The sequence below is a fragment of the Mycobacterium malmoense genome (assembly GCF_019645855.1).
Classification (GTDB): Bacteria; Actinomycetota; Actinomycetes; order Mycobacteriales; family Mycobacteriaceae; genus Mycobacterium; species Mycobacterium malmoense.
Genome location: NZ_CP080999.1, coordinates 1,025,358 through 1,140,148 on the forward strand (window position 1 = coordinate 1,025,358; position 114,791 = coordinate 1,140,148).

At 68.1% G+C, this 114,791-nt stretch carries 97 protein-coding genes, 7 pseudogenes and 2 riboswitches (1 of these 106 only partly in view); of the genes and pseudogenes, 45 read left to right on the forward strand and 59 right to left on the reverse strand.

The genetic code is table 11. From position 1 onward, the window contains the following. Window positions 1–58 precede the first annotated feature (58 nt). From K3U93_RS04895 to K3U93_RS04905, 3 genes are all read right to left on the reverse strand, one after another. Window positions 59–646 carry a TIGR03086 family metal-binding protein gene (locus K3U93_RS04895; protein WP_083009478.1) on the reverse strand — a complete coding sequence of 196 codons (588 nt, stop codon included), beginning with the start codon at window positions 644–646 and terminating at the stop codon, window positions 59–61. Window positions 647–725: 79 nt separating this feature from the next. Next, on the reverse strand, window positions 726–3,092 hold the full coding sequence (locus tag K3U93_RS04900) for a glycoside hydrolase family 65 protein (RefSeq protein ID WP_083009480.1): 2,367 nt from the start codon (window positions 3,090–3,092) through the stop codon (window positions 726–728). After that, a complete protein-coding gene (locus tag K3U93_RS04905) occupies window positions 3,089–3,883 on the reverse strand; it encodes a beta-phosphoglucomutase family hydrolase (protein ID WP_083009534.1) in 795 nt (264 codons plus the stop codon). The genes K3U93_RS04900 and K3U93_RS04905 overlap by 4 nt, the downstream gene beginning before the upstream one ends. A 103-nt stretch (window positions 3,884–3,986) precedes the next feature. Here K3U93_RS04905 and guaA point away from each other — a divergent pair, with 103 nt between their 5' ends. Continuing rightward, window positions 3,987–5,540, forward strand: coding sequence for a glutamine-hydrolyzing GMP synthase (gene guaA / locus K3U93_RS04910; RefSeq protein ID WP_139796769.1), 1,554 nt, complete (start codon window positions 3,987–3,989; stop codon window positions 5,538–5,540). A 55-nt stretch (window positions 5,541–5,595) separates the two neighbouring features. Here guaA and K3U93_RS04915 read toward each other — a convergent pair whose 3' ends face one another. After that, window positions 5,596–5,910: a hypothetical protein gene (locus tag K3U93_RS04915; RefSeq protein ID WP_071509873.1), complete on the reverse strand. Its 315-nt coding sequence runs from the start codon at window positions 5,908–5,910 to the stop codon at window positions 5,596–5,598. A gap of 316 nt (window positions 5,911–6,226) precedes the next feature. Here K3U93_RS04915 and K3U93_RS04920 point away from each other — a divergent pair. Further along, a pseudogene (locus K3U93_RS04920) lies at window positions 6,227–6,319 on the forward strand (GMP synthase (glutamine-hydrolyzing)); the annotation flags it as partial. Between the two features lie 95 nt (window positions 6,320–6,414). Here the strand turns inward: K3U93_RS04920 and K3U93_RS04925 are convergent. Next, window positions 6,415–7,035, reverse strand: a complete 621-nt coding sequence (locus K3U93_RS04925) for a hypothetical protein (protein ID WP_176219883.1) — start codon at window positions 7,033–7,035, stop codon at window positions 6,415–6,417. 96 nt (window positions 7,036–7,131) lie between these two features. On the opposite strand from K3U93_RS04925, the gene imuA' reads away from it, so the two are divergent. The 3 genes from imuA' to K3U93_RS04940 all read left to right on the forward strand — a co-directional run bounded on the left by imuA' (window position 7,132) and on the right by K3U93_RS04940 (window position 10,915). Continuing rightward, window positions 7,132–7,809: a DnaE2-dependent mutagenesis accessory factor ImuA' gene (gene imuA' / locus K3U93_RS04930; protein WP_083009484.1), complete on the forward strand. Its 678-nt coding sequence runs from the start codon at window positions 7,132–7,134 to the stop codon at window positions 7,807–7,809. 45 nt (window positions 7,810–7,854) lie between these two features. After that, entirely contained in the window at window positions 7,855–9,396 is a 1,542-nt protein-coding gene (locus tag K3U93_RS04935) for a DNA polymerase Y family protein (RefSeq protein ID WP_083009538.1), read from the forward strand. 298 nt (window positions 9,397–9,694) lie between these two features. Further along, window positions 9,695–10,915 (forward strand): hypothetical protein, encoded by a 1,221-nt coding sequence (locus K3U93_RS04940; RefSeq protein WP_083009486.1) that lies wholly within the window; start codon window positions 9,695–9,697, stop codon window positions 10,913–10,915. A 390-nt stretch (window positions 10,916–11,305) separates the two neighbouring features. Here the strand turns inward: K3U93_RS04940 and K3U93_RS04945 are convergent, their stop codons facing one another. Then, the gene (locus K3U93_RS04945) at window positions 11,306–12,334 is read right to left on the reverse strand and encodes a nucleoside hydrolase (RefSeq protein ID WP_083009488.1); all 1,029 of its coding nucleotides are present in this window, start codon (window positions 12,332–12,334) and stop codon (window positions 11,306–11,308) included. 296 nt (window positions 12,335–12,630) lie between these two features. Between K3U93_RS04945 and K3U93_RS04950 the strand changes: the two genes are divergently transcribed. Next, window positions 12,631–13,203: a hypothetical protein gene (locus K3U93_RS04950; RefSeq protein ID WP_083009490.1), complete on the forward strand. Its 573-nt coding sequence runs from the start codon at window positions 12,631–12,633 to the stop codon at window positions 13,201–13,203. A gap of 526 nt (window positions 13,204–13,729) precedes the next feature. Here the strand turns inward: K3U93_RS04950 and K3U93_RS04955 are convergent. Then, complete coding sequence (locus tag K3U93_RS04955; protein ID WP_083009492.1) at window positions 13,730–15,733, reverse strand: SDR family oxidoreductase; 2,004 nt, start codon at window positions 15,731–15,733, stop codon at window positions 13,730–13,732. Between the two features lie 42 nt (window positions 15,734–15,775). Then, the gene (locus K3U93_RS04960) at window positions 15,776–16,483 is read right to left on the reverse strand and encodes a histidine phosphatase family protein (protein WP_083009494.1); all 708 of its coding nucleotides are present in this window, start codon (window positions 16,481–16,483) and stop codon (window positions 15,776–15,778) included. Between the two features lie 84 nt (window positions 16,484–16,567). Between K3U93_RS04960 and K3U93_RS04965 the strand changes: the two genes are divergently transcribed. Beyond that, complete coding sequence (locus K3U93_RS04965) at window positions 16,568–17,437, forward strand: MaoC family dehydratase (protein WP_083009497.1); 870 nt, start codon at window positions 16,568–16,570, stop codon at window positions 17,435–17,437. Between the two features lie 4 nt (window positions 17,438–17,441). Here K3U93_RS04965 and K3U93_RS04970 read toward each other — a convergent pair whose 3' ends face one another. Together K3U93_RS04970 and K3U93_RS25590 are read right to left on the reverse strand one after the other, a co-directional pair. Then, entirely contained in the window at window positions 17,442–20,933 is a 3,492-nt protein-coding gene (locus K3U93_RS04970; protein WP_220688582.1) for a PE family protein, read from the reverse strand. Window positions 20,934–21,093: 160 nt separating this feature from the next. Next, a pseudogene (locus tag K3U93_RS25590) lies at window positions 21,094–21,267 on the reverse strand (trehalose-phosphatase); the annotation flags it as partial. Here K3U93_RS25590 and K3U93_RS04975 point away from each other — a divergent pair. Beyond that, window positions 21,265–21,439, forward strand: a pseudogene (locus tag K3U93_RS04975) (PIN domain-containing protein); the annotation flags it as partial. The pseudogenes K3U93_RS25590 and K3U93_RS04975 sit on opposite strands and share 3 nt — an antisense overlap. Here the strand turns inward: K3U93_RS04975 and otsB are convergent. From otsB to K3U93_RS04990, 4 genes are all read right to left on the reverse strand, one after another. Further along, window positions 21,440–22,582 (reverse strand): trehalose-phosphatase, encoded by a 1,143-nt coding sequence (gene otsB, locus K3U93_RS04980; protein WP_350355545.1) that lies wholly within the window; start codon window positions 22,580–22,582, stop codon window positions 21,440–21,442. Next, window positions 22,488–22,844: a transposase gene (locus tag K3U93_RS25430; protein WP_350355546.1), complete on the reverse strand. Its 357-nt coding sequence runs from the start codon at window positions 22,842–22,844 to the stop codon at window positions 22,488–22,490. Before K3U93_RS25430 ends, otsB begins: the two co-directional genes overlap by 95 nt. Next, the gene (locus tag K3U93_RS24710; RefSeq protein WP_071508995.1) at window positions 22,745–22,987 is read right to left on the reverse strand and encodes a hypothetical protein; all 243 of its coding nucleotides are present in this window, start codon (window positions 22,985–22,987) and stop codon (window positions 22,745–22,747) included. The genes K3U93_RS25430 and K3U93_RS24710 overlap by 100 nt, the downstream gene beginning before the upstream one ends. Before the next feature lie 478 nt (window positions 22,988–23,465). After that, complete coding sequence (locus tag K3U93_RS04990) at window positions 23,466–23,777, reverse strand: hypothetical protein (protein WP_071508994.1); 312 nt, start codon at window positions 23,775–23,777, stop codon at window positions 23,466–23,468. 271 nt (window positions 23,778–24,048) lie between these two features. Between K3U93_RS04990 and K3U93_RS04995 the strand changes: the two genes are divergently transcribed. Beyond that, entirely contained in the window at window positions 24,049–24,393 is a 345-nt protein-coding gene (locus K3U93_RS04995; RefSeq protein WP_071508993.1) for a hypothetical protein, read from the forward strand. 231 nt (window positions 24,394–24,624) lie between these two features. Here K3U93_RS04995 and K3U93_RS05000 read toward each other — a convergent pair whose 3' ends face one another. Continuing rightward, complete coding sequence (locus K3U93_RS05000; protein WP_083012638.1) at window positions 24,625–25,986, reverse strand: wax ester/triacylglycerol synthase family O-acyltransferase; 1,362 nt, start codon at window positions 25,984–25,986, stop codon at window positions 24,625–24,627. Between the two features lie 166 nt (window positions 25,987–26,152). Here K3U93_RS05000 and K3U93_RS05005 point away from each other — a divergent pair, with 166 nt between their 5' ends. Then, a complete protein-coding gene (locus K3U93_RS05005) occupies window positions 26,153–29,446 on the forward strand; it encodes an error-prone DNA polymerase (protein ID WP_083012637.1) in 3,294 nt (1,097 codons plus the stop codon). 79 nt (window positions 29,447–29,525) lie between these two features. On the opposite strand, the gene K3U93_RS05010 is transcribed toward K3U93_RS05005, so the two are convergent. Then, window positions 29,526–29,933 (reverse strand): TIGR03667 family PPOX class F420-dependent oxidoreductase, encoded by a 408-nt coding sequence (locus tag K3U93_RS05010; RefSeq protein WP_083012636.1) that lies wholly within the window; start codon window positions 29,931–29,933, stop codon window positions 29,526–29,528. A 23-nt stretch (window positions 29,934–29,956) separates the two neighbouring features. Here K3U93_RS05010 and K3U93_RS05015 point away from each other — a divergent pair, with 23 nt between their 5' ends. Further along, window positions 29,957–30,604: a nitroreductase family protein gene (locus K3U93_RS05015; protein WP_083012634.1), complete on the forward strand. Its 648-nt coding sequence runs from the start codon at window positions 29,957–29,959 to the stop codon at window positions 30,602–30,604. Between the two features lie 88 nt (window positions 30,605–30,692). Here the strand turns inward: K3U93_RS05015 and K3U93_RS05020 are convergent, their stop codons facing one another. Then, the gene (locus tag K3U93_RS05020) at window positions 30,693–31,157 is read right to left on the reverse strand and encodes a tRNA (cytidine(34)-2'-O)-methyltransferase (RefSeq protein ID WP_071508988.1); all 465 of its coding nucleotides are present in this window, start codon (window positions 31,155–31,157) and stop codon (window positions 30,693–30,695) included. 264 nt (window positions 31,158–31,421) lie between these two features. Between K3U93_RS05020 and K3U93_RS05025 the strand changes: the two genes are divergently transcribed. The 4 genes from K3U93_RS05025 to K3U93_RS05040 are packed head-to-tail and all read left to right on the forward strand — an operon-like array spanning window position 31,422 to window position 35,489. Further along, window positions 31,422–34,142, forward strand: coding sequence for a sensor histidine kinase (locus tag K3U93_RS05025; protein WP_083012631.1), 2,721 nt, complete (start codon window positions 31,422–31,424; stop codon window positions 34,140–34,142). Then, the gene (locus K3U93_RS05030) at window positions 34,139–34,543 is read left to right on the forward strand and encodes a serine protease inhibitor (RefSeq protein WP_071508986.1); all 405 of its coding nucleotides are present in this window, start codon (window positions 34,139–34,141) and stop codon (window positions 34,541–34,543) included. Before K3U93_RS05025 ends, K3U93_RS05030 begins: the two co-directional genes overlap by 4 nt. A 6-nt stretch (window positions 34,544–34,549) precedes the next feature. After that, window positions 34,550–34,933, forward strand: a complete 384-nt coding sequence (locus K3U93_RS05035) for a DUF742 domain-containing protein (RefSeq protein WP_071508985.1) — start codon at window positions 34,550–34,552, stop codon at window positions 34,931–34,933. Further along, entirely contained in the window at window positions 34,914–35,489 is a 576-nt protein-coding gene (locus K3U93_RS05040) for a GTP-binding protein (protein ID WP_083012629.1), read from the forward strand. Before K3U93_RS05035 ends, K3U93_RS05040 begins: the two co-directional genes overlap by 20 nt. Window positions 35,490–35,676: 187 nt before the next feature. On the opposite strand, the gene K3U93_RS05045 is transcribed toward K3U93_RS05040, so the two are convergent. Next, window positions 35,677–38,331 carry an FHA domain-containing protein gene (locus tag K3U93_RS05045; RefSeq protein ID WP_083012626.1) on the reverse strand — a complete coding sequence of 885 codons (2,655 nt, stop codon included), beginning with the start codon at window positions 38,329–38,331 and terminating at the stop codon, window positions 35,677–35,679. 26 nt (window positions 38,332–38,357) lie between these two features. Next, window positions 38,358–39,566 carry an NADH:flavin oxidoreductase gene (locus tag K3U93_RS05050; protein WP_083012624.1) on the reverse strand — a complete coding sequence of 403 codons (1,209 nt, stop codon included), beginning with the start codon at window positions 39,564–39,566 and terminating at the stop codon, window positions 38,358–38,360. Between the two features lie 26 nt (window positions 39,567–39,592). Here K3U93_RS05050 and K3U93_RS05055 point away from each other — a divergent pair, with 26 nt between their 5' ends. Together K3U93_RS05055 and K3U93_RS05060 are read left to right on the forward strand one after the other, a co-directional pair. Beyond that, window positions 39,593–40,441 carry a bifunctional methylenetetrahydrofolate dehydrogenase/methenyltetrahydrofolate cyclohydrolase gene (locus K3U93_RS05055; protein ID WP_083012621.1) on the forward strand — a complete coding sequence of 283 codons (849 nt, stop codon included), beginning with the start codon at window positions 39,593–39,595 and terminating at the stop codon, window positions 40,439–40,441. Between the two features lie 3 nt (window positions 40,442–40,444). Further along, complete coding sequence (locus K3U93_RS05060; protein ID WP_071508980.1) at window positions 40,445–40,720, forward strand: DUF3017 domain-containing protein; 276 nt, start codon at window positions 40,445–40,447, stop codon at window positions 40,718–40,720. Here K3U93_RS05060 and K3U93_RS05065 read toward each other — a convergent pair. After that, window positions 40,717–41,187, reverse strand: a complete 471-nt coding sequence (locus K3U93_RS05065) for a DUF732 domain-containing protein (protein ID WP_083012618.1) — start codon at window positions 41,185–41,187, stop codon at window positions 40,717–40,719. The two genes, K3U93_RS05060 and K3U93_RS05065, sit on opposite strands and share 4 nt — an antisense overlap. Before the next feature lie 258 nt (window positions 41,188–41,445). Here K3U93_RS05065 and K3U93_RS05070 point away from each other — a divergent pair, with 258 nt between their 5' ends. The 3 genes and pseudogenes from K3U93_RS05070 to K3U93_RS05080 all read left to right on the forward strand — a co-directional run bounded on the left by K3U93_RS05070 (window position 41,446) and on the right by K3U93_RS05080 (window position 45,437). Continuing rightward, window positions 41,446–42,918, forward strand: coding sequence for an FAD-binding oxidoreductase (locus K3U93_RS05070; RefSeq protein ID WP_083012615.1), 1,473 nt, complete (start codon window positions 41,446–41,448; stop codon window positions 42,916–42,918). A 78-nt stretch (window positions 42,919–42,996) separates the two neighbouring features. Then, a pseudogene (locus K3U93_RS05075) lies at window positions 42,997–44,375 on the forward strand (HNH endonuclease signature motif containing protein). Window positions 44,376–44,401: 26 nt separating this feature from the next. Next, window positions 44,402–45,437, forward strand: a pseudogene (locus K3U93_RS05080) (aminotransferase class V-fold PLP-dependent enzyme). A gap of 181 nt (window positions 45,438–45,618) precedes the next feature. On the opposite strand, the gene K3U93_RS05085 reads toward K3U93_RS05080, so the two are convergent. Genes K3U93_RS05085 through K3U93_RS05095 form a run of 3 tightly spaced genes read right to left on the reverse strand, consistent with a single transcriptional unit; the run spans window position 45,619 to window position 48,853 of the window. Then, window positions 45,619–46,353, reverse strand: coding sequence for a class I SAM-dependent methyltransferase (locus K3U93_RS05085; RefSeq protein WP_083011523.1), 735 nt, complete (start codon window positions 46,351–46,353; stop codon window positions 45,619–45,621). Beyond that, entirely contained in the window at window positions 46,350–47,474 is a 1,125-nt protein-coding gene (gene metX / locus K3U93_RS05090; RefSeq protein ID WP_071513320.1) for a homoserine O-acetyltransferase MetX, read from the reverse strand. The genes K3U93_RS05085 and metX overlap by 4 nt, the downstream gene beginning before the upstream one ends. 11 nt (window positions 47,475–47,485) lie before the next feature. Next, complete coding sequence (locus K3U93_RS05095) at window positions 47,486–48,853, reverse strand: bifunctional o-acetylhomoserine/o-acetylserine sulfhydrylase (RefSeq protein WP_083011522.1); 1,368 nt, start codon at window positions 48,851–48,853, stop codon at window positions 47,486–47,488. A gap of 178 nt (window positions 48,854–49,031) precedes the next feature. Then, window positions 49,032–49,151: riboswitch (SAM riboswitch) on the reverse strand. 168 nt (window positions 49,152–49,319) lie between these two features. Here K3U93_RS05095 and K3U93_RS05100 point away from each other — a divergent pair. Beyond that, window positions 49,320–50,549, forward strand: coding sequence for an NADP-dependent isocitrate dehydrogenase (locus K3U93_RS05100; RefSeq protein WP_071513318.1), 1,230 nt, complete (start codon window positions 49,320–49,322; stop codon window positions 50,547–50,549). Here the strand turns inward: K3U93_RS05100 and K3U93_RS05105 are convergent. After that, entirely contained in the window at window positions 50,546–51,385 is an 840-nt protein-coding gene (locus K3U93_RS05105; RefSeq protein ID WP_083011530.1) for an alpha/beta fold hydrolase, read from the reverse strand. The genes K3U93_RS05100 and K3U93_RS05105 overlap by 4 nt on opposite strands. 101 nt (window positions 51,386–51,486) lie before the next feature. Between K3U93_RS05105 and trpS the strand changes: the two genes are divergently transcribed. Then, a complete protein-coding gene (trpS, locus tag K3U93_RS05110; protein WP_071513317.1) occupies window positions 51,487–52,506 on the forward strand; it encodes a tryptophan--tRNA ligase in 1,020 nt (339 codons plus the stop codon). A 10-nt stretch (window positions 52,507–52,516) separates the two neighbouring features. Then, window positions 52,517–53,545, forward strand: coding sequence for an inner membrane protein YhjD (gene yhjD, locus K3U93_RS05115; RefSeq protein WP_071513316.1), 1,029 nt, complete (start codon window positions 52,517–52,519; stop codon window positions 53,543–53,545). On the opposite strand, the gene nagA is transcribed toward yhjD, so the two are convergent. From nagA to K3U93_RS05140, 5 genes are all read right to left on the reverse strand, one after another. Next, window positions 53,542–54,648: an N-acetylglucosamine-6-phosphate deacetylase gene (nagA, locus tag K3U93_RS05120; protein WP_420915402.1), complete on the reverse strand. Its 1,107-nt coding sequence runs from the start codon at window positions 54,646–54,648 to the stop codon at window positions 53,542–53,544. The genes yhjD and nagA overlap by 4 nt on opposite strands. A gap of 14 nt (window positions 54,649–54,662) precedes the next feature. After that, a complete protein-coding gene (locus K3U93_RS05125) occupies window positions 54,663–56,033 on the reverse strand; it encodes a sugar porter family MFS transporter (RefSeq protein WP_071513314.1) in 1,371 nt (456 codons plus the stop codon). Continuing rightward, window positions 56,030–57,283 (reverse strand): D-alanyl-D-alanine carboxypeptidase DacB1, encoded by a 1,254-nt coding sequence (gene dacB1 / locus K3U93_RS05130; protein WP_071513313.1) that lies wholly within the window; start codon window positions 57,281–57,283, stop codon window positions 56,030–56,032. The genes K3U93_RS05125 and dacB1 overlap by 4 nt, the downstream gene beginning before the upstream one ends. A gap of 143 nt (window positions 57,284–57,426) precedes the next feature. Further along, window positions 57,427–58,818, reverse strand: coding sequence for an aspartate aminotransferase family protein (locus K3U93_RS05135; RefSeq protein WP_139797113.1), 1,392 nt, complete (start codon window positions 58,816–58,818; stop codon window positions 57,427–57,429). A 35-nt stretch (window positions 58,819–58,853) separates the two neighbouring features. Next, a complete protein-coding gene (locus K3U93_RS05140; protein ID WP_139797112.1) occupies window positions 58,854–59,177 on the reverse strand; it encodes a hypothetical protein in 324 nt (107 codons plus the stop codon). A gap of 70 nt (window positions 59,178–59,247) precedes the next feature. Between K3U93_RS05140 and K3U93_RS05145 the strand changes: the two genes are divergently transcribed. Next, a complete protein-coding gene (locus K3U93_RS05145) occupies window positions 59,248–60,153 on the forward strand; it encodes a sigma-70 family RNA polymerase sigma factor (protein WP_071513310.1) in 906 nt (301 codons plus the stop codon). On the opposite strand, the gene K3U93_RS05150 is transcribed toward K3U93_RS05145, so the two are convergent. The 8 genes and pseudogenes from K3U93_RS05150 to sdhC all read right to left on the reverse strand — a co-directional run bounded on the left by K3U93_RS05150 (window position 60,094) and on the right by sdhC (window position 66,424). Then, complete coding sequence (locus tag K3U93_RS05150; protein ID WP_071513309.1) at window positions 60,094–61,197, reverse strand: alpha/beta hydrolase; 1,104 nt, start codon at window positions 61,195–61,197, stop codon at window positions 60,094–60,096. The two genes, K3U93_RS05145 and K3U93_RS05150, sit on opposite strands and share 60 nt — an antisense overlap. A gap of 43 nt (window positions 61,198–61,240) precedes the next feature. Beyond that, entirely contained in the window at window positions 61,241–61,486 is a 246-nt protein-coding gene (locus K3U93_RS05155; RefSeq protein WP_071513308.1) for a hypothetical protein, read from the reverse strand. Between the two features lie 46 nt (window positions 61,487–61,532). After that, window positions 61,533–62,273, reverse strand: a complete 741-nt coding sequence (locus K3U93_RS05160; protein ID WP_083011521.1) for a helix-turn-helix domain-containing protein — start codon at window positions 62,271–62,273, stop codon at window positions 61,533–61,535. Between the two features lie 9 nt (window positions 62,274–62,282). Continuing rightward, window positions 62,283–62,907, reverse strand: a pseudogene (locus K3U93_RS05165) (carboxymuconolactone decarboxylase family protein); the annotation flags it as partial. Between the two features lie 96 nt (window positions 62,908–63,003). Next, window positions 63,004–63,783 carry a succinate dehydrogenase iron-sulfur subunit gene (locus K3U93_RS05170; RefSeq protein WP_071513305.1) on the reverse strand — a complete coding sequence of 260 codons (780 nt, stop codon included), beginning with the start codon at window positions 63,781–63,783 and terminating at the stop codon, window positions 63,004–63,006. Continuing rightward, window positions 63,783–65,537: a succinate dehydrogenase flavoprotein subunit gene (gene sdhA, locus K3U93_RS05175; protein WP_083011520.1), complete on the reverse strand. Its 1,755-nt coding sequence runs from the start codon at window positions 65,535–65,537 to the stop codon at window positions 63,783–63,785. Before sdhA ends, K3U93_RS05170 begins: the two co-directional genes overlap by 1 nt. Before the next feature lie 81 nt (window positions 65,538–65,618). Then, window positions 65,619–66,089 (reverse strand): succinate dehydrogenase hydrophobic membrane anchor subunit, encoded by a 471-nt coding sequence (locus K3U93_RS05180; RefSeq protein WP_083011519.1) that lies wholly within the window; start codon window positions 66,087–66,089, stop codon window positions 65,619–65,621. Beyond that, window positions 66,086–66,424, reverse strand: coding sequence for a succinate dehydrogenase, cytochrome b556 subunit (sdhC, locus tag K3U93_RS05185; RefSeq protein WP_071513302.1), 339 nt, complete (start codon window positions 66,422–66,424; stop codon window positions 66,086–66,088). Before sdhC ends, K3U93_RS05180 begins: the two co-directional genes overlap by 4 nt. Window positions 66,425–66,707: 283 nt before the next feature. Here sdhC and K3U93_RS05190 point away from each other — a divergent pair, with 283 nt between their 5' ends. The 3 genes from K3U93_RS05190 to K3U93_RS05200 are packed head-to-tail and all read left to right on the forward strand — an operon-like array spanning window position 66,708 to window position 69,468. Next, window positions 66,708–67,106 carry a cytidine deaminase gene (locus K3U93_RS05190; protein WP_083011517.1) on the forward strand — a complete coding sequence of 133 codons (399 nt, stop codon included), beginning with the start codon at window positions 66,708–66,710 and terminating at the stop codon, window positions 67,104–67,106. Continuing rightward, window positions 67,103–68,389, forward strand: a complete 1,287-nt coding sequence (locus K3U93_RS05195) for a thymidine phosphorylase (protein WP_083011516.1) — start codon at window positions 67,103–67,105, stop codon at window positions 68,387–68,389. Before K3U93_RS05190 ends, K3U93_RS05195 begins: the two co-directional genes overlap by 4 nt. Further along, a complete protein-coding gene (locus tag K3U93_RS05200) occupies window positions 68,386–69,468 on the forward strand; it encodes an adenosine deaminase (protein ID WP_083011515.1) in 1,083 nt (360 codons plus the stop codon). The genes K3U93_RS05195 and K3U93_RS05200 overlap by 4 nt, the downstream gene beginning before the upstream one ends. A gap of 71 nt (window positions 69,469–69,539) precedes the next feature. Here K3U93_RS05200 and K3U93_RS05205 read toward each other — a convergent pair whose 3' ends face one another. From K3U93_RS05205 to K3U93_RS05215, 3 genes are all read right to left on the reverse strand, one after another. After that, a complete protein-coding gene (locus K3U93_RS05205; protein ID WP_083011514.1) occupies window positions 69,540–69,941 on the reverse strand; it encodes a type II toxin-antitoxin system VapC family toxin in 402 nt (133 codons plus the stop codon). Continuing rightward, window positions 69,938–70,186 (reverse strand): AbrB/MazE/SpoVT family DNA-binding domain-containing protein, encoded by a 249-nt coding sequence (locus K3U93_RS05210; protein ID WP_083011513.1) that lies wholly within the window; start codon window positions 70,184–70,186, stop codon window positions 69,938–69,940. The genes K3U93_RS05205 and K3U93_RS05210 overlap by 4 nt, the downstream gene beginning before the upstream one ends. A gap of 103 nt (window positions 70,187–70,289) precedes the next feature. Then, a complete protein-coding gene (locus tag K3U93_RS05215) occupies window positions 70,290–70,970 on the reverse strand; it encodes a GntR family transcriptional regulator (protein ID WP_083011512.1) in 681 nt (226 codons plus the stop codon). Window positions 70,971–71,125: 155 nt separating this feature from the next. Between K3U93_RS05215 and K3U93_RS05220 the strand changes: the two genes are divergently transcribed. Both K3U93_RS05220 and K3U93_RS05225 read left to right on the forward strand, forming a co-directional pair. Further along, window positions 71,126–72,160: a cupin gene (locus K3U93_RS05220; protein ID WP_071513295.1), complete on the forward strand. Its 1,035-nt coding sequence runs from the start codon at window positions 71,126–71,128 to the stop codon at window positions 72,158–72,160. Window positions 72,161–72,211: 51 nt separating this feature from the next. Further along, window positions 72,212–73,219, forward strand: a complete 1,008-nt coding sequence (locus K3U93_RS05225; RefSeq protein ID WP_083011529.1) for a VWA domain-containing protein — start codon at window positions 72,212–72,214, stop codon at window positions 73,217–73,219. 4 nt (window positions 73,220–73,223) lie between these two features. Here the strand turns inward: K3U93_RS05225 and K3U93_RS05230 are convergent, their stop codons facing one another. From K3U93_RS05230 to K3U93_RS05240, 3 genes are all read right to left on the reverse strand, one after another. Beyond that, on the reverse strand, window positions 73,224–74,207 hold the full coding sequence (locus tag K3U93_RS05230; RefSeq protein ID WP_083011511.1) for a VWA domain-containing protein: 984 nt from the start codon (window positions 74,205–74,207) through the stop codon (window positions 73,224–73,226). 102 nt (window positions 74,208–74,309) lie between these two features. After that, entirely contained in the window at window positions 74,310–75,626 is a 1,317-nt protein-coding gene (gene satS, locus K3U93_RS05235) for a protein export chaperone SatS (protein ID WP_083011510.1), read from the reverse strand. A gap of 46 nt (window positions 75,627–75,672) precedes the next feature. Then, window positions 75,673–76,587 (reverse strand): alkaline phosphatase family protein, encoded by a 915-nt coding sequence (locus K3U93_RS05240; protein ID WP_083011509.1) that lies wholly within the window; start codon window positions 76,585–76,587, stop codon window positions 75,673–75,675. Between the two features lie 83 nt (window positions 76,588–76,670). Here K3U93_RS05240 and upp point away from each other — a divergent pair, with 83 nt between their 5' ends. Continuing rightward, window positions 76,671–77,294, forward strand: a complete 624-nt coding sequence (gene upp / locus K3U93_RS05245) for a uracil phosphoribosyltransferase (RefSeq protein ID WP_083011508.1) — start codon at window positions 76,671–76,673, stop codon at window positions 77,292–77,294. Between the two features lie 88 nt (window positions 77,295–77,382). On the opposite strand, the gene K3U93_RS05250 is transcribed toward upp, so the two are convergent. The 5 genes and pseudogenes from K3U93_RS05250 to K3U93_RS05270 all read right to left on the reverse strand — a co-directional run bounded on the left by K3U93_RS05250 (window position 77,383) and on the right by K3U93_RS05270 (window position 85,059). After that, a complete protein-coding gene (locus K3U93_RS05250) occupies window positions 77,383–78,420 on the reverse strand; it encodes an AAA family ATPase (protein WP_139797111.1) in 1,038 nt (345 codons plus the stop codon). Window positions 78,421–78,615: 195 nt separating this feature from the next. Next, window positions 78,616–79,884: a hypothetical protein gene (locus K3U93_RS05255; protein ID WP_083011506.1), complete on the reverse strand. Its 1,269-nt coding sequence runs from the start codon at window positions 79,882–79,884 to the stop codon at window positions 78,616–78,618. A gap of 427 nt (window positions 79,885–80,311) precedes the next feature. Continuing rightward, a pseudogene (locus tag K3U93_RS25595) lies at window positions 80,312–80,689 on the reverse strand (hypothetical protein); the annotation flags it as partial. A 1,989-nt stretch (window positions 80,690–82,678) separates the two neighbouring features. After that, complete coding sequence (locus K3U93_RS05265; RefSeq protein WP_083011505.1) at window positions 82,679–84,262, reverse strand: phospho-sugar mutase; 1,584 nt, start codon at window positions 84,260–84,262, stop codon at window positions 82,679–82,681. 2 nt (window positions 84,263–84,264) lie between these two features. After that, window positions 84,265–85,059: a purine-nucleoside phosphorylase gene (locus K3U93_RS05270; RefSeq protein WP_139797109.1), complete on the reverse strand. Its 795-nt coding sequence runs from the start codon at window positions 85,057–85,059 to the stop codon at window positions 84,265–84,267. A gap of 120 nt (window positions 85,060–85,179) precedes the next feature. Here K3U93_RS05270 and K3U93_RS05275 point away from each other — a divergent pair, with 120 nt between their 5' ends. The 3 genes from K3U93_RS05275 (at window position 85,180) to K3U93_RS05285 (ending at window position 88,552) form a co-directional block, all read left to right on the forward strand. Next, window positions 85,180–86,361 (forward strand): M20 family metallopeptidase, encoded by a 1,182-nt coding sequence (locus K3U93_RS05275; protein WP_083011503.1) that lies wholly within the window; start codon window positions 85,180–85,182, stop codon window positions 86,359–86,361. Beyond that, complete coding sequence (locus K3U93_RS05280; RefSeq protein WP_083011502.1) at window positions 86,358–87,527, forward strand: M20 family metallopeptidase; 1,170 nt, start codon at window positions 86,358–86,360, stop codon at window positions 87,525–87,527. The genes K3U93_RS05275 and K3U93_RS05280 overlap by 4 nt, the downstream gene beginning before the upstream one ends. Before the next feature lie 137 nt (window positions 87,528–87,664). Continuing rightward, complete coding sequence (locus tag K3U93_RS05285) at window positions 87,665–88,552, forward strand: type IV toxin-antitoxin system AbiEi family antitoxin (protein ID WP_083011501.1); 888 nt, start codon at window positions 87,665–87,667, stop codon at window positions 88,550–88,552. A 78-nt stretch (window positions 88,553–88,630) separates the two neighbouring features. On the opposite strand, the gene K3U93_RS05290 is transcribed toward K3U93_RS05285, so the two are convergent. Continuing rightward, window positions 88,631–89,110: a gamma-glutamylcyclotransferase family protein gene (locus K3U93_RS05290; protein ID WP_071513284.1), complete on the reverse strand. Its 480-nt coding sequence runs from the start codon at window positions 89,108–89,110 to the stop codon at window positions 88,631–88,633. Between the two features lie 83 nt (window positions 89,111–89,193). On the opposite strand from K3U93_RS05290, the gene K3U93_RS05295 reads away from it, so the two are divergent. The 5 genes from K3U93_RS05295 (at window position 89,194) to K3U93_RS05320 (ending at window position 96,005) form a co-directional block, all read left to right on the forward strand. After that, window positions 89,194–90,618 (forward strand): NAD(P)H-quinone dehydrogenase, encoded by a 1,425-nt coding sequence (locus tag K3U93_RS05295; RefSeq protein ID WP_071513283.1) that lies wholly within the window; start codon window positions 89,194–89,196, stop codon window positions 90,616–90,618. Between the two features lie 240 nt (window positions 90,619–90,858). Further along, window positions 90,859–92,613, forward strand: a complete 1,755-nt coding sequence (locus K3U93_RS05305) for a glycerol-3-phosphate dehydrogenase/oxidase (protein ID WP_071513282.1) — start codon at window positions 90,859–90,861, stop codon at window positions 92,611–92,613. Next, window positions 92,610–93,470 (forward strand): pseudouridine synthase, encoded by an 861-nt coding sequence (locus tag K3U93_RS05310; protein WP_071513281.1) that lies wholly within the window; start codon window positions 92,610–92,612, stop codon window positions 93,468–93,470. The genes K3U93_RS05305 and K3U93_RS05310 overlap by 4 nt, the downstream gene beginning before the upstream one ends. A gap of 189 nt (window positions 93,471–93,659) precedes the next feature. Next, a complete protein-coding gene (locus K3U93_RS05315) occupies window positions 93,660–94,802 on the forward strand; it encodes a PPE family protein (RefSeq protein ID WP_071513280.1) in 1,143 nt (380 codons plus the stop codon). A gap of 48 nt (window positions 94,803–94,850) precedes the next feature. Next, window positions 94,851–96,005, forward strand: coding sequence for a PPE family protein (locus tag K3U93_RS05320; RefSeq protein ID WP_071513279.1), 1,155 nt, complete (start codon window positions 94,851–94,853; stop codon window positions 96,003–96,005). Between the two features lie 20 nt (window positions 96,006–96,025). Here the strand turns inward: K3U93_RS05320 and K3U93_RS05325 are convergent, their stop codons facing one another. Further along, window positions 96,026–96,637: a DUF5994 family protein gene (locus K3U93_RS05325; protein WP_071513327.1), complete on the reverse strand. Its 612-nt coding sequence runs from the start codon at window positions 96,635–96,637 to the stop codon at window positions 96,026–96,028. Between the two features lie 330 nt (window positions 96,638–96,967). Here K3U93_RS05325 and K3U93_RS05330 point away from each other — a divergent pair, with 330 nt between their 5' ends. Continuing rightward, window positions 96,968–97,303: a hypothetical protein gene (locus tag K3U93_RS05330; protein ID WP_176220032.1), complete on the forward strand. Its 336-nt coding sequence runs from the start codon at window positions 96,968–96,970 to the stop codon at window positions 97,301–97,303. Between the two features lie 702 nt (window positions 97,304–98,005). Here K3U93_RS05330 and K3U93_RS05335 read toward each other — a convergent pair. Then, window positions 98,006–98,269: a hypothetical protein gene (locus tag K3U93_RS05335; protein WP_139797108.1), complete on the reverse strand. Its 264-nt coding sequence runs from the start codon at window positions 98,267–98,269 to the stop codon at window positions 98,006–98,008. Window positions 98,270–98,647: 378 nt separating this feature from the next. Continuing rightward, a riboswitch (M-box (ykoK) riboswitch) is annotated at window positions 98,648–98,824 on the forward strand. 438 nt (window positions 98,825–99,262) lie between these two features. Between K3U93_RS05335 and K3U93_RS05340 the strand changes: the two genes are divergently transcribed. The 3 genes from K3U93_RS05340 to K3U93_RS05350 all read left to right on the forward strand — a co-directional run bounded on the left by K3U93_RS05340 (window position 99,263) and on the right by K3U93_RS05350 (window position 102,001). Next, the gene (locus K3U93_RS05340; protein WP_071513277.1) at window positions 99,263–99,562 is read left to right on the forward strand and encodes a PE family protein; all 300 of its coding nucleotides are present in this window, start codon (window positions 99,263–99,265) and stop codon (window positions 99,560–99,562) included. Window positions 99,563–99,625: 63 nt separating this feature from the next. Further along, complete coding sequence (locus K3U93_RS05345; RefSeq protein ID WP_071513276.1) at window positions 99,626–100,765, forward strand: PPE family protein; 1,140 nt, start codon at window positions 99,626–99,628, stop codon at window positions 100,763–100,765. Between the two features lie 21 nt (window positions 100,766–100,786). Next, window positions 100,787–102,001 carry a PPE family protein gene (locus tag K3U93_RS05350; protein WP_071513275.1) on the forward strand — a complete coding sequence of 405 codons (1,215 nt, stop codon included), beginning with the start codon at window positions 100,787–100,789 and terminating at the stop codon, window positions 101,999–102,001. 51 nt (window positions 102,002–102,052) lie between these two features. On the opposite strand, the gene K3U93_RS05355 is transcribed toward K3U93_RS05350, so the two are convergent. Both K3U93_RS05355 and K3U93_RS05360 read right to left on the reverse strand, forming a co-directional pair. Further along, window positions 102,053–103,369, reverse strand: a complete 1,317-nt coding sequence (locus K3U93_RS05355; RefSeq protein WP_083011499.1) for an ABC transporter ATP-binding protein — start codon at window positions 103,367–103,369, stop codon at window positions 102,053–102,055. A gap of 39 nt (window positions 103,370–103,408) precedes the next feature. After that, complete coding sequence (locus K3U93_RS05360) at window positions 103,409–105,151, reverse strand: ABC transporter permease (RefSeq protein ID WP_083011528.1); 1,743 nt, start codon at window positions 105,149–105,151, stop codon at window positions 103,409–103,411. A 208-nt stretch (window positions 105,152–105,359) separates the two neighbouring features. On the opposite strand from K3U93_RS05360, the gene K3U93_RS05365 reads away from it, so the two are divergent. Beyond that, window positions 105,360–108,272, forward strand: a complete 2,913-nt coding sequence (locus tag K3U93_RS05365) for an arylsulfatase (RefSeq protein ID WP_083011498.1) — start codon at window positions 105,360–105,362, stop codon at window positions 108,270–108,272. 296 nt (window positions 108,273–108,568) lie between these two features. Here K3U93_RS05365 and K3U93_RS05370 read toward each other — a convergent pair whose 3' ends face one another. Both K3U93_RS05370 and K3U93_RS05375 read right to left on the reverse strand, forming a co-directional pair. Continuing rightward, entirely contained in the window at window positions 108,569–108,913 is a 345-nt protein-coding gene (locus K3U93_RS05370; protein WP_083011527.1) for a DUF732 domain-containing protein, read from the reverse strand. A 158-nt stretch (window positions 108,914–109,071) separates the two neighbouring features. Further along, window positions 109,072–109,425: a DUF732 domain-containing protein gene (locus tag K3U93_RS05375; protein WP_083011526.1), complete on the reverse strand. Its 354-nt coding sequence runs from the start codon at window positions 109,423–109,425 to the stop codon at window positions 109,072–109,074. 201 nt (window positions 109,426–109,626) lie between these two features. Here K3U93_RS05375 and K3U93_RS05380 point away from each other — a divergent pair, with 201 nt between their 5' ends. Both K3U93_RS05380 and pstS read left to right on the forward strand, forming a co-directional pair. Further along, on the forward strand, window positions 109,627–110,559 hold the full coding sequence (locus tag K3U93_RS05380) for an extracellular catalytic domain type 1 short-chain-length polyhydroxyalkanoate depolymerase (RefSeq protein ID WP_083011497.1): 933 nt from the start codon (window positions 109,627–109,629) through the stop codon (window positions 110,557–110,559). A 131-nt stretch (window positions 110,560–110,690) separates the two neighbouring features. Continuing rightward, window positions 110,691–111,803: a phosphate ABC transporter substrate-binding protein PstS gene (gene pstS / locus K3U93_RS05385; RefSeq protein ID WP_083011525.1), complete on the forward strand. Its 1,113-nt coding sequence runs from the start codon at window positions 110,691–110,693 to the stop codon at window positions 111,801–111,803. A gap of 5 nt (window positions 111,804–111,808) precedes the next feature. Here pstS and K3U93_RS05390 read toward each other — a convergent pair whose 3' ends face one another. The 4 genes from K3U93_RS05390 to K3U93_RS05405 form a co-directional block, all read right to left on the reverse strand. Beyond that, on the reverse strand, window positions 111,809–112,021 hold the full coding sequence (locus tag K3U93_RS05390; protein WP_071513325.1) for a hypothetical protein: 213 nt from the start codon (window positions 112,019–112,021) through the stop codon (window positions 111,809–111,811). An 82-nt stretch (window positions 112,022–112,103) separates the two neighbouring features. Continuing rightward, window positions 112,104–112,442: a DUF732 domain-containing protein gene (locus K3U93_RS05395; protein WP_083011524.1), complete on the reverse strand. Its 339-nt coding sequence runs from the start codon at window positions 112,440–112,442 to the stop codon at window positions 112,104–112,106. Window positions 112,443–112,564: 122 nt separating this feature from the next. Next, window positions 112,565–113,320 carry an endonuclease VIII Nei2 gene (gene nei2 / locus K3U93_RS05400; RefSeq protein ID WP_083011495.1) on the reverse strand — a complete coding sequence of 252 codons (756 nt, stop codon included), beginning with the start codon at window positions 113,318–113,320 and terminating at the stop codon, window positions 112,565–112,567. 4 nt (window positions 113,321–113,324) lie between these two features. Continuing rightward, window positions 113,325–114,791, reverse strand: partial view of an ATP-dependent helicase gene (locus K3U93_RS05405; RefSeq protein ID WP_083011494.1) — the final stretch only. It continues 3,084 nt past the right edge of the window; the window shows 1,467 of its 4,551 coding nt (coding positions 3,085–4,551); its start codon lies beyond the right edge, outside the window — the gene reads right to left on this strand; it ends in the stop codon at window positions 113,325–113,327.

A 114,791-nucleotide genomic window follows, 5' to 3' on the forward strand; every position in this document is an offset into this window, starting at 1 on the left:
ACGCTCGTGAGCGCCATCGAAAAGGCCCGGGCCTAGTCCACCAAGGCGGGTCACCAGATCAGGCGTGCGGATCGACCGAGCGCCCGAGGTAGGCCATGAGTCGGGTGGTCGGCGACGAGTCCTCGGGCGCGGGTTGGGCCGGCCCGAACCCGCCCGGCCGACGCAGCATGTTTTCCGGCACCGACTCCACCAACTCGCGACAGAACGCCAGCAGGTCCGCGGGCATCTCGACCAGCCGGCCCCGCGAGCGGTAGATGTCCCAGCTGTGCAGGGCCAGGTCGGAGACGGGGTAGGCCAGCGCGCGCTGCAGCGGGACCTCGCCCTGCGGCGACGTCCGCATCGCGTCCAGGTCCGCGCCGGGCAGGGCGCTTTGCAAGCGGGCGGCCAGCTCACGCAGCCGCGCGGCGGGGTCCTCGGATGTCCAGTCCGCCGGCCGAGAGGGCTGCCGCCAAATCTCCTCGTCTTCGACCAACGCCACGACCTTCGCCGCGCTCCCGGTGACGTGACCCACGAGGTCCCGCACGCTCCAGCCCTCGAGGTTGGACGGCTTGTCCCAGCCCTCCGGAGGAATCTGCTCCACGGCCTCGATCAGCAGGTCCATCGCCTCGGTGGCTAACTCGCCGATTGGTGAGGTCGCCTCGTTCATGACCGTATGGTAGCCACCCCGCGGGCGGGGTCAGGGTGGGTCGGTCGCCGGCCGTCTTGCCCATCCCCCAGGGTTGTGCTCACTGACTCCGGGACACCACGCGGCGGTGCAGCGGCTCGCGTCCCGGCGGCTGCTGCGGCGGCGGCAGTAGCGGCTTGCGGGTGCGCACCGCGATGGTCGTCGGCGAATCGGTGTTCAGTGTGAGTTCGTCACCGGCGTGCCGGATGGTCAGCTCGTGACCGGGCCCGTCGCGAACCGTGTAGGTGACGTCGGAGTGGTTGACGTCGACGGTCAGCCGGAAATCCCGCCACCGCAGCCGGAACCGCAGTCGCGAAATGCCTTCGGGCAGTTGGGGATCCAGCGACAGGATGCCCTCGTCGTCGCGCAGGCCGCCAAACCCCACGACCAGCGCCGTCCAGGCTCCGGCGAGCGAGGCCATGTGCAACCCGTCGCGGGTGTTGTGGTGCAGGTCGCGCAGGTCGATCAGCGCGGCCTCGTAGGCATAGTCATGGGCCAGCTCCAGATGCCCGACCTCGGCACACATCACCGCCTGGGTGCAGGCCGACAGCGACGAGTCGCGCACCATGCGCCGCTCGTAGTAGTCGACGTTGCGCGCCTTCTGTTCGTCTGTGAACGCATGACTCTGCCACTGCATCGCCAGCACCAGGTCGGCCTGCTTGATCACCTGGGCGGGGTAGAGCCGCACGTAGGCCTCGTGCAACAGCAACGGGTAGGTGGTGTTGGCTTCGAAGTCCCACTCCGCAAAGGTGGTGAACCCCTCGCACTGCTGATGGACGCCCAGCTCGGCGTCGTAGGGAATGTGGACGGCGTCGGCCGCGTCGCGCCAGGCGGCGGTCTCCTCGGTGGTGACGCCCATCGCCTCCGCAGCTTCGGGGTGACGGTTGCAGGCGTCGGCGGCGGTGATCAGGTTGTGTGCCGCCATCAGGTTCGTGAAGACGTTGTCGCGGACGATCGCCGTGTATTCGTCGGGTCCGGTGACGCCGTCGAGGTGCCAGACGCCGTGCCGGTCATGGTGGCCGAGCGAGAGCCACAGCCGGGCGGTCTCGATCAGCACCGCAAGGCCGCACTCCTCCTCCAGCGAGGGGTCGCCGGTGACGGTGCGGTACCGCTCGAAGGCCATGGCGACGTCGGCGTTGATGTGCCAGGCCGCCGTGCCGGCCGGCCAGTAGGCCGAGCACTCCTGGCCGCGGATGGTGCGCCAGGGAAAGCTGGCCCCGGCCAGGCCGAGCTCGGCCGCCCGCTCCTTGGCCAGGCCCAGGGTCGACGCCCGCCACCGCAGCGCGTCGGCGACGGCATGCGGCGCGGTGTAGGTGAGCACCGGCAACACGTAAGCCTCGGTGTCCCAGAAGGCGTGGCCGTCGTAGCCGGTTCCGGTGAGCCCCTTGGCGGGGATCGCGCGGCGTTCGGCGCGCGCGCTGGCCTGTAACAGGTGAAACAGCCCGAACCGGACCGCCTGCTGGGATTCGGGGTCACCCTCGACCTCGACGTCCGCGCAATCCCAGAACTCGTCGAGATAGGCCCGTTGCGAATCCAGCAGCCCCTGCCACCCGCTGTAACGGGCGCTGTGTATCGCGGCGGCGGCCTGGTCGCGCAGTGCCGGGCGGGAGCGCATGCTTGACCAGCCGTACGCCAGGTATTTGACGATGCGCAGCTTCTGTCCCGCACGCAGCCCGCAGATCACCGTGGTCCGCCCCAGGTCGGGACGGGCGTCGGTGCTGAACTCGACGCGCCCGGGAACGTCGATCTCGTGATCCATCGCGGCGGACACCATCAGGGCGCTGCTGCGGGTCCGATGCATGAGAAGCGCTGAAGTTTCGGTGCTTTCGTGGTCGACGGCCTCCAGCGGGTTCTCCAGAATGGCCGACACCCGCGGGTCGCCCGAGGTCACCGGCTGGTCCTCGTTGGTGACCAGTTCGGACTGCACGGTCACGCGGACGAATTCGCCGACCGCTTCGACGACGTATTCGATGGCGGCCACGCCACGCTGAGCCAGTGACACCAGCCGGGTGGACACCACCCTGACCTGCTTGCCGGCCGGCGAGCGCCAGTGCGCGCGGCGGGTCAGTGTCCCGGCGCGCAGGTCGAGAACCCTTTCATGCGAGAGCAATTCGCCGTAGCGGACGTCGAACGGCTCGTCCTCGACCAGCAGCCTGATGATCTTGCCGTTGGTGACGTCGACGATGGTCTGGCCCGCCTCCGGATAGCCGTAGCCGGCCTCGGCGTACGGCAGCGGCCGGATTTCGTAGAAGGAGTTCAGGTAGGTGCCGGGCAGGCCGTGCGGCTCGCCTTCGTCGAGGTTGCCGCGCAACCCGATGTGCCCGTTGGACAAGGTGAACAGGGATTCCGACTGGGCCAACAGGTTCAGGTCGAGCCGGGTCTCGCGGACCTGCCACGGTTCGACGGGAAATGCCTCGTCAGTAATCATGACTGCAGCAGCTCGGCCAGATCGGTGACCACCACGTCGGCGCCGTTGCGGCGCAGATCTTCTGCCTGGCCCACGCGGTCGACGCCCACCACGAAGCCGAAGTTGCCGGCGCGGCCGGCCTGCACGCCCGACAGCGCGTCCTCGAAGACGGCCGCGGCGGCGGGGCCCACGCCCAGCATCTGCGCGCCGCGCAGGTAGGAGTCGGGGGCCGGCTTGCCGGCGATGTGCTCGTCGCGCAGCGTGATCCCGTCCACCCGCTGCTGGACGAACCGGTCGAGCCCGGTGATCTCGAGCACGTCGCGGGTGTTGGCGCTCGAGGAGACCACCGCGATGCCCAGCCCCGCGGCCGAGGCCGCCTCCAGATAGCGACGCGACCCCTCGAACACCTCGACGCCGTCGTCGTGCAGGACCTTCTGGAACATCTCGTTCTTGCGGTTGCCCAGGCCGTATATCGTCTCGGCGTCGTCGGGGTCGTCCGGAGTGCCGTCGGGCAGGTCGATTCCCCGGCTGTTCAAAAACGACCGGACCCCGTCCTCGCGTTTCTTGCCGTCGACGTATTTCCGGTAGTCCGCGGCCGCGTCGAAGGGGACGAACTTTTCTCCCGTCCGCTTGGCCCGCTGCGACAGATAGGCGTCGAACATCACTTTCCAGGCCTTGGTATGCACGCTCGCGGTATCGGTGAGCACGCCGTCGAGGTCGAACAGGCAGGCATGCACCTTCTCCGGCAGACCCAGCACGGCGGACCCTCGCTCTCTGCGGTATCGGGGGTTGGGCGGTATCCACTCCACCATGCCGGGCTGTGTGCCGCCATGCGGGGCTGTGTCGCCAGCGATCACCGGCCGTTGCGGCGCGCGGCGGCAGCCAGCATGCCGGCGGCCACTAGACTCGGTGCCCGTGGAATCAGCGTCGCCGAGGCCCGTGTTGGTGGTCGACTTCGGTGCGCAGTATGCGCAGTTGATCGCGCGCCGGATCCGCGAGGCGCGGGTCTTTTCCGAAGTGATCCCGCACACCGCCTCGGTCGAGGAGATCAAGGCCCGTAACCCGGTGGCGGTCGTGCTTTCCGGCGGGCCGGCCAGTGTCTACGCCGACGGCGCCCCGCAGCTCGATCCGGCGCTGTTCGACCTCGGGGTGCCGGTGTTCGGCATCTGCTATGGGTTTCAGGCCATGGCCCAGGCGCTGGGCGGTACGGTCGCCCACACCGGCACCAGCGAGTACGGCCGCACCGAGCTGAAAGTCCTTGGCGGCGAACTGCATTCGGGACTGCCCAGTGTCCAACCGGTCTGGATGAGCCACGGCGATGCCGTGACGGCCGCCCCGGACGGGTTCGACGTGGTGGCCAGCAGCGCGGGTGCGGCGGTGGCCGCCTTCGAAAATCGCGAGCGGCGCCTGGCCGGGGTGCAGTATCACCCGGAGGTGATGCACACCCCGCATGGGCAGCAGGTGCTTAATCGGTTTCTGCACGACTTCGCCGGGCTCGGGGCGGAGTGGACGCCCGCCAACATCGCCGGTGCGCTAATTGAACGGGTGCGTGCCCAGATCGGCGACGGCCAGGCGATCTGCGGGCTGTCCGGCGGGGTGGATTCGGCCGTGGCCGCCGCGCTGGTGCAGCGCGCCATCGGCGACCGGCTGACCTGTGTCTTCGTCGACCATGGGCTGCTGCGGGCCGGCGAACGCGCGCAGGTGCAGCGGGATTTCGTCGCCGCCACCGGCGCCAACCTGGTCACCGTCGACGCCGCGGACACCTTCCTCGAGGCGCTGTCGGGGGTGACCAACCCCGAGGGCAAGCGCAAGATCATCGGCCGGCAGTTCATCCGGGCCTTCGAGGGCGCGGTGCGGGATGTGTTGGGGGACAAGCCGGTTGAGTTTCTGGTGCAGGGCACGCTGTACCCGGACGTGGTGGAGTCCGGCGGGGGCAGCGGGACGGCGAACATCAAGAGCCACCACAACGTCGGCGGCCTGCCCGGTGACCTGAAGTTCACCCTCGTCGAGCCGCTGCGGCTGCTGTTCAAGGACGAGGTGCGCGCCGTCGGGCGGGAGTTGGGCCTACCGGAGGAAATCGTTGCGCGCCAACCCTTTCCGGGTCCAGGCCTGGGCATTCGGATCGTCGGCGAGGTCACCGCTGGGCGCCTGGACACGTTGCGGCGCGCCGACTCGATCGCGCGCGAGGAACTCACCGCCGCCGGTTTGGACAACCTGATCTGGCAGTGCCCGGTGGTGCTGCTGGCCGACGTCCGCTCGGTCGGCGTGCAGGGCGACAACCGCACCTACGGGCACCCGATCGTGCTGCGGCCGGTGTCCAGTGAGGATGCCATGACCGCCGACTGGACGCGGGTGCCCTACGAGGTGCTGGAGCGCATCTCGACCCGGATCACCAACGAGGTGCCCGAGGTCAACCGCGTGGTGCTGGACATCACCAGCAAGCCGCCGGGCACCATCGAGTGGGAATAGCTTAGGTTTCGTTGTTCGCTGCCGCTGCGTGCGCGGGAGGCCGTGGCGTTTGAGGCTACGCCAGCGCCAGGTGGCGGGCAGCGATAACTTCGTGCCCCGCCGCCGGCAACGCACCAGCGTCGTCGCAGCCCACGGCGCGTAGCGCCGCTCGTAAGGTGCTCAGCGCGTTGATGAGAGAGTCCTCGGACGCATCCGGCACATCAATCGTCCAGGTTGCTGCCAGATCGGCCGCGACCGCCGTGTAGTCAGGCTCGACCCCGAGTTTGGCCAACTGGTCCGCGACGGAATCTAGGAACGCCTCGAAGCTGGCGTGATCGTTAGAACTGCCGCCAGGCGTAAATCGCATCTCGATCTCGTAATATCCAGGCATTTCACTCGCCTCTCAACTCGTCCCAACACGTCGCACGGGAGAGCTGCCCTCGTAGTTGTCTTTCATAGTAGGGGTTTGACGGGCTGAGCTTCACCGTTTTTATATGCCCCCGGTCACACGGGCATTTCATCTTGAAATACCTGTTCGGCCGCTTTTCAATACGCCAACCTTTAGCTTCCGCCTCCCGTAGAACCTGTTCAAGCTCACGCTTGGGATGCTTTGGTCGGCTCACCGAATTACCGCCCGCAACGTTGCTCGACGCCATCCATAACGTTCAACGTAGTACGTGCGTTCCGCGCCGACAGACATCGGCGAGGTCACCACCCGGATCACCAACGAGGTGCCCGAGGTCAACCGCGTGGTGCTGGACATCACCAGCAAGCCGCCGGGCACTATCGAGTGGGAATAGCTTAGGTTTCGTTGTTTGCTGGAGCTGCAACTGTCGATGCCCCTTTTCGGGAAGTGCGTTGCCAGAAGCACTTTCGCGGCGCTGCTACGCGTGCGTTACTCCACGAATTCGCGCCTACCGTGGGCGATGGCGACCGCATTCCAGTTCCCGCCCGCCTCGTCGACGAGTCGGCGGGCAACGTCGAGATCGCCGTTACCGGCGACCAGGATCAAGGTGTGGTCGGTGATGGTGACCGAGCCCCCGTGTAGTCGCTGGTGGGCGGCCGCATCGGCCACGAACGCATCGCGGAAGCGCGCGACGTCGACGTCGGGCACGGTGATGGCAATCGCATTGGCTTCCGGCGCGTTTCGCGGCAGGTAGTCGAATATCAGCACCGCTTCCTGGTTGAACTGGCGGCGCAGCGCCTCAGCGGCGGTGTGCAACGAACCGTCGGCGCCGCACAGGTGAAATTCGCGCGAGCGCTCAAAGGTGATCTGCCGCAGCTTATTTGACCAGAACACGCCGTCGAGCGGGGTCGATCCCGTCACCGTCACGCCGGTCTGTGCGATCGTCACGTCGGCTTGTAGCTCGAACAGGGGATCGGTGCTGTCGGTGGCGAATAGCTCCGCCGGTTGGCAGGCACTGACGTCGGCCCCGGCCGGCCCAACGCCGAGCCACAACAAGAGCGCCGCCAGTACAGAAAGGGCTCCGCGCGATCGCACAAGGCAGCGTCTCACGCGCCGCTTGACGGCTGTCGGAGGGCGGGTGTTTACTCGAGCTTATCGAACATACATTCGAGAATAGTTCGGTGAGCGTGGGCGGGAGGCTACGTCATGACTGCGGCTTTCGCCTCCGGCCCGCGGCAGGAAAACCACGCTGAACAGCTCGAATCGCTGCGTCGGCGGATGGCTGGGATGTCCGGGAAGGTCGTTGACCGCGCCGATGGCCTGCTGCCGGAATTGGAATCCCGGCTAGCGCTCCCACCGTGGCTCGCGGAGATGCTGCCGGTGCCCTTGCCGCGGGGGACGGTGGCGGTGCTGTCGGGGGCCAAGTCGCTGCTGTTGAGCGTGGTGGCCGCGGTGACGGCGGCCGGGGGCAACGCGGCCATCGTCGGCCAGCCGGACATCGGGCTGCTGGCCGCCGTGGAGATGGGGGCGGATCTGAGCCGGCTCGCGGTGATACCGGATCCCGGTACCGATCCGCTGGAGGTGGCCGCGGTGCTCATCGACGGCATGGACCTGGTGGTCCTCGGTCTGGGCGGGCGCCCGGTCCCGCACACCCGGGCGCGCGCGTTGGTGGCCCGCGCCCGCCTCAAGGGCTGCACCCTGCTGGTCACCGACGGCGACTGGCAAGGGGCGCCGACCCGGCTTGCGGCCCGGGTCTGCGGATACGAGATCACACCGGCTCATCGGAGGGTGCCCGCTCCCGGGTTCGGACGGATCAGCAAGGTGCGGCTGCAGGTCAGCGGGGTGTGCGCGGGACGGACGATTGACCGGGTGCGAGCTGGGTGAGTACGGGTGAGTTTCGGGACCTCCCGGGTTTTGGCGATCTGGTGCATGGACTGGCCCGCGGTCGCGGCGGCAGCAGCGGCGGGTCTGCCCGCGACGGCCCCGGTCGCGGTCACCCTGGCCAACCGGGTGATCGCCTGTTCGTCGGCTGCCCGCGCGGCGGGGGTGCGGCGGGGGTTGCGACGGCGGGAGGCGGCGGCCCGTTGTCCGCAACTGCACGTCGCGACCGCCGACGCCGACCGCGACGCCCGCTTCTTCGAAGGGGTGATCGCGGCGGTGGACGATCTGGTGCCCCGCGCCGAGGTGCTGCGGCCCGGGCTCATGGTGCTGCCGGTGCGTGGGGCGGCCCGCTATTTCGGGTCCGAGGCCCACGCCGCCGAACGGCTGATCGACGCGGTGGCCGTGAGTTCAGCGGCTGGCGCCGAGTGTCAGGTCGGGATCGCCGACCAGTTGCCCACCGCGGTCTTCGCCGCGCGGGCGGGCCGGGTCGTGGAGCCGGGAGGCGACGCAAGGTTTCTGTCGGTGCTGTCGATCCGGCAGCTGGCCACCGAGCCGAGCCTGTCCGGTCCGGGGCGAGAAGAACTGGCGGATCTGTTGTGGCGCATGGGGATTCGTACCATCGGGCGGTTCGCCGCGCTGTCACGCACCGACGTGGCTTCCCGGTTCGGCGCCGACGGGGTGGCCGCGCACCGGTTCGCCCGCGGCGAACCCGAGCGGGGACCGTCCGGGCGGGAACCGCCGCCGGAACTCGAGGCCGTGCTGGACTGCGATCCGCCGATCGATCGGGTCGATGCCGCGGCGTTTGCCGGGCGCTCGCTGGCCGGCACGCTGCACCGGGCGCTGATGGCCGCCGGCGTGGGTTGCACCCGGCTGGCCATTCATGCCGTCACCGCCAACGGTGAAGAGCTGACCCGGGTGTGGCGGTGCGCCGAGCCGTTGACCGAGGACGCCACCGCCGATCGGGTGCGCTGGCAACTGGACGGGTGGTTGAGCAATCGGACCGCCTCTCGTCGTCCTCTCGATGCGCCGGTGACACTGCTGCGGCTGCACGCGGTGGAGGTGGTGTCGGCCGAGGCGTTGCAGTTGCCGTTGTGGGGTGGCCTCGGCGAGGAGGACCGGCTGCGGGCGCGCCGGGCGCTGGTGCGGGTGCAGGGCTTGCTCGGTCCGGAGGCGGTGTTGGTGCCGGTGTTGTCGGGTGGTCGCGGGCCTGCCGAGCGGATCACGTTGATCCCGCTGGGTGATGAGGCGGCGCCGGGCGCCGATCCGGGGTTGCCGTGGCCCGGTCAGCTGCCGGAGCCGTCGCCGGCGGTGTTGCTCGACGATCCGGTGGAATTGCTTGATCTCCAGGGGAATCCGGTAAGGGTGAGCGGTCGGGGGATGTTTTCGGCCGACCCCGCGCTGTTGACGGTGCGGGGTCGAGACGAGCGGGTGTGCTGGTGGGCGGGACCCTGGTTGGTCGACGAGCGGTGGTGGGATCCCGACCTGACCCAGGGGCGCACCGCCCGCGCTCAGGTCTTGCTGGAGGGGGAGCGGGCGTTTCTGCTGTGCTACCGCCAGCGGCGCTGGTGCCTGGAGGGCAGCTACGAGTAACGGTGGGTGTCGGCGTGGGAGGGCTTCCGCATGGGGTTTGCTGGTCGTATCGCACGAGTGTGGCAAATATATGCTACGGGTCGGCCCTAGGTAGTTGCGTGTTGAACTAAAATTCGGGGGGGGGGGTAACTCCAGGCTATTTTAAATGCATTCGAACATTGATTACGCTTCCTTACATAGTTTGCGAGAAGCGATGTTTGCGCGACCAAGTTGACCGATATCAGCCTAACTCGCCCGAATCTCAGGTCGTTCTCAGCTACTTTCTGACCATCCGATTTTGACTCACCGATCAAAGGAGATGGTCGTGGATCTCGCAGCCCGCCCCCACATCACCGCCGGCGTCGCCCTGGCCAGCGCCGCAGTCATCGCCACCGGTCCGATGGCCCAGCACCTACCCCAAATCGACGCGGCCCGCTACCTGCCCCAGGTGAGCGTGACCGACATCAATCTCACCGACGCCGCCAGCGCGCTGGACCTGTTCGGCGGCGTGGAGAGTCAGCTTGCATCGCTCGCCGGCGGTGCAAGCGCGGCCGCCGTGCCAGCGGCCGCCGTTAGCAATGCTGTCAATCCCCTACAAACGTGGATAGACATCGTCCCGAAGTCGACCGCCAATATCGAAAACATCGTCCAGAATTGGCTCGCGCATCCTGCGCCAATCCTGCAACAAGTCCTCGCCAATTTCGCGCAATACGGCGTAGATTACGTCACCCCCTTCAAGACGGCCGCGAACGCTGCCGTCACATACTTCACGGGGCCTGGCGCCGGCAACTTCGCGGGTCAGCTAATGCGGGCGAGCATGGCCTACAGTCAGGGACAGGTCGCGACCGCCGTGAATGATGTCGTGGGTGCGGTTTTCACGTCGCCAATTGTGAAAATTGGATTCCCGCTAGAAAAAACTCTCGTCATACCCGGCTTAATGCTGCAAAACCTCACTGATGCGACCAACTTCCTGACCACTACGGCTATTGGGACACTCGGTAACACGTTAAGCAATCTGCCTGTCGTCACTTTCAATGGGCTCGCTGGCTCTCTTCAAGCTGTCTCTGATGCACAGGCCTCCGGAGACTCAATCGGAGCAGTGACGAATTTCCTGGATATCCCCGGCCAAATGGTGGATGCATTTCTCAATGGCCACACCGTGACACCTGGAAAGACCCTCTTTAACAACGGTTTACTTAACTCGGTTGTCGGCCAACTTAACGGCGGTACCATCCAGGACATCGTGAATTCGCTTCCTCAGCAACTCGCCAAGGCTATCGTGGCGCCTAACGCTCAGAATGTCGTGAGCGGCGGCAGTCTCGCGGCCGCATTCCAGAACTTAGAAACCGTGGCGACTCAGGGCTGGCCATCGCTGACCCCCATAATGAACACGCTAACGTCCAATCTGAGCAACATTGGTTCCCAGTTGACGGCGCTGCTTCAAAATCTACCGTCGGGCCTATCGAATCTGCCTTCGATGCTAAGCACCATTGCGGCCGGAGTGGGAACGTTCATCCTCAGCCTCCTCAAGATGCTGTAAGTCCGCCGGTGGTCGCCGATGCGAGCCGGTGACCACCAACGGCGATCGGCCCCCTTCGCGAGCACGAAGGGGGCCGATCCGTTTATGGTGTGCTTCTCAGGCGAGTGTGCGGCGTTTCGGGATTACGCCCAATGCGGGCGGGATGACGCTCGAGGTTGTATCCATGACGCCGAGGTCGATGTGAAATTGGTTGTATGCCAGTGATTTCCGGTGTTCCAGGTGCGGATTTCAGCCTTATTATCTGATCGTCCAAGGAACGCTGATCCGCCATCGGCCACGGCGGATGTGGTATCGAACCCGCGACTTCTGGCCGACGCGCATGCCTGCCCGAGCGCGGCGCCGATTGATCACCGACAACAAGTCCCGAAGAAGACGACACACGGCGATCGTTCATGGACTATCGGCCAGCCGGCGCGCGAACGTGCCGACCCGCTCGATGAACCTGTCGAAGAACGCCGCCGAATCGACGTCAATACCGATGAGTGCGTTGGGTTTTCGGTGTCCTGACCAGTCGGTCACCGTCATGCCGCGAGTCAGGGTCCCGCTCAGCTCGACGTCCACCGTCGCCGGACGGATCGCGATAAGCTCCGGTTCCAGCGCGACCGCGGCGGCCAGCGGGTCATGCAGATGCGCCAAATATCCGTGCCCATTGTCGTTATAGGCCTCTAAGTAGAACCGCATCGCGTCCTCGATCACCCGAATCAACGGATTGGACGCCGCCGACCTGGTGCCGCGCTCGTCGCCCGCGCACATTAACGTTGTCGTCGACTCCGCAACCGCCGCCAACCTCGCCAGGATGTCCGGCGTCATCGCGACGTTGCGGGTCAGATCCAACCCGCACAGGATCGGAAGTCGCTGTAGCCCATGGGATTTGGTGGACCAGCCCGTTAATACCTCGGCCGCCGCCTCGGGGTCCACGCTGATGTTCCACTCCGCCACCGGAGTGATGTTGCCGCGATGGTCATAGGAGCCGCCCATGATCACCAGCCGTCGCAGCAGCCTCGGCAGTTCGGGTTCGGCGCGCAGCGCCAGCGCCAGGTTGGTCAGCGGGCCGGTCGCCACGCCGATCAGCTCACCGGGAAAGGCGCGTGCCGCACGCACCCAGGCCGCCGCGGAGTCGTAGCTGGTGAGCCGGCGATCACAGGGCGGCAGGTCGGCATACCCCAGGCCTCTGGTGCCGTGAACCGTTGAGGGGGCACCCATCGGACCGGTCAGCGTTTCGTCCGCGCCCTTGGACACCGGTATGTCGGTGGCCCGGCACAGCTCGAGCAGGCTCAAATTGTTCGCGCAAACCTGTTGTACCGCAACGTTTCCCCCGGTCGAGGCGACGCCGACCAGATCGACGTCGCTGGCCAGCAGGTACACCAGCGCCAACGCATCGTCGACGCCGGTGTCGACGTCGACGAAAACGGGGCTCACCGCGGTAACGATACGCCGGACCGGCGAGGCGAGACGCCTCCAGGATCTCAAATCCCCTGTCCCTTAGCGATCCTCGCCCTTCAGGCGAGTGCTTCTACGGACGCTCGGCCAGCTCGCCGTAGCGTTCCTGAGCGGCCGGGCGGCTGGTGCCGAGCATGGTTGCGATCTGGGTCCAGGTGTGTCCGTGCGCCCGGGCTTCGGCCAACTCCACCTGGCTCCTGGCAACGGCGCCTTTCTTGTCCGTAAAGCGCGGTAGGGTCCCGAATACCGCTGCTCTAGGAACAGGAAAAGCTGAAGTGCCCGTCTACGTCTCATGGCTCGATGAGTCGGGCTCCAACCAGGCAATGGACCCGGGTACCTATATTCTGAGCGCGGTCGTCAGCGAGGCTGAGCACGCCGCGGAGCTGCGCGGCATAATGCGCGGCTTGCTGGTTGGCAAAAGTCATAAGAAGCTGCATTGGCGTAGCGAAGATGCCGCCCGAAAGGAACTGATCGCCAAGACGATCGCGTCGTTGCAACTTGAGCACCTGGTCGTTGTCCGCTCAGACGCGCACACAGCCAAGAAGCCGGAGCGCCAACGTCGGCTGTGTATGGAGCGAATGCTGCCCGAGCTGGTGAGCATGGGCGTTGATAATGCGGTCATCGAATCACGAGGTAAGAAAGACGACCGCCGTGACGAGCAGACTTTGCACTATCTACGGCGTAAACGCCAACTGGGCGGCCATCTGCACATCAATCATGTTGGCGGCCCAGCCGATCCGATGCTGTGGATCCCGGATGCTTGTTGTGGGGCGGTTACCCAGATGAGGTGCGGAAACCCACACTACTTCGAGTATATCGAATCGCGGGTGACACTGATTGACCTTTGATTCCAAGAAACGCGAAACCCCAGGCCCTGTCGTCCGGCAGGAACTCCTGGGGTTCACTTCTGACACTCACCGCAGTGGCATCAGCTTCACCGCAGACAATACACCTGAAACGGCGTATAGAACGTCACGTACGGACAACGGACAACGCAGCTGGGCGCCCGGGCGGCCACGGCATCGGCCAACTCCACCTGGCTCCTGGCAACGGCGCCTACGGCTTCGCCGATGCGGCGCAGTCGACTGGTATCGGCGTCCGATGAAGCAATGGCTGCCAGGTCGAGGGGATCAAGCCACCGCTCGGCGGCCTGCTGGAGCTGTCCGCGGTTCGGGGCACGTTCGTCACCCTTTATAGATGCTCGTGGACCTTGGGACGAAATACCATGGCGTCGATCTGCAAGCCGGCCGATTGGCCGAATTCCGCCCACAAGCCATCCGCTTATCTTCAGTCCGGGATCTCAACCGTGGCGGTACGTAGGCCGGACCAGACCTAAGTAACGCGACCCGAGCATCCCCCTCGGTGACGACGTGATCACCAGTGCACACCGGGCACCAGGCGGATCGCCTTTCGGACCGGTCTGGGAACCCCCACGCGAGCGACGGCCCGGACCGGGCGTTTGGGTCGGCGACGCACCGGCGGGCGGTCGTTCGGCGCGATGATAGCCGGCGAAACTCCCCGCGCCGCAGGGGAATCCGGGTAGCCGAGGTAGAGCTGGTGCAAAATTCGCCTCGATAGCTTGGGCGTGAAGTAGTTGCCGACCTCGGCGAGCGTGCCCAGCGGGGTATCGATGCGCGCCGGCTTCTCGACGAGGCCGCGCACCACCATGGCCGCCGCGCGCTCGGGGCTGATCGGCGGCACCGGGTTGAGCCGCCGGGACGGTACGATCATCGGTGTGCGGACCAGCGGCATATGGATATTGGTGAACGTGATGTGGTCGGACAGCGTCTCGGAGGCCACCACGTCGGCGAACGCGTCCAGCGCCGCCTTGGTGGGCAGATACGAGCTGTACTTCGGATTGCGCGCCAGCACACCGGCGCTGGAGACGTTGACCACGTGGCCGAACCGGCGCTCACGCCAGTGCGGCAGCAACGCCAGCACCATGCGCACCGCGCCAAAGTAGTTGACCGCCATCACCCTTTCGTAGTCGTGCAGTCGCTCGGTCGAGTTCACCACCGACCGGCGGATCGACCGGCCGGCGTTGTTCACCAGGTAGTCGACGTGGTCGAAGCGGCCCAGGATGTCCTTGACGGTGTGCTCCACCGACACCGAATCGGTGACGTCGCAGGTGAACGCGTGCGCCTGCCCGCCGCCCGCGCGGATCTCGGCAACCAGCTGATCCAGCGCGTCGGCGTTGCGGGCCAGCGCGAATACCGTTGCGCCCCTTTCCGCGACGGCGATGGCCGACGCCCGCCCGATGCCGCTGGACGCGCCGGTGATGATGACGTGCCGGCCCTCCAGCGGATCGTCACGACGGGCACGGTCGGGGTCGAGGTGCTCGGCCCAGTACCGCCACAGCTTCGGCGCGTAGCCGGCGAACTCGGGAACCTCGCCGACGCCATTGTCGCGCAATATCTTTCGGGTTTCGTCGCTGACGAAGGTGGGCTTGAGGTCGACCAGGTCGAAGACCTCGGCGGGAATTCCCAGCTGGGTGGCCGCCATGTTGCGCAGCACCTTGGCGCGCCCGCGCACCTTCAGCACCGGCGCCGCCGCGGCTCGGGGCAGCGAGCCGCGCAGCGGTGGCAGGCCGGCCGCCTTGGCGACACCGCGGTAGATGCCATGCAGCCCAACAGTTTTCGGTGTGGTGAGGTGGAACGTCTGCCCGTCGGATCCCTCGGTGTGCATGAGCGCGACGAGCGCGTCGACGACGTAGTCGACCGGGACGATGTTGGTGCGCCCGGTGTCGGGCAGCAGGATCGGGGTCAGCTTGGGCAGCACGGCCAGCTTGGCCAGCACGCCGAAGAAGTAGTACGGCCCGTCGACCTTGTCCATCTCCCCGGTGCGGGAATCGCCGACCACCACCGCGGGGCGGTAGATGCGGTAGCGCAGCCCGGGCGTCGACCGCACCAGCGACTCGGCCTCGAACTTCGTCCGGTGATACGGACTCGGGAGCCGCTGGCCGACGTCGAAGTCGTCCTCGGTGTACTCGCCGCGGAAGTCACCGGCCACGGCGATCGACGACACGTGGTGCAACGTCGCGCCCAGCCGCCGCGCCAGCCCGATCACCGCGCGGGTGCCCTCGACGTTGGCGGCCCGCTGCTCGGCCTCCCCGGCGGTGATGTCATAGATCGCCGCGCAATGCACCACGTGGCCGACGGGACCCAGCTCGGTGACGACCTCGTCGGTCAGTGCCAGCTCCGGCAGCTCGCCGACCAGCGGCTTCACCCGCTCATCCCAGTCGACGACCAGGCGTTCGAAGCGTCCCAGCGACTGCCGGCGCACCAACACCCACACCTGCGCATCGGGCTGGGTTTCGAGCAGACGAGACACGACGCGGCGACCGATAAACCCGGTACCGCCGGTAACGACATACCGCATGCAGCCATCGTGGCCGCTCCCGGGCGCACGCGTCAACCGGGCTCAGCCGGAGAAGTTGCGGATGCCGTCCCAGTCCACCAGCGTCCAGCCGGTCGTCGGGTTGCCGGTGACCACCACGCGGCCGATGTTCGGCAGCGGATGGCTGGCAGCCAGGCTGTCCTTGGCGTTCTTCGTGTTCATCAGCGTCCAGTACTCGATGGAGTACAAATGCGAGAACACCACCGGGTTGCGGTGGCCGCTGTCGTAAATCTTCCGAATGGCCGCGGTGAACTGCTTGTTGAACTCGGTCCCGCTGACCGACCCCGGGATCCTGTCCTGGACATCGCCGTTGAGCCAGTCCGCCGGCGCCAGCAGGTAGGTGGAGGGGGCCATCGTCTCGGGTTTGCCGTTGAACCAGCCGGCGTTGATCTCTTGCAGACCGGGCAGCACCTCGACCTGCTCACCCAGTTCGGCGGCCAACGGCGCCGCGGTTTGCTGGGCTCGCACCATGGTGGAGGCGTAGACGCTGTCGAAATCGTGGCGGCCGTGCGCCAGCTGCTCGGCCTGCCCCTTGCCCTCCGGGCTCAGGCCGGGGCCCGGCACCTCGGTGTTGATCGTCCCGCTGGCGTTGGCCTCGGACTGCGCGTGCCGGATGAACGTCACCGTGATGCTGCGCGCCTGCGGTGATCCGCCGCAGGCGCCGACGACTACCGTCGCGGCCAGCACTGCCGCCGCCTTTGAAGCCTTCCGGATCAAGCCGCGATTGCACATGGCGATAGCCTGCCCCGCCGACGGTGTCGCTGTGAAGGGTTTGCGATGGTTGGGTGCAGAAAAAAGCCTCGAGAGGAGACCCCTATGGCCATTGACCCGAGTGCCGTCGGCGCGGTGACCGAACCGATGCCGTTCGAATGGACCGACCGGGACACCATGCTGTATGCCCTCGGCGTCGGCTGCGGGACCGAGGACCTGTCGTTCACCACCGACAACAGCCACGGCATCACCCAGCAGGTGCTGCCCACCTACGCGGTGATCTGCTGCCCGGCGTTCGGGGCGGCGGGCAAGATCGGAAAGTTCAACTGGGCCATGCTTTTACACGGATCGCAAGCCATCCGGCTGCATGCGCCGCTGCCGGTCGCGGGCAAGCTGTCGGTGGTTTCCGAGGTCGTCGACATCCAGGACAAGGGCGAGGGCAAGAACGCGATCGTCGTGCTGCGCGGCCGCGGCACCGAGCCGGACTCGGGGAAGCTGATCGCCGAGACGCTGACCACGCTGGTCATCCGGGGCGAGGGCGGGTTCGGGGGAGTGCCGGGCCAGCGGCCCGTTGCCCCGGAATTTCCGGACCGCGAGCCCGACGCCCGGATCGCGCTGCCCACCCGTGAGGATCAGGCGTTGATCTATCGACTGTCCGGCGACCGCAACCCGCTGCACAGCGACCCGTGGTTCGCCCGGGAAATGGCCGGGTTCCCCAAGCCGATCCTGCACGGGCTGTGCACCTACGGGGTGTCGGGGCGCGCGCTGGTGGCCGAGCTGGGCAAGGGCATCGCGGCCAACGTCACCTCGATCGCGGCGCGGTTCACCTCGCCGGTGTTTCCCGGCGAGACGTTGACCACGCTGATCTGGCGCACCGAACCGGGCAAGGCGGTGTTTCGCACCGAGGCCTCCGGATCCGACGGTGCCGCCCGGGTCGTGCTGGACGACGGTGCGGCGGAGTACACCGAGTCCTAGCTGCTTAGGTTCCGTTGGCCCCGCTGCTTCCGTGGGTGCCGACGATCGCCCCGCCGGCGCCGCCGACGGCGCCAGCGCCGGGGGTGCCATCGGCGCCGGAAACCGTGCCGGTCCCACCGGTCCCGGCGTTTCCGCCGCCACCGCCATTCCCGCCGTTGCCGGCCTGCTGCGCGCTTCCGCCGCCACCGCCGGCACCGCCGTTGGCGCCGTTGGAACCGTTGCCGTCATCGGCGCCCTGTTGGCCGTTGCCGCCGTTACCCCCGTTGCCCCCACCGCCGCCGGAGCCGCCGGTGCCGCCGTCGCCGATCACCCCGCCGTTTCCGCCGGCCCCGCCCGCCCCGCCGAGGCCGCTGACGCCCGCGTTGCCTCCGACGTTGCCGGCGCTCGGGCCGTTGCCCCCGTCGCCGCCGTTGCCGGCATTGCCGCCGGTTCCGCCGTTGCCGGCGTCGCCGCCGCTGCCCAACAGGCCGGGGGCGCTGCCGCCGGCCCCGCCGGTTCCGCCGTTGCCGGCGTCGCCGCCGTTACCGCCCACACCGGCTGTGGTCGCGTTGTGACCGCCGGTTCCGCCGTCCCCGCCGTCGCCGCCGTTGCCCGCGCCGCCGCCGGCACCGCCGTTGCCGCCGAACACGAGGCCGCCGCGGCCGCCGTCGCCGCCGTCGCCACCGCTGCCGCCGTCGCCGCCCGTACTGCCGGGACCGCCGGTTGCGTGACTGCCGGTCTGGCCGGTGCTGCCGCTGCCGCCGCTGTTGCCGGCGCCTCCGTTGCCGCCGTCGCCATAGAGCAGCCCGGCGTTGCCGCCGCTGCCGCCGTTGCCGCCGCTGCCCCCGTTGCCGCCTGCTGAGTTGCCGGTCGGGGTGCCGACGGTGTCGCTGTTGCCGGGCTGACCGAGACCGCCCTGACCGCCGCTGCCGCCGTTGCCCCACCACGCGGCGTTGCCGCCGCTGCCGCCGTTGCCGCCGCTGCCCGCGGTGCCGTTGTTGGTGTTGTTGGCGGTGCCATCGGTGGTGGCCCCGCCGTCCCCGCCGTTGCCGCCGGCCCCGCCGTTGCCGATTCCCCGGGCGGCGCCGCCGGCCCCGCCGTTGCCACCGGTGCCGGCGGTGGAGTCGGTGAAGGTACCGCCGGTGGTGACGCTCCCGCCGTTGCCGCCGGCACCGCCGGTCCCGCCGTTGCCGTAGATCCAGCCGCCGTCCCCGCCGGTCCCGCCGTTGCCGCCGGTGCCGCCGTCCACCACGGCACCGTGGCCGCCGTGGACCGTCCCGCCGGTGCCTCCGGACCCGCCGGCGCCGCCGGCGCCGATCAGCCCGGCATTCCCGCCGGACCCGGCGTTACCGCCGGCACCCGCGGGACCGCCAAGGTTCAACTGGTTCCCGCCCGTGCCGCCGTCGCCGCCGGTCCCACCGCTGCCGAACACCCACGCCCCGGACCCGCCGGCACCACCGGTCCCACCGGCGCCGGCGCTCCCGGAGTTGCTCTGGGTTCCGCCGTCCCCGCCGATACCGCCGGCGCCTCCGGTGCCGTAGAGCAATCCGGCCGACCCGCCGGCCCCACCGCCGCCGCCGGCGCCGGCGATGCCGGCAGAGCTGCCTCCGCCGTCTCCGCCGATACCGCCGGTCCCGCCATTGCCGAACAGCAACCCGCCGGTTCCGCCGCCGCCGCCAGCGCCGCCCGGGCCGCCGCCGGAGCCGCTGTCGGAGCCGGCGCCGCCATCGCCCCCGGTCCCGCCGGTCCCACCGGTGCCGAACAGGCCGGCGCGCCCGCCGTCCCCGCCAGTGGCGCCGAGCCCGGTGGTCGAGCTGTTCGCGCCCGACCCGCCGTCTCCGCCGTTGCCGCCGTTGCCGGCCGCGCCGTCTAGCCACCCGGCGTTCCCGCCGGTCGCACCGGCGCCGCCGTTGCCGCCGGCTTGGCTGGTGCCGTCCTGCGCTACGCCTTCGCCCGAGCTGCCGGCACTGCCGCCGTTGCCGCCGGCGCCACCGGTACCGCCAGCGCCACCGGTACCGCCATTGCCGACCAGGAAGCCGCCGCTCTGGCCGGCACCGCCGGCCCCACCGGCGGTGGCCAGGCCGCCGTCACCGCCGTTGCCACCGTTGGTGCCAGAGGAAGTTTGGGACCCGGTGCCGCCGTTGCCGCCGTCACCGCCGTTGTTGCCGTTACCCCCGTTGCCGCCGGCACCGCCGTTGCCGGCGAGTAGACCGCTGTGCCCGCCCGCGCCGCCGGCACCGGCGATGCCGCCGTTGCCGCCGGCACCGCCATCACCGCCAAGGCCCGCGTTGGGAGGCAGCGTGGGGAAACCCTGTCTGGTGACGCTGCCGCCGAGGCCACCACCGCCGCCTGCGCCGGCGCTACCGGCCGCGCCACCCTGACCACCGTTGCCCGCTAGCAGGGCGCCGCTGCCGCCGGCACCTCCGGCGCCCGCATTGCCGCCGGCCCCGCCGTTACCGGCGGCGCCACCATTCTGGGAAGAGATGGAGTTGTCACCCTCGCCTCCGGCGCCGCCAGCGCCGCCGGTGCCGCCGTCGCCGCCATGGCCGCCGGCCCCACCGTTGCCGGCGAGGAGACCGCCGTGCCCGCCGGCCCCGCCCGCGCCGCCGCTACCGGCGTTGCCCGCATCACCGCCGTTGCCGCCGGGTAAATTTTCGCCCACCGATGCGGAAAAGCCGCTGCCGCCGTCTCCGCCATCGGCGCCATTGCCGGCGTCGCCGCCGCTGCCGCCGTTGCCATACAGCAGCCCGCCATTGCCGCCCGCTCCGCCGTTGCCGCCGTTGCCGCCGTTGGTCCCGTTGCCGCCAGTACCGGATCCGGCCGACGTGCCTGCTGCGCCGTCCGTGCCGCTCCCACCGGCACCGCCGTCGCCCCACAGCCCGGCGCTGCCGCCGATACCGCCGCTGCCACCACTGCCGCCGGCGATGGTGGCCGCACCGCCGTTGCCGCCCAAACCGCCGCTGCCATACAGCCACCCGCCGTTGCCGCCGTTGCCGCCGTTCGCACCCGCTCCCCCATCGCCCCCGTTCCCGCCATTGCCGATCAACCCCGCAGACCCGCCGTTACCACCGGTGCCGGTCGTTGGGGAAAAGCCGTTGCCGCCATTGCCGTACAGCAATCCGCCGGCCCCGCCGTTCGGGTTGGTCGATGTCCCGGCAGCACCGTTGCCGATCAACGGACGCCCCAGCAGCGTCTCGGTGGGCGCATTGATGGCGTTGAGCAGACCCTGCTGGGCGTTGGCTGCCTCGGTGCCGAGGTACGCGCCGCCGGCATTGTTCAAGGTCTGCACAAACTGGTCGTGAAACACCGTCGCCTGCGCGCTGAGCGCCTGATACGCCTGGCCGTACTCGCCAAACAGCGCCGAGATCGCTATCGACACCTCGTCGGAGGCCGCCGCTTCCAGCTGGGCCGTCGGGCCCACCGCCGCCGCATTCGCGGTGCTGATCGCCGAGCGGATCCCGGCCAAGTCGGTCGCGGTCGTCGCTATCAGGTCCGGCGCTGCGATCACAAACGACATGTCTGACCTCCCGAGTCGGCGCGAGCTTAGCGTGGCCCCCAGCACCGCGTCCGGCATTTGGCACAGACCACAGGGCGTTCGCGGCAAGGACCAAGCATCAATGACCAGCGGTCATAAGTTGATTTACGCTGGCGTCGATTGGCTGACGAGCCGGACGTTCGGTTCTTTCCTTGTCCCAGCTGATATCTCGGCGCCGGGTCGATGATTTCGCGGCCGGTTGTCAACCCGGAGACCCCGCAAGCCCGCCGCGCGTGCTGGCGTGGTCACGGGCGGCGTTGCGGTAGTGCACGGCAACGCCAAATCGCTTGTGCCGGCCCGGTGCGCCGGACGCCGGGTGCTCGATCTTGCCGGTGGGCTGTTGCCATTCGACCTAGGCAAGCCTCGGTGCGATTCACCTGGCGACCGCCCAGCGACTCGGCACCGATCTTGGCCGGCTGTGCACATACGATGACCGCATGCGCGACGCCGACGAGGCACTCGGCATGGCCGTGATCGCCCCGTCTTGATCAGCGGCCGTCTACGAATTTGCCCGCTCTTTCACGACTATCGCTAAGCTGCCGCGCCAGCCGGTCGGTGAACTCGGCGACCCGCGCCGGGCTGTCCAGCGCGAACAATGCGGCGGTGGCACGGTCACCATCCTCGTTGTGCCGCACCAGGATTGGGACACCATCCGGGCGCACAGCGTCGAACGCGTCCTCGTCGGTGATGTCGTCGCCGACATAGATCGGCACCAGCGGGCCCGGGTCGGCGTCATGCAGGTGGTCCATCACCCAGCGGAGGGTTTTTCCCTTGTCCCAGTCGATATCCGGGCGCAGCTCGACGACTTTGCGGCCCGTCGTCACCCGAAGCTCATCCCGCTGACCCGCCTCGTGCACCGCAGCGGTCACTTCGCCGACGCGGTCGCGGGCCGCGTTGCGGTAGTGCACGGCAACGCCAAACCGCTTGTGCTCCACGAGAATTCCGGGAATCGAGCCGAGCCGGTCGCGTAGTTCGGCGGCCGCCTGCTCGAGCACCGGGATGGCCGCGGCCGCGGCGTCGTTTTGGTGGTGCGTTCCGTCGGGTGCGGTCAGCTCGAAACCATGGCTGCCGGCATACCAGATGCCGGGCAGGCCGAGACGTTGCGTCACGTCGGCGAGGTCGCGTCCGGACAGCACGGCGACCGGGCATTGCTCGGCCAGCTTCTGTAGGGCCTCGACCGCGCCGGCGACGGGCCTTGCCGCGTCCGGGTCGTCGACGATGTCCGAGAGCGTGCCGTCGAAGTCGAAGAACACGGCCGGCCGCCGGGCGACCAGGCCATCCAGGGCTTCCAACGCGTTGGGCAACTGCGACATCCGACGGTCCCCGGTGCGCACGGTGATCTCGCTCAGGTCGGCGACGACCGCGTCGGCGCCGACGCGCCGCAAGTCGCCGTCGCCGGTCCGGTCGACGCCGATGACCAACGCGAACCCGCCGTCGAGCGCGGCCCGGACGCCCGCCGCGTCGTTCGCGACGACGACGCACCGGCCCGGTCGCGCGCCCAGGCGATCGGCCGCCCCGACCAAGGCGTCCCGACAGTCACCGCCGGGCGAAAAGACGCCGGCGCCGACACCGACCCCGTGCAGTTGTTGGACCAGCGCTTCCGTAGGGTCCAGCGCGGCATCGAACAGCACCGCGTCGTGGCGGCGCGGGTCGATGGTGACCGGTTCCAACTTGCGCATGACCAACCTTCCTCGCCTGAACCCAGTCGCGGCGCAGGTGCCGGTAGTCACGGTAGTCAATTGCTGTGCTGACGTGAATCCAGCGCAGCCCACCCCATACTGCACGCCAGGCGGTCAGCCGCAGCCGAGGCCGGCCATGCCCGCAGAACCGTGAGCGGCCAGTACTGGCGCCGCTGTTGTTCTCGCGCGGGCATAGCCCGGCATGCTTGACCAGCGCATGGTCTCAGCCAAAATCGCCGCCGCCCCGATCGCGCTGGCTCCGGGGATGCTGTCGGCCACGTCGGCTAGCTCAAGCTCATCGAGAATCTCGAGCACCCAGCCGGCGCGCTCCAGGGCGGCCCGGCGCTGCGCGCTCACCCGGCACCAACTCCCGCAATCGGGCCAATCGCGCATTACGGCCTTTATCACCACGCGACAAAGCGCTACCCTGGACCGCGACGCCCTCCTGACTGTATTGGGACACCAAGCCCGTTAACGACATCAGGAGGACGTCTTTTTCACTCTCACCAACACGCGTATCGCTTGGGCAAGATCCTCCTCGATGCCGCCCGAGTTGGGCGGGCGTTTGCGTAAAGGTTCCGATGCTCGCGTTCGCCGTTCTTTTGCAATCGCAATCAGAGACCGCCCCAGCCGCTCACTCCGACCAGATTCGTGGCTTGGCAGTCGCCAACTTCAGCTCTGTGTGTTGTCAAGTGGACTCGCGTGGAGTGGAGAGAGAAACCAGGACGACAGTTCGTACGTCGTGAGTCATCATTACTGAGTCCACCCGGTTTTAGAGTCGGGTTTTTTGATCCGAATTCAGTTGATCTCGCAGGCCATAGGAGTGTGGGTGTGCCTATATGCCGCAGCGTATTCGGTCGGCGTGCGGTAACCCAGAGCCGAATGGTGGGTGTCGGTGACTATGTTCGTGCTTGAAGTCGCCAATGACCACGCGGGCCTCGAACGGGGTGTTCCAGTGGTTGCGGTTGAGGCACTCCTTGTGGCCGTTGACCCACGGGCATCCTGGTGGGATGTAGGCCAAGCCGGTCTTGTTCTCGCAGAACCGTTGCAGCGCTTGAGAAACCAGCTCCGGACGGGTGCGTTCGTCTATCATCGAGACGATCTTGCTGTCGGTGGTGGAGTCGAACTGGAAGTCGATCGCCCACAACCATATTCGGCGCGCCGGCCTCGATCGGAGGGACCGAGGACACCCCCGGCCGCGTCCGCGGCGATCGGGTCTTGACCTGGAGGCCTTCTTTGCGCCAGGGAATACGCCCGAGTTGACGCCGCCAATCTGCCGCGTCGTAAACTGTCGAAAAGCGCGTCGTAAACTATTCGAAAAGATGGTTGTGCCTATACCTCATCGCCGCGGCTCATCCACAAGTCCTGATCATCGCTTGGAATCGGCTGTTTTGATTCAACGCTTTAAGGGAGTCGAAATGACATTCAGGCTTACTCGCCATGGCGCTGCGATATTGGGTTGTGCTGCGGCGTTTGTTCTTTCTACTGCGGTTGCCAACGCTGATCCGCCTGACCCGCACCAGCCGGACATGACGAAGGGCTACTGCCCGGGTGGTCGATGGGGTTACGGCAATTTGGCCGTGTGCGACGGCGAGAAGTACCCCGACGGGTCGTTTTGGCACCAGTGGATGAAAACCTGGATAGCCGGCCCCCAGTTCTACTACGACTGCGTCGGCGGTGACGAACCCCTCCCGGGCCCGCCACCGCCCGGTGGCTGCAACGGGGCGATTCAGCCCGACCAGCCGGCCCCGCCCCCAACCTGATCTCGGGCGCCGTGGCCAGGCGGTGGGGCTGGCACAAGGCGCACGCCATCGCCAAAGCCGAAGGCCCCATGGTCAATCCCCAACGCACGCAACGATTATGGAAAGACGAACGGCTGCAACGTCCGACCAAGACCCGCAAACGGCCGGCCTGGGCCACAGTGCGGCGCCGGTAAACCGATTCCGATCGCCGACGCATCAGGTCGAATGGGAATGGACACCAGCGATCGCCCGTCAGCACCGCCCGGGTACGGTCACCGCGGACGCCCGCCCTCGTTGGGCGCCACCGGTAAGTGCGCGCGAGGCTCGCTTGCGGGGGCCGTTTTTCGTGAACAGCAGCACGGAGTCTCGGCTCAGCGCTTCCAGGCGCGCCATTCCCAGTTCGATACCAGCGGCAAGGCGCTCGATGTCGGACGCGGCGCGGTAGTCGGCGGTGATGCCGAATACCAGCTCATCGCCATAGCTCAGCACCGCGACCCCGGTGTTCAGCTGCAGGGTGGTCGGCGGGATCGGTAGCAAGCGCTCCACGGTTTGGCCCATCAGCCGTAGCCGATGGCGTGGCCCGGGCACGTTGGTGGCCAGAGTCACGATGTCGCTTTGCGGTAGCCGGGTTAGCAGTTGAAGTGCCTTGGCGCACAACACGGATGGCAGAAAGTCGGCGGCCTTGCTCCGGGGCTGCGTCTGGTTCAGCCGGCCATGCACCGCCCGCAGTCGCTGAATCGGATCATGCTGCTCGACGGGCAGATACGGCAGGGTAGCCGAGCGCGGCGGCGCCAGGGTGCGCAATGAGTCCGCACGTGGTTGTTCGCCGCGATGCAGCAGCATTTCCCGGAAGCCTTCGGTGACGACGGCGAGCGCAACGCCGTTGGTGCCGACGCCGAACTTGTGGCATACGCGGTCGACCACGGCCAGCGGCACGCGCACCGTGCTGTATCGCCGCATGGTGGTGGTCGGGCGGACAGTGCGCGCCGCTGGCCAGATCACCCCGATGGCGGTTGCGGCGTTCCCGGCCGTGCCGGTGACCGCGCGCGCCGCGACCCCGGCAGCCCACCCCAGGGCTTCGGCCCAACCCGGCCTGTGTGCCCGCGGTGGCAAAACCTCCTTGGCGCCAACGTGACTGGCGAAGGTATCGCCGTCGGCGTCGTCGCAAAGCCTGGCGAGCAGGTGGGCGGCCGAGTTGCCGTCGGCCATGCGGTGGTGGATCTTCATCAAGATCGCCCACCGGTTGCCTTTCAGACCCTCGATGACCCAGCACTCCCACAGCGGGCGGTCCGGGTCGAGGGGACGTTCCAGCGCGTGGGCGATGGCCCGGGACAGTTCGGCGTCATCGCCCGGGCGCGGAATCGCCACCCGACGCACGTGATGGGCGAGGTCGAATTGCGGATCGTCGATCCATTGCTGGTTGAACGGGTGCGCGCGCAATATTTGTGTGCACCGCGGTATCGACTGAATCCGTTCTGCCAGAAGCCGTTTCAGCAGCCGGCAATCGGGGACGGCGCCGTCGACGACGGCGACCGCGCCGGTCGCCAGGCTCGCGTGCTGATCGGGATCTTGAGCTTTGAGGAAAGCCGTATCCAGTGTCTTCGCCTGCGCCATGCCCAGCCCCCGCCGTCGTTTTTACCGTTGTACCAGTATCTGCGCGGCGCCTCATGCGCGGTAGCCTCCGCAGCGTTAAGACCTTGTTTAGGAGTTGAAGATCCGTTTAACAACCGTTGTCCTGAGCGGTGGTTAAATCGAACAAACATTCGATACACTGGCGGGTGTGGGCTGGTCTAATGGGCCGCCGAGCTGGGCGGAAATGGAGCGGGTGCTTGACGGCAAGCCGCGCCATGCCGGCGCGCCTGCGGAGCCCGAAGGGGAGGGTCCCCTGTCGCGCATGCGCGGGAAGTACCGCCCGCCGGATGACACCCGGCCGGCCCGCTCGTCCGTCGCTCATCCCGTCGCGTATGCCGAGCTGCACGCGCATTCGGCGTTCAGCTTTCTCGACGGGGCCAGCACGCCGGAGGAGCTGGTCGAGGAGGCCGCCCGGCTGGGCCTGCGCGCCCTAGCGCTGACCGACCACGACGGCCTGTACGGGGCGGTACGGTTCGCCGAGGCGGCCGCCGAACTCGACCTGCGCACCGTGTTCGGCGCCGAACTGTCGCTGGGCGGCGAGGCCCGCACCGAGCGGCCCGATCCGGCCGGCCCGCACCTGCTGGTGCTGGCCCGCGGCCCCGAGGGGTACCGGCGGCTGTCGCGGCAGCTGGCCGCGGCGCACCTGGCCGGCGGGGAGAAGGGCAAGCCGCGCTACGACCTCGACGCGCTGACCGAGGCGGCCGGCGGGCACTGGCACGTCCTGACCGGGTGCCGCAAAGGCGCTGTGCGCCAAGCGCTTTCCGAGGGTGGTCCGGACGCGGCGGGGCGGGCGCTGGCCGACCTGGTGGACCGGTTCGGCGCCGATCGGGTCAGCGTCGAGCTGACCCAGCACGGGCAGCCGCTCGACGACGAGCGCAACGCGGCGCTGGCCGCCCTCGCGCCGCGCTTCGATGTCGGCGTGGTCGCCACCACCGGGGCGCATTTCGCGGGGCCGTCGCGGCGCCGGCTGGCGATGGCGATGGGCGCGATCCGGGCCCGGCAGTCCCTGGACTCCGCCGCGGGGTGGCTGGCCCCGCTGGGCGGCTCGCACCTGCGGTCCGGCGAGGAGATGGCCCGGCTGTTCGCGCAGCGGCCCGACGCGGTGACCGCCGCCGCCGAACTCGGCGAGCGGTGTGCGTTCGGGCTCGACCTCATCGCACCGCAGCTGCCGCCGTTCGACGTGCCCGACGGGCACACCGAGGACAGCTGGCTGCGGCACTTGGCCATGGCGGGTGCGCGCGACCGCTACGGAACGCCCGAGAGCGCCCCCGAAGCGTACGCCCAGATCGAGCATGAGCTGAAAGTCATTGCGCAGCTGACGTTTCCCGGATACTTCCTGGTGGTGCACGACATCGCCCGGTTCTGCCGAGACAACAACATCCTGTGCCAGGGCAGGGGATCGGCGGCCAATTCCGCCGTCTGCTACGCCCTCGGCGTCACCGCGGTGGATCCGGTGGACAACGGGCTATTGTTCGAGCGCTTCCTGTCGCCCGACCGCGACGGGCCGCCCGACATCGACATCGACATCGAGTCGGACCAACGGGAAAAGGTCATCCAGTACGTCTACGACAAATACGGTCGCGACACCGCCGCCCAGGTCGCCAACGTCATCACCTACCGGTCGCGGATCGCGGTGCGCGACATGGCCCGCGCCCTGGGCTTCTCGCAGGGGCAGCAGGACGCGTGGAGCAAGCAGATCGGCCACTGGAACGGGTCGGCCGATTCACCGGAAATCGAGGGCATTCCCGAGCCGGTGATCGATTTGGCGAACCAGATCCGGAATCTCCCGCGGCACATGGGCATTCACTCCGGCGGCATGGTGATCTGCGACCGCCCGATCGCCGATGTGTGCCCGGTGGAGTGGGCACGCATGGCCAACCGCAGCGTCCTGCAGTGGGACAAAGACGATTGCGCGGCAATCGGTTTGGTGAAGTTCGACCTGCTCGGGCTGGGCATGCTCTCGGCGCTGCACTACATGATCGACCTGCTGGCCGAACACAAGGGCATCGAGGTGGACCTGGCCAAGCTGGACCTCTCCGAGCCTGCGGTGTACGAGATGTTACAGCGCGCCGATTCCGTCGGCGTGTTCCAGGTGGAGTCGCGCGCGCAGATGGCCACCCTGCCCAGGCTCAGGCCGCGGGAGTTCTACGACCTGGTGGTCGAGGTCGCGCTGATCCGGCCCGGCCCCATTCAGGGCGGGTCGGTACACCCCTACATTCGGCGGCGCAACAAACTCGACAAGGTCGACTACGACCACCCGTCCATGAAACCGGCGCTGCTAAAGACGTTGGGAGTCCCGCTGTTTCAGGAACAGTTGATGCAGCTCGCGGTCGACTGCGCCGGCTTCACCGCGGCCGAGGCCGACCAGCTGCGCCGCGCCGTGGGCTCCAAGCGCTCGGCCGAACGTATGCGCCGGCTGCGCGGCCGGTTCTACGATGGCATGCGCAGGCTGCACGGCGCCCCCGACGAGGTGATCCACCGGATCTACGAAAAGCTGGAGGCCTTCGCCAATTTCGGCTTCCCCGAAAGCCACGCGCTGAGTTTCGCGTCGCTGGTGTTCTACTCGTCGTGGTTCAAGCTGCACCACCCGGCGGCGTTCTGCGCCGCTTTGTTGCGCGCCCAGCCGATGGGCTTCTATTCGCCGCAGTCGCTGGTGGCCGACGCGCGCCGGCATGGTGTCGCGGTGCACGGGCCGGACGTCAACGCCAGCCTGGCGCACGCCACCCTCGAGAATGTCGGGACGGAGGTCCGCCTCGGCCTGGGCGCCGTCCGCCACATCGGCGGCGACCTCGCGCAGCGGCTGGTCGAGGAGCGAAAGGCCAACGGCCCGTTCGCTTCCCTGCTGGACCTGGCATCCCGGCTGCAGCTTTCCGTGCCGCAGACCGAGGCGCTGGCGACGGCCGGGGCGCTGGGCTGCTTCGGGATGTCGCGGCGGGAGGCGCTGTGGGCGGCCGGGGCGGCCGCCACCCAACGCCCGGACCGGCTGCCCGGGGTGGGCTCGTCGTCGCACATCCCGGCACTGCCGGGGATGAGCGGGCTGGAGCTGGCCGCCGCCGACGTGTGGGCCACCGGCGTCTCCCCGGACAGCTATCCGACGCAGTTCCTGCGGGCCGACCTGGACGCGCTGGGCGTGGTGCCCGCCGGGAAGCTGCTCGGCGTGCCCGACGGCGACCGCGTGCTGATCGCCGGCGCGGTCACCCACCGGCAGCGGCCCGGGACGGCGCAGGGGGTGACGTTTCTCAACCTCGAGGACGAGACCGGGATGGTCAACGTGCTCTGCACGCCGGGGGTGTGGGCGCGACACCGCAAGCTGGCGAACACCGCGCCCGCGCTGCTGATCCGCGGGCAGGTCCAAAACGCCAGCGGCGCAATCACCGTCGTCGCCGAGCGGTTAGGCCGCATCTCCCTGAGGGTCGGCTCGAAGTCTCGCGACTTCCGTTGACCCCGCTGTGCCGAGCGTGCGCAGAATGCCAACAATCCTCGGCGTGTCGTGTGCAAACACGCACGCTCGGCGAGAAGAGCTAGGCGGGCGTCGTCCACACCTTGGTCGGGGTGATCGTCAGCCGGGTGCTGTAGGAGCCCATCGCCTCGGTCAGGCCGAATCTCTCGGCTTCCTCGCCGTACTTCGCCCAGTACGGCTCGTCCTTTCGGCAGTCGACGTCGGTGGCGTCCACCGCCGCGATGCCGGCGATGACGATGATCCCGCCGCCGTTGCCGTCGGAATCCAGGTTCAGGCTCACCTGGGGACGCGCCTTGATGTGGGCGACCTTGGCCGCCCGCGGCTGGGAATACACCGTCAGCCCGGCGCCGTCAAAGTAGAACCAGACCAGCCGCGGGACCGGTTGCCCGGACTTGGCGACGGTGGTTAGCCACCCGTAGTGGTCGGACGTCAGCCTGCTGGAAACCTCTTGTGTCAGTTCGACGCTCATGAGGGCAAATGTAGTCTCCACACATGACCCTCAACCTGTCCGTCGACGAAGTACTGACCACCACCCGCTCGGTCCGCAAACGCCTCGACTTCGACCGGCCGGTGGGCCGCGACGTGCTGATGGAATGCCTCGAACTGGCGCTGCAGGCGCCCACCGGTTCCAACGCGCAGGGCTGGCAATGGGTGTTCGTCGAGGACGCCGGCAAGAAGAAGGCGATCGCCGACATCTACCTGGCCAACGCCCGCGGCTATCTCAGCCTGCCCTCGCCGGAATACCCCGAGGGGGACACGCGTGGCGAGCGGATGGGCAAGGTCCGCGATTCCGCGACCTATCTCGCCGAGCACATGCACGAGGCGCCCGTGCTGATGATCCCCTGCCTGGAGGGCCGGGTGGAGCGGGCGCCGCTGGGGCTGAGCGCGTCGTTCTGGGCCTCGCTGTTCCCGGCGGTCTGGAGCTTCTGCCTGGCGCTGCGCTCGCGGGGGCTGGGCACCTGCTGGACCACGCTGCACCTGCTGGACGACGGCGAAAAGCGGGCGGCCGAGGTGCTGGGCATCCCGTACGACACGTACAGCCAGGGCGGGCTGTTCCCGATCGCCTACACCAAGGGCACCGACTTTCGCCCGGCCAAGCGGCTGCCCGCCGAGCGGGTCACGCACTGGAACGCCTGGTAACCAGCGTGTGCTCGAAGGTGCGCAGAATGCCGCTTACTCGCGGCGTGTCGTGTACAGACACGCACGCTCGCGAAGCTGAGAGCGGCCGCTAGACCGCTCCCGCGTAGGCGTGCTGGCGCCAGGCCTCGTATACCGCGATCGCCGCGGCGTTGGACAGGTTCAGCGAGCGCCGGCCCGCCAGCATGGGGATGCGCACCCGCTCGGTGATGTGCGCGTCGGCCAGGGTCGCCGCGTCCAGCCCGTCGGGTTCCGGCCCGAACATCAACACGTCGCCGGCCCGGTAGCCGATATCGGCAAACGAGGTGGTCGCGTGCGTGGTGAACGCGACCACCCGCGCGGGCGCCAGCGCATCCCACGCAGCCTGCAGCGACGCGTGCACGGTGACCGAGGCGAGGTCGTGGTAGTCCAGGCCGGCCCGCCGCAGCTTGGGTTCGGACAGGTCGAAGCCCAGCGGCTCGACCAGATGTAATTCGGCGCCGGTCGCCGCCGCCGTCCGGATGGCGTTGCCCGTGTTGGGCGCGATGCGCGGGGTAACGAACATCAGCTTGAACATCTGCCGATCATGACAAAGCCAACCCGGGCCCTCCCCGCCGCGTGTTTGCCAGGGTCGCCCGCCGGCGTAGGGCACCGCCCGGGCGGGCTCTGTCTGCTCAGTAAGGATTCTGGTGGGCTGGGCCACGGGCTGTCATACTCGTCGGATTGCCACGTTTACACGCTCGCGCCCCTCTGCGCGGCGCGGGGCAGGTGCGAATAAAGCAGGAAGTCTCATGAGCCTCTCGTTTCACCGAGCGCTGGCCGGGCTGCCGGCCGCTAGCGCGTGACCATGTTCACCCGCCCGGCCAATCCGGCCGAGGCGGCCCCACCCGAGTCCACACACGCCCCCACCGCCGAGGCGGCGCCGGCCAAACGTCCACCGGCCTGGTCGCCGACCAACTGGCCGGTCCGCTACAAAGTCTTGGCGATCGTGCTGGTGCCGCTGGTCTTGGCGACGGCTTTCGGCGCCTTGCGCGTCAGGGACGCGATGGCCAATTCCGGCGGCCTCAAGCTGGCCGCCGCCCGCGCCGACGTGCTGCCGGCGATCACCAAATACATGTCGGCGTTGGACGTCGCCTTGCTGGCCGGCTCCACCGGACGCGACGTCGAGGGCGCCAAGAAAAACTACGAGGCCCGCAAGTACGAGCTGCAGACGCGGCTGGCCGACACCGACGTGACCCCCGACGTCCGATCGGGGGTGAGCACCCTGCTGAACGGCGGCCAGGGGCTGCTGGACAAGGTGGCGGACAACAGCATTGGTTTGCGGGACCGGGTGACCACCTACGCCCCGATCCTGTTGACGGCCGAGGACGTCATCAACGCGTCGGTGCGCGTCGAGGACGAGCGGATCCGCGCCGAGGCGCAGGGATTGAGCCGGGCGGTCGGCGCCCGCGGGCAGATGACGATGCAGGAAATCCTGGTGACCCGGGGCGCCGACCTGCCCGAGCCGCAGTTGCGGACTTCGATGATTACCCTGGCCGGCACCGAGCCGTCGACCCTGTTCGGGATGAGCGAAGTGCTCGGCGCCGGGTCGCCCGACGCCAAGACGCTGCAGCAGCAAATGGTGACCCGGATGGCGATCATGTCCGATCCGGCCAGCGTGCTCGCCGACAACCCCGACCTGCTGCGCTCGATCCAGACCACCGACGGAATCGCCGAACAGATCGTCACCGACGCCACGGCGTCGGTGACCAAGTCGGTGCACGCCCAGGCCGCCGATCGCCGCGACGCCGCGATCCTCGACGCCGTCCTGGTGCTGGCCGCCATCGTGATCGCGTTGGGCATCGTGCTGCTGGTGGCGCGCGCGCTGGTGCGGCCGCTGCGCGTCCTGCGCGACGGCGCGCTCAAGGTCGCCCACACCGACCTTGAGGAGGAGATCGCCCGGGTCAAAGCCGGTGGCACCGAACCGATTCCGCAGCCGCTGCCGGTGTACACCACCGAGGAGATCGGCCAGGTCGCCCACGCGGTCGACGAGCTGCACACGCAGGCCCTGCTGCTCGCCGGCGACGAGGCACGGCTGCGATTGCTGGTCAACGACATGTTCGAGACCATGTCGCGGCGCAGCCGCTCGCTGGTCGACCAGCAGCTGGCGCTGATCGACCGGCTGGAGCGCAACGAGGAGGATCCCGAACGCCTCGACAACCTGTTCCGGCTGGATCACCTGGCGGCCCGGCTGCGTCGCAACAGCGCCAACCTGCTGGTGCTGGCGGGCGCGCAGCTCGCGCGTGACCAGCGCGAGCCCGTGCCGCTGTCGACGGTGGTCAACGCCGCGGTGTCCGAGGTCGAGGACTACCGCCGGGTCGAGATCGCCGGCCTGCCCGACTGCGCACTGATCGGCGCGGCGGCCGGCGGCGTCATCCACCTGTTCGCCGAGCTGATCGACAACGCCCTGCGCTACTCGCCGCCGACGACGCCCGTCCGGGTCTCCGCGGCACGTGGCGGCCTTCATGCCCAGGCCGGGGTGGTGCTGCGGATCGCCGACGCCGGCCTGGGCATGAACGACGCCGATCGGCGCATCGCCAACATGCGGCTGCAGGCCGGCGGCGACGTCACCCCCGACAACGCGCGCCACATGGGTCTTTTCGTGGTCGGCCGGATCGCCGCCCGGCACGGCATCCGGGTGGGGCTGCGCGGCCCGGCGGCCAACGAGACGGGTTCCGGCACGACCGCCGAGATCTACCTGCCGCCGACGGTGCTCGAGGGCGCGACCGTGGCCGGGCCGGCAGAGCCGCGGGGCGCCCGGGCGGGGGCCGTCTCGTCGCCGAGTGCCAAACTCGCCAGCGTGATCGCCCCGCCGGAAGCCGCCGGACCGCACGCCGCCGCGCTCGACACGGTGAACCAGAACGGTTCCGAAAACTCCGGACCGTCGGTCACGTTGTTGCCGCGCCGCAGCCCGGGTTCCAGCGGCATCACCGACGTTCCCACCCCGCCCACCGAGCAGCGGCCCCGCCGCGAGCTTCCCACTCCCTGGTGGGAGAGCGGGCAACAGGCCACGCAGGCGCCGGCCGCGGCGGCATCGGACACGTCGGCGTTTTTCGCCGCGCGGTCGAAAGACACTGGCAATCGGGCGGAAACCCCCGCCGTCAAGCCCGCGAGCCCGGCCGCCGGTCCCGGTGACGACGTGATCTACCGGCGGATGCTCGCGGAGATGCTGGGCGACCCGCACGACCTGGTCAACAGCCCGGACCTGGATTGGCAGTCGGTGTGGGACCGCGGCTGGACGCTGGCCGCCGAAGCCGAGGACAAGCCCGTCGAGGCGCACACCGCCAGACACGGGCTGCCGGTCCGCGAGCCCGGCGCCCGGCTGGTGCCCGGTACGGCCAACGGGACGGGCCTCGCCGAGCAGGACGAGGGCCAAGGATCCCATTCCGACCGGCAGCCCCAGCACGCGGCGGCGCTGCGCGACCCCGAGGCGGTCCGCGCCTCCTTCAGCAGCCATTTCGGCGGCGTGCGCAGTGGACGGTCGCATGCCCGCGAAACGAGTCAAGGGCCCGATCAGCAATGACGTCACCTGGCAACTCACTGGACTGGCTGGTGACGAAGTTCGCCCGCGAGGTCCCCGGGGTAGCGCACGCGTTGCTGGTGTCCGTCGACGGGCTGCCCATCGCCGCCAGCGAGCATCTCCCGCGCGAACGCGCCGACCAGCTGGCGGCGGTGGCCTCCGGGCTGGCCAGCCTTGCGACCGGCGCCGCGCAGCTGTTCGAGGGCGGGCAGGTGCTGCAGTCGGTGGTCGAGATGCAAAACGGGTACCTGCTGTTGATGCGCGTCGGCGACGGCTCGCATCTGGCCACGCTGGCGGTGACGTCGTGCGACATCGGCCAGATCGGGTACGAGATGGCCATCCTCGTCGAGCGGGTCGGCGGCGTCGTGCAGTCCTCCCGCCGGTCTGCTGCGCGGCACTCGTGAGGCGTGATGGACGAACCCGAGCCCCGGCCGCCCGCGCGTGAGGCGAACCTGGTTCGCCCGTACACCCTGACGGCCGGGCGGACCGACACCGGCGTCGACCTTCCCCTGGAAGCGCCCGTTCAGACCCTGCAGGCGGGGCTGGCTCACCGGTGGCCACCCAACGATGCGAGAGGCAAGATCATCCAACTGTGCGCCCAGGACTCCTCGAGGCCGTCGGTCGCCGAAATCTCGGCCCGGTTGGATTTGCCGGTCGGCGTCGCGCGCGTCCTGGTCGGTGATCTGGTGCTGTCCGGTTACCTTCGGGTGCATAGAACGTTGACCGAACACTCGACCCGCGATGAGCGCCACGAACTCATAGGAAGGACGCTGCGTGGTCTTAAAGCACTCTGACGCCGCCACCGCCTCGACGAAGATCGTCGTCGCGGGCGGGTTCGGCGCCGGCAAGACCACGTTCGTCGGGGCGGTTTCGGAGATCATGCCGCTGCGCACCGAGGCGATGCTCACCGACGCCTCGGCCGGCGTCGACCTGCTCGAGGCCACCCCGGACAAAAAGACCACCACGGTCGCGATGGACTTCGGCCGGATCACGCTGGACGAGGACCTGGTGCTCTACCTGTTCGGCACCCCGGGCCAGCGCCGGTTCTGGTTCATGTGGGACGACCTGGTCCGCGGCGCCATCGGCGCGATCGTCCTGGTGGACTGCCGGCGCCTGCAGGACAGCTTCGCCGCGGTCGACTTCTTCGAACACCGCAACCTGCCGTTCCTGATCGCGGTCAATGAATTCGACGGCGCGCCAAGGTATCCCGTCGACGCGGTGCGTGAGGCGCTGACGCTGCCCGGGCACATTCCGGTGATCACGGTCGACGCCAGGGATCGCCGGTCGGCGACGGACGCGTTGATCGCCGTGAGCGAATACGCGCTGGCCAGCCTGAGCGCGACCACGTAGCGGGGTCAGCGTAGAACGCCGACAACGCGGCGAGCCTGGCCATGTCGAACAGCCAGGCGCCGGGCGTGTGCGTGAAGTGGCTGTCCCTGGGGCTGAGCGGACCGGGCACCACCCAGGACAGCTGGTGGACCTTGGCGCCCAGGTAAGCCCCCGTCGACAGGCCGACCGCGCAGGTCGATTCATCGGTTTAGTGCCGCTTGAGCCGGATCTTCCACCACACGATGGCGCTGTAGACCACCGACAACACCGCTAACATTCCCATGTCGAATAGCCATGCGCTGGGCTTATGCGCCCAGTGCTGGTCCTTCGGGCTGGTGGGCCCCGCGACCAGCTTGTCGATGTTGACGGTGGACGCCGACGCGGAATAGCCCCAGCGTGCGGGCGTCGCCCAGGACAGCTGGTCGAGCAGGAACCGGTCGGTCACCCAGATCATGCCGCCGGAGAACACCAGCTGCGACATGATCGACACCACCAACAGCGGCATGATCTGGTCTTGCGACTGGGCGATCGCCGACAGGGCCATGCCCAGGATCGCCGCCGCCACACATGTCGCGGCGACCGTGACGAACAGCTCGACGCTGACCGCGAAGCTGCCGTTACCGAGCAGCACGGCGTCGGTGGGCGGAGCGCCCCAGCCGATGATCGTGATGATCGTCGCGATCGCCGCCTGGGCGATCGCGAACCCGCAGAACACGGCGACCTTGGCGCCCAGGTAGGCCCCCGTCGACAGGCCAACCGCCTGTTCACGCCGAAAGATGGGACGCTCGCCGACGAGGTCGCGGATCGTCAGCGCGCTGCCCATGAAGATGGCGCCGACATTGAGCATCACCAGGATCTGCCCCGGTTGGTCGGGGTTGTTACTCAACGGATCCGCAATGCCCAACCCGGTCTTGCCACGAACGGTCAGCGTCAGGACACCGATCAGGAACGGCAACAGGGCCAAAAACACCGTGTACCCGCGGTCGGAGACCACCAGCCGTATCTGGCGGCGGGCGATCGTCGAGAACTGGCGCAGCGCGTGGGTGTGGACCGGTTCGCCCAAGTCGGCCGGGCTGGATTCGGACGGAGTGACCGGCGGGGCGTGGTTTCCCTCCCGGAAGCGGCGGTTGGCCTCGTCCGGGTCGGCGCCCACCTGCGCGAAGATGTCGGCCCAGTTGGTGGTTCCCATGGCCGCCCCGATCTGGGCGGGCGGACCCAGGAACGCGGTCTTGCCGCCGGGGGCGACCAGCAGCAGCTGATCGCAGACGTCCAGATAGGACACGGAGTGCGTGACGACCACCACCACACGTCCGGCGTCGGCCAGCTGCCGCAGCATCATCATCACCTGGCGGTCCAGCGCCGGGTCCAATCCGGTGGTCGGTTCGTCGAGGATCAGCAGTGACGGCCCGGTGAGCAGTTCGAGGGCCACCGAGGCGCGTTTGCGTTGGCCGCCGGAGAGCTTGTCGACGCGGGTGTCGGCGTGTCTGGTCAGCTCGAGTTCCTCGAGGACCTGGGCGACGACCTGTTCGCGGTCGGCCTTGCTGGTGTCGGGCGGCAGCCGCAGCTCGGCCGCGTAGCCCAGCGCCTGCCGGACCGTCAGCTGCCGGTGCACGACGTCGTCCTGGGGCACCATCCCGATCCTGGACCGCAACGACGCGTACTCGGTGTGAATGTTGTGGCCCTCGAAGGTGACCGTGCCGGAGCTGGGACTGGTGTATCCGGCGATCAGCCTGACCAGCGTGGTCTTGCCGGCGCCGGAGCCGCCGACGATGGCGGTCAGCGTCCCGGGACGGGCGATCAGCGAGATGTGGTCGAGCAGTTCCTTGCCGTCGGCCCTGAAGCAGACGGAGTTCACCTCCAGGCCGCCGGTGCGTGTCGCCGCTTCGGTGCGGCGGACCAAGGTGCCGCGGGTGAACACCAGGTCGACGTTGCCGATGGTGACCACGTCGCCGTCGGCAAGCACCGCGGACCCGACCCGGACCCCGTTGACGAAGGTTCCGTTGACGCTGTGCGCGTCGCGGATCTCGGTGCCCAGCGGTGTCTGGGTCAAAAACGCGTGATGGCGTGACGCCAACACGTCCTGGATGACGATGTCGTTGTCGGTGGCACGCCCGATCGTGACCGAGCCGGCCGGTTTCTGCAGCGCCCCCGACCGCGACGGCAGCAGCGCCTGGAACACCTTGGTCGCCAGGTTCGCCACCTCGGGAGGCTTGGCGGCGCTGGGCGCCATCTCGGTGTGCGGGACCGCGGTGCCGGACATCTGCGAGTGGGGTGAGAAGTTGGGCGGCGGTGGCGGCGCGCTGGTCGGATACGCGGGCGGCCGGCCTCCACCGCTGGTCGGGTACACGGGTTGCCCGGGCGGCGCCGGCCGTGGGCCGGGATGGGCCCGCGGCGGTGGCGGCGAGGCCCAGTTCGGCGGGCGTCCGGCCGGGGCGGCGACCGCGGGGCCCGGTTGCCCCGACGCCTGCGAGGCGGACCACACCGTTCCGGCTGGTTGAGCCGCCACGGGTATGCCCATCGATTCGGTTTTGGGTGGGCGCCCGGCCATCCCTTGATGGCGCCCGACCTCGAACCTCAGCATGGGCCCGTCCGGGTTTCCGATGTTGACGCACTGGCCGTCGTGGATCTCGACCACTGGCACCCGGCGGCCGTTGACGAAAGTCCCGTTGAGCGAACCGTTGTCGATCGCCAGCCACCGGCCCTGGTCGAAGCGCAGCAAGAGATGGGCGCGCGAAATCAGCGGGTGCGTGATGCGCATGTCGGCCCGGAGATCGCGCCCAACCACCACGTCATGGCCCGCTGCGAAGGTGCGTTCCGACCCGTCGTGCCGAACGGTCAGCGCTGGCGGGGCTGGTGCAGTCATTGCACCAACTTTAGCTCGTAGACCCGCTATTCCCCGGTAGCGTCGGGCGCGCCGGTCACCACGCAGCGGGTGCGGCTGTAGATCGTGGGCATGCACCGATTGCAGTGCGTACACGCCGAATGCACGCTGTGCCGGGCGCCGTCGGCGGCGATGCGATTGATCAAGTCGGGCTCGGCCAGCAGCGCCCGGGCCATCGCGACGAACTGGAATCCCTCCGCCATCGCCAGGTCCATCGTTTCCCGGTTGGTGATGCCGCCGAGCAGAATCAGCGGCATCGTCAGCTCGGCGCGGAACAGCCTGGCGTCGCGCAGCAGGTAGGCCTCGCGGTAGGGGTACTCGCGCAGGAACTTCTTGCCCGTCATGCGCATGCCCCAGCGCAGCGGTGGCTTGAAGGCCCCGGCGAACTCCTTGATCGGCGCGTCGCCGCGGAACAGATACATCGGGTTGACCAGCGAGCTGCCCGCGGTGAGCTCGATCGCGTCCAGCCCGCCGTCGTCCTGCAGCCATGTGGCGGTGGTCAGCGATTCCTCGGTGCTGATGCCGCCGCGGACACCGTCGGCCATGTTGAGCTTGGCGGTGACCGCGATCCGGGCCCCCTCTTCGTCGACGGCGCGCCTCACCGCCATGACCAGGCCGCGGGCCACCTTCGCCCTGTTCTGCAGCGAACCGCCGAACTCGTCGCTGCGACGATTGATCAGCGGCGACAGGAACGCGCTCGCCAAATAGTTGTGGCCCAAATGGATTTCGACCGCATCGAAGCCGGCCTCGATGGCCAGCCGGGCGGCGTTGGCGTGCGCTTCCATCACGTCGTCGATGTCGTCGCGGGTCGCCTTCCTGGCGAACCGCATCCCGATCGGGTTGAAGAACCGCACCGGCGCCAGCGCGGTGGCCTTGTTGGACCTGGCGTTGGCCACCGGGCCGGCGTGGCCGATCTGGGCGCTCACCGCCGCGCCCTCGGCGTGGATGGCCTCGGTCAGCCGGCGCAACCCGGGCACCGCCTCCGGGCGCATCCACAGTCCGTTGCCCTCGGTGCGCCCGCCGGGGGAGACGGCGCAGTAGGCGACGGTCGTCATGCCCACCCCGCCCGCGGCTGGCAGCCGGTGGTACTCGATCAGGTCGTCGGTCACCAGCGCGTCGGGGGTGCGCGCCTCGAACGTCGCGGCCTTGATGATGCGGTTGCGCAGCGTTACCGGACCCAGCGTGGCCGGGCTGAACACATCCGGGGCATCGGGCATGTCAGGAGCGTGCCAGACTGTCAGGCGTGGGCGCAATCACGCTGGACGGCAAGGCCACCCGCGGCGAGATCTTCGTCGACCTCAAGCAACGGGTCGCGGCCTTGACCGCGGCGGGTCGCACACCCGGGCTGGGCACCATCCTGGTCGGTGACGACCCCGGGTCGCAGGCCTACGTCCGGGGCAAGCACGCCGACTGCGCGAAGGTCGGCATCACGTCGATCCGCCGCGACCTGCCCGCCGACATCACTACGGCCGCGCTCAACGAGACCATCGACGAGCTGAACGCCAACCCCGAGTGCACCGGCTACATCGTGCAGTTGCCGCTGCCCAAGCATCTGGACGAGAACGCGGCGCTGGAACGCGTCGACCCGGACAAGGACGCCGACGGGCTGCACCCGACCAACCTGGGCCGGCTGGTGCTGTCCACCCCGGCGCCGCTGCCGTGTACCGCGCGCGGCATCGTGCACCTGCTGCGGCGCTACGACGTTGAGATCGCCGGGGCGCACGTGGTGATCATCGGCCGTGGTGTGACGGTCGGCCGCCCGTTGGGCCTGCTGCTGACCCGCCGTTCCGAGAACGCGACGGTGACCTTGTGCCACACCGGAACTCGCGACCTGCCCGCGTTGACCAGGCAGGCGGACATCATCGTGGCCGCCGTTGGCGTGCCGCACCTGCTGACCGCCGACATGGTGCGTCCCGGCGCCGCGGTCGTCGACGTGGGCGTCAGCCGCACCGAGAACGGGCTCGTCGGCGATGTGCATCCGGACGTGTGGGAGGTGGCCGGCCACGTGTCACCGAATCCCGGTGGCGTCGGCCCGCTTACCCGGGCGTTCCTGCTGACCAACGTCGTTGAGCTGGCCGAGGGACGGCAATAGGACGTGCGTGCGACGCTACGGGCCCAGTGGCCGATCCTGCTGGTCGGGTTGATCTTCGCTACGGCTTTTGTATTGGCGGGGGCCAACTTTTGGCGTCGCGGTGCCCTGCTGATCGGTATCGGGGTCGGCGTGGCGGCGATGCTGCGGTTGGTGTTGTCCGAGGAGCATGCCGGCCTTTTGGTCGTCCGCGGCAAGGGCATCGATTTCGTGACCACCGCGACGGTCGCGGCGTCGATGGTCTACATCGCGTCGACCATCGACCCGCTGGGTACCCGCTAAATCCCTGGGACGCCGGGGATCTGGGACAGACCGCCGGTCATGCCGGGCATGTTGCCGGGCATGCCGGGGACGCCGCCGGGCATGCCGGGCATGTTGCCGTTGGCTATGTTTGCCATCTCCTCCGGGCAGTACATCTGGATCGCGATGGTGGTGAACATCTGCGCCATCTGCGGTGACATGCCCCTCTGGCTGACGCTTGCCGCGGCGGCGGCGACGCTCCCGCCCGGCTGGGCGAGCATCGGGCAGATGGATTGGCCCACGGACATCGCGTTTCCTGGCTGGCCGAAGTCGATGCCGGCGTGGTTCAGCGCGTCGATGAAGTTGTCGTCGACGGGGTCTGCCTCGGCCGGCGCCGCGAATGCCGCGGCGGCGGTGAGGAGGCCGGCGGCTGCGGCCAGCAGGCGGATGGTCAGGGGCTGGTAGCGAAACAGCTGGATCCAACGCTGAGTCCTCGCGAGCGCCTTCATGCCGGCCTCCCCATCCGTCGGTGAGTGCACTGAGGACACTCGAATCACCTTAGGAACTTTGATCTATGACTGTCACGTTTACGAAACGGTGGGATAAAGGTTTGCACAATAAGCGTTTCGTGAGGTCCGCACGCCCGCGTCGTCGCTTATTGGGCATGGCCCGCCTGGGCCGCCCGTCGGCGGATCGACGCCACACTGTGATGCGACACGGGCGGCGACACCGGATTTTCGGGCGTCCAATGGTTAAGAATCCGGCCCATGACGACGAATCGCGGCCGTCCGCCTGCCCTTTCCGTGCAGGGGGGCATCTCCCGCCAGACGTTTCTGCGCGGCGCCGTCGGAATGTTGGCGACCGGCGCGGTTTTTGGGACCACACGGGCGGCGGCGGACCCGGGAAGTGGCTGGGGCGGTCTGGCGTCCTCGATCGGCGGCAGCGTGCTGTTGCCGGCCAGCGGAGGCCAATTCGCTTCGAGCAAGCAAGTTTTCAACTCGTTCTACAACAACTCCAACCCGGCGGCGGTGGTCACGGTCTCGTCGCAAGCCGACGTGCAGAGGGCGCTCTCGTTCGCGACCGCGCACAACCTCAAGGTCGCCCCGCGCGGTGGTGGGCATTCGTATGTCGGCGCGTCGGCCGCCACCGGCACCATGGTGCTCGACCTGCGCGGGCTTTCTGGGGGCCCGAACGTTGACGGTGGCGGCAACGTCACGGTCACGCCGGCGGCCACCCTCTATGCGGTCAACCAGGCGTTGGCCGGCGCCGGCCGCGCGATTCCCACCGGCAGCTGCCCGACCGTCGGCATCGCGGGACTGGCGCTCGGCGGCGGGATGGGGACCGATTCACGGCATGCGGGCCTGACGTGTGACGCGTTGCAGTCCGCCACGGTGGTGTTGCCCAGCGGTGACGTGGTCACCGCGTCCGCCAACGACAATCCGGATCTGTTCTGGGCGCTTCGCGGTGGTGGCGGCGGCAATTTCGGGGTGACGACTTCGATGACGTTCGCGACCTTTGCAGCCGGCGACACCGACCTCGTCCGGCTCGACTTCCCGCCTTCGTCGGCGGTGCAGGTGCTCGCCGGCTGGCAGTCCTGGCTGACCGCGGCAGACCGAAACGCCTGGGGGATGGTCGATCTCTCGGTCGGTGGCGGTCAGCCGGACTGCCATGTGCTGGCGACGTGCCCCGGGGGCACCGGCCCGGGCGTGGCTGACGCGATCAAATCCGCAATCGGAGTGGCCCCCAGCGCAGTTCAGAATAAGACGTTCAGCCGTGCGGACCTGTTGACATATCTGGCCGGCGGTGGCTCGACGCCTTCGCCCCGTGGCTTTGTGGCCGGATCCGACGTGATCTCGACGGTGAATTCCGCTGCGGCTCATGCGATCGCGACCGCCATCGGGCAGTGGCCCGCGACGGCCGGAAAGGCGTCGGTGCTCGTCGATCCGCTGGGCGGTGCGGTCGGCGACGTGGCTCCGGGGGACACGGCCTTCCCGTGGCGGCAGCAGGCCGCGGTGTTGCAGTGGTACGTCGAGCCCGCCGGCAACCAGGTGCCCGCCGCGACGCGCTGGCTGAGCTCCGCGCATCAAGCGGTACAACAGTTTTCGGTCGGCGGCTACGTCAACTACCTGGAGGCCAACACCTCGGCGTCGCGCTACTTCGGCTCGAACTTGTCACGGCTGACGACCGTGCGGCAGAAATACGACCCCAACCGGATCATGTTCTCCGGGCTGAATTTCTGACGAAATAACTTGTGTCACTTTGGTTTCTCTGGTCACTGAGCGGCCGTTTTTGTCGGTGGGCTTCGATAGTTTCGGGTCATGGCTGGCAGCGTGGTGGATCGGGAGGCGATTACGGCTGCCTTCGATGCGCTGGATGCCGCGGTCGACGCGGTGGTGGGGTTGGATTTTGAGGCGTTGAGCATCCCGGAGCGGTTGGCGTTGTTGGAGCGCTGTGAGCGGGTGCGTCGGCGGGTGCCGGCCATCGAGCATCCGTTGATCAATCAGCTGGCCCGCCAGGCCACGCCCGAGGAGTTGGGCGGCACGCTCTCCCATGCCATCGCCGAGTGGACATTGATCACCCGCGCCGAGGCGGGTCGGCGCATTCACGAGGCCGCCGATCTCGGGCCCCGCCGCGCGTTGACCGGGGAACCACTCGCCCCGGTCATGGCGGCCACCGCGGCCGCCCAGCGGTCCGGGAAACTCGGGGGCGGGCAGGTGGCGGCGATCCGCCGGTTCTACCACCACCTGCCCGGTTGGATCGACCAAGCCACCCGGGAACGCGCCGAACACCACCTGGCCCGCCTGGGCACCCAACATCGGCCCGAACAACTGACCGCGCTGGCCGACACACTCGCCGACTGCCTCAACCCCGACGGCACCTACAGCGATGAGGACCGCGCCCGGCGGCGCGGTGTCACGTTGGGTAAACAGGAAGCCGACGGCATGTCCGCACTGCGCGGCTGGCTCACCCCGAAGCCCGCGCCACCCTAGAAGCCGTGTGGGCCAAACTGGCCGCCCCCGGCATGTGCAACCCGGCCGATCAGACCCCCACCGTGGACGGCACCCCCAGCCAAGACGCCATCGACAAAGACACCCGCAGCCCCGCCCAACGCCAACACGATGCGCTGCTGGCCGCCCACCGCGCCCTACTCGCCTCTGGAAAGCTGGGTCAGCACAACGGGCTTCCCGCCTCCATCATCGTCACCACCACGCTGGGCGAGCTCGAAGCCGCCGCCGGACGCGGCCTGACCGGTGGGGGCAGCATCTTGCCCATGTCGGATGTGATCCGCCTATCCCGCCACGCCCGGCACTACTTGGCCATCTTCGACAAAGGCAAAACGTTGGCCCTGTATCACACGAAAAGGTTGGCTTCGCCCGCGCAGCGGATCGTGTTGTATGCCCGGGATCGTGGCTGTACCGCGCCCGGGTGCACCGTGCCCGGGTACTACTCCGAAGTGCACCACGTGGTGGGCTATGCCGTCTGCGGCTGCACGGATGTCAACAACCTGGCCTTCGGGTGTCCCACCCAACACCACATCGTGCAACCCGGGGGCTGGAGCACCCGCAAAAACGCCCACGGCGACACCGAATGGATCCCCCCGGCCCACCTCGACCGCGGCCAACCCCGCACCAACACCTACTGGCACCCCGAAAAACTCCTCCGCGACGGGGACGACGACGACGGCGACGCGGCGTAGCGCGTCCGTTCATGGTGAAATGCAGGATGACCCGTGACGCGTTCGGTGCGCAGTTCGTCGGCGCCGACGGATTCCTCGATACCCCCACATTCGGCTTGCCGCCGCGGTTTACGGCCGACGCGCTGCGCGACTGCATGCGGTCGTGGGAAGAAGGCCGGCTGCAGATCGGCGCGTTCGCCGAGCCGATCCGCGCCAGCCGGGCGGCATACGCGTCGCTGATAGGGGCCGACGAGAGCCGAGTGGCGCTGGGGACCAGCGTGTCGTCGTCGATCGGTCTGGTCGCCGCGGCGATACCCGACGGCAGCCGGGGTGGCGACCTTGCGTGGCGAATTCACCAGCGTCACTTTCCCCTTCGCCGCCCAGGCCGGACGCGGCGTCACCGTCACCGAGCTGGCGCCCGGCCAGTTCGAGGAGGCCGCCGGCGATTTCGACGTCGTGGCGGCCAGCCTGGCCCAGTCCGCCGACGGCGCCGTGCTCGACGTCGAGACGCTGCGGCGCAGCGCCGCCGAATCCGCCACCATCACCGTGCTCGACGTCAGCCAGGCCCTGGGCTGGAAGAATGTCACGCTGCCGTGGGCCGACGTCACGGTCGCCGCCAGCTACAAATGGCTGCTCGGCCCGCGCGGCGTGTCCTGGATGTCGTTGAGCCAGCGAGTATTTGACGCGCTGGTCCCGCACGCGGCCAGCCCGTACGCCGGCGCGGACATGTGGTCGTCGCTGTACGGGCTGCCGATGCGGCTGGCCGACGACGCCCGGCGGTTCGACGCGTCGCCGGCCTGGTTCAGCGTGGCGGGCGCGGCGCTGTCTCTGACGTGGCTGGCGTCACTGGATCGGGCCGCCATCGAGACCCACACGCTGGCACTCGCGAATCACTTACGCGCCGAGTTGCGATTAGCCGCATCGGAGTCGGCGATCGTGTCCTTCTCCGCCGACCACGCGGCCGATGCGCTGCGAAAGGCCGGTATCCGGGCGTCCGTACGCGCGGGCGCGACCCGCGTGGGGTTTCACCTCTACAACACCGACGAAGACCTCGACCGGCTCCTCGACGCGCTTCGGCGCTGAGTCGAACCACGGCCGTCGCTGCGATCGACTGTGAGCTGAGGGCTTTCGTTGTGAAGCCAGGGCTTTGAGTGTGCTCCAGTGGCGGGACCCGGCCGGTTTTTCCGCCCAGCGTTCACACGCGAAGCCCAGGATTCACAGTCAAACCTGGCCGCGGCCTAACTAACGAACACGGCTTAAACCGTCACCCGGCCAGCGTTGCCCTGATGCACACGGTGACATAGGGCAGCGCCAAGCCGGTCGAATTCGCCAGCGCCGGATGGGTGGCCAGCAACTCGCGCACCTGGTCGAGTGTTCTGGTGCGGACCTCGGTCGGCGAGGTGATGCAGTAACTGCGGGACGCCACCAGGTCGATCAACGCTTGCGGCGTAAGGTAATTCGTCCACTCGACCTGATGGCGCTCGGGCTCGGTGAACGTCGGGGACAGCGTTAAGTCGAAGCGGCCCCGGTCGCCGTCCGAACCGATGATCTGGCCCAGCTCGCGCACCCAGCCCAGCCGTTCGTCGCGGGTGTTCCACACCAGGCCCAGCCGCCCGCCGGGTCGTAGCACGCGGGCCACCTCGGGAATCGCCCGCTCGGGATCCACCCAGTGCCACGCCTGGGCGACCAGCACCGCGTCAACACTGTTGTCTTCCAACGGAATCCCTTCCGCGGTGCCCAGCAGCGCACGCGTCTCCGGCAACGAGGTACGCAGCACCTCCAGCATGTCGGGAATCGGGTCGACGGCCACCACGTCCAGGCCGCGCTCCACCAGCCGGGTGGTCAGCTTGCCGGTGCCCGCACCCAGGTCGAGCACGTTGCGCGCGCCGCGCGGCAACAACCAGTCGATCGCCTCCGGCGGATACGAGGGGCGGCCACGCTCGTAGGCGGCGGCCGCCGAGCCGAACGAGAGGGAGCGGTCGTGCCTGGAGCGGGTCACGGTGAGCCGGCCACGTCAAGCGTCTTGCGGATCAATTCGCCGACCGCCTCGGACTCCACCAGGAAGCCGTCGTGCCCGCAAATGGAGTCGACGACACGCAGGCCGGTGCAGCCCGGCAGCAGCTCGGCCAGCTCCTCCTGCAGGCGCAGCGGGTAGAGCCGGTCGGAGGTGATGCCACCGACCACCACCGGTACCGGGCACCCGCGCAGGGCGTTGGCGACCCCGCCGCGCCCGCGGCCGACGTCGTGGCTGTTCAGCGCCTCGGTCAGGATCACGTAGCTGCCCGCGTCGAAACGGGCCAGCAGCTTGTCGCCCTGGTGCTCCAGGTAGCTCTGCACCGCGTAGCGGCCGCCGTTCGCCGGGTCTTCGTCGCCCTGGCCGTCGTTGGCGAACCGGGTGTCGAGCTCGACCTCGCCGCGGTAGGTCAGGTGGGCGACGCGGCGGGCGATCGCCAGGCCGGCGTCGGGCCGACGCCCGGTGTCGTGGTAGTCGCCGCCCTGCCAGTTCGGGTCGGCCTTGATGGCCGCGATCTGAGTGGTCTGGGTGCCGATCTGGTCGGCGGTGGCGCGCGCACCGACCGCGAGCAGCAGCCCGGCCCGGACCCGGTCCGGGTGCCCGACCATCCACTCCAAAGCCCTTGCGCCGCCCATGGATCCGCCGACGACGGCGGCGACCTGATCGATGCCCAGGGCGGCCAGCGCGGCGACGTCGGCCTCCACCTGGTCGCGCACCGAAATCAGCGGAAACCTTGAGCCCCAAGGCTTTCCATTCCGGGCGAGCGAGCTGGGCCCGGTCGAGCCGCGGCAGCCGCCCAGCACGTTGGTGGCCACCGCGCACCAGCGGTCGGTGTCGATCGGCGCGCCCGGTCCGGCCACCCCGTCCCACCAGCCGGGGGTGGGGTGCCCGGGTCCGGCGGGTCCGGTGATGTGCGAGTCACCGGTGAGGGCGTGCAGCACCACCACCACGTTGTCACGCGTCGGCGACAACTCGCCCCAGCGCTGAACGGCGATGCATACGTCGTCGATCACCGCGCCGCTCTCGGTGGTCAGCGAGCCGATGTGGACAAGGCCGATTTCGCCTTCGGCCGGCAGCGTCTGGGTCGGGACGTCGGAGATCGTCATGTCGGAACCCCTCAGAACGCCGCCACGGCTTGCGGGTCGCCGGTGGCTCCGGCCGCTTCGGCGCCGTACTTGCGCGCCGCGGCGAAGCCGAGCTCCAGGTCGGCCAGGATGTCGTCGATGCCCTCGATCCCGACGGCCAGCCGCACCAACCCCGGGCTGACGCCGGTGGTCAGCTGCTCTTCCGGGCTCAGCTGGGCGTGGGTGGTCGACGCCGGGTGGATCACCAGGGAACGCACGTCGCCGATGTTGGCGACGTGACTGTGCAGCTTCAGCGCGTTCACGAACGCCTTGCCGGCCTCGACGCCGCCGGCCAGCTCGAACGCCAGCACGGCCCCGGTTCCCTTGGGCGCCAGCCTCTTTGCCCGCTCATACCACGGCGAGCTGGGCAGTCCCGCGTAGTTGACCGACAGCACGCCGTCATGGCCGGCCAAAAACTCGGCGACCCGTTGCGCGTTGGCGACGTGACGCTCGATGCGCAGGCTCAGCGTTTCCAGGCCCTGGGCCACCAGGAACGCGTTGAACGGCGAAGCGGCCGAACCATAGTCGCGCAGCAGTTGCACGCGCGCCTTGAGCGCGTACGCCGGCGGTCCCAGCTCGGCGTACACCACGCCGTGGTAACTGGGGTCGGGCGTGGTGAACCCGGGGAAGCGGCCCTGCGTCCAGTCGAAGGTGCCGCCGTCGACGATGACGCCCGCGATCGCGGCGCCGTGCCCGCCCAGGTACTTGGTCGCCGAGTGCACCACGATGTCGGCGCCCTGGGTGAACGGCTGGATCAGGTAGGGCGTGGCGATGGTGTTGTCGACGATCAGCGGCACACCGTTGGCGTGGGCGACCCCGGCGACCCCGGGAGTGTCCAGCACGTCGATCTGCGGGTTGGAGATGGTCTCGCCGAAGAACGCCTTGGTGTTGGGCCGCACCGCGGCCTGCCACGAGTCCAGATCGTCGGGATCCTCGACGAAGGAAACCTCGACGCCGAGCTTGGGCAGCGAATAGTGGAACAGGTTATAAGTGCCGCCGTAGAGCCGCGGGCTGGAGACGATGTGATCGCCGGCACCGGCGAGGTTCAGTATGGCGAATGTCTCAGCGGCCTGCCCGGAACTCAGGAACAGCGCGGCGACGCCGCCCTCGAGCGCGGCGATGCGTTGTTCGACGACGTCGGTGGTCGGGTTGCCGATCCGGGTGTAGATGTTGCCCGGGATCTCCAGCCCGAATAGGGCGGCGGCGTGCGCGGTGTCGTCGAAGGTGTAGGACGTGGTCTGGTAGATCGGCAGGGCGCGGGCGTTGGTGGTCGGGTCGGGTTGCTGGCCGGCGTGAACCTGCTTCGTTTCGAACGACCAATGCGCTGTGGGATCGCTGTCGGTGTTGCTATCGGCGCTCATGAGCGGTGCTTTCTGTCACGGGATGAATCGGGTAACGGGGCGCTGGCAGCCAACCGGGACGCCATCGCCGATGACGTCAGCCGATGGCAGTCGGCTAGCGCCGACACACGATGAGACGCGAATGGGCTTGGTGAATGCGCATCACGTTTCCCTGTCTGCTCAGGGGCCCGTCATGGCGGACCCGCGCTTGCCGGATAGCCCGTTGTGGCTACTCAACCTGGTCATCACCCGGGGCACCCCACCGCGGTTGGAGGGTTGCCGGCCAGCAAGCCGGGGCTTGACGCTGGCGCTCATGACCGATGTGCAGCTTATCGCATCGCACCGAGTCCTTGCCAATTCCGAGCCAATTCTGAGCCGACTCCGAGCCCTCACCTTCCGTGAGAGCACGATGAAGCCTCCTTGTAGGCTGGCCTCACGAGCAACCGCTCACCCACGCGCCCCCCACGGCTGGAGGATTCGGACGCAGATGTCCAACGAAGGCAAGATCAAAGTCAAAGGCCCGGTAGTAGAGCTCGACGGTGACGAGATGACCCGCGTCATCTGGAAGCTCATCAAGGACATGCTGATCCTGCCGCATCTCGACATCAACCTGGAGTACTACGACCTGGGCATCGAGCACCGCGACCGCACCGACGACCAGGTGACGATCGACGCGGCCTATGCCATCAAGAAGCACGGCGTGGGCGTCAAGTGCGCGACCATCACCCCCGACGAGGCCCGCGTCCAGGAATTCAACCTGAAGAAGATGTGGCTGTCGCCCAACGGGACGATCCGGAACATCCTGGGCGGCACCATCTTCCGCGAGCCGATCGTGATCTCGAATGTGCCGCGGCTGGTTCCGGGCTGGACCAAGCCAATTGTCATCGGCCGCCACGCTTTTGGTGACCAGTACCGGGCGACGAACTTCAAGGTCGACAAGCCGGGCACCGTCACGTTGACGTTCACGCCCGCCGACGGCAGCGAGCCGATGGTGCACGAGGTGGTGTCCATCCCCGAGGACGGCGGCGTCGTGATGGGGATGTACAACTTCAAGGACTCGATCCGCGATTTCGCCCGCGCGTCCTTCGCGTACGGCCTGAACGCCAAATGGCCGGTGTACCTGTCCACCAAGAACACCATCCTCAAGGCCTACGACGGCATGTTCAAGGACGAGTTCCAGCGCATCTACGACGAGGAATTCAAGGACAAGTTCGAAGCCGAAGGGCTGTTCTACGAGCATCGGCTGATCGACGACATGGTCGCGGCCTGCCTCAAGTGGGAGGGCGGCTACGTGTGGGCCTGCAAGAACTATGACGGCGACGTCCAGTCCGACACCGTCGCGCAGGGCTACGGCTCGCTGGGGCTGATGACGTCGGTGCTGATGACGGCCGACGGCAAGACGGTGGAGGCCGAGGCCGCGCACGGCACCGTCACCCGCCACTTCCGGCAGTACCAGGCCGGCAAACCGACCTCGACGAACCCGATCGCCTCGATCTTCGCCTGGACCCGGGGGCTGCAACACCGCGGCAAACTGGACAACACTCCCGAAGTGATCGAGTTCGCCCAAACCCTGGAACGGGTCGTCATCGAAACCGTCGAGAGCGGCAAGATGACCAAGGACCTCGCCATCCTCATCGGACCTGACCAGGAATGGCAGAACAGCGAGGAATTCCTCAACTCCATCGCCGAAAACCTGGAGAAGACTCTAGCCAACTAGCCCGTGGACTGGTGGCGGCCCGACGACGGGTAGCACTGCTCGATGAAACCGGTGATCACGTCGGTGACGCGTTGCGGCGCCTCGAACATCGGAACGTGCCCGACGCCGTCGAGCACGGTGACCTTGTGGTCGTCGGGCAGGTGGTCGGTGAAGTGCCTGGTGAACCTAGGCGCGGGGATCACCCGATCCTTTCCGCAGATCACCAGGTGCGCCGGGACGGCGTTCTGCGCGAGCTCGCGCAGTCCGGGCAGCAGCAGCGCCTTGACCAGCAGCTGGAAGTAGGCCGGGCAGTGGGCGACGTCGTCGACGCAGCCGAGCAGGTCGGCGTCGCTGACCCCGCCCGGCGACGCGCTGAGCGCGTAGGTGGCCAACCGGCGGCTGGACGGCAGGCGCAGCACCCGTGGCCCGAACAGCCAGGCCAGCGCCAACAGCGGAATGCCCAGGACGAACTTGGCGATCACCTCGAACTTGGCCGGGCTCCAGCGCGTCCAGCCGCCCGCCGGGGCGATGCCGGTGACGCTGCGGGCCCGTCCGCGCCGCTCCAGCTCGAACGCGACCCAACCGCCCAGTGAGTTGCCGACGATGTGGGCGGTATCCCAGCCCAGTTCGTCCATCTGGCGCTCGACGTGATCGGCCAGCACCGCGGAGGACAGGAACCAGGTGCCGGGCGGCGGTCCGCCGTTGTGGCCGGCCATCGTCGGGGCGAACACCTCGTACCGGCCGGTGTCGGCCAGTTGCCGGGCCACCGTCTCCCACACCGTCTGGGACAGCAGGAACGGGTGCAGCAGCAGGACCGGCTCCCCCGAACCGAGGTGGATCGGCGGACGAGTCGCCATGTTCCCCATACCGCCGACACTAAAGGTGATACCGCCGGTACCGCAAGCAACGACCGGTCTTCGGGCGGCCCGCCGGCCCCGCGTGAAAAGATCGGGTCATCATGAGCACCGCTACCGGATCCAGCCGAATTTTCTCCGGCGTGCAGCCCACCTCCGATTCGCTCCACCTGGGTAACGCCCTGGGCGCCATCACCCAGTGGGTCGCGCTGCAAGACGACCATGACGCGTTTTTCTGCGTGGTGGACCTGCACGCCATCACCGTCGCGCAGGACCCCGAGGCGCTGCGGCGCCGGACCCTGGTCACCGCCGCGCAATACCTGGCGCTGGGCATCGACCCCGGCCGCGCCACCGTCTTCGTGCAGAGTCACGTGCCCGCCCACACCCAGTTGGCGTGGGTGCTGGGTTGCTTCACCGGCTTCGGGCAGGCATCGCGGATGACGCAGTTCAAGGACAAGTCGACGCGTCACGGCAGCGACGCGACCACCGTGGGCCTGTTCACCTACCCGGTGTTGCAGGCCGCCGACGTGCTGGCCTACGACAGCGATCTGGTGCCCGTCGGTGAGGACCAGCGCCAGCACCTCGAGCTGGCCCGCGACGTCGCGCAGCGGTTCAACGCCCGCTTCCCGGACACCTTCGTGGTTCCCGACGTGCTCATTCCCAGGGCCACCGCCAAGATCTACGACCTCCAGGACCCGACGTCGAAGATGAGCAAGTCGGCGTCCACCGATGCCGGGTTGATCAACCTGCTCGACGATCCGGCGTTGTCCGCCAAGAAGATTCGCTCGGCCGTGACCGACAGCGAGCGCGAGATCCGCTTCGACGCCGACGCCAAGCCGGGCGTGTCCAACCTGCTGACCATCCAGTCGGCGGTCACCGGCGTCGGCATCGACAAGCTCGTCGAGGGTTACGCCGGGCACGGCTACGGCGACCTGAAGAAGGACACCGCCGAGGCCGTCGTCGAGTTCGTCGGCCCGATCAAGGCCCGGGTCGACGAATTGCTAGCCGACCGCACCGAATTGGAGGCTGTGCTGGCGACCGGGGCGGAGCGCGCCGAGGATGTCGCCGGGAAAACGGTCCGGCGGGTCTACGATCGGCTGGGGTTCCTTCCGCAACGGAGGTAGCACGTTTCACATGACCGAACCGGCCAGGCCAGGGATCCTCGATCGGCTGCGGGCCCGGTTCGGATGGCTCGACCACGTCATGCGCGCCTACCGGCGCTTCGACGACCGCAACGGCGGCTTCTTCGCGGCCGGCCTCACCTACTACACGATCTTCGCGCTATTTCCTTTGCTAATGGTCGGTTTCGCGGTGTTCGGAGTCGTGCTGTCGCGCCGGCCCCAGCTGCTGAGCACGATCGACCACCGCATCCGGTCCGCGGTGTCGGGTGCTTTGGGGCAGCAGCTGGTCGACCTGATGAACTCGGCGATCGACGCGCGGGCGTCGGTCGGTGTCATCGGCCTGGCCACCGCGGCCTGGGCGGGCCTGGGCTGGATATCGCACCTGCGGGCGGCGGTGACCGAGATGTGGTGGGAGCAGCGTTTTGACTCACCGGGTTTCGTGCGCACCAAGATGTCCGACCTGATCGCGATGCTGGGGACGTTCGTGGTGATCCTCGCCACCATCGCCCTCACCACGCTCGGCCACGCCGGGCCGATGGCCGCGATACTGAGATGGCTTGGAATACCGGAGTTTTCGGTGTTCGACGAGATCTTCCGGGGCGTTTCGATATTGGTGTCGCTGCTGGTGTCGTGGATGTTGTTCACCTGGATGATCGCCCGGCTGCCGCGCGAGAAGGTCGGCCTGGTCGACTCGATGCGGGCCGGGCTGATGGCGGCGATCGGCTTCGAGCTGTTCAAGCAGGTGGGGTCGATCTACTTGCAGGAGGTGGTGCGCAGCCCGGCGGGCGCCACGTTCGGGCCGGTGCTGGGCTTGATGGTGTTCTCTTACATCACCGCCTATCTCGTCCTGTTCGCCACCGCCTGGGCCGCCACCGCTTCCGATGACCCGCGCGCCAAGCCCGTCGACCCTCCGCCGCCCGTGGTCATCGCCCCGCGGGTGCGGCTGGAGGAGGGGCTGAGCGCACGCCAGACGCTGACCGCGATGGCCGTGGGAGCCGTTGGCGCGCTGACGTTTTCCCGGCTCACCCGCCGGATCCGCTAGTCGCCCGCCCACCGGCCGTTGACCATGACGGCCTTGATCCGCAAATCACGGTCCAGCACAACAAGGTTGGCGTCGGTGCCCACCCGTAGGGCCCCCACCCGCTCGAGCCCGAGGGCGCGGGCCGGTGTCGCCGAGGTCATCTGGACGGCCGCGGCCAGTGCCGCATCGTCGAAGCCGGGCCCGGCCACGTTGCGGAAGAGCCGATCCATGGTGGCGGTGCTGCCGGCGATCGTGGAGGTTCCGCGCACCCGCGCCACACCGGATGCGACGTCGATCGGCACCGGGCCGAGCCGAAACGCGCCGTCGGCGCAGCCGGCCGCGGCGACGGCGTCGGTGATGACGGCGACCCGGTCGGGCCCCGCGGCCCCGATCACCGCGCGCACGACGGCCGGGTGCACGTGCACGCCGTCGGCGATGAGTTCGACGGTCACCCCCGGGTCCTGCAGCAACGCGAGCGCCGGTCCCGGCTCGCGGTGGTGCAGCGGCGGCATCGCGTTGAACAGATGGGTGCCGACGGTGGCGCCCGCGGCGATGGCGCGTTTGGTCTGGGCGTAGGTCGCGTCGGTATGGCCCAGGGCCACAACGACACCCGCGTCCCGAAAACGCCGGATCGCCGCGTCGGCGCCCGGCAATTCGGGTGCCAGCGTGACCATCCGGATCGCGCCGTCGGCGGCGGCGAGCACCGCGTCGATCTCGGCGGGATCGGGGTCGCGCATCAGGGTGGGGTCGTGCGCCCCGCAGCGCGCCCGGCTCAGCCAGGGACCCTCCAGGTGGATGCCCGCGACGGTGCCCCGCCGGGTGGCCGCGGCGAGCGCGCGCACCCCGGCGATCAGCTCCGCCGGCGACGCGGTGACCAGGCTGGCTAGCGTCGTGGTGGTGCCGTGCCGCAGGTGAAATTCCGCGGCGGCGCCGATGCCGTCGGCGTCGGTGTAGGAGGCCCCGCCACCGCCGTGCACGTGCATGTCGACAAAGCCGGGAACCACAACGCAATCGGGGAAATCCGCATCGATCGGCCCAGGCGGTGCGCCAACCCCGCACGCCTCGATCCGCCCGCCGGACGTCGCCAGCCATCCCGGCCGGCCGACCCGCCCGTCGAGCACCATGGTTCCGGCGCCGATCAAGGGCACGGGTTTTCCCACCGCCCACCGTTTTCCCAGAAGTGCCGGATGTCCTCGAGCTGGCGTCCCTTGGTCTCCGGCGCGTACCGGTGGACGAAGCCGAAGGCGACCACCGCGAGAACCGCGAACACCGCGAAAGTCCCTGCGCCGCCTAGGGAATGCAGCAGGGTCAGAAAAACGGCGGCGACGATGGCGTTGGCCACGAGGTTGGAGGTGAGCATCGTGCTCGAGCCGAGGGACCGCAGCCGGGTGGGGAAGCTTTCGCTCGCGTATACCCAGCCCAGGGAGCCGAAACCCAGGGTGTAGCCGATGATGAACAGCAGTATGCCGGCGAACCCGAGAATCGCGCCGCCGAGACCCTGGGCGAACACCGCTATCAGGACGACGTCGGCGGCGATCATCATGGCGATGCCGGACAACAGGATTGGGCGCCGGCCCAGCCGGTCGACGAGCAGCAGCGCGGCGCCCACGGCCGCCAAGCCGGCGACCTGAACCAGCGCCGGCAGGGCCAGCAGCGCGAAATTGCCGGTGAAGCCCATGGCTTCGAATATTCGGGGGCTGTAATAGATGATCGCGTTGATGCCGGTGATCTGGATCAGGAAGCCGAGCGTGATCACGAAGACGGTGGCGCGCAGGTATGGCCTTCGAAACATTTCCGGCAGCATCTCGGACAGGCCGCCGCCACCTTCGCCCAGGGCGGTTGCCATCTCGGCAAGCTCCTCGTCGACGTTCGCGGCGGGCTCGGCGCGCAGCAGCGCGGCGCGGGCGTCGTCGGCCCGGCCCTTGAGCAGATACCACCGGGCCGTATCGGGCAGCCGAATCACCAAGGGCAGCAACAGCATTGCCGGCACGGTGGCCAGCCCCAGCATCCATCGCCAGCCGTGGGTGCCCGCCAACAGATAGCCGGTCAGGTAGCCGATGATGAGTCCGCTGACGATCGCCAGTTGATAGGCCGTCAGCAGCGAGCCGCGCACCGCCGCCGGCGCCGATTCCGCCACGTATACCGGGACGACCACCACCGTCACGCCGATGGTCAGGCCCAGCAGGAATCTCGCCGCCAGCAGCATCGGCAGCGCGGGCGAGAGCGCACCCAGCAGCGCGAACATCGCGTAAGCGACGAGGATTCCCACCATCGACCTCTTGCGTCCGATCGCGTTGGCGAGCACGCCGGCACCGAGCGCTCCGGCGATCTGCCCGATCACCACCATCGTCGTCAGCAGTTCTTGCTGCCGTGTCGTGAGCCCGAAATCCTCGGTGACGAACAGCTGCGCGCCGGCGATGATGGACAGGTCGTAGCCGTAGATGACGCCGACGCCGGCGGCGGTGAGCCCAACCAGCAGGCCCCGCGACCGCGCGGGCCGCGATCTCACCGGTGCTGGGGTCGGCGGTTCATCGAGCGTGCGACCATGATCAAACTAAACACGATGATCGTGCCGACGACGGCCACGCCCACCCGCACTGGCAGCGCGTCGGCCGACGGCATGATCCCGGCGGCCTGGGCGCCGGCGCCCTGCCGGGCGGCGGCACCGTCGTGCTTGGTCGGCATCAGCGCGGGATCGGGTTCGATCAGCGTGCCGACCTGCGTGCCCTGCGGGGTGGAAAACCCGTAGTCCAGCAGGTGCGCCGCCTGCTCCCACGGGGCGATCGGCTGCCGGGTCCCGTGCAGCAGCACCGCCACCAGCCGTCGCCCGTCGTGGTTGGCCGCGCCCACAAAGGTCTGGCCGGCGTCGTCGGTGTAGCCGGTCTTGCCGCCCAGCGCGCCGGGATACTTGTAGAGCAGCTGGTTGTCGTTTTCCAGCTCGTAGCCGGGATGGTCGCCGTGGCCGGGGAACTCGAAGGTGCGCGTCGCGACGATGTCGGCGAAGGTGGGGTTCTGCCAGGCGTAGCGGTAGAACAGGCCGACGTCGTAGGCCGACGTGCTCATGCCGGGCCCGTCCAGCCCGGACGGCGTCGCCACCCGGGTGTCTCGGCCACCGAGCTTGGCGCCCAGCACGTTGATCTTCTCCAGCGCCGTCTGCATCCCGCCGAGCTGCATGGCCAGCGCGTGGGCGGCGTCGTTGCCGGAGTGCATCAGCAGCCCGTGCAGCAGCTGGTTGACGGTGTAGGTGCCGCCGGCGTTGACGCCCACCTTGGTGCCCTCGGCGGCCGCGTCCTCGTCGGTTCCCTGGACGGACTTGTTGAGCGGCAGCGTGTTGAGGGAGGCCATCGCGACCAGCACCTTGATGACGCTGGCCGGGCGGTGGCGGCCGTGCGGATCCTTGGCCGCGATCACCGCGCCGCTGTCCAGGTCCGCCACCAGCCACGCGTCGGCGGAGACGTCGCCCGGCAGCGGCGGCGTGCCGGGCGCGGCCACGACGCCGCAGCTGCTCAGGGCCTCGCCGCCGACCGGCTTGGGGGGCACCGCCAGCGGGATCGGCGGGTCACCGGCCGTGGGAACCTCCGACGAATCCACCGCCGGCGGGGTGGTCACCCTGTACGGGCAGTTCGCCGGTCCGGCGTTGGGTCCGGGGCCGGGTTCGGCCTTCCCGCTGGGCACGCCCAGCGCGGCCGGAGCGGCGATCATGAAAGCCGCCGCTGCCAGGCACGATGTGGAACGTACGAGAGCTCTTGAGCGGGCCATGTGAGTGGAGAGTAGGCGATCTACGGCCGGATTCCCGGGAGCCGCGCTGTGACTGGTGGGACGGAAGTTACTTACCCGTGCCGCGAAACTGCGTTCCACGACGGCGTTACTCGCGAAACGGGTCGCTAGTTGCAGTCTCGCGGTCAGAGTTGTTCGAGCACGCCGCGCACGGTGGCTTCGATGGTGTCGAACTCCGCCTGCCCGCTGATCAGCGGCGGCGCCAGCTGGATGACGGAATCGCCGCGGTCGTCGGTGCGGCAATAGAGCCCGGCCTCGAACAGCGCCGACGAGACCCGGGGCAGCAGCGCCCCGCGCTCGTCGTCGTCGAAGGTTTGCCTGGTCGCCCGGTCCTTGACCAGTTCGACGCCGTAGAAGTAGCCCTCGCCGCGGACGTCGCCGACGATGGGCAGGTCGTACAGCTTCTCCAGGGTGGCGCGGAATGCGGGCGCGTGCTCCTTGACGTGAGCGTTGAGGCCCTCGCGCTCGAAGATGTCGAGATTGGCCAGCGCGACGGCGGCCGACACCGGGTGCCCGCCGAACGTATAGCCGTGCGGGAACATGGTTTCGCCGTCGTTGAACGGCTCGAACAACCGCTCGCTGGCGATCATGGCGCCGATCGGCGAGTAGCCCGACGTCATGCCCTTGGCGCAGGTGATCATGTCCGGCACGTAGCCGACGTCGTCACAGGCGAACATCGACCCGATCCGGCCGAACGCGCAGATCACCTCGTCGGAGACCAGCAGCACGTCGTAGGAGTCGCAGATCTGGCGTACCCGCTCGAAATAGCCTGGGGGAGGCGGGATGCTGCCGCCCGCGTTCTGCACCGGCTCCAGGAACACCGCGGCGACGGTCTCGGGCCCTTCGAACTCGATCGCCTCGGCGATCCGGTCGGCGGCCCACTGCCCGAAGGCTTTCGCGTCGGTGGCGAATGGTTCGGGCGCGCGGTAGAAGTTGGTGTTGGGCACCCGAAAGCCGCCCGGAGTCACCGGCTCGAACGGCGCCTTGTAGCGCGGCAGCCCGGTGATCGCCAGCGCGCCCTGGGTGGCGCCGTGGTAGGCGATCGACCGCGAAATCACCTTGTGCTTACCGGGTTTGCCGACGAGCTTGAAGTACTGCTTGGCCACCTTCCACGCGGTCTCGACGGCCTCGGTGCCGCCGGTGGTGAAGAACACCCGGTTCAGGTCGCCCGGCGCGTAGTGTGCGAGGCGCTCGGCGAGCTCGATCGCGGTCGGGGTGGCGTATCCCCACAGCGGGAAGAACGCCAGCGTGCTCGCCTGCCGGGCGGCGACCTCGGCGAGTTCAGCACGGCCGTGGCCGACCTGCACCGTGAACAGCCCGGACAGCCCGTCCAGGTAGGCCTTGCCGCGGTCGTCGAAGATGGTGACGCCCTCGCCGCGGGTGATGATCGGCGGCGCGATCCCCGGGCCGTGCCGGGCGAAGTGCAGCCACAGGTGGTCGGTCATATCGTTTGCGAGCGTAACGCCACTGCGCTTTTCGGGGACCGTTCGGCTCGTACGCGGGCCGCATGGGGTGATCCCGCCCCCAGGTTCGTCGGGTTAGAGTCCGGAAGTCACCGTGGGGTGGGGTCGTACGGGCCGCCCGCGCACACGCCGGTGGGCATCGCGATGCAGCGCGGATCGGCGGGACCGATGGGAGCGCCACCCATGCAACCCGCCGCCGCGGGGTTGGCGTTGCAGCGCGGATCGGCCGGGCTCGTGATCGGACAGCCGGCATCCATGGAGTGAGTGGTGCAATAGCCGGGATCGGGGGGCCCGGGCTCGGCATGTGCCGACACGGCCGCGCCCGCCGCGGGTATGGCGAGCAGCGCGGCGAGCGCCGCCACCTTCGCGACGCCGAACACCGCCACCTGGCCCATGGGGTTTCCCTCCCGCAACTAGCTACGACGTTATCGAATTCCGCCGCGCGTGAACCCACGATCTGGCGCCGGTTCGTAGGCTGGCGTTATGTCCACCGCCCAGCGAGTCGACGACTTCGAGGCGTTGCGGCCGCATCTGATGGCGGTCGCCTACCGGCTGACCGGGACCGTGGCCGACGCCGAGGACATCGTCCAGGAAGCCTGGTTGCGTTGGGACGGGCAGGACAAAGCCATCGCCGACGTGCGGGCCTGGCTGACCACCGTGGTGAGCCGGCTCGGATTGGACAAGCTGCGCTCGGCCGCGCATCGCCGCGAGACGTATACCGGCAATTGGCTGCCCGAGCCGGTGGTCACCGGGTTCGACCAGGCGGATCCGCTGTCCGCCGTGGTGGCCCGTGAGGATGCGCGGTTCGCGGCGATGGTGGTGCTGGAGCGACTGTCCCCCGATCAGCGGGTCGCGTTCGTGCTGCACGACGGGTTCGCCGTGCCCTTCGCGGAGGTGGCCGGGGTGCTGGGAACCAGCGAGACCGCCGCCCGCCAGCTGGCGTCGCGGGCCCGCAAGGCCGTCACCGCGCAGCCGCCGCCCGAGCCCGATCCGTCGCACGACGAGGTGGTCGGCCGCTTGATGGCCGCCATGGCCGCCGGCGACCTGGAGACCGTGGTGACGCTGCTGCACCCCGACGTGACCTTCACCGGCGATTCGAATGGCAAGGCGCCCACGGCGGTTCACGTCATCCACGGGGCGGACAAGGTGGTCCGGTTCATGCTCGGCCTTGCGAAACGCTATGGCCCGGCGATGTTCACGACCTACCAGCTCGGCCTGGTCAACGGCGAACTGGGCGTCTACACGGCCGGCTTCCCCGGTGCAGATGGCTACCGCGAGATGCGCCCGCGGATCACGGCGGTGACGGTGCGCGACGGAAAGGTCTGCGCCCTATGGGATATCGCCAATCCCGACAAGTTCACCGGCTCTCCCTTGGGCCGGCGATCCTGAACCCACGGCGAGGCCGAGTCGCAGGGCGCCGGCCGCTTCGCTCGCCGCTTCGACGCACCGGCCGCCGAGGCCGACGAAGTTGAGGTAGCCGTGCGGCAGGTCGGGCTGGCGGCTCAGCGCCACCGGCACCCCAGCGGCCCGCAGCTTGTCCGCGTACGCGACACCGTCGTCGCGGATGGGATCGAAACCAGCGCTGGCGATGTAGGCGGGCGGCAGGCCGTTGACCTCGCCGTGCAGCGGCGACAGCCGCGGATCGCTCAGATCGATTCCCGGCGGTATGTAGTTAGCCATCGCCCACTGGAGGTCCCGGTCCGTGAATGTCGAGCCTTCCGCGAACAGGTCGTGCGAAGGCCGGCGCGTGCCGAGGTCTGTCGGGGGATACATCAGCAGCTGAAACGCCGGGACCGGACCGCCGCGCCGCACCGCCTGCTGCGCGGTCACGGCCGCGAGATTGCCGCCGGCGCTGTCGCCCCCGACCGCGATGCGGTCGGGATCCACACCGAGGTCGGTGGCGTGGCGGTGCGCATGATCGAACGCGTCGAGCGCGTCGTCCACGGCGGCGGGGAACGGGTGCTCGGGCGCGCGCCGGTAGTCGACCGACAGCACCCGCACGCCGGCGTGGTGTGCCAAATACCGGGCGACGGGGTCGTGGCTCCGCCGTGAGCCGACCGAGAACCCGCCGCCGTGGGTATATACCAGCAGCCCGGAGGGCTCCGGCGCGTCCGTGGGGGTGTACAGGGTGGCCGGGATGTCGCCGTGCTCGGCGGGCATGATGATCTCCCGAACCGCGACGGGCGCCGGCGGTTCGTAGCCGATGAGACGCGGAAGCTCGTCATATCGCGCCCGGGCCTTGCCGATGGGCCCGGCGAAAACGTCGGAGCCCGAGGCGTTTTTGAGACGGATGGCGAGCTGTGCGTCGAGGTCCAGTTCCTGCCCGTCGATCCGCAGCGGCGCGCCCGCCAACCACCGGCGGATCGGCCTGGGTGACGCGAAGAGGCCGCGGACCACCGCGGCTTTGGCGCGGACGCCTAATGGTGTTGCCATGAGAATTCCTCCGTTCGCTGGTTTTTGCATGCGGCGAACCGCATCACGTGGCCGAGAAGCCGCGACCGCTTCGCTGACGCGTCATATGTGGGTCGATATCTATTGCGACCCAAGCGAGTTCGGGATTCCGCGAGAGAACCTGCCGGGCAACGGATTCACTGCCGGAACCGATTTCCAGAACGTCGTAGCCCAGCCGCTGGGCGCGGAGCCCCCGCGCGATGGTGGCGCTGCCGGAACGCCACAGGGCGCCGCAGCAGAAGGCGCGTTTGAACCGTGACATCGCGGGCATGCCCCAAGCGTGGGCCAATCCCGGCGGGGACGCTTGTACGGATCCGTCAGATCCGGGATTCGCGAACCGCTTGCGCGAAGTCGCGCGGCGCTGCCCCGGTCATCTCCCAGCACACCCTGTTGGCGTGCGACCCGTCGGCGAACCCGGCCAGGTGCGCGGCGTCGGTGACGGAGCGACCGTCGACGAGGTGGCCGACGGCGGTCACCAGCCGCTCCCAGCGGATCGTGGCCGAGAACGACACGCCGGCCTGCTGCTTGCACAGCCGCCCGAGGTAATCGGGTGACAGCGCCACGGCGCCCGCGACCGATGCCACGTCGACGTGGTCCGGCACCCGGCTCGACACGACTTCGATCGCCCGCCGCAGCTGCGGGTGAACGGGCCGCGAGCGTTGGCCTTCCATGCCGCACAGCTCGCCGACGAGGAATTCGGCCGCGGCGCGCGGGCCATGCGCGTCCAGCGACGCGGCCGTCGCCTCGGCCAGGCCGTGTCCGTCGTCGACGATCCGGACACCGTGACGCGCCAACGCATTCAGCGCGACGCCCTCCGGCGTCTGCAGCCCGAAGTACAGCGTCAACGCCCCGGATCCCGAATCCGACCGCACCGCATGGCGCGCCCCGCTGCCGACCACGACCAGCCGGCACACGTCGTGCGCCTTGCCGTCGCGGGTAATCGTTAACGGACCCTGTCCGCCGAGTGTGACCTGGACCGCGGGGTGATGGTGGAGGGCAAGGTCGGCGAACGCACCGGCAACCATGAGCCGACCCGGCCCGAGGTCCCACATGCGCATGCCGCCACTTTAGCTCGCGGTGACCCACGGGATGCGGCACGCGTCACCGGAATTGAAGCCCTGCTCGGTGATGCCCAGCGCGGTGTTCATCCGCGCCCGCATGTTCTCCACGCCGATCTGATACGTCAGCTCGATCACCCCGGCATCGCCGAAGCGGGCCCGCAGGTCGGCGACCTGTTCGTCGGTGACGGTGTGCGGGTCGGTGGTCATCGCGTCGGCGTAGGCGATGGCGGCGCGCTCGTCGTCGGTGAAAGCCGTTGAGGTGGCGTAATTGTCGATCTCCTTGAGGCGTGCCATGTCGAGGCCGTCGAGGCGCTGCAGCATGGAGCCGAAGTCGACGCACCACGAGCAGCCGATGGCGCGCGCGGTCCACAACACCGCGAGTTCGCGGACGCTGACGGGCAGCGTTGTCGACGCCCGGTCGAGCATGGTCTCGTGCACGGCGCCGGCGATCATCAGCTTGCGGTGGTGCGCGGCGACGGCGAACGGCTCGGGAACCTGGCCGTAGCGCCGCTTGGCCACCCGGTACATGACGCGGGTCAGCAGTCCGGCGCGCTTCGGGGGCAGGGGCTCGATGCGGGTTTTCTGTGTCATACCCCTGAAGACGAGACGGCCCGCCAACATGTGACGGGCACCCCGTTGCCCCCTTTTGCCGCGAGCGTGCGTGTTTGTACACGACACGCCGCGCGCGGACGTACAACTGCGCACGCTCGCGGCCAAAAAAGGGGGGTCAGCGCGAGAACATCAGCGCGCGCTTGACCTCCTGGATCGCCTTGGTGACTTCGATGCCGCGCGGGCAGGATTCGGTGCAGTTGAACGTGGTCCGGCACCGCCACACGCCGTCGACCTCGTTGAGGATGTCGAGGCGCTCGGCGGCGGCCTCGTCGCGGCTGTCGAAGATGAAGCGGTGCGCGTTGACGATCGCCGCGGGACCGTAGTAGCTGCCCTCGCTCCAGAACACCGGGCAGCTGGTGGTGCAGGCCGCGCACAGGATGCACTTGGTGGTGTCGTCGTAGCGGGCGCGGTCGGTCGGGCTCTGGATGCGTTCCCGCGTCGGGGGGTTGCCGCTGGTGATCAGGTAGGGCTTCACCGCCCGGTAGGCGTCGAAGAAGGGCTCCATGTCGACCACGAGGTCCTTCTCCACGGGCAGCCCGCGGATCGGCTCGACGGTGACGGTGAGCGGCTTGCCTCGCTTGGCGGGCAGCAGGTCGCGCATCAGCACCTTGCAGGCCAGCCGGTTGACGCCGTTGATGCGCATGGCGTCCGACCCGCACACCCCGTGGGCGCAGGAGCGACGGAAGGTGAGCGTCCCGTCCAGGTAGCTCTTGATGTAGATGAGCAGGTTGAGCAGCCGGTCGCTGGGCAGGCAGGGCACCCGAAAGCTTTGCCAGCCACCGGTTTTGGCGAACCGGTCGGGCTCGTCGGGGTTGAACCGGGCGATCTTCACGGTCACCATCACCGCCCCCTCGGGGACCGGCGGCAAGGGCGGGTCGGGACTCTCCGAGGCCATCAGTACTTCCGTTCCTTGGGTTCGTAGCGGGTCTGCACGACGGGCTTGAAGTCCAGCGCGATGTCGCTGAGCAGGTCGGTGCCCTGCTTATAAGCCATCGTGTGGCGCATGTAGTTCACGTCGTCGCGGTTCGGATAGTCCTCGCGGGCGTGGCCGCCGCGGGATTCCTTGCGGTTCAACGCGCCCACCACGGTGACCTCGGCCAGCTCCAGCAGAAAGCCCAGCTCGATGGCCTCCAGCAGGTCGCTGTTGAAGCGCTTTCCCTTGTCGTGCACGGTGATTCGGGAATAGCGCTCCTTCAGCGCGTGGATGTCCGTCAAAGCCTGCTTCAGCGTCTCCTCGGTGCGGAACACCGCGGCGTTGTTGTCCATCGACTGCTGCAGCGCGCCGCGGATGTCGGCGACGCGTTCGTCGCCATGCTCGGAGAGGATGTCGCCCACCCAGCCGATCACCATCGCCGCCGGCTCCGGCGGCATGTCGACGAAGTCGTGGCCCCGCGCGTAGTGAACGGCGGCGATGCCGGCCCGGCGGCCGAAGACGTTGATGTCCAGCAGCGAGTTGGTGCCCAGCCGGTTGGCGCCGTGCACCGACACGCACGCGCACTCACCGGCCGCGTACAGCCCCGGAACGACGGAAGTGTTGTCCCGCAACACTTGTCCGGTGACGGTGGTCGGGATGCCGCCCATCAGGTAATGGCACGTCGGGTAGACGGGAACCAGCTCGTGCACCGGGTCCACGCCCAGGTAGGTGCGGGCGAACTCGGTGATGTCGGGCAGCTTGGCCTCCAGCACGTCCTCGCCGAGGTGGCGGACGTCGATGTAGACGTAGTCCTTGTGCGGGCCGGCGCCGCGGCCCTCCAAGACCTCCAAAACCATTGAGCGCGCGACGATGTCCCGGGGCGCCAGGTCGACGATCGTCGGGGCGTAGCGCTCCATGAATCGCTCGCCCTCGCCGTTGAGCAGCCGGCCGCCCTCGCCGCGCACGGCCTCGGAGATCAGGATGCCCAGGCCGGCCAGGCCGGTCGGATGGAACTGGTGAAACTCCATGTCCTCCAAGGGAAGTCCCTTGCGAAAGACGATCCCGATGCCGTCGCCGGTCAGCGTGTGCGCGTTGGAGGTGGTCTTGTACATCCGGCCCGAACCGCCGGTCGCGATCACGACGGCCTTGGCGTGGAAGACGTGGATCTCGCCCGTCGCCAGCTCGTAGGCGATCACACCGGTGGCCACCGGGCCGCTCGGCGTCTGCGTCAAAACCAGGTCCAGCGCGTAGAACTCGTTGAAGAACTCCACGTCGTGCTTGACGCAGTTCTGATACAGGGTCTGCAAAATCATGTGGCCGGTGCGGTCGGCGGCGTAGCAGGCCCGGCGCACCGGGGCCTTGCCGTGGTCGCGGGTGTGCCCGCCGAAGCGGCGCTGGTCGATGCGGCCCTCGGGGGTGCGGTTGAACGGCATCCCCATCTTCTCCAGGTCCAGCACCGCGTCGATGGCCTCGCGGCACATGATCTCCACCGCGTCCTGGTCGGCGAGGTAGTCGCCGCCCTTGACGGTGTCGAACGTGTGCCATTCCCAGTTGTCGTCCTCGACGTTGGCCAAAGCGGCGCACATGCCGCCCTGCGCGGCGCCGGTGTGGCTACGCGTCGGGTAGAGCTTGGTCAGCACCGCGGTGCGCACCCGCGGACCGGCCTCGACGGCCGCCCGCATCCCGGCGCCGCCCGCCCCCACGATCACCACGTCGTATCGGTGTTGCTGGATCACCTCATCAGCCTCCGACGATGCAGAGCGGAGCGATGAGGTGGGGGTACCGCCCGCTTGCGGGGGAGAGGTGGCGCAAACATGTCAGCCTCCGATATTCGGATCGAAGGTCAGCAACACGTAGGTGCCCAGCACCAGCGTGAACCCCATCGAGAGCAACAGCAGGCTGTTGAGCCAGAACCGGGTGCTGTCCTTGCGGCTGTAGTCGTCGATGATGGTGCGCAGGCCGTTGCCGCCGTGCAGCTCCGCCAGCCACAACAGCGCCAGGTCCCAGAACTGCCAGAACGGCGACGCCCAGCGCTGCGCCACGTAGTTGAAGTCGATGCGGTAGACGCCGTCATCCCACATCAGCATGATGAACAGGTGCCCGATCGCCAGGAACACCAGCGCGATGCCGGAAAACCGCATGAACAGCCACGCGAATTTCTCGAAGTTGGGGATGCCGGCGCGCCGCCGCGGCGAGCGGGGATTGTCCAGGCTGGCGGGGCGGTCGTGGCTGCGCTGCCGCACCGGCGCGACCTGCCCCCGGCTGAGCTGAAGGTCGGGGCTGCTCATCGGAAGTGCTCCCACATGTGGATGCCCAGCACCACCGCCGCCGGCACCATGAGCAGCAGGTAGACGACGCCGATGATCCACAACATCAGCCGTTGGTAGCGGGGGCCCTGCGACCAGAAGTCGATCAGGATGACCCGGATCCCGTTCAGCGCGTGGAATCCCACCGCGGCGACCAGACCGAATTCCATCAGGCCCACGATCGGGGTCTTGTAGGTCGAGATCACCTCGCTGTAGGCCTGCGGGCTCACCCTCACCAGGGCGGTGTCCAAGACGTGCACGAACAGGAAGAAGAAGATCGTCGCGCCGGTGATGCGGTGCAGCACCCACGACCACATGCCGGGATCCCCCCGATACAGGGTTCGGGGTGGTCGGCGCTTGCGCGACGCTCCCTGCCGTGTTGCCGGGTCCGCGGTAGTCGTCTGCGTGCTCACCCCAGTCCTCACCGCCTTCAAAACCGCTCATAATCGTGTTGCCGCAGGAAACTTAAAGCCGGGCAATCGAGCTTATCCCGGTCCAGATGCGCGGCGGTACCGCTCGGTTCGAGCCAAAACCGCGTCGCGTCCGGGTTAGGGTGGCTTACTTAAGTGAGCCCATTCGGCGAGCGGGGTTGTTGCGGGTATGCCTGATATCGATTGGAATGTGCTGCGGCACAAAGCGATTCAGGCGATGGCCGGAGCCTATGCGCCGTACTCGCGGTTCCCCGTGGGCGCGGCCGCGCTGGTCGACGACGGCCGTGTGGTCACCGGTTGCAATGTGGAAAATGTCTCATATGGCCTTGGTCTCTGTGCCGAATGCGGTGTGGTGAGCGCCCTGCATTCGACCGGTGGGGGCCGATTGATTGCGCTGGCGTGCGTGGACGGGCAAGGATCGCCGCTGATGCCGTGCGGACGATGCCGTCAGGTGCTCCTGGAGCACGGCGGCCCCGGGCTGTTGGTCGATCATCCGGCCGGGCCCCGCCGGCTCGGCGAGCTGTTGCCCGACGCCTTCGGTGCCGATCTTCCCCGGGAACGTTCTTGACGGACTTCGCATTCGACGCACCGACGGTGATCAGGACCAAGCGCGCCGGCGGCCGGTTGTCCGATGCCGCGATCGACTGGGTCATCGGCGCGTATACCGACGGCCGGGTCGCCGAGGAACAGATGTCGGCACTGTTGATGGCGATCCTGTTGCGCGGCATGGACCGCGGCGAGATCGCCCGGTGGACGACGGCGATGCTGGCGTCCGGAAAGCGTTTGGATTTCAGCGATCTGCGCTTGGCGACCGTCGACAAGCACTCGACCGGAGGGGTCGGGGACAAGATCACGCTGCCGTTGGTGCCCGTCGTCGTCGCCTGCGGCGCGGCGGTGCCCCAGGCGTCGGGCCGTGGGCTCGGGCACACCGGCGGCACCCTGGACAAGCTGGACTCCATTGCCGGGTTCACCGCCGAGCTGTCCAACCGGCGCGTGCGCGACCAACTTCGCGACGTCGGCGCGGCCATCTTCGCCGCCGGCGAGCTGGCGCCGGCCGACGCCAAGCTGTACGCGCTGCGCGACGTCACCGCCACCGTCGAGTCGCTGCCGCTGATCGCCAGCTCGGTGATGAGCAAGAAGCTGGCCGAGGGGGCGGGCGCGCTGGTGCTCGACGTGAAGGTCGGGTCCGGGGCGCTGATGGCCTCGGAGGCCCAGAGCCGGGAGCTGGCGCGCACGATGATCGAGCTGGGCGCCGCGCACGGGGTGCCCACCCGCGCGCTCCTGACGGACATGAACCGCCCGCTGGGCGCGACCGTCGGCAACGCCCTCGAGGTCGCCGAGTCGCTGGAGGTGCTGGCCGGCGGCGGGCCGCCCGACGTGGTGGAGCTGACGTTGCGGCTGGCCTCCGAGATGCTCGAGCTGGCCGGCATCGACGACCGCGATCCGGCCCAGACGCTGCGCGACGGCACGGCGATGGACCGATTCCGCCGGCTCGTCGCGGCCCAGGGCGGTGATTTGTCGGTACCGTTGCCAATCGGTTCGTGTTCCGAGACCGTGACCGCCGGTCGGGGCGGCACAATGGGCGATATCGACGCGATGGCAGTGGGGCTGGCGGCATGGCGGCTCGGCGCGGGTAGGTCCCGTCCGGGCGAACCGGTGCAGCCGGGCGCCGGGATCCGGATTCACCGCCGACCCGGGGAGCCGGTCGCGGCGGGTGAGCCGCTGTTCACCCTCTACACCGATACCCCCGAACGCTTCGGCGCCGCGATGGCCGAGCTTCATGGCGGCTACAGCGTGGGCGACGCACAGCCGGTTTCGCGGCCGCTGATTATCGATCGGATCACCCGATGACCCTGGACCTGCAGCAGATCCGGCGAGCGCCCAAGGCCCTGCTGCACGATCACCTCGACGGCGGGCTGCGCCCGGCGACCGTTGTGGACATTGCCGGCCGGACCGGTTACGACGGGCTGCCCACCACCGACGTCGACGAGCTGGCGACGTGGTTTCGCACCCAGTCGCACAGCGGCTCGCTGGAGCGCTACCTGGAGCCGTTTTCGCACACGGTGGCGGTGATGCAGACGCCCGATTCGCTGCATCGCGTCGCCCGCGAATGCGTGGAGGATCTGGCCGCCGATTCGGTGGTCTATGCCGAGGTGCGATTCGCGCCCGAGCTGCACATCGACCGCGGGCTGTCCTTCGACGAGATCGTCGATGCCGTGCTGGCGGGTTTCGCCGACGGGGAGAAGGCGTGTGTGGCCGCGGGCCGGCCGATTGTGGTGCGGCTGTTGGTCACGGCCATGCGGCACGCCGCGGTGTCCCGCGAGATCGCCGAGCTGGCGATCCGATGGCGGGATAGGGGAGTCGTCGGGTTCGACATCGCCGGGGCGGAGGCCGGCAACCCGCCGACGCGGCACCTGGACGCCTTCGAATACATGCGAGACAACAACGCGCGCTTCACCATTCATGCCGGCGAGGCGTTCGGGCTGCCGTCCATCCACGAGGCGATCGCGTTCTGCGGCGCCGACCGGCTGGGCCACGGGGTGCGCATCGTCGACGACATCGACGTGCTCGTCAACGGTGAAGTGCGGCTCGGCAGGCTGGCATCGATCCTGCGGGACAAGCGAATTCCGTTGGAGCTGTGCCCCAGCTCCAACGTGCAGACCGGGGCGGTCAAAAGCATTGCCGACCACCCGTTCGATCTGCTGGCCCGCACACGCTTTCGGGTGACCGTCAACACCGACAACCGGCTGATGAGCGACACCTCGATGAGCCTCGAAATGCACCGACTCGTAGAGGCTTTCGGTTACGGGTGGAGCGATCTCGAGCGGTTCACCATCAACGCGATGAAGTCGGCGTTCATCCCGTTCGACGAGCGGCTGGCGATCATCGACGAGGTGATCAAGCCGCGGTATGCGGTGTTGATCGGTTAGAACGGCGGCGGTCCGAAATGGCAGCTTTCCCAACGTTTCTGGCGTTCGGTGGCTATGCGCGCGGGTGCGGATCAGACCGGTGGTGGTTTAATCCGTTTGATCGTAGTGATGCGGTCGATGGATCGGCCGTAAGAGGCTACTTCACTTACCCCGGTGCTTTCGGCGCATGCGACCAGGTATGCCTCGGCGAAGTCGACCCGGTCGGTCTCGTAGACCTCGATCGCACGCAAAAGAAGCGCCGGGTCCACGCACACCATGGAGTCGAATGCGATGAGCGATCTCATGGTTTGGGCAACTTGGCTACGGGGCGCTTGGTAAAAGGACTCCAACACATACACCGTCTCCGCCACGATGAGGTCGGTCAGCAGTAACTCTCGCTCGGTCTCGAGGTAGGCCGTGGCGCGGGCGGCCATTTCAGGCGGATCGCCGGTCAGATGACGAACAAGGACGTTGGTGTCGATGATCGCGGTCAACGGCGGTCTGCGGCTCGAGCGGCCCTGGTGCGGCGGATCACCTCATCCCACGCGACGTTGCGTTTCGCCGCCGGGACCCGGATCGTTTCGGCAAGGGTGAGGAAGTTTGGTGTCCGGGCCAGCACCGCTCGATTGCCTTCCACCCGGAAGATCACGTCGTCGCCCTCTTTGAGACCGAGTGCGTCACGCACCGTCTTCGGGATGGTCACCTGTCCCTTTGATGTCAGCCTGGCCGCAGCGTCCACGGCAACTCCTTACTAGATCCTCGAGGTAAGGATACGCGGCGGAGTCAAAGAACGTTGCTGTGCCCCATTGCCACGCGCCGACCTGAACGGCCACAAATCGGGCTTACGACACGATCAGCGGCTCGACGGCCAGGCCGATGGCACGCACGGTGCTGGCCAAATGGGTCCGCACCGCCTGCAACGCCCGGGGGAGATCCCCGTCGCGCAGTGCTTCGGCGATACCGCGATGTTCGTCCATGATCGTCGTCACCCTGTTGGGATCGCGCAGCGCCGATTCGCCGATCATCCGCATCTGCCGGTCGCGCAGCGAGGAGTAGAAACCGGACAAGATGACATTGCCCGACTCTTCCAGGGTGATGGCGTGGAAGGCGCGGTCCGAGTCCAGGAATTCCCGCCAGTCGGCCGCTGCCGCGGCGTCGCGCTGCCGTTGCAGCTCGCCGGATAGCCGCTCGAACACCGCGGCGCAGGCGGCTGGGCCGCGTGCGATCACTTTGCCGGCCGCGAACTGCTCCAACACCAGCCGGGCCTCGACGACCGCGCGCACCTCGTCGGGCGAAACCGGAACCACCAGCGCGCCGCGCTGCGGATACAGGCGCAGCAGCCCTTCGGCCTCCATCCGCAGGAACGCCTCGCGCACCGGGGTCCGCGACATCCCCAGCGCGGTGGCGACGTCGCCCTCGCTGATCAGCTCGCCGCCGGGGAACGCGCCGGTGAGCACCTGCGCCTTGACGTAGTCCAGTGCACGTTCCTTGGCCGTGCCCGGCCGGGGGGCCTTCGCTGCCACAGCGTCCCTTCTTGTAGCCAAGTCGTATCTCAACTGTGTCCATGACGGTACATCGATAGGCGGACGGCGCCGGGATTCGGCACCGATTGACACTAAGATACAAGTTATATACGATTCAAACACAAGATGCGCCTAAGCAGAGGAGAGGAAGCGAAATGTCCGCTGCCCATACAGCCCAGTCAGTGGCCGTGAACCTGGACCCGACGGTCCCGGCGCCGATGACCAACGTGGCCGAATACGGGTTCGAGGGCCGGTTCGAAGACTGGGCCGACGACGCGCGCTACTTCGAGTACTCCAAGGCCGCCAATCCGATCGGTTCGGGGTACGCGCCGCAGGTTCCGATCAAGCGGTTCGGTCCCGAGATCTACTCCGACGCGCCGACCGGCGTGGTTCCGCTGGATCTGTCCGAGGCGCTGGGCATCAAGACGGGTGCGGCGACCAGCCCCGCGCTCCTGGCCAACTTCGTGCGCATCCGCGCCGGGGAGCAGGTCGACACCAGCCCGAACGCCACCTCGCAGCTGTTCTACGTGCTCTACGGGCGGGGCTTCGCGGCCGTCAACGGTCGGCTCGTCAAGTGGGAGAAAGGCGACTTTTTGACCCTGCCCGCCGGTACGCATTCGGTGTTCTACGCCGACGCCGAGACCGCCATGTACTGGGTGCACGACGAGCCGCTGCTGCGCTACCTGGGCGCCGAGGCGACCCAGCCGCGGTTCCGCGCCACCAAGTTCCGTCGTTCGGACGCGGTGGCCAAGCTGGAGGAGATCGCCTCCCGCCCGGGCGCCAACGAGAAGAGCCGGGTCAGCGTGCTACTGGCCAACGCCAACCAAGAGCAGACGCTGACCATCACGCACGTGCTGTGGGCCATGTTCGGCGTCCTGCCGCCCAACCAGGAGCAGCGCCCGCACCGGCACCAGTCGGTGGCGCTGGACCTGATCCTCGACGCCCCACCCGCCGGCTGCTACACCCTGCTGGGCACCCGCCTCGACGAGCGCGGCGAGATCGTCGACCCGATCCGGGTGGACTGGCAGGCCGGCGGCGCCTTCACCACACCGCCGGGCATGTGGCACGCCCACTACAACGAGACCGGCCAGCCCGCCCACCTGATCCCCGTCCAGGACGCCGGGCTGCAGACGCACCTACGCAGCCTCGACATCAAATTCACCCAGCGCCGCGATCTGGTCGCCGGCTGACCGGCGGGCGGGCCATGCATCGTCGACGTCGGACGAATAGTGTGGCTGGACATGAAGTTGCCGCTGCTGGGTCCCGTGTCGCTCACGGGCTTCCAGAACGCCTGGTTCTTCTTGGTCCTGTTGATCGTGCTGCTGGTGATCGGAATCTATGTCGCCCAGCAGTTCGCCCGTCGTCGGCGGGTGCTGCGGTTCGCCAACATGGAGGTGCTCGAGCGCGTCGCGCCGGCCCGGCCCAGCCGGTGGCGGCACGTGCCGACGATCCTGCTTGCCGCGTCGCTGGTGTTGTTGACCACCGCGATGGCCGGGCCGACGTCCGATGTCCGGATTCCGCTCAACCGTGCGGTGGTCATGCTGGTCATCGACGTCTCGGAGTCCATGGCCTCCAACGACGTCCCCCCGAGCCGGCTGGCCGCGGCGCAGGAGGCCGGCAAGAAATTCGCCGACGAGCTGACCCCGGCCATCAACCTGGGCCTGGTGGAATTCGCGGCCAACGCCTCGCTGTTGGTCGCCCCGACGACGAACCGTGAGGCCGTCAAAACCGCGATCGACGCCCTGAAGCCGGCGCCGAAAACCGCGACGGGGGAAGGCATTTTCACCGCGCTGCAGGCGATCGCCACGGTCGGCTCGGTGATGGGCGGCGGCGATGGTCCGCCGCCCGCCCGGATCGTGTTGGAGTCCGACGGCGCCGAAAACGTGCCGCTGGACCCCAACGCCCCGCAGGGGGCGTTCACGGCGGCGCGGGCCGCCAAGGCCGAGGAGGTGCAGATCTCGACGATCTCCTTCGGCACGCCCTACGGCACCGTCGAGTACGACGGCGCCACCATCCCGGTTCCGGTCGACGACCAAACGCTGCAAGAAATCTGCAAGATCACCGACGGACAGGCGTTTCACGCCGACAGCCTGGAATCGCTCGAGCAGGTCTACTCGACCCTGCAGCGCCAGATCGGCTACGAAACCGTGAAGGGCGACGCCAGCCTCGCCTGGCTGCTGCTCGGTGCCGTCGTCATGGCCGGCGCGATATTGGCGGGTCTGGTCCTGAACAGCAGGCTGCCTTCCTGAGCGGTCAGGTCGGGAGCCGGCGGTTGATCAGCAGCGCCAGCGCGGTGGCGATCAGGGCGGTGATCACGCCGAGGCGCAGCCACCCGGCACCGCCGGGACCGGGCACGGTGCGATACCCGATGTCGTTCTCGATGGAGCGATAGCTCTTGTTGAGTTCGTCGACGTTGGTGGCGGTGTAGGACTGCCCGCCGGAGAGCCGGGCGATCGTTCTCATCTGGTCCGTCGACACGGGGACCGCGATCCGCTGTCCGTCCAGCTCGATGTCGCCGGTCTTGGTGCCGAACGAGATCGTCGAGATGGGCACGCCCTGATCCTTGGCCAGCCGCGCGGCCGTGTAGGCGCCGTCGTGCGGATCGCTGGGATCCGACGGCTTGTTCTCACCGCCGTCGGAAAGAAGCACGATGCGCGCCGGCGGCGGGGCGTCGCCACCGGCGACGGCCGCGGCTCCGATCGCGTGCAGGGCGGTGAAGATGGCCTCGCCGGTCGCCGTCCCGTCGGCAAACTCCAGCTTCTGTAGCGCGTCGATGGTCGCCTGGTGCTGCGGGGTGGGGGGCACCAGCAGGTAGGGCGTTCCCGCGAACCCGACCAGCCCGAGATTGATGCCCGGTGTCAGCTGGCCGGCGAACTGGCTGGCCGCCTGCTCGGCCGCCTTCAGCCGGTTGGGCTCGACGTCGGTTGCCCGCATGGACTGCGACATGTCGATGACCAGCATGACGACGGCGCGGTTGCGCGGGATGCGCATGTCGTGGGTGGGGGTGGCCAGCGCAATCGTCAACAGGACCAGGCACAGCAGTGAGACCGCGACCGGAAGGTGCCGCCACCACGACTGCGGCACCTGCGCCTCGGTGAACCGGCGCAGGCGGCGCCGGCGCCGGCCCTGGACGACGAGGTAGACGGCGAGCAGAACCAGCGGGACCAAGCCGAACAGCAACATGCCCGGGCGTTGAAACCCGTACAGAGGCAGTGGGCCGATGCCGGGGAGTGACACTTAACCTCACCCTCCCGTTCAGCCCGTCTGGCCGCCCCTTGACCGACGGCGGATGCTGCCGCCAGTAAAGAGGAGTCTTAATGGCCCGTCAAACTCGCGGCGCTATTCGCGCCGGAGCCGTCCGTCGACGAATTGCTCCAGCTTCTCCCACTCCTGCACCGCCGCGGCGTATGGGGGTTCTGGCTCGCCGACCGAGCCGGGCTCCAGCACGTAGGCCACCAGCTTGCCCAGCGGCCGGCTCGTGTCGAGCGCCTTGTCGACCGTGCTCTCCTCGGAGTAGTCGCCGATGTCGCGGAGCAGCTCGACGGCCAGGTCGAGTTGGTCGCGATCCACGGCGTCCGGCCCGTCGGCGATGTCGTCGGCCAGCCCGCTGAGCACGTAGATGTTGTCGTCGGTGACCTCGACCGCCAGTGAGCCGTCGGTGGCGGCGGTACGGATGTCGTCGTAGGTGCTCAGATTCGCCAGGTCGTGGTCGTGCTCGTCGGCGAGGTAGCGGGCCAGCGCCCGCTCGGAGCTGAACACGCTGATCCGTCCATTGCGGCCCAGGAAGATCGGGCGATCGTCCAGGTAGCAGCGAAGCGTGTATAGCGTGCCGGAACTCGTCATGATGCGAATCGGGTCGATGCCCACCTGAAGCCAGAAGTCCTTGTCGCCGCCGAGCACGAGGGTGTCGCGCGCCGCGCGGGCCTCCTTTTCGCCGGATGCTTCGGCCCCCGCGGGGGTTTCCGAGGCCTCGTCGGATGCGGCGGTTTCCTCGGATGCGGCGGTTTCCGTGGCGTCCTCGGAGTCCGTCGCCTCCTGGTCTTCCGGCTCCTCTTCGGGCTCTTCGGCCAGTTCGTCGGCGGCCTTGGCGGACAGCGCGGCATCGACCTCGGGAGTGCTGATGATCTCTTCGACGGCGCTGAGCGCGTCGTCCCAGCTGCGTCCGATGATCTCGGAGATCGAGTTCCAGCGTTTCTGGCCGGCTTTACCGGTGAACTGCTCGATCCCGCCGGGGACCGTGCCCAGGCTGGGGTTGCCGTTGAAGAACTTCAACACCGCCGCCAGCTCGCACACCGATCCGATGGACGACACGATTCCCAGGACGGCCGCCAGCGAGGTCACCGACTTCTCGGTCGGCTTTTCCGAGACCAGCTCCTCGACCGCGACTAGATCGAACTGCTTGTCCGCGGCGGGTTGGAGTTTGTGCGCGTGCGCCGCGGTCAGGCGCTGCCACGCCGGATGGTCGACCAGATCGTTGTCGGCGCCGGACCGCACGAACGCGACTAGGTCGGCGACGGTGTCGAAGGCGTACAGGTCCTCATCCTTGCCCAGGAACGCCTCCCACTCGTCGCCGCCGTCGCGCCAGCGGGGTGCCCACACGGTGTAGCGGTCACCGATGGACAGGCTCAGGCGGATGGGCACGAGGTCAGCAGCCATGCGGCACAGAATAGCGACGGGCGGCGCGAGCGAAGAGCCCGGCCGTCTATGCCCCCCAAATGGTGGAGATCGCCGGGGCGTTGGCCGCGTTGCCCGTCTTGGGCAGCCCGTACATCTGCTCCAGGGTGGAAAGCACGTTGTAGTGGCTGATCTGCTCGTTGTAGGTCCCGGGTACCACGTGCGCGCCGTAGATCACCGTCGGGATCTGGTTGCGGCTGGAGTTGTCGTCCTCGTCCCAGGTCACGATGAGCAGGCTGTTGTTGGCGATCGCCCAATTCGCATAGCCGGACAGCTGGCGGTTCAGCCAGGTGTCGGCCGCGGCGATCGAGCCGTCGTGCATGTTGTCGTCGTTGTTGGGGATGACGAACGAGACGGTCGGCAGGCTGGCGTAGTTTCCCATCGGGAACGCGGAGAACGGCACCGAGTTCGCCGGCGGCACGTTGCTGAAGTTGGCCCAGGGCACGTGCTTGCGCGCGTACTTGCCCGCGCTGCACACCGGTGAGCCGACCGCGGGCAGGCCTTCGGAATAGCCGACGAATGTGTAACCGGCGGCCAGCAATTCGGAAGCTAGGTTGGGGGTGTTGCCAGCATTGACCGGGCACACGTCCTTGGTCACCCCCAGCGTGCTGCCGGCAAACAGTGCCAGGTAGTTGGGCTCACTGGGATGGGTTTCGGCGAATGACTGGGCCATGTTTGCGCCGTTGGCGGCCAGCGCGTTGATGAACGGCGTCGACTTGCTGCCGATGATCTTGCCCTCTGGGCGGTTCTCTTCCACCACGATTACCACGTGCGCGGGTCGCGGCAGCGCGGCCGCGGCGAGGCCCACACGTGGGGCCAACGGGACCGCCGCCAGCCCCGTCAACGCGACTGCGCCGACCAGCCGCAGCGCTCGATATGTCCTGCCTATCAACCTTTGTGGACCTTTAATTCGGCTCAGCACCCGCGGAGTATATGGGCGCATTTGGCGCGCCGGCGGCGGCGACGCGAGCGTGTCAGCGGAGCATTAGGCAAACGAGGCCCGATCGTTATATAGGGTCAAACCCCGTGGAGGTGCGCGTCGTTGATCACCCGCTGGCGGCGGTACGGCTGACCACGTTGCGCGACGAACGCACCGGCAACGCCGCCTTCCGGGCCGCGTTGCGCGACCTGACCGCGATGCTGGTCTACGAGGCCACCCGGGACGCGGCCCGCGAGACGTTTCCGATCCGCACGCCGCTGGCCGAGACGCTCGGGGTGCGACTGGCCAATCCGCCCCTGCTGGTGCCGGTGCTGCGCGCCGGACTGGGCATGGTCGACCAGGCGCTTGCGCTGTTGCCCGAGGCCCGCGTGGGATTCGTCGGCGTGGCCCGCGACGAGGAAACCCACCGGGCGGCCGGGTATCTCGAGTCGCTGCCCGACGACCTGGCCGAGCTGCCGGTGCTGGTCCTCGATCCCATGCTGGCCACCGGCGGGTCGATGACGCACACCGTCGGCCTGCTGCGCCGCGGCGGTGCCACCGAAATCGCCGTGCTCTGCGTTGTCGCGGCGCCGGAAGGCATTGCGGCCCTTGAGAAATCCGCGCCATACGCGCGACTGTTCACCGTCGCCGTCGACGAGGGGCTCAACGAGGCCGCCTACATCGTGCCCGGCCTTGGCGACGCCGGCGACCGCCAGTTCGGGCCTCGGTGATGGTCCATAATGATGCCGGCGGGCGGTTGCCGAAGGTGTTGGTGTTTAATGGGTTTCGGTGTTCTGGGGTGGGCGTCGGTTCGCTGATTTAGGTTGTTACGGCTGGGTGTGATGCGGTGATTGCGCGTTTCATGTCCGTGGCGCTGACGTGGAGGACGCAGGGGTCGGCGCGCACGAGTTGTTCGAGGTCGCGGCGATTGGGTGCGAGTCGGTGCAGTCGGCGGAGTCGTGCACGCTGGCAGGTGCGGATCACGTCGTGTGCGTAGTGGGCGTTGCCGGCGGCGTCGAGTAGCGTGCCGGGGCCGTACGGGATTGACCGCAGCCGGGCGGCTTCGGCGCGCAGCAGCTCCCATGCCGTGTCCTCGATGAGGAGGTTCTCCTTGCCGGCTAAGCGGCGGCTAATGGTGATGATTTGGTCGGGGGTGTAGCTGGTGAAGGTGATCGTGGTGGGAAATTGGTTGGCCAGCCCGGCGTGGGCGGTGAGGAAGTTCTGCATGGGGGTGGCGTGACCGGCGAGGATGACCACGAGTTCGTCGTGGTAGGCCGCCATGCACGCTTGCAGGGTGGTGATCGCGTCCACGCCCAAAAAGTGGTCGTCGGTGTCGGGGACCAGCCGGTGGGCGTCGTCGATGAACAGCACCCCGCCGCGTGCGTCGTCGCACACGTCCTTCATCCTGGCCGCGCTGCGCAAGAGATCACCCCCGACGATGATGTCGTGGGCGGCGACCTCGGTGACGTCCGGACGGGTGAGGGTGCCCAATCCGAATAGCACTTCGCTGGTTACTCGGGCGAATGTTTTTTTCGCTGTGCCCGGCGCACCCAGGAACACCATGTGGTTTTCCGTGCAGGGTGTCACTGCGCCGCCGTCGCTCTCCAGTGCGGTGCGCCAGATCGCGAAGCGTTCTTTGGCTTCGGCTAAACCGGTCAGTTCATCGATACGTGCCTGCGCCCAATCAAGCACCTCCTGACGCTCGGCGGCCAGGACGGCTCCGGCGTCGGTAGTGATGATCCGACAGCCCGGCTCCTCGACAGCCGGGTGTGCCTGCAGGACTAACTGGCCGTTCACACTGGCACCGCCGCATGCTGCGTCGTCTTCCTCATCCCATTCTCGCCAGCGAACAGACATCAGTGACCCCACCCCAAATTTCAGGCCACACCGCGCGCGGTAATACCCGCCGGCAGTAAGGAATTAACGCCACAACGCCACCTGGGCGCCACCCGCCAAATCCAGGTCATGTGAGTACCTCCCACACCCGGCCGTATGCCGGCGACACCAATCGGGTCGCCGGCACACGCCACAGCAATACAGGCGTTGCGGGGCTTACAGCGCCGACAGGATGTGCAGCGCCAGCGTCGGGAGCTCGACGGACAATGTTGTCGCCAGTGAGCCCGCGATGTTCGACCCCAGCGACGAGCCGAGCGATCCCGCGACGTCCGCGGCCAACGACGGGCCCAACGACGCCGCGATATTGGTCACCGCCGCGGGGTCGAATGCCTTGAGCACATCGGCCGACAAGCCGGGCAGCTCGGTCGGCAGGCTGGCCATGGCGCTGCCGCCGCTGAAGGCGGCCGCGCCAGCGGCGTCGGATCCGTTGAAGAAGGGCTGGAAGAAGGCACCCACCACGGGCCACTGGGTGAACAGTTGGTTTATGAAGTCACTGACTGCGGTGGCAAGGCTGCCGCCTGCCGCGATGTTTTGCGAGCCGGGAGCGACGAGCGCTTTCGCGAAGGGCGTTCTCCAGACACCCAGGAACTGTTGAATCCATCCAGCTAGCTGGGGGGTTGTTAAGATCCCGGAGTCGATAGGTTGAAACCGACTTTGCGTATAGCCATTGAATAGCGTATTAAATTGCAGGCCGGGGATGTTGAGCAAGTTCGTCACGGCACCGGCTAGGTCCCCGGCCCTCGCGGCTTCGAGCGCGTCCTGAAGTCCGGTACCCGTACCGTACACAATGGCGTCAGGCAGTTTCTCTGTTAAATCGTCGCCAAGGTATATGAGAACACTGGGGTCAAGAAGGCTTGGCGGTATCAACAGGTAGCTGTAAGCAGTTGTCAGGTTGTCCAACCCGTAACGCGGGATGTTCAAAATTCCTTCTAATGGCTCAAGGATACCGAAAACTATTTGATCAGAAAGAATGCCGAAAATGTCCTGCATACCGGCCGTAATGTTACCTGCGAAGATATTGTCGAGCCCTGATTGCACCAGCGGCCAAGCGGTCCCGCCGGGGCCGAAGGTGTTGACCAACCCCGTGGCCGCCGTCTGGTATGCCCCGACGTAGTCGCTTGCATATTGGACCCCGTTCGCGGCGACCTGCTGCGGTACCAGGAATGGGATCTGGCTCCACTGTTCGTAAAGTGACTGCAGGTTAGTACCCGCCAATTGCAACGCGTCGGTCCAGGTCTGGATCGGGTTCACCACCCCGGGGTCGCTGCTCAGCAGCTGCACGGCGTGGTGCTCGATGGTGACAGCGCTCCGCTGAAGGTCGGATGCGACATCGTTTAAGACTGCCGGTGTCAGGGCGATCAGGCTGGCGCCTACTGCCGCGGCGCCCGCGGTGATAAGGGGCCGAAAGGCTGCGAGCTGTTGCATGCGCTTTGTTCCTTTGCTGTCTGAGATCTTTGGTGTTCGTAGACGGGTGTGTCGCGTCGTTATTACGCGTCATAAGTTTTTGTGATGGCCGTATGCCTATAGCGAGTAGAAAGTTCTTACGTTCGCTAGGCTGTTAAAAACCGTTGGCGCCGGCACTCCCGATTTGGCCGAAGAATCCAGCTAGGCCACCGGCGCCGCCGTAACCATAGCCAGCGACGCTGCTGGTGCCGGCGGCACCACCGTTGCCGCCACTACCGGCCAGCACGCCGCCTAAACCGCCGCCACCGCCGTAACCGCCGTAACCGTTGCTGGACGCTCCGGCCGGAGCCCCCTTACCACCAACACCCCCATTACCGATCAGGAAGCCACCATTACCGCCGGCGCCACCGGTGGAACCGCCACTGGCAGCAGCGCTGGCACCGGCGTTACCACCGGGGCCGCCGTTGCCGAACAAAAAGCCACCGTTACCGCCGACCCCCCCTATACCGCCGTAGCCGGTTACGGCGGCACCGCCGACACCACCAGCGCCGCCGTTACCCATCAGGACTCCGCCGGCGCCACCGGCCCCGCCCTGGATTGCAAAGGGACCGCCGCTGCCGCCGAAGCCAGCACCTCCCGTACCACCGTTGCCGATCAGGCCAGCGGCACCGCCTGCGAAACCCGCCGGGTGCGTTGCGGTGCCGGCCACACCGGCTCCGCCGTCGCCGAATAGGAAGCCGCCATCGCTGAGGTTGCCGAACTGCCCCGTACTGCCGAAGAGCGAGGTGTTGGTTCCGGTGAAATTGTTGACGCCATTGCCAATGAGATCGCGTCCGAACAAGTTGACGAACGGCGCATTGACAACCCCATCCACGTTCTGACCGGTTGGGCTGGCAATCCACGACTCACCGGCCGCGTGAAGCGCGTTATAAAAAATGTTGAACGGGTCATAAATAGCTTGGTAAATAAGCAGATTCAACTGAGCAGCAGGGTCCCCGCTGACAGTAGCCGCACTTAAACCACCGGCGCCGAGGACAGCTGCGGCGCTCGCATGCATGCTCTCGAAGGCGGCATTCAGCCCGCCGGCATTGACGGCGGCGGCGCTCACGTTGAGGCTGTTGGTGATGCCTTCGAGGGCGGCTGTGTGGATGCCTTCGAAGGCGGCGGTGCCCGCATTGATGCCTTCCAGGGCTACGGTGCCCGCGTTAATGCCTTCCAGGGCAGCTGTGCTGGCGGCCCCGATGAGGGGTTGGATGATGGGGTCGATAATCGTGTCGAGCACGCCGGCGTGGGCCGGAGGTGCAGCGACCATCGGGGCCATCGCCGCAGTTAAAAACGCGCCGGCAGCGGTGCCCAGGCCGATCACGCGGCCGCGCCGGCTCGCCTTCGCGTTGCGGCGATTCCGCCGCATACTGTGTTGTTTACGCTTCATCTGAGCGCCTTTCTGTCATGACCGATAGAGCGATGTGTCCGAGTCGTACTTAGGAAAGACCTAGGTATTGGCGATTTTTGGTCTGGTTCACCGCGTGTTTTTGGCTAGCAACAGGGTGAATATACCTAAGAATTACGTTGAGAAAATCGCGTAATACCATGGGCAATTAGCCGTGATATGAGGAATTCTGCAGCAAAAAGCTCACCCAAAAAGACCCAAAAAAATTATCGGCGTTCTAGAAATGCTTACCGCTGTTACCGCACCCCGCGACCCGGCCGCATTGCTCGCAGTGGGCAACTCGCCACGCACGCCGACCGCACCATCGACTCCTGCTTGCGGGGTCGCCCGCTCCTTCTCCTCCGGTGGGTCACCGAACCCAACGAACACCCCTGCACCACATCCCGTCCCGCACCGCGCGACCACCCACCTACCGGATTCCGCCACCACCGAAACCCGACGCTTAACACTCGGTGACCTGTAAGGCGCGGCCACAGAAAACCAGGTTTGACCTGCGGGTCTTCCTGGGGAGCGTCCCGAAATAGTGGGCACGAGGGTCGGCTTGTAGGGCGTGGTGGTGGCCTAGGTGGGCCTAGATGTGGCCTAAGTGCCCACGAGGAAGACCAGTTCGGGGACGACTGTGGTAGAAGATCGTGCGATCCCCGCGTTGGGTCACGCTGCTGTCAAGCGGGACCCACCTGTGGTCGCCGAAACCGCAGTCCGTCAAGCATGACCAGCCGGTGCCGCTCGAGGTGTCGGGCCAATTCCGCCTTGTCTCGCATGGCCACCGTGACCCGCCGGATACGCACTTACGAAGTGGGGCCATAGCAAAATCAGAAATTCGCGATATGCCGTTGTCAAACGGCCCTACAGCAATGGGTACAGCTATCTTGAGTGGTGAGCGAGCGCGGTCCCGCGTGCTACCGGTAGGTACTTTCAAACTGACCTATCAGGGCACCTGAGCAATGTTGCTATCACGCGCAAATACAACATCGCTGCCAGCGATTTTTTGACTTGGCGAAGGTTGCTAGGCTATGTATCCGCCGAAGCGATCACCCACTACCCGCCGAAAATCCTGCGGCTCAGGTTCTTCTTAGGTATGTCCAGTTCGTCGGCCCGTAAGGACCGGCCTGCACCATCAAACACCCAGCTCGGCCCCCTTTCAATGTCGAACGACGCGGCAGGCTCCAAACCAGACCGCTTGTATCGCGCCCACGGTCGCGCAGGATCGTTCAGCAGCACCGCATATACGAACACGGACCACCTGTCATCGGTCAACGTGGATGATCGCGAATCGCTCCGTCGTCGCATACCCTGAAGTGGTTGCCCGACAGTCTTTTTGGATCTGGCGGGTTCTCTTGGCGACTACCCCAGACCGTCCGCGGCTCACCAGCTCCGCACCGAGGCGACCAGCTTGTCGCGCAGCGCTGCGGCGCGCGCCCGGGCAGACGACAGGTTGCGGGCCACCAAACAGCGAACCTCCAAGTAGCACTTCAACTTTGGTTCCGTTCCCGACGGTCGCACCACTACTCGCACTGACGTTTGATCATCACCGCCGGTGAAGATCAGCGCGTCACCGAATTCGGCGGTGGTAGCGGCGAATCCGGCCAGCCGGCCCGGCGGGTTTGACCGCAGTCGGCGCATCGATTCAGCGGCTTCCTCGGGGTCGGCGACCCGGCGCGACACCGCCGCGACGTCGTGCACGCCGTAACGTCGGGCGAGGTCGTCGAGCACGTCGGGCACCGAACGACCCCGTTCCTTGAGTGCGGCCACCAGATCGCACACCAAGACCGCGGCGCTGATGCCGTCCTTGTCGCGCACCGCGGCCGGGTCGACGCAGTGCCCGATCGCCTCCTCGTAGGCGTAGACCAGGGTGCCACCGGGCACCGTCGAATCCGCGCGCGCCAGCCATTTGAATCCGGTGAGCGTTTCGACGTGGGTTGCGCCGTAATGCCGGGCGATCGCCGCCAGCATCCGCGACGAAACCAGGCTGCTCGCCACCACGGTCGTCGCGATGACCCGTTGTTGGGACAAAATGTAATCGCCAAGCAACCAACCGGTTTCGTCGCCGGACAGCATTCGCCATCCCGCAGTGGTGGGTATGCCGACCGCGCACCGGTCGGCGTCGGGGTCCAGTGCGATGGCGACGTCGGCGTTCATGTCGGCGGCCAGGGCCAGCAGCGCGTCGGTGGCGCCGGGCTCCTCGGGGTTTGGGAACGCGACGGTGGGGAAGTCGGGGTCGGGTGCGAACTGGGCCCCGACGGCGTGGACCTCGTGAAATCCGGCACGCCGCAACGTTTCGACGGCCACCGCGCCCCCCACCCCGTGCAGCGGCGTCAGGGCCACCCGCACCGAACCGGCGGAGCGGCGCACCCCGGCCGCACGCTCGACGTAGCGCTCGACCAGGCCGGAGTCGGCGGGCTCGACGGGTCTCCTGGCGATCTGGTCAGCGAAAGGGGCGGTGGCCATGGCGGTTTCGATCTCGCGGTCGGCGGGGGAGACGATCTGGATGCCGCCGTCGAAGTACACCTTGTAGCCGTTGTCGGTCGCCGGGTTGTGTGACGCCGTGATCTGTATCCCGGCGGCGGCGCCGGTGCGCCGAACGGCGAACGCGACCACCGGTGTGGGCACCGCGCCGGGCAGCGACAGCACCGAAAATCCTTCGGCCGCAAGCACTTCAGCGGTCACGGTCGCGAAGACCGCAGAGCCGTGCCGCGCGTCGCGCCCGACGATCACCGACGAACCCTCCGCGCCATGGTCTTTGAGCACCTGTGCCACCGCCCAGGTCGCGCGCGTCACCACCGCGACGTTCATCGCGTCCGGGCCGCCGCGCACCGGACCGCGCAACCCCGCCGTGCCGAACGTGAGTGGGCGGGCGAACCGCGCGGCGAGCTCGTCGGGACCGCACGCGGCGAGCTCGGCGGCGGTCTTCGGGTCGGGATCGTGGGCGATCCACTCTTCCGGCGTCATCGTCAGAGCCGGGCTATCACGGCGGCCAGCAGCGCGCCCATCCGGCCTGCCGACGCGGCCCCGGCGGCCAGCACCTCGGCGTGGCTCAGCGGCTCGCCGCTGAGCCCGGCGGCCAGGTTGGTCACCAGCGACACGCCGAGCACCTCGGCGCCGGCGGCCCGGGCCGCAATGGTCTCGTGCACCGTCGACATGCCCACCAGGTCGGCGCCCAGCGCCCGCAGCGCCCGGATCTCGGCGGGCGTCTCGTAGTGCGGCCCGGGCAGGCCGGCGTAGACGCCTTCCGTCAGCTCCGGGTCGGCCCGTCGCGCGAGCTCGCGCAGCCGCGGTGCGTACGCGTCGGTCAGGTCCACGAACTGCGGCCCGACCAGCGGTGACCGCGCCGTCAGGTTCAGGTGGTCGCCGATCAGCACCGGCTGGCCGATCACCATGTCCGGGCGCAGGCCGCCGGCCGCATTGGTGAGCACGACGATGCGCGCCCCGGCCGCGCACGCCGCCCGCACCGGGTGCACCACGTGGCACAGGTCGTGCCCCTCGTAGGCGTGCACGCGACCCACCAGCACCAGCACCCGGTGCTGGCCAATGCGCGTCGACAGCAGCTCGCCGGTGTGCCCGACGGCGGTCGGCGGGGCAAACCCGGGCAGTTCGGCCTGCGGCAACACGGCGGTCGGGTCGCCCAGGGCCGCCACCGCCGGTCGCCAGCCCGACCCGAGAACGACGGCGACGTCGTGCTCAGCGGTACCGGTGCGCTCGGCGATGGCCTGCGCTGCCCGGTGCGCGAGCTCGCTGGGGTCGTTCACACTGCGGGAGCCTAGCCCGGCGATGGCGAGCAGTCGCAGAATCGCACGCGAGGCGACCTCGCCATGCGATTCCGCGACTGCTCGCGGATGGGGGGTCCCGGGCGGTGGGATACTGCGAGAATGCCCACCGCCCCGTTAGACAGCGTCGAGGACGTTGTGCGGCGGCGTGGTGCCGACCTCGTCGAGCTGTCCCACGCCATCCACGCCGAGCCCGAGCTGGCGTTCGCCGAGCATCGCAGCTGCGCCAAGGCGCAGGCGCTGGTCGCCGAGCGCGGCTTCGAGATCACCGCGCCCGCCGGGGGTTTGGACACCGCCTTTCGCGCCGACTTCGGCGGCGGACCGCTGGTCGTCGGGGTATGCGCCGAGTACGACGCCCTGCCGGAGATCGGGCATGCCTGCGGCCACAACATCATCGCCGCGTCGGCAGTGGGCACCGCGTTGGCGCTGGCCGAAGTGGCCGACGACCTGGGCCTGACGGTGGCGCTGGTGGGGACCCCCGCCGAGGAGGCCGGCGGCGGTAAGGCGCTGCTGCTGCAGGCCGGGACGTTCGACGACGTCGCGGTGGCGGTGATGGTGCATCCCGGGCCGGCCGACATCGCCGGGGCCCGCTCGCTGGCGCTGTCCGAAGTGATCGTGGACTACCGCGGCAAGGAATCGCATGCCGCCGTGGCGCCGTATCTGGGGATCAACGCCGCCGACGCCGTGACCGTCGCGCAGGTGGCTATCGGGGTGCTGCGCCAACAACTGGCGCCGGGGCAGCTGGTGCACGGGATCGTCACCGACGGCGGGCAGGCCGTCAACGTCATCCCGGGGCGCGCGGCGTTGCGGTACGCGATGCGGGCGGTCGACTCGGATTCGCTGCGGCAGCTGGAGGGCAGGATGTTCGCGTGCTTCGCCGCGGGCGCGCTGGCCGCCGGCTGCGAATACGAAATAGCCAACCCGGCACCGCCCTACGCCGAGCTCAAGCCCGACCCGTGGCTGGCCGACGTCTGCCGCGACGAGATGCGCCGGCTCGGGCGCGAGCCGGTCGCCCCGGAGATCGAGGCACGGCTTCCGATGGGCAGCACCGACATGGGCAACGTGACGCAGGTGCTGCCGGGGATCCATCCGGTGATCGGCGTCGACGCCGGCGGCGCCACCGTGCACCAGCGCGCCTTCGCCGCGGCCGCCGCCGGTCCCAGCGCCGACCGCGCGGTCGTCGACGGCGCGATCATGTTGGCGCGCACGGTCGTTCGGCTGGCCGAGAACCCCGAAGAACGCGGCCGGGTGGTGGCCGCGGTGGAACGCCGGGCCGCCACATGAGCCTGGTTGACACCGCCGAATCCTGGTTGGCCGCGCACCACGACGACCTGGTCGAGTGGCGCCGGCACATCCACCGCTACCCGGAGTTGGGCCGGCAGGAGTACGCCACCACCCAGTTCGTCGCCGAGCGGTTGGCCGACGCGGGGCTCAACCCGAAGGTGCTGCCCGGCGGGACGGGCCTGGTCTGCGACCTGGGTCCCGAGCACGAACCGCGGATCGCGCTGCGGGCCGACATGGACGCGCTGCCCATGGCCGAGCGCACCGGCGCCCCCTACGCCTCGACGATGCCCAACGTCGCGCATGCCTGCGGGCACGACGCGCACACCGCGATCCTGCTGGGCACCGCGCTGGCGTTGGCGTCCGTTCCGGAGCTGCCGGTCGGGGTGCGGCTGATCTTCCAGGCCGCCGAGGAGCTGATGCCCGGCGGGGCGATCGACGCCATCGCGGCCGGGGCGATCACCGGGGTGTCGCGGATCTTCGCCCTGCACTGCGACCCGCGGCTCGAGGTCGGCAAGGTCGCGGTCAGGCAGGGCCCCATCACCTCGGCCGCCGACTCGATCGAGATCACGCTGTACTCGCCGGGCGGCCACACGTCGCGGCCGCACCTGACCGCCGACCTGGTCTACGGGCTCGGCACGCTGATCACCGGGCTGCCCGGGGTGCTGTCGCGCCGCATCGACCCGCGCAACGGCACCGTCCTGGTGTGGGGTGCGGTCAACGCCGGGGTGGCCGCCAACGCCATTCCGCAGACCGGCGTGCTGGCCGGCACCGTTCGCACGGCGAGCAGGTTCACCTGGCTGGAGCTGGAGGACCTCATCCGTCAAACGGTGTCGGCGCTGCTGTCGCCGCTGGCCATCGAGCACACGCTGCAATACCGGCGCGGCGTGCCGCCGGTGGTCAACGAGGAGGTCTCGACGCGCATCATCACCCACGCGATCGAGGCCATCGGCCCCGACGCCCTGGCCGACACCCGGCAGTCCGGCGGCGGTGAGGATTTCTCCTGGTACTTGGAGGAGATCCCCGGCGCGATGGCACGCTTGGGCGTCTGGTCGGGCGAGGGACCGCAGTTGGACCTGCACCAGCCGACGTTCGACCTCGACGAGCGGGCCCTGGCGATCGGGCTGCGCGTGCTGGTCAACATCGTCGAGCAGGCTGGTCTTTTGTAACCTCTTCGACCGCGAGCGTGCGTGTTTGCACACGACACGCCGCGCGCTGCTGGCATTCTGCGCACGCTCGGCAGGGGTCAACAGGGGCGCACAGGGGTGAATTGTGGGCTCGCCGCGGTGCGTCGACGATACCGGGCGTGAATGCGGAGCTCGAACGGCTGCTCGATACGCAGGGCGGCGTGGTGACCTCCGCCCAGGCGTTGACCCACCTCACCCGCCGCGGCCTGGAGATGGACCTGAAATGCGGTGTGCTGCAAAAGGTTTGGTATGGCGTTTACGGCCGCGGCGAAATCACCGACGCGCTGCGGCTGCGCGGCCTGGATCTGGTGACGGGGACGACGATCGCGGTGTGCCTCAGCACCGCGGCGGCCGCATACGGCTTCGACACCGAAGAGGACAGGGACCTGCACGTGCTCAATCCCGGCGGGCAACAATTGCGGCCGACCCGCGGTCTGGTGGTACACCGCCGTGCGGGCGCGCCGCTGGCCATCGTCGCCGGCCGGCCGGCCACCACGCCCGCGTGGACGGCGATCGAGGTGGCGCGCGGCCTGCGCAGGCCAAGAGCCCTGGCGACGCTGGACGCCGCGTTGCGCGGCGGCACCTGCGACCGCGACGGGCTGCGGCGCGTGCTCAGGCGGCATTACGGGCGGCGCGGCGTCGTCGCTGCTCGCGAGTTGCTCGAGTTGGCCTCGCCGCTGGCCGAGTCGCCGATGGAGAGCGAGGCGCGGCTGGTAATGCTCGACGGCGGCCTGCCGCCGCCCGCGTTGCAGTACGAGATCGTCGACCTGACCGGCCGAACCTGGCGGCTTGACTTCGCCTGGCCCGAATACCGCGTGGCGGCCGAGTACGACGGCGTCGACTGGCACAGCGGGCCGGACGCCTTTCTCCGGGACCGCCGGCGTTCCGCGGCACTCCAGGACTTGGGGTGGCTCGTCGTGCCGATCGTCTTCGGGGACGTCAGGTATCGACCCCGCGAACTTGTTGCCCGGATCGAACGGCGACTGGAGCGGGCCAGCGCCGCATAAACCTCGTCGCGAAGGTGCGCAGAATGCCAGCCGGAAGCGGCGTGTCGTGTACAAACACGCACGCTCGCGGCAAAAGGGTTAAGCCGACGTACCCGGGCCGATGTTGCGGGCTGGGCGGGTCCGCAGGTCGTGCACGTAATCCTCTGGCGCGCCGGCGATTTCGGCGGCGTCGGCCATCACGCCGAGGTATCGCGCCGACGGCAGGCCGCCCTCCCAGGCGTCAAGCACATACAGCCACGCCAGCACGGGATCGGTGGTGGTGTCCGAGGATATGCGTTCCACCCGGCATCGGATCTTCTTGTGGACACCGAACTCCGAGCCCTCCCACCGGTCGAGGTTGTTCTCGTCGGCCGGCGTCATGTCGTAAAGGACGACGAACACCTTCGAATCCGGATCCTCGACGACGGTGGCCAACGCCCCTTCCCAGCCGATGTCCTCGCCGCCGAACGTCAACCGCCACCCGTGCAGCCAGCCCGTTCCGGCCATCGGTGAGTGCGGTGCGCGCTTCAGCATCTGCTCGGGATCCATGTTCGATCCGTACGCGGCGTAGAGCGGCACGGGGAAAGCTTAAACGTCGTACGCTCGCGTGGTATTCACCCGAGCGTTTCGCGGCTTCCCCGCCGCCCGGTTAGGTTAGGGCCGTGGTGACCCGCATCGTGATCCTCGGTGGAGGGCCGGCCGGTTACGAGGCCGCGCTCGTCGCCGCCACGCTGCGCCCAGAACACCCCCAGACGGCCCAGGTCACCGTGATCGACTCCGACGGCATCGGCGGGGCGGCCGTGCTGGACGACTGCGTGCCGTCCAAGACGTTCATCGCCTCCACCGGGCTGCGCACCGAGCTGCGCCGAGCCCAGCGGCTGGGCTTCGACATCGACATCGAAGACGCCAAGATCTCGCTGCCCCAGATCCATGCCCGGGTCAAGGCGCTGGCCGCCGAGCAGTCGGCCGACATCACCGCCCAGCTGCTCAGCGTGGGCGTCCACGTGGTCGCCGGCCGGGGCGAGCTGATCGACCCCACGCCCGGCCTGGCCCACCACCGCATCAAGGCGACCGCCGCCGACGGCACCGTCAGCGAGCACGACGCCGATGTCGTGCTGATCGCCACCGGCGCCAGCCCGCGGATCCTGCCGTCGGCCCAGCCCGACGGCGAACGCATCCTGACCTGGCGGCAGCTCTACGACCTGGAGGCGCTGCCCGAGCACCTGATCGTGGTGGGTTCGGGGGTCACCGGCGCGGAGTTTGTCAGCGCCTACACCGAACTGGGCGCGCCGGTGACGGTGGTCGCCAGCCGGGACCGGGTGCTGCCCTACGAGGACGCCGACGCCGCGCTGGTCTTGGAGGAGTCGTTCGCCGAACGGGGCGTCCGGCTGTTCAAGAACGCCCGCGCGGCGTCGGTCACCCGCACCGACACCGGGGTTTTGGTCACCATGACCGACGGCCGCACCGTCGAGGGCAGCCATGCCCTGATGACCATCGGGTCGGTCCCCAACACCGGCGGCCTCGGCCTGGAACGGGTCGGCATCGAGCTGGGCCGCGGCAACTACCTGACCGTGGACCGGGTCTCGCGGACGTCGGTGAGCGGCATCTATGCCGCCGGCGACTGCACCGGTCTGCTGCCGCTGGCGTCGGTCGCGGCCATGCAGGGCCGGATCGCGATGTATCACGCGCTGGGCGAGGGCGTCAGCCCGATCCGATTGCGCACGGTCGCGGCGACGGTGTTCACCAGGCCCGAGATCGCCGCCGTCGGTGTGCCGCAGTCGGCGATCGACGACGGTTCGGTGCCCGCCCGGACCATCATGCTGCCGCTGCGCACCAACGCGCGGGCCAAGATGTCGGAGCTGCGGCAGGGCTTCGTCAAGGTCTTCTGCCGGCGGTCCACCGGCGTGGTGATCGGCGGCGTGGTGGTGGCGCCGATCGCCTCCGAGCTGATCCTGCCGATCGCCGTCGCGGTAACAAACCGGATCACCGTCAACGAGCTGGCGCAGACGCTGGCCGTGTACCCGTCGTTGTCCGGTTCGATCACCGAGGCCGCCCGCCGGTTGATGGCCCACGACGACCTCGACTAGTGGCGATCGCAAGCGCGGCGTGGCCGGGCGCGGCGGGTCGCCACCATCTGGACCAGTGGCGATCGCAAGCGCGGTGTGGCCGGGCGCGGCGGGTCGCCACCATCTGGACTAGTGGCGATCGCAAGCGCGGCGTGGCCGGGCGCGGCGGGTCGCCACCATCTCGACTAAGCCGACTCTCGGGCGTCCGACGAACTAGCCTGGACGCAGCACACCTACCGACGAGTAACAGGAGCCTCCGCCGTGAGCGACCCGATCCACGCACCCAGCGAGCAGGGCTCGCCGGCTTCCGCGCTGGGACCGCAGCAACGCCAGGTGTCCTGGGAGCGGCTCGGCACCGAGCAGTTCGACGTGGTGGTCATCGGCGGCGGCGTGGTGGGTTCCGGCTGCGCGTTGGATGCCGCCACCCGCGGGCTCAAGGTGGCGCTGGTCGAGGCGCGCGATTTCGCCTCGGGCACGTCGAGCCGCTCGTCGAAGATGTTCCACGGCGGGCTGCGCTACCTCGAGCAGCTGGAATTCGGGCTGGTCCGCGAGGCGCTCTACGAGCGTGAGCTGTCGCTGACCACGCTGGCGCCACACCTGGTCAAGCCGATGCCATTCCTGTTTCCCCTCACCAGGCGCGGCTGGGAACGCCCCTACATTGCCGCCGGCATCTTCCTCTACGACCGTCTCGGCGGCGCGAAATCGGTTCCGGCGCAAAAGCATTTGACCCGCGCCGGCGCCCTGCGCCTGTGCCCGGGCCTGAAGCGCACCTCGCTGATCGGCGGGATTCGCTACTACGACACCGTCGTCGACGACGCCCGCCACACGATGACGGTCGCGCGCACCGCCGCGCACTACGGCGCGGTGGTGCGGTCCTCCACCCAGGTGGTCGCGCTGCTGCGCGACGGCGACCGGGTGACGGGCGTGCGGGTCCGCGACTCCGAGGACGGCTCGACCACCGAGGTCCGCGGCGACGTCGTGGTCAACGCGACCGGGGTATGGACCGACGAGATCCAGGCCTTGTCCAAGCAGCGCGGGCGGTTCCAGGTACGCGCGTCCAAGGGCGTGCACGTCGTGGTGCCGCGCGACCGCATCGTCAGCGACGTCGCCATCATCCTGCGCACCGCAAAGTCGGTGATGTTCGTCATCCCGTGGGGCAGCCACTGGATCATCGGAACCACGGACACCGACTGGGACCTCGACCTCGCCCACCCCGCGGCCACCAAGGCCGACATCGACTACATCCTGGGGACCGTCAACACCGTGCTGGCCACCCCCCTCACGCACGCCGACATCGACGGCGTGTACGCCGGGCTGCGGCCCCTGCTGGCCGGGGAAAGCGAGGAAACCTCCAAGCTGTCCCGCGAGCACGCCGTGGCCGTGCCGGCGCCCGGCCTGGTGGCGATCGCCGGCGGCAAGTACACCACGTACCGGGTGATGGCCGCCGACGCGATCGACGCCGCCGCCCAGTTCATCCCGGCCCGGGTGGCGCCGTCGATCACCGAGAAGGTCAGCCTGCTGGGCGCCGACGGGTACTTCGCGCTGGTCAACCAGGCCGAACACGTGGCCGCGCTGAAGGGCCTGCACCCGCACCGCGTGCGCCACCTGCTGGACCGCTACGGTTCGCTGATCGGCGACGTCCTGGAGCTGGCGGCCGACGCCCCCGGCCTGCTCGGCCCGATCACGGAGGCGCCGGGCTACCTGAAGGTGGAAGCCCTGTACGCCGTCACCGCCGAGGGGGCCCTGCACCTGGAGGACATCCTGGCCCGCCGGATGCGTATCTCCATCGAATACTCCCACCGCGGCGTCGACTGCGCCCGGGAGGTGGCCGACGTGGTCGCGCCCGCGCTCGGCTGGACCGCCGAGGACGTCGAGCGTGAGGTCGCCAACTACACCGCCCGCGTGCAGGCCGAGATCCTGTCGCAGGCCCAGCCCGACGACGTGTCGGCGGACGAGTTGCGGGCCAGCGCGCCGGAGGCGCGCGCCGAGATCCTCGAGCCGGTGCCGCTCAATTGAGGCCCGCGCCGCTCCCGGTTCGCGACGGATTGGGGCCCGCCCGGGTCCGGCTGCGGGGCGGACCGGTGCTGGCCGAGCTGACCGCCCGGTTCGGCGCGCCGGCCCACGCCAAGGTCCTGGCCGGGGAGGTCGTCGACGCCGACGGCGCGGTGGTGGATGCCGCCACCGCGCTCCCCGCCGGGTCCAGCGTCTACCTGTATCGCGACCTGCCCGACGAAGTGCCGGTGCCCTTTGACATCCCGGTGCTGTATCAGGACGCGGACATCGTGGTCGTCGACAAGCCGCACTTTCTGGCCACCATGCCGCGGGGCCGACACGTTGCCCAGACGGCGCTGGTGCGGCTGCGACGGGAACTGGGTCTGCCCGAGCTCAGCCCGGCCCACCGGCTGGACCGGTTGACGGCCGGGGTGTTGTTGTTCACCACCCGTCGTGAGCTGCGCGGGCGGTATCAGACGCTGTTCGCCCGCGGCCTGGTGAGCAAGACATACCTCGCCCGGGCGGCGGTCGAGCCGACCGTCGCGCTCCCGCGTGTGGTCCGCAGCCGCCTCGTCAAGCGCCGGGGCCACCTGCAGACGGTCTGTGAGCCCGGCGAGCCCAACGCGGAGACGCTGGTGGAGTCGGTGTCGCCCGACGGCTTGTACCAGTTGACGCCGCGGACCGGGCGCACCCACCAGTTGCGGGTGCACATGGCCTCGTTGGGACTGCCGATCGTGGGTGATCCGCTCTATCCCGACGTGCTACCGGTCCGCGACGACGACTTCAGCGCGCCGCTGCGGCTGCTCGCGCAATCCATCGAGTTCACCGATCCGGTGACCGGCCTGCGTCGTGCATTCGTGAGCCGCCGGCCGGGCCCGTAAGGGGCTCCCGCGGCGCCTCGCCGACCGCCTGAACAGGGAAGGGCACGACGGCCAACGCAGTCGGTGCTAGCGTCATCGGCGGAAGATTCGGCCATACTAAGGCGTCGATGCGCAATGTTTCAGGGGTATTCGCGGCGTAGTCACCCCGAATTTCCACAGCCTTTCCCAGCACGGAGAGTGTGACATGTCATGGACTTTCTAACGCTGCCCCCCGAGGTCACCTCGGCGCTCATCCACTCCGGGCCCGGTGCCGGATCATGGGCGGAGGCATCCGCTGCATGGCAGCACCTGGGTGTCGAGCTGGAAGAGACCGCCCCCGCCTACGCGTCGGTGTTGTCCTCACTGACGCAGGCTTGGCAGGGGCCGTCCTCGAGGGCGATGGCCCAGGCCGTCGAGCCCTTCCTCACCTGGTTGCGCACCACCGCGCAGCAATGTCGGCAGTTGGCCTCCTCGGCGCAGGCCGCCGAGGCGGCGTTCAACTCGGCGCTCTCCGCGGTGGTCTCTCCCTCGGTGGTTAGCGCCAACCGGACGCGGCTGGCGCAGTTGGTGGCCACCGATCGGTTGGGCAACAACCTGGCGGCCATCGCCGAAATCGAAACCCAGTACGAAGGCATGTGGGTCAACAACTCGGCGGCGATGTACCGCTATCAGGCCACCTCCGCGCAAGCCCTTGCGGTGCAGCAGTTCTCGTCGCCGCCCGAGATCGTCAGCCCGACGGGGGCGGCCGCCCAGGCCAGCGCCGTGCCCGCTGCCAGCACCGGCTCGTCGACGGCGTCCACGTTGGCCTCGAACGTGGCGGCGCTGCTCGACCCCGGGTCGGGGACCCTTGTCAACAATAGTTGGTTCCAGCTGGCCAACACCTGGGGCAACCAGTTCATATCGTCCGGATTCCCCATCAACATGCTCAGCTACGTGGCGCAAAACACTTCTGCCCAGGCGCTGCAGAGTGTGGGCGGCGAGGTGGGTCAGGGCTTGGCGGAGGGCGAGTCGGCCCTGGGCGGCGTGGCGAGTGACTTGGCGAGTGCGGTTCGTGCCTTACCCGCAACCGCACCCACCGCTGCCGTGGGTGTGGGGGTGTCGGTGGGCAAGCTGACCGCGCCGCCCGCCCTGGTGGGGTTGCTGCCCGCCTCGCAATCGCCGGTCCAACTCGCGTCGGCGGCATCGCCGCTTCCGGCCGGGGATGGCGCGTTGCCCCTACTGCCGCCGTTGATGCCGCCGCCGATCTCGGCGGGCAGTGGTTGGCGCAAGAGAAAACAACCAAAGTACGAGGAGCTTGGATACGGCGCAGAGGTCAAGGGCACAGTGATGCACCGACCGCCGTCAGCGGGATAAGAACCGATTAGGGTGCCCCACCCGGGCTCTTTTCCGGGGTGAGACTTCATGGACTTTGGCATGCTGCCTCCCGAAATCATCGCGGCGCTCGTCCACTCCGGACCCGGCGCGGGGTCGTTGATCGAGGCTTCCGGTGTGTGGCGGTTGCTGAGCACCGAGTTGGAGGAATCCGTCAGCGGCTATGCCTCCGCGTTGGGGTCGCTGACCGGGGCCTGGCGGGGACCGTCCGCCGCCGAGATGATCCAGGCCGTCGAGCCCTATCTCGCCTGGTTGCGCACCACCGCGCAGCAGTGCCGGCAGGTCGGCTCCTCGATGCAGGCCGCCGCGGCGGCATTCGACCTGGCTGTCCGGACGGTGGTCCCTCCCTTGGGGGTCATCGCCAACCGGACGCGGCTGGCCCAGTTGCTGGCCACCAACTGGTTCGGGAGCAATCTGGCGGCGATCGCGGAAACCGAAGCCCAGTACGCCGGCATGTGGGTCAACAACTCGGCCGCGATGTATCACTATCGGGCCGCCTCCGCTCAGGCTCTCGCGCTGCCTCAGTTCTCGTCGCCGCCCGCGATTGTCAATCCGGCGGCCGCCGCCGTTCAAGCCAGTGCCGTGCCCGCTGCCACCGGTTCGTCCACGACTTCCACCCTGGCCTCGAACGTGGCGGCGCTGCTCGACCCCGGGTCGGGAGCCCTTGTCAACAATAGCTGGTTCCAGCTGGCCAACACCTGGGGAAACCAGTTCATCGCGGGCGGGATTCCCATCAACCTGCTCAGCTACTTGGCGCAGATGACTTCGGCTCAGGCGCTCCAGAGCGTGGGCGGCGACGTGGATGAGGGCTTGGCGGAGGGCGAGGCGGCTTTGTCGGCATCGGAGGCCGATTTTGCCAGCGCGCTGCGCGCCCTTGGCTCGGCTCAAGCGCCTACGGCGGCGATGGGCGTCGGGGTTTCGCTTGGCAAGCTGACCGCGCCCGCTGCAGTGGTGGGGTTGTTGCCCGCTTCGCAGTCCCCGGTGCAACTCGCGTCGGCGGTATCCCCGCTTCCGGTGGGCGAATTCGGGCTGCCCTCGATCCCGATGCCCCCGATGACGATGCCGCCGTCGGCCTCGGCGGCCTCGGCAAGCAAGCGCCGGCGCGAGGGGCGAGACTACGAGAACATCGAATACGGGCTGGAGCTCAAGGGGACCGTCATGCAAAGGCCGCCATCGGCCGGATGAGGCCGCCGCGCGCCAGACCCCTAACCGGTCCCCGACGACGCGGTCGCCGAGCGCGACTCCATCATCCGGTTGCGGACGATGTGTTCGACGAGGATCGGGACGAACGTCTGGACCGGCGCATCGACGAATTGCTGAGCGGCCTGTTCGCACCAGCGCTTGATCTGGGCGGTCCGCCGCTCGTCGCCGAGCCCCTCATGAAGGGCCAGCTTGTCCGCGACATCGGCCACGGATCGCGCGACCGCCGAACGGCTGGCCGGCGCGACACCGGTGTCGGCGGGTACGCCCGCCTCCCGCAGCGCCCGCCGGGCCACCTCCTCGCCGGTGTCCGGCCGGATGACGCGCAGCGTGATGTGACGACCGTCCTCACCGATCAGGATCACACTGGGCGGCTCGTCGCTGATGAAGCCCAGCAATTCGATCGTGTGGCCGGCGATCTCGGCCACCGGCGGCGTCTCGTCCCAGCCATGGCAGCGGTAGCCCACCATCACGATCCGTCCCAGCCGGTCGGACAACGACGCCACCAAGTCCGGCAGCTCATCGACCAGGCGCGTCGACCGCGGCCACCAGGCCCCGTCAATGTGCTCCGACACGGACCGATAGGGCTTGAGCTGCAAGCGATTTTCGTGTTCCACCTCGACCACCTGCCCGATGAGTGCGCGGATTCCTGGCCCCCGCAGACCCCGCAGTCAACGGTACGGCCAACGTGACCCGCCCGCGACTCGACCGCCGAAGCCGGCCCGAAAAAGCCGCCACCAAGCGGCCGTCCGGTAGCCGCGCCGTGTACCGAACGTGAACAACGAGTAGCGCCAACCACTTTCGGCCGAGGCCCGACGGCGCCGAGACTGCCCAAACCTCTGTCCGCCGCCCGGCTGGTGCGGTTTGGCCCCGAACGCCGTACGGACCCACCACGTCAACGCGCTGGCGATGTTGGGTCGTCAACTGCATAACGCGGGCTCATCTTGTTGGCCGGCACCGTGATCGTTTCGTACTTCCTCGGTGACGGCGTGCAGGCGGTCATGATCGGCGTAATCCTGGCGCCCAGCACAAGTTTGACGAATATCGTGCCGGGCACGCTCCGCCGAGTTACACGGACGGGTGCACGGTTGGTGTGCATTGAAGATCTGGGCGACATCGACATCTTGATCACCGACAAGACAGGCACTTTGGTGCCAGAGACAGCGGTGGTCGCGCAAGACACCCGTGTGACCTTGTTCGCCGCCGGACGCCGGGTGGTAGCCGTGGCTGTCAAGCCAGCGGGCGAAGCGAAGTGTGTCGCCGCGGTCACCGAAATCTCATAGGAAGCCGTCTGGCGCCACCCAGTTGACGGGAACGGAGTCGCTTGTCGCTGGCGCCGTTTTTTTGGGAGCTGGTGGCGTGTCCACGGTGCGCCAGTGGCACAGGACGACATGGGAATTCCAAATACACTGGCGAACTACTCGCGCCTGGTGATTCGCTAGTGGTGACACTGCAATTGCTGCCGCCAATACGAGCGCGGTCATCGGTGCAACACCGTGTCCGCGAATGTTGGAGTGCTCCTTCGGAGCCTTTGTCGCTACCACTAAGGACATTCAGTGACCGCCACAAAGTCCACGGGGGTTTGCTCCCTGTGCATTAGACAATTTCTCTCCATAGAACCGCGACGGTGCGCCAACAAGTGTTGTTACGAAAGACATTGAAATCTTCCAAAATCCGTCACTTTCGGTAATCTAACGTTAACGAAGTCGATGACGTGGTTCTCGGTCTTGGTGGTTTAAAAACTTAACTTTGCAATGGTTCGGTAAGTGCAGCCACCGACTATGGATTCCATTGTTTTTGGAAAGTTGGATCACCTCAACCTGGGCGATCCAACACATATTGAACACACATATATGCAGCTCGTGATATCGGCAAGCGAACGCCGACTTATTTGAGAATCCTATGAAATCATCACAATTCGATGCGCGGACCAGGCGAATGTAGGATCATCACCGCAACGTCGGGATACGCAGGCAATGAGCCGGTCAGGCCAGACCATCCTTGGTCACCTGCTCAGGATTTACTGTGCTGATGGCTCGTAGCTGTACTGATGTGATGCCACTGCGGTCACCAGGCCGATCGCAGGGATGGAAGACGACGTTCCGAATGGTTATCGAGAAAGGTGGGACAATAGTCAACGCCAGAGGTACTGATCGGATGATCAGGTCGCGGCGATCAATCCGGATCCTGCGCATCCCTTCGTGACTGGCGGTTGGTGCCGCTGTGGCATTGATCTCGTGGATCGCCATCTTGCGCTCAGCCTCGCCCAGCCCGCCGCAGAATTACGCCGCGCGCGTAAATGGCGGGCCACCCGGATGGGTTTCCACATCCTGCTGCTGCTGGTCTTCTGTGTGGCCAGGATTCCGGCTTGCCAGAGGGCGGGCGCTGGCTCTACGGGCCGAAGATCCCAAGCAGGGTCAAGATGGTACGGCGAGTCCAGGCCGGGGGATCCGGTCCCGCATAACCGAAAGGCAAATCCCCTCAAGCTCCCCGCAATGTAGCCAGCCACGCAGGACCGCTTGCGCAAGGCAGAGGATGCACCGGGCATATGTCTATAACGTGAACGGTTTCCAACGCACGGCACTTAGGGTTGACTTAGTAACCTGTGGATGCCACCATCGTCTTTGCAAGCACCTCGTTAGGTGAGGCGTCCGCACGGATATAGGCCACTGACCTCGAACGTCGAAAGACGCCCAGGGTCAGGACAGCTCCTCCCGGATTAAGGGTTGAGCCCAAGTGGCTTCCGGTTCTGACAAAGCCGGATACGCCGTGTGGTGCCGAAGCTCTGACGAGAGGGGTGCCGCGTCCTGACATAGGCGCTTCTCCCCACTGTGCAAGGGTATAGCATCCCCGTGTGCCCTGGCTGTGAGGAGGTGAGAGCGAAATGAGTCCCGGCGATAGTCCGTATTCCAGATCGACGACCATTTCGTCGCGATCCGACCCCGCCTCGTTTCCACACCCAATCGGCTGACCGCGGGAGATTTGTCCGCAGGTCACCGTTTCGCAGGTTTGCCGTTGGGGTGCCGAAATTAGCCAAGGAGTAGCCACCAAGCCCGCGTCTGATCTCTTTTCGGAAGGAGAAGACCGATGTCGCTTGTTGTTCCGAAGCCAGCAGCGTTAGCTACGGCCGCCGATCACGTGAGCGGGCTCGATCCGCGATGAACCCTCAAAACGTGCTTGGTACTACCACAAAGCCCGTGCTCGATTCTATTCCCCCCAATATTCGTTAGGAGAAATTCCAAATGGTTTTTGTTACTACGCAGCCGGAATCGTTGGCCGCCGCCGCCCGCCGCTTGCAGCAGATCGGGTCGACGCTGGCCGCCCAGCACACTGCCACCACGGCGCCGATAACCGGGGTGGTGCCCGCGGCTGCCGATGAGGTGTCGTTCGTGACGGCGGCTAAGTTCGCGGCGCACGCCCAAACGTTTCAGGCGATGAGCGCACAAGCTGCCGCTATGCACCAGATGTTCGTCGCCACATTGGAGACCAGTGCCGGATCATACGCGGCTACCGAGGTAGCCAACGCAGCCGCAGCCCGCTGAGCACTTAGAGGGGGACCAGTGATTGATTTCGCGGCATTGCCGCCGGAAATTAACTCGGCCAGAATGTATTCGGGCCCCGGATCGGGACCGATGCTTGCCGCCGCCTCGGCCTGGAACGCGATCGCCGCTGAAATGCGTTCAGCGGCCGCCTCTTACGGCTCCGTAATCTCCGAGCTGACCAGCGAGAGTTGGTTTGGTCCGTCGTCGATGTCGATGTTGGCGGCGGCCGTGCCGTACGTGGACTGGCTGAGCACCACCGCGACCCAGGCCGAGCAGGCCGGCGGCCAGGCCAATGCGGCAGTGAACGCCTATGAGTCAGCGTTTGCCATGACGGTGCCGCCCATGGTCGTCGCGGCCAACCGTGCTGAGCTTGCGGCGCTGGTGGCGACCAACGTTTTCGGCCAAAACACCCCGGCGATCGCGGCCACCGAGGCCCAATACGCAGAAATGTGGGCACAAGATGCCGCGGCGATGAAAGGCTACGCCAGCGCCTCGGACATTGCCTCGGAATTGACTCCAATTAACTCCCCGCAATCCACCGCCAGCGTCGGCGGAGTGGCAGAGCAAGCCAATGCTGTTTCCCAGGCGGCCCAAACGCCGGCGGGAACTACGCAGTCGATACTGTCGTCGGCAACGTCGAACGCTGCTGGCTCGTCGTCTCTCGGATCGCTCGAGTCGTACCTGGCAGGCTTGTTCAGCGGCTCAGACAATTCGGCGCTGGGGAGCTTCTGGAATGGCAACTTTTTCAGCACCGCGGTCACCAACGGAGCCCTTGCTGGCGGCCCGTACAACCCGGAGTTCATCCTGCAAACCATCGCCGGTTTCAGCTTTCTGATGAATGCCGACAAGGCAGCGACGAGCGTTGCGGCGCTATCGGGTGCGGGGAACTTGTCAGGTCTGGGATCCGGTGCGCTCGGGTCAACAGAACTCGTCGGCCTGGGTGCCGCCGCGTCGGCCGAGATGGGCCATGCGCACCTGGTAGGGGCGGTGTCGGTGCCAGCCAGCTGGACGTCTGCAGCGACGATCAGTCCAGCCGAAACGGCGTTGCCAGCCACCGGCCTCGGCGACATTGGGTCGAGCCCGGCAGGAGGGCCGGGAGGGTTTGCGGCGCCCATGACAGGTACGGCCAAGCGGCTGCGCAGGGCCATTCCCAAATACGGGTTCCGTCCTGTCGTGATGCCACGTCCGCCGGCCGCCGGATAACGGGACTTGAGAGGAAGCGTCATGATCGATTTTGCCGCGTTACCGCCGGAAATTAACTCGGCCAGAATGTATTCGGGCCCCGGATCGGGACCGATGCTTGCCGCCGCCTCGGCCTGGAACTCTATGGCCGCCGAAATGCGCTCCACGGCCACCTCTTACGCCTCGGTGGTTTCGGAGCTTACCGGCGAGAGCTGGTTTGGGCCGTCGTCGACGCTGATGGCAGCCGCCGTCGCACCGTACCTCGAGTGGCTAAGCGCCACCGCCACCCAGGCCGAGCAGGCCGGCGGCCAGGCCAACGCCGCCTCGGCCGCCTATGAGTCAGCGTTTGCCATGACGGTGCCGCCCGCGGTCGTCGCGGCCAACCGCGCTCAACTGTCGAACCTGGTGGCGACCAACCTTTTCGGACAAAACACCGCGGCGATCGCGGCCACGGAGGCCGAATACGCCGAAATGTGGGCGCAAGACGCCGCGGCGATGAACGCCTACGCGAGCGCCTCGATCACGGCGACACAATTTACGCCGTTCACCGCGCCCCAGTCCAGCACCAACACCGGCGGAGTAGCCGACCAGGCCAACGCGGTTGCCCAAGCCACTACCACCTCGACCGCATCGACCAGCTCGGCCACCAGCGCGTCCGCGTCGCTTTCCGACCTGGCCGCTTGGCTGGGGATCGCGCCCAACACGAATACCTCCACCACCGGGCTCGCCGGAGTGATGAACTTCCTGGATGGGCAGAACGGATCGATGGTTGGAAGCTTCCTCAACAACGCCTCGGTCGCCAACTTCTCCAACGCATTCACCACCAGCGGGCTGATGAACCCGACTTCAATGATCGATAGCGCTACGGTGTATAGCTTCCTGGACGCCCCGGCGGACAGCGCGGTAAGCGCGGCGTCGGCCGGCCTTAGTGGGGTCGAGACGGCGGGATCGGCCAGCTTGCCGGGCCTTGCCGCGGCGCAGATTGGGCAGGCAAACCTCGTCGGTGCCTTATCCGTGCCTCCAGGCTGGGGCGCGAGCGGGGCGGCGATCACCCCCGCCGCTCTGCCAACGACCCAGATCGGGGCAGGCGCGTACCAGGGCATGAGCGCCACCCCGATGGTGATGGAGGACGTGGGGCCGGTGGGCATGCCCGGCGTGCCATTGGGCGGTATGGCGGATGCTGACGACGAGTTCGGAGGCGTTCCGATATACGGGTTTCGCCCGCGCGTACTGGGACGTCCGCCGGCGGCTGGTTAATAGTCAGCGTGACTAAGGGGTGGCCGGCCGCCCGGCAGGTCCGCTCGCGTGTCAGGAATGCGTGGGTGCCACGAGCGTGGCGTCGGGGTCGGGGGTGATTTGATCGGTGTGGGTGTTGTAGTCGAAGAGTTCGGCGTAGCGGCCCCATCCGATGGCGGTGTCGAGTTGCCGCTGGGCGTCCCGGGTGTTGAACGCTTGCTGAAGTAGGTCGAGGAAGAATGCGGCGCGCAGGCTGCCGTCGGGGCAGTCGTGCAGGGCATGGCAGATGGTGCGCACCAACGGTGCGCGGGTGAGTGCTTGTTGGGCGAAGATCTGCTTGCTGGTTTGGATGTCGGCGGTGGTGAAATCCTTGCCGGTGGAGGTCAATTCGAGGTTGGCACCGTCGACGCGGACGAAGTCAAGCAGCGCCGCGGCGTCCACGAGCGGCAACAGGTCTTCGGCGGCGATGCTCAGGTCTGCGGCGAGGTCGGGGATCTCGACGCGCCCACCCTTGCCGTAGACGATTTCGACCAGCCCGGCCAGCCCGCCGACGGTGGCGCGGGGTAGCGGGTGGCTGGTGGGCGTGGCGGTGCCGGGATCGGCCAGCGCGGTGGCCGGTCCGGTGCCGGTCAGCAGTTCATAGACCTTGTCGACGAGTGCCTCAAACGATGCGGAACGGCGGTCGCGCGGACGCTCCAGCTCGATGGGAAACTCGGCCAGGATGCGGCCGGGGTTGCTGTTCAGCACGATGACGCGGTCGGCCAGCAGGATCGCTTCTTCGATGTTGTGCGTCACCAGGCAGATGGCCTTGGTCGGGAAGTCCTGACCGGTCCACAGGGTCATGAGCTCGTTGCGCAGGTTTTCGGCGGTGAGGACGTCGAGCGCGGAGAACGGTTCGTCCATCAGCAGCAGATCGGGCTGTAGTACCAACGCACGGGCGAATCCGACGCGTTGGCGCATCCCGCCGGATAGTTCTTTGGGGTAGGCCGATTCGAAACCGTCCAGGCCGATCAAATCGATGGCCTCCATGGCGCGCTTACTGCGTTCGGCCGGCGCGGTTTTGCGCGCCGCCAGCCCGAGTTCGACATTTTTTTGCACGGTCAGCCAGGGCATCAGGGCGAAATTTTGGAACACCATCGCGGTGCCGGGGTTGGCGCCGGTCAGTTCGGCCCCGTTGTAGCGCGCCACGCCGCTGGTCGGGACGATCAGACCCGCGATGACGCGCAGCAGCGTCGACTTGCCGCACCCGGAACGACCGAGCAGCGCGACGACCTCGCCGGCACGGATGTCGAGGTTGATGTCGTCGAGGACCAGCAAGGTGCCACCGTCGGGCTTGCTGAAGCTCTTGCTGACGTGCTCAAGGCGGATGATCACGTCGTCGCGAGTCATGGCGGCCTCCGTTAAGCCTTTGAAGGATCAAGATAAGGATCAAGATAGGGAGAAGCGCCGCTCGGACAGGCGGTAGAGGCGTTGCCACAGCACAATGTTCATTGTCACCACATAGAAGCTCATCGCGATCACGCCGACCAGCAGGCGCGGGGCGTCGCCCACCGCGGTGGCGCGCGTGATGTAGGCGCCCAGCCCGACAGCCGACAACGTGGTGCTGTGGTATTGGGCGACCTCGGCGACGATGGAAGCGTTCCACGCGCCCCCGGCGGCGGTGATGCCGCCGGTGACGTAGCTGCCGAAGATTCCCGGCAGTATCAGGGTGCGCCACCTCAACGCCGTGGGCAGCCTCAAGCTGGCGGCGGCGTCGCGAAGCTCGTTGGGGATCGCACTGGCCCCGGCGATGACGTTGAACAAGATGTACCACTGCGTGCCCAGGGCCATCAGCAGGATGCCGCCCCAGTTGATGCTGATGCCGGTGGCCAGCAGCAGCGCGGTGAACAACGGGAACAAGAAGTTCGCCGGGAAGGACGCCAGCACCTGGACCACCGGCTGAGCTAGCCGAGTTACCTTGGGGTTCAACCCAATCCATACCCCGATGGGCACCCAGATCAAGGTCGAGAACACGACCACCACCACGACACGGGCGAAGGTGGCCAAACCGAGCAGCGCCGCGTGGCCGGCCTCGGCGAAGCCGACGCTGTGCGCGACGTACTCGATCACCCGGAACGCGCCGTAGCCGAGCGCGACGAACAACGCGAGACCGAAGACGGCGTCGCCGACGCGGCGGCGCGCGATGGACGTTTTCAACGGACGCCCGGTCGTTCCGAACACCGCCATCACCCGGTCCGCCGGATAGATCAGCCGCCCGAGCGGATGGCCGACGAGGCCGGGGACACGCGAGCGCCGCAGCACCTCCAGCGTCAGGCTGCGCGGCGCCTCGGTGGCCTCGGATTCCTCGATGCGGAACCGCTCGGCCCACGCCGTCAGCGGCCGCCAAAACAATGCGTTGACCCCGATGATCACCGTGATCATGACCGCGATGGCCAGCAGCACCCTGGTTAGGTTTCCCTCGTCGCTGGCGGACGCGACGTAGGCGCCGATCCCGGGCAGGGCGAACTTGTGATTGTTGACGCTCAACGCTTCCGACGCGGTGAGGAAAAACCAGCCCCCGCCGAAGCTCATCATGCCGTTCCAGACCAGGGGGATCATCCCGCCGGGCAGGTCGACGCGCCAGAACCGCTGCCACCGCGACAGCCGCAACAGCCGGGACGCCTCGTCGAGATCGCGGGGTTGGGCGATCAGGGATTGATAGAACGCGAATGTCATGTTCCACGCCTGCGAGGTGAAGATCGCGAATATCGACGCGCATTCCAGGCCCAGCAGTGAGCCGGGAAACAACGCGATGAACCCGGTGATGGTGATCGCGAGGAAGCCCAGGATTGGCACGGATTGCAAGATGTCCAGCAGCGGGATGAGCACTTTTTCGGCCCGGCGTGACCGCGCCGCCGCGGTGGCGTAGGAGAACGTGAACACCAGCGACAAGCCCAGCGCGGCGAACATCCGCAACAGCGATCGGGCGGCGTAATACGGCAAGTGACTAGGGTCGGTGGACACCGACGAGGGCGCGCTGGGCACCGTCCACGGCACGGCCGTCCCGCGGCCGAGGCGCGCCACCAGCCACAGCAGCACCGCGGCGCCGACGAATACCACGACATCAGCGGCCCAGTTGCGTGCCGGGCGCGCCGCCACACCCCGGCTGGGAAAAGTGCCAACCAATGTCATGTACGCACCGCCCGACACTCATTGCAGCTGACTTCGGTACAACCAGCGCCAATGGTGGCGCAAGCAACGGTTTTACACCAGCCGGGGCTGGCTCGCGGTCCAGGGGCCGATCGGCGGTAATCAAATGCCGCAGCCTTCCGAGGTCTATATTCCGGACTGGCCTGTCCGTCTCCCAAGCCGCTGTCCGTCCTGACAAGGAGTCTCGTTTATGAGCGAAGAACACGCGCTGGTCATCGTTGCCGGCTATCAGGATCTCGATTCGGCCCGCCGGGACTTCGAAACCCTCACCGAGGAAACCAAAGCCAGGCGCGTCTCGCTGCGGGGCGCGGTGCTGGTCGGCAAGGACGCCGACGGCAATCCCGTGCTGGTCGATACCGGCAACCGGCTGGGCCGGCGAGGCGCCGCGTGGGGGGCCGGCGCGGGCCTGGCGGTCGGCCTGTTCTCACCGGCGCTGCTGGCCGCGGCTTGCGGGGCGGCGGCGGGTGCGGCCGCCGGAGCGTTGGCGGGCACGTTCGCCAACCATCGGATCAAGAGCGGACTGGCCGACAAGATCGGGCAGGCGCTGGCCGCGGGCAGCGCCGTGGTCATCGCCATCACTCCATCGCAGGGGCGGCTGGCCGTGGAGCGGGCCTTGGCCGGCTCGCCGATGAAATCGGTTGCGGAGCTTAGCCGTTCGACGTTGCGGAGCCTGGGCGCGGCGCTCGAGGAGGCGATGGGCAAGTTCAATCCCGACCGCACCCGGCTGCCGCTGCCGCAGCGCGGCTTCGGCGGCACCGTCGGCCGGACCATGGCGGATTCGGTGGGCGACTGGACGATCGTTCCCGGGCCCAAGGCGCCCGACGGCGCACCCAACGTGCTGATCGTGCTCATCGACGACGCCGGGTTCGGCGGCCCGGACACCTTCGGCGGCGCCATCCGAACCCCGGCGCTGACCCGGGTGGCGCGAAACGGGTTGACCTACAACCGCTTCCACGTCACCGCGGTGTGCTCGCCGACCCGGGCGGCGCTGCTGACCGGGCGCAACCACCACCGGGTCGGCTTCGGATCGGTCTGCGAGTTCCCGGGACCATTCCCCGGCTACTCGACGGTCAAGCCCCGCAGCTGCGCCTCGCTGCCCCGCATCCTGCGCGACAACGGTTATGTGACTGGCGGTTTCGGCAAGTGGCACCTGACCCCGGACAACGTCCAGGGTGCGGCCGGGCCGTTCGACAACTGGCCGCTGGGTTGGGGATTCGACCATTTCTGGGGGTTTCTGACCGGCGCCGCGGGCCAGTACGACCCGATCATCACCCAGGACAACACCGTCGTAGGCGTTCCGCAGGGTAAGGACGGCGAGCCCTACTATTTCCCCGACGACCTCACCGACAAGGCCGTCGAATGGCTGCACGGCGTGCGGGCCCAGGACACCGAGAAGCCGTGGATGATGTACTACTCGACCGGCGCCACCCACGCGCCGCACCACGTGTTCAAAGAATGGGCCGACAAGTATCGTGGCCAGTTCGACGAGGGCTGGGATGTCTACCGGCGCAAAACGCTCGAACGGCAGAAGAAGCTGGGGATCGTGCCGGCCGACACCGAGCTCACCGAGCGGCCCGACCTGTTCCCGGCGTGGGACGGCCTGTCGGACAACGAGAAAAGGCTCTACGCCCGGCAGATGGAGGTGTTCGCGGGGTTCTCCGAAAACGCCGACTGGAACGTCGGGCGGCTGCTCGACGCGATCGACGACCTCGGCGAATCCGAGAACACGCTGGTCTTCTACATCTGGGGCGACAACGGCGCCAGCATGGAGGGCACGATCACCGGTTCGTTCAACGAGATGACGTTCCTGAACGGCCTGCTCCTCGACGCCGACCAGCAGCTGGAGCTGATCGAACAATACGGTGGGGTGGAGGCGCTCGGCGACGAGTTCACCGCGCCGCATTTCGCGAGCGGGTGGGCGCACGCCAACAACACCCCGTTCCAGTGGGGCAAGCAGATGGCCAGCCACCTGGGCGGCACCCGCGACCCGATGGTGATCGCCTGGCCCAGCCGGATCCGGCCCGACGGCCAGGTGCGTTCCCAGTTCGCCCACTGCGTCGACATCGCGCCAACCGTGTTGGAGGCCATCGGTTTACCCGAACCGACCCACGTCGACGGCTTCGATCAGGAACCCATGGACGGGACCAGTTTCGCCCACACCTTCGGTGACGCCGCGGCCGAGGAGCGCCACACGGTGCAGTACTTCGAAAACTTCGGCAGCCGCGCCATCTACCGGGACGGGTGGTGGGCCTGCGTCCGACTGGACAAGGCGCCGTGGGACTTATCGCCCGAGACGCTGCAGCGGTTCGCGCCCGGCAACTACGACCCCGACGCCGACGTCTGGGAGCTGTACTACCTACCCGACGACTTCTCCCAGGCGCGCAACCTGGCGGCCGAACATCCCGACAAGCTGGCCGAGCTCACCCGGCTGTGGTGGGCCGAAGCCGAACGCAACCGGGTGCTGCCGCTGCTGGGCGGGATCGCGGTCATGTTCGGCAGCCTGCCGCCGCTGCCCACCACCACCCGGTTCGCCTTCAAGGGCGACGTGCAAAACATCCAGCGCGGCATGGTCCCGCGCATCCTCGGCCGCTCGTACGCCATCGAGGCCCGGCTGGTGATTCCTGACGGCGGCGCGCAGGGCGTGATCGTCGCCAACGGCGACTTCATCGGTGGGTTCGCCCTGTGGGTCGACGAGGGGCAACGACTGCACCACACCTACTCCTATCTCGGCGTGGACACCTACAAGCAGGTGTCCACCGAGCCGATCCCGACCGGCGAGGTCACGGTGCGGATGCTGTTCGAATCCGATCAGCCGGTCCCCGGCTCGGGCGGCCGGGTGACGTTGTGGGCCGACGACCGGCTGATCGGTGCGGGCGAGATGGCCAAAACGGTGCCGCTGGCCTTCACGTCCTACGCGGGTATGGACATCAGCCGCGACAACGGCCTGGTCGTCGACCGCGACTACGAGGACAGGGCTCCCTACGCGTTCACCGGGACCGTCCGGGAGGTGATCTTCGACCTCAAGCCCGTCCATCACGAGGCCGAGAAGACGTTGCACGAGCACGCGGCCGCTCAGGCCGTCGGGCGGGGTGCCGCGGGCTGAACGGGCGATTACCGCGAGACTGCCGGATCGGAGAGGCCCTGCTGGATCCCCCGATTGAGATTTTCCGTCAGTGCCGGGCTGTTAGCCGGGGCGGTCTCACGGCAACTGCAGCTGAGGACACCGAACACGCTGGGGTCGGCGCCGGCGGGTGCTGCCGCCGTCACCGCCGCCCCGACCGCCGCGGCGGCTCCGACCAGGATTTTCGATACCACTTAATTAGTTCTCCGTGATAGTTGGTATCCCGAATCCTAAGTACTGTCGATCTCGGATAGTCGCGGGCGGACGTTGCAGTCAGGTTAAGAAACAAACTGCCGGCAGTAGGCACGGATGCTGGCGCCGACGAAGTACCCCGCGTGGTAGCCGTCCAGGTTGCTGTTGCTTTGCACGGTCGATGCCACCTGGACCGGCGTCCTGCCGTTGCTGAGCTCATCGCAGACCTCGTGGGCGGCGATCAGCGCCTTCTCCGGTGATCCGAAGTGGATGCCCTTGGCTTTCAGCGCCGCCAGGAAGGCGTCATCGGTAGCGTCGGCGTGGGCGATCGGGGCTATCGCCGCCGGGTAGCCAAGCTCGGCCAGCAGCGCAAGCCCGGCGGCCCACAGCAGCAGCGAGGGACGGGGCACGCGTAGACGGGTGCTCGTCATCTCGGACACTCCCACGGGGCTGAATTGCCATTCGTTGCTGACGGCACGTGACGCCGCGTTTGCCGCACGTTACAGCTTTGCACGAGGCGATGGTCGCCGAAATGACGACTGCCCGCTGGATTTCCCGATCTATCCCGGCCCGAAGCGGCGAGGCCCGGTCACATGGGCACGTCCGCATACTGCGGGCAGTACGCACGCTCGGCGACGGCGACGAAGTAGCCGGCATTGTCGCCGTCCAGGCTGCTGCTGTTCATCACATCGGTCGCGATCTGCTCCTGCGTCTTGCCCATGTCAAGCTGATGGCAAACGAGATGACCGGCCGCGATCGCGGATTTGGGTGACTCGTGGAAGATGCCGTGGGCATGCAACGCGGCGACGAAAGCGTCGTCGGTGGCGTCGGCGTGAGCGGCCGGGGCCGCTCCCAGCGGGACAAGTAGCGCCACCGCCAGCGCAGGGCCCGCAGCCAGCGCTAACAGCACCCGGCTGCGTTTGCGCGTACAGGTAGTGGTCATTCTGATACTCCCGTGGAACAAGACTGTGATCGTGTACGCCATTAAAGTGGGCCGCGAACATTGCCAGAAGGTTACGGCTCGGTGCGATTCAATCGTCGCTGAGATTGCGAACAGCACAACTTGAGCGCGGTTTCACCGCCGGCCACGTCCGCGGGCCGCCCGCCCTCGTCGATCCGCGAGCCCGATCGGTAACTTGACGGCATGCCGTACGCGCGCCGGGTGTCGCTTGCCGTTTTGGCGGTATGCGCGGTATTCGCGGCCGGCTGTGGAATGCGGCATGTGTCGGCGGCCAGCGCCCGGGATTTGGCCGGTACGTTCCGTTCCGGCGGCATGGACCGGACCTACACGCTGCACCTGCCGCCCGGGGAGCCCGTCGGCATGGTGATCAGCCTGCACGGCGGCGGCGGCACCGGAACCGGGCAGCAGGGTCTGACCGACTTCGACGCCGTTGCCGACGCCAACAACCTGCTGGTGGTCTATCCCGACGGTTACGACAAGAGCTGGGCCGACGGCCGGGGGGCGTCGCCGGCGGATCGCCGCCGTGTCGACGATGTCGGGTTCCTGGTTGGGCTGGCGGCCAAGCTGCAGGACGACTACAACATCGCCGCCGGGCACGTCTTCGCCACCGGCATGTCCAACGGGGGTTTCATGTCCAACAGGCTGGCCTGCGACCGCGCCGACGTCTTCGCCGCGATCGCGCCCGTCGCGGGCACGCTGGGCGCCGGCGTGGCCTGCCGTCCGTCGCGCCCGGTGTCGGTCCTGGAGGCGCACGGGACCGCCGATCCGCTGGTGCCGTTCAACGGCGGCACCGTGCGCGGTCGCGGCGGGGTCAGCCACTCCATCTCGGTCATGAGCATGGTGGACAAGTGGCGCTCGGTCGACGGCTGCCAAGGCGATCCGTCGGCGCAGGTGTTACCCGACGTCGGGGACGGCACCGTCGTTCACCGCTTCGATTCCACGGCGTGCGCGGCGTCCACCGAGGTGGTCTGCTACCAGATCGACAACGGCGGGCACACCTGGCCGGGGGGTAAGCAGTATCTGCCGCGGGCGATCGTCGGGCGCACCTCGCGTGCGCTGAACGCCTCGGAGGTCATCGCGCAGTTTTTCCTGGCGCACGTCCGGAACCAGACCTGATTGCTCGGCGATGCGGAGGCCACACGGTGATCTTGTTACTATGCCTCATGGCCGCGAGGAAGACGGCAGTCTGGCGGGCTGCGGCTACACCGGCGGCGATCGTCTCATCCATGCCATTCCGGGGAATCGGGTTGATACTCAACCGATTTGGTGCCACGCTGACCGTTCTGGCCGCCGGCGCGCTGATGTTGTCGGCGTGTGGCGGCGACCACAACGCCACCGGGGGAAGCGCAACCACCGGCACGTCGTCGGCGAAGGTGGCCTGCGGCGGCAAGCCGACCCTGAAGGCCAGCGGTTCCACGGCCCAGGTAAACGCGATGACCCGTTTCATCAAGGCCTTCGAACAAGCCTGCCCGGGCCAGTCCCTGAATTACACGGCCAATGGTTCCGGCGCTGGGATTAGCGAATTCGTCGGCAACCAAACCGATTTCGGCGGCTCGGACTCGCCGCTGAGCAAAGACGAATACGCCGGGGCGGAGCGGCGGTGCGGCTCGCCGGCGTGGAACCTGCCGGTGGTGTTCGGCCCCATCGCCATCGCCTACAACGTCAACGGTGTGACGTCGTTGAACATCGACGGTCCGACTGCGGCCAGGATCTTCAACGGCGGCATTACCACCTGGAACGATCCCGCGATCCAGGTGTTGAATCCCGGTGTCACCTTGCCCGCCGAGCCGATTCGTGTCGTGTTCCGCAGCGACGAGTCCGGCACCACCGACAACTTCCAGAAATATCTCGACACCGCTTCCAACGGCGCGTGGGGTCGGGGCGCCGGGAAGAGGTTCAACGGTGGTGTGGGCGAGGGCGCCAAGGGCAACGACGGCGCCGCCGCGGCCGCCAAGAGCATCGAGGGGGCGATCACCTACATCGAGTGGTCGTTCGCCCAGGCGCAGCACCTGAACACGGCCGGCATCGTCACGTCGGCCGGTCCGGACCCGGTGGCGATCAGCCCGGCGTCGGTGGGCAAGACGATCTCGGCCGCGTGGTTCATCAGGCAGGGCAACGACCTCGCCCTCGACACGATCTCGTTCTACCGGCCAAACCAGCCCGACTCCTATCCGATCGTGCTGGCGACGTATGAGATCGTCTGCTCGAAATACCCCGATTCGCAGGTCGGTGCGGCCGTAAAGGCGTTCCTGCAAAGCACGATCGGCGCCGGCCAGAATGGTCTGGCGGACAACGGGTATGTCCCCATTCCGGACGCGTTCAAGCCGCGATTGACCACCGCGGTCGACGCGATCTCCTGATCCCGTTAGTCCGGGATGCCTCGCAGATCGAAGAGGCCGTTTTGGATGCCTTCGTTGATCTGGTCCGCGACGGCAGGCCCGTCCTCCGAGGCCGTGGTCCCGCTCTCGCAGCTACAGCTGAGGACACCGAACGCGCTGGGGTCGGCGCCGGCCTGTGTTGCTATCCCCACCGCCGCACCGAGTGCGACCGCGGCGCTGAACAACGCTTTCGTGATCACTTGCGGCTCCCCGTGATACGTGTTGCCTCCAGTGTATGCTTCCTCGTCTCGGTGGTGCACCAGGCCGATGCCATCATGGCGATCAGCGATACCTTGGGCAGTACGCGGCGATGCTGACGCCGACGAAGTACCCGGCGCGATAGCCGTCGAGCTTGCTGTTGTTCATCACCTCGGACGCGACGTCGGACTTCTGCCGGCCGAGATCGAGTTCGTCGCAGACCTCGTGACCGGCAATGATCGCGGCCTGCGGTGACGTGAAGTCGATGCCCTTGGACTTCGTCGCCGACAGGAACGCGTTGTCGACGGCGTCGGCATTCGCGGCCGGGGTCGCGACTCCCGCGACGCCAAGCAGCGCGACCGCTAGGACCACGCCGGTCCGTCGTGATCGCGCGGCTCTGGGCGAGCGCACTTGGCTGGTCATCAATGCTGGAACCTCCCCGGCCGAGCAGTGCTGACGGCATGCCAAGCCGCTGACGATCATCGCACGTCGCGATCGAGCGAGCGAAAAGTCCCCGCCGCGCGGAGTGCAGCGGCGAGCGTCCTTCAGCGCTGGCAGGACGGGCACCAATACGCCACCCGCTCGCCGGTGTCGTCGTAGTTGATGCGGGTGCCGCAGCGACGGCAGGGCCGCCCGCCTCGGCCGTAGACCCACAGCCGCCGCCCCGCCCGGGTGTCGCCGGTGGTGCAGCGATCCCAGCGGAAGCGGTTGAGCCACAACATGTCCCGTGCGCGGGAGACCAGCCGGCGCGGGTCGGTGACCGCGCTCACCGGGGCCGTGGGCAGGTGTCCGCTGACGAAACACAGTTCGTTGCAATAGACATTGCCGATCCCGGCCAGCACCCGCTGGTCCAGCAGCGCCTCGGCGATCGGCCGTTCCGGGCGCGCCGTCAGGTTGGTGGCGGCGGGCCCGGGGTCCCAGTCCTCGCCCAGCAGGTCGGGCCCCAGGTGCGCGACGGCGTCGCCGTCACGGTCGCGGTCCAGGATCTCCAGCACGCCCAGGTCGACCCCCACCGCGCGAATACTGCCGGCTTCCAAGACGATTCGCACCCGGTGGTCGATTTGGACCGGCCGGTTGCCGACCCGCCAGCTGCCGTCCATCTTCAGATGCGAGTGAACGCTGGCCCGGCCGACCCGGATGAACAAGTGCTTGCCCCGACTGAGCACCTCGTCCACCACCTGCCCGGTGAGATCGACGGTGGCAAACCGCGGTACCCGGACGTCGCAGCGCGTCAACGTGCGCCCGGCCAAGTGCTGTCGCAGCGTCGCCGCCGTGTGCCAGACGGTGTCACCCTCGGGCATCGGTTTACCGCAGCCGCATTCCGCGTGGGGTGCGAACGAATCCGGCTTCCATGAGCCCGGTCAGCGCCGCCGCCTCCGGCCCGCCTGCGCGCGGCTGCAATGCCGGCACCCCGTCGACGCGTTCGACCAGGATCGACGCGACCCGCCGGGCGGCGACCAGGTCGGCCAGCGCCGTGGCCGCCGCGCGGTCGGCCGCGGGATCGTCGGTGAAGGTCAGCAGCGACCGTCCGCCGCGCTCCAGGAACCAGACCAGCTCGCCGTCCACCAGCACGACGAGCGCGCCCGCCTTGCGCCCCGGCCGTGCCCCGGCGCCCTCCGCGCGCGCGGCGGGCCAGGCCAGCGCGGCACCGTAGGGGTTGGCCGGGTCGGCGGCGGCCAGCACGACCGTCCGGTAGTCCGGCCGCTCTGGGTCGATCCCGTCGGCATGGCTGCGCAGCCGATCGACGGTGGACGCGACGGCGAATTGGGCGCCGCCCAACGACTCCACGAAATATCCGCGCTGGCACCGGCCGGCCTCCTCGAAGCCGCTCAGCACCTTATATAGCGTCGCGAAGCCGCCCGGCACACCCTCGGCGCTCACCGCGCCCCGGGTCAGCACGCCGTGACGGTTCAACAACAGCTCGGCCTGATAGTGCGCCCGCAGCGTGGAATCCGGCTCGGGGGCCGGCAAAGCCGACCACCGGCCGGCCACGGCCGGATCGGCGGCGCGCTGGGCGTGCGCGACGCTGTATCGGCTCAGCCGCGGTGCGCGATGCGCCCGGTGCGCGGGCGCCGAGCGCCCGCGGGTCCCCGCGCCGCCGAGCACGGCGCGGATCGGCGCGAACGTGTCGCCGGTGACCCGGCCGGCCCAGATCAGTTCCCACAGCGCGGTTTTGAGCTCGGCGTCGGGGAGCCCGGTCTGGGCGAGCTGGCGGAAGAAGTACCCGCCGCCCCCGGCCAGCGCGTCCAGGATCGCGCGGTGCGCGCCGGTGAGGTCGACCTCGGCGGGTGCGATCAGCGTCAGGGGGGCGGTGTCGGCGAGATGCAGCGCGATCCAGCCGTCGCTACCGGAGATCGCGCCGGCACCCGACCAGGTGACCTCGCCCGTCGCGAGCAGTTCGTCGAGCATCGCGGGGGAGTAGTCACGGACCCGGGGGGCCAGCACCAGCGGTTCGATCGCCGAGGCCGGCATCCGAACACCGGCCAGCTGATCGATCACCGACACCAGCCCGTCCAGGCCCGAGTGGCCCGACGACATGCCGTGCCAGGCCGGCAGGAACCGCCCGTAGGCGGCGGTGCTCACCGGCTCCACCTGGGCGCGCAGTGCCGCCAGCGACCGCCGCCGCAGAATGCGCAGCACGTCGGCGTCGCACCACTGCTCGCCCCCGGCCCCCTCGCCGGCGGCGACGAAGTCGCCGCGCACCAGCCGGCCGTCACTCGCGAGCCGGCCCAGCACGTCGGCCGTCACCCGCAGCCCCAGGCCGAACCGGGC

Excerpts from the sequence above, each read along its gene's own strand:
- K3U93_RS05015 (WP_083012634.1), top strand. The coding sequence starts at position 29,957 with ATGACCCTCAACCTGTCCGTCGACGAAGTACTGACCACCACCCGCTCG.
- satS (WP_083011510.1), bottom strand. The coding sequence starts at position 75,626 with ATGGCTGCTGACCTCGTGCCCATCCGCCTGAGCCTGTCCATCGGTGAC.
- K3U93_RS05045 (WP_083012626.1), bottom strand. The coding sequence starts at position 38,331 with ATGACTGCACCAGCCCCGCCAGCGCTGACCGTTCGGCACGACGGGTCG.
- K3U93_RS05160 (WP_083011521.1), bottom strand. The coding sequence starts at position 62,273 with ATGCGCATGTGGGACCTCGGGCCGGGTCGGCTCATGGTTGCCGGTGCG.
- K3U93_RS04940 (WP_083009486.1), top strand. The coding sequence starts at position 9,695 with ATGGTCGTGGATCTCGCAGCCCGCCCCCACATCACCGCCGGCGTCGCC.
- K3U93_RS05275 (WP_083011503.1), top strand. The coding sequence starts at position 85,180 with ATGCCCACCGCCCCGTTAGACAGCGTCGAGGACGTTGTGCGGCGGCGT.
- K3U93_RS04895 (WP_083009478.1), bottom strand. The coding sequence starts at position 646 with ATGAACGAGGCGACCTCACCAATCGGCGAGTTAGCCACCGAGGCGATG.
- K3U93_RS05370 (WP_083011527.1), bottom strand. The coding sequence starts at position 108,913 with ATGACGAGCACCCGTCTACGCGTGCCCCGTCCCTCGCTGCTGCTGTGG.
- K3U93_RS04960 (WP_083009494.1), bottom strand. The coding sequence starts at position 16,483 with ATGTGCAATCGCGGCTTGATCCGGAAGGCTTCAAAGGCGGCGGCAGTG.
- K3U93_RS05190 (WP_083011517.1), top strand. The coding sequence starts at position 66,708 with ATGCCTGATATCGATTGGAATGTGCTGCGGCACAAAGCGATTCAGGCG.
- K3U93_RS05225 (WP_083011529.1), top strand. The coding sequence starts at position 72,212 with ATGAAGTTGCCGCTGCTGGGTCCCGTGTCGCTCACGGGCTTCCAGAAC.
- K3U93_RS04915 (WP_071509873.1), bottom strand. The coding sequence starts at position 5,910 with ATGCCTGGATATTACGAGATCGAGATGCGATTTACGCCTGGCGGCAGT.
- nagA (WP_420915402.1), bottom strand. The coding sequence starts at position 54,648 with ATGGTGCTCGACGGGCGGGTCGGCCGGCCGGGATGGCTGGCGACGTCC.
- K3U93_RS05065 (WP_083012618.1), bottom strand. The coding sequence starts at position 41,187 with ATGAAGGCGCTCGCGAGGACTCAGCGTTGGATCCAGCTGTTTCGCTAC.
- K3U93_RS04995 (WP_071508993.1), top strand. The coding sequence starts at position 24,049 with ATGACATTCAGGCTTACTCGCCATGGCGCTGCGATATTGGGTTGTGCT.
- K3U93_RS05340 (WP_071513277.1), top strand. The coding sequence starts at position 99,263 with ATGGTTTTTGTTACTACGCAGCCGGAATCGTTGGCCGCCGCCGCCCGC.
- yhjD (WP_071513316.1), top strand. The coding sequence starts at position 52,517 with ATGACCGAACCGGCCAGGCCAGGGATCCTCGATCGGCTGCGGGCCCGG.
- K3U93_RS05000 (WP_083012638.1), bottom strand. The coding sequence starts at position 25,986 with ATGGCGCAGGCGAAGACACTGGATACGGCTTTCCTCAAAGCTCAAGAT.
- trpS (WP_071513317.1), top strand. The coding sequence starts at position 51,487 with ATGAGCACCGCTACCGGATCCAGCCGAATTTTCTCCGGCGTGCAGCCC.
- K3U93_RS04970 (WP_220688582.1), bottom strand. The coding sequence starts at position 20,933 with ATGTCGTTTGTGATCGCAGCGCCGGACCTGATAGCGACGACCGCGACC.
- K3U93_RS04965 (WP_083009497.1), top strand. The coding sequence starts at position 16,568 with ATGGCCATTGACCCGAGTGCCGTCGGCGCGGTGACCGAACCGATGCCG.
- K3U93_RS05320 (WP_071513279.1), top strand. The coding sequence starts at position 94,851 with ATGGACTTTGGCATGCTGCCTCCCGAAATCATCGCGGCGCTCGTCCAC.
- K3U93_RS04905 (WP_083009534.1), bottom strand. The coding sequence starts at position 3,883 with ATGGTGGAGTGGATACCGCCCAACCCCCGATACCGCAGAGAGCGAGGG.
- K3U93_RS05200 (WP_083011515.1), top strand. The coding sequence starts at position 68,386 with ATGACCCTGGACCTGCAGCAGATCCGGCGAGCGCCCAAGGCCCTGCTG.
- K3U93_RS05365 (WP_083011498.1), top strand. The coding sequence starts at position 105,360 with ATGAGCGAAGAACACGCGCTGGTCATCGTTGCCGGCTATCAGGATCTC.
- K3U93_RS04935 (WP_083009538.1), top strand. The coding sequence starts at position 7,855 with ATGGACTGGCCCGCGGTCGCGGCGGCAGCAGCGGCGGGTCTGCCCGCG.
- K3U93_RS05345 (WP_071513276.1), top strand. The coding sequence starts at position 99,626 with ATGTATTCGGGCCCCGGATCGGGACCGATGCTTGCCGCCGCCTCGGCC.
- K3U93_RS05180 (WP_083011519.1), bottom strand. The coding sequence starts at position 66,089 with ATGAGCAGCCCCGACCTTCAGCTCAGCCGGGGGCAGGTCGCGCCGGTG.
- K3U93_RS05240 (WP_083011509.1), bottom strand. The coding sequence starts at position 76,587 with ATGCGCCCATATACTCCGCGGGTGCTGAGCCGAATTAAAGGTCCACAA.
- K3U93_RS05020 (WP_071508988.1), bottom strand. The coding sequence starts at position 31,157 with ATGTTCAAGCTGATGTTCGTTACCCCGCGCATCGCGCCCAACACGGGC.
- K3U93_RS04900 (WP_083009480.1), bottom strand. The coding sequence starts at position 3,092 with ATGATTACTGACGAGGCATTTCCCGTCGAACCGTGGCAGGTCCGCGAG.
- K3U93_RS05255 (WP_083011506.1), bottom strand. The coding sequence starts at position 79,884 with ATGCAACAGCTCGCAGCCTTTCGGCCCCTTATCACCGCGGGCGCCGCG.
- imuA' (WP_083009484.1), top strand. The coding sequence starts at position 7,132 with ATGACTGCGGCTTTCGCCTCCGGCCCGCGGCAGGAAAACCACGCTGAA.
- K3U93_RS05105 (WP_083011530.1), bottom strand. The coding sequence starts at position 51,385 with ATGGCGACTCGTCCGCCGATCCACCTCGGTTCGGGGGAGCCGGTCCTG.
- K3U93_RS05375 (WP_083011526.1), bottom strand. The coding sequence starts at position 109,425 with ATGACCACTACCTGTACGCGCAAACGCAGCCGGGTGCTGTTAGCGCTG.
- K3U93_RS05250 (WP_139797111.1), bottom strand. The coding sequence starts at position 78,420 with ATGTCTGTTCGCTGGCGAGAATGGGATGAGGAAGACGACGCAGCATGC.
- metX (WP_071513320.1), bottom strand. The coding sequence starts at position 47,474 with ATGACGATCTCCGACGTCCCGACCCAGACGCTGCCGGCCGAAGGCGAA.
- K3U93_RS05395 (WP_083011524.1), bottom strand. The coding sequence starts at position 112,442 with ATGACCAGCCAAGTGCGCTCGCCCAGAGCCGCGCGATCACGACGGACC.
- K3U93_RS05265 (WP_083011505.1), bottom strand. The coding sequence starts at position 84,262 with ATGACGCCGGAAGAGTGGATCGCCCACGATCCCGACCCGAAGACCGCC.
- K3U93_RS05380 (WP_083011497.1), top strand. The coding sequence starts at position 109,627 with ATGCCGTACGCGCGCCGGGTGTCGCTTGCCGTTTTGGCGGTATGCGCG.
- K3U93_RS04955 (WP_083009492.1), bottom strand. The coding sequence starts at position 15,733 with ATGCGGTATGTCGTTACCGGCGGTACCGGGTTTATCGGTCGCCGCGTC.
- K3U93_RS05095 (WP_083011522.1), bottom strand. The coding sequence starts at position 48,853 with ATGAGCGCCGATAGCAACACCGACAGCGATCCCACAGCGCATTGGTCG.
- K3U93_RS05170 (WP_071513305.1), bottom strand. The coding sequence starts at position 63,783 with ATGGCCTCGGAGAGTCCCGACCCGCCCTTGCCGCCGGTCCCCGAGGGG.
- K3U93_RS05350 (WP_071513275.1), top strand. The coding sequence starts at position 100,787 with ATGATCGATTTTGCCGCGTTACCGCCGGAAATTAACTCGGCCAGAATG.
- K3U93_RS05280 (WP_083011502.1), top strand. The coding sequence starts at position 86,358 with ATGAGCCTGGTTGACACCGCCGAATCCTGGTTGGCCGCGCACCACGAC.
- K3U93_RS05355 (WP_083011499.1), bottom strand. The coding sequence starts at position 103,369 with ATGACTCGCGACGACGTGATCATCCGCCTTGAGCACGTCAGCAAGAGC.
- K3U93_RS05335 (WP_139797108.1), bottom strand. The coding sequence starts at position 98,269 with ATGGCGATCCACGAGATCAATGCCACAGCGGCACCAACCGCCAGTCAC.
- K3U93_RS05030 (WP_071508986.1), top strand. The coding sequence starts at position 34,139 with ATGACGTCACCTGGCAACTCACTGGACTGGCTGGTGACGAAGTTCGCC.
- K3U93_RS05155 (WP_071513308.1), bottom strand. The coding sequence starts at position 61,486 with ATGCCCGCGATGTCACGGTTCAAACGCGCCTTCTGCTGCGGCGCCCTG.
- K3U93_RS05360 (WP_083011528.1), bottom strand. The coding sequence starts at position 105,151 with ATGACATTGGTTGGCACTTTTCCCAGCCGGGGTGTGGCGGCGCGCCCG.
- sdhC (WP_071513302.1), bottom strand. The coding sequence starts at position 66,424 with ATGTGGTCGTGGGTGCTGCACCGCATCACCGGCGCGACGATCTTCTTC.
- dacB1 (WP_071513313.1), bottom strand. The coding sequence starts at position 57,283 with ATGGCCCGCTCAAGAGCTCTCGTACGTTCCACATCGTGCCTGGCAGCG.
- K3U93_RS05050 (WP_083012624.1), bottom strand. The coding sequence starts at position 39,566 with ATGCCCGATGCCCCGGATGTGTTCAGCCCGGCCACGCTGGGTCCGGTA.
- nei2 (WP_083011495.1), bottom strand. The coding sequence starts at position 113,320 with ATGCCCGAGGGTGACACCGTCTGGCACACGGCGGCGACGCTGCGACAG.
- K3U93_RS05145 (WP_071513310.1), top strand. The coding sequence starts at position 59,248 with ATGTCCACCGCCCAGCGAGTCGACGACTTCGAGGCGTTGCGGCCGCAT.
- K3U93_RS05220 (WP_071513295.1), top strand. The coding sequence starts at position 71,126 with ATGTCCGCTGCCCATACAGCCCAGTCAGTGGCCGTGAACCTGGACCCG.
- K3U93_RS05070 (WP_083012615.1), top strand. The coding sequence starts at position 41,446 with ATGACGACGAATCGCGGCCGTCCGCCTGCCCTTTCCGTGCAGGGGGGC.
- K3U93_RS05100 (WP_071513318.1), top strand. The coding sequence starts at position 49,320 with ATGTCCAACGAAGGCAAGATCAAAGTCAAAGGCCCGGTAGTAGAGCTC.
- K3U93_RS05150 (WP_071513309.1), bottom strand. The coding sequence starts at position 61,197 with ATGGCAACACCATTAGGCGTCCGCGCCAAAGCCGCGGTGGTCCGCGGC.
- K3U93_RS05035 (WP_071508985.1), top strand. The coding sequence starts at position 34,550 with ATGGACGAACCCGAGCCCCGGCCGCCCGCGCGTGAGGCGAACCTGGTT.
- K3U93_RS05010 (WP_083012636.1), bottom strand. The coding sequence starts at position 29,933 with ATGAGCGTCGAACTGACACAAGAGGTTTCCAGCAGGCTGACGTCCGAC.
- K3U93_RS05315 (WP_071513280.1), top strand. The coding sequence starts at position 93,660 with ATGGACTTTCTAACGCTGCCCCCCGAGGTCACCTCGGCGCTCATCCAC.